Annotated in this window: 92 protein-coding genes and 3 pseudogenes (1 of these 95 only partly in view); 52 read left to right on the top strand and 43 right to left on the bottom strand. The window is 70.2% G+C overall.

Features of this window, described 5'->3' with window-relative positions; genetic code table 11:
• Positions 1-656 carry the 3' portion of an alpha/beta fold hydrolase gene (locus ACF088_RS14975; protein WP_392376193.1) on the top strand. The gene continues 100 nt to the left of window position 1, outside the view, so 656 of the gene's 756 nt are visible here — the last part of the coding sequence; its start codon lies beyond the left edge, outside the window; its stop codon occupies positions 654-656.
• Complete coding sequence (locus ACF088_RS14970; protein WP_392376192.1) at positions 653-1,123, top strand: SRPBCC family protein; 471 nt, start codon at positions 653-655, stop codon at positions 1,121-1,123. The genes ACF088_RS14975 and ACF088_RS14970 overlap by 4 nt, the downstream gene beginning before the upstream one ends.
• A gap of 206 nt (positions 1,124-1,329) precedes the next feature.
• On the opposite strand, the gene ACF088_RS14965 is transcribed toward ACF088_RS14970, so the two are convergent.
• Positions 1,330-2,061, bottom strand: a complete 732-nt coding sequence (locus ACF088_RS14965) for a class I SAM-dependent methyltransferase (RefSeq protein WP_392376191.1) — start codon at positions 2,059-2,061, stop codon at positions 1,330-1,332.
• Positions 2,062-2,536: 475 nt separating this feature from the next.
• On the opposite strand from ACF088_RS14965, the gene rho reads away from it, so the two are divergent.
• Complete coding sequence (rho, locus tag ACF088_RS14960) at positions 2,537-3,658, top strand: transcription termination factor Rho (RefSeq protein WP_392376190.1); 1,122 nt, start codon at positions 2,537-2,539, stop codon at positions 3,656-3,658.
• A gap of 93 nt (positions 3,659-3,751) precedes the next feature.
• Here the strand turns inward: rho and ACF088_RS14955 are convergent, their stop codons facing one another.
• Positions 3,752-5,422, bottom strand: coding sequence for a purine-cytosine permease family protein (locus ACF088_RS14955; protein WP_392376189.1), 1,671 nt, complete (start codon positions 5,420-5,422; stop codon positions 3,752-3,754).
• Between the two features lie 482 nt (positions 5,423-5,904).
• Here ACF088_RS14955 and ACF088_RS14950 point away from each other — a divergent pair, with 482 nt between their 5' ends.
• Complete coding sequence (locus ACF088_RS14950; protein ID WP_392376188.1) at positions 5,905-7,299, top strand: tetratricopeptide repeat protein; 1,395 nt, start codon at positions 5,905-5,907, stop codon at positions 7,297-7,299.
• Between the two features lie 19 nt (positions 7,300-7,318).
• Here the strand turns inward: ACF088_RS14950 and ACF088_RS14945 are convergent, their stop codons facing one another.
• Positions 7,319-8,668 carry an MFS transporter gene (locus tag ACF088_RS14945; RefSeq protein WP_392376187.1) on the bottom strand — a complete coding sequence of 450 codons (1,350 nt, stop codon included), beginning with the start codon at positions 8,666-8,668 and terminating at the stop codon, positions 7,319-7,321.
• A 232-nt stretch (positions 8,669-8,900) separates the two neighbouring features.
• On the opposite strand from ACF088_RS14945, the gene ACF088_RS14940 reads away from it, so the two are divergent.
• From ACF088_RS14940 to ACF088_RS14925, 4 genes are all read left to right on the top strand, one after another.
• Entirely contained in the window at positions 8,901-9,941 is a 1,041-nt protein-coding gene (locus ACF088_RS14940; RefSeq protein ID WP_392376186.1) for an NAD(P)-dependent alcohol dehydrogenase, read from the top strand.
• Between the two features lie 38 nt (positions 9,942-9,979).
• Positions 9,980-10,768: a DeoR/GlpR family DNA-binding transcription regulator gene (locus ACF088_RS14935; RefSeq protein WP_392376185.1), complete on the top strand. Its 789-nt coding sequence runs from the start codon at positions 9,980-9,982 to the stop codon at positions 10,766-10,768.
• A 203-nt stretch (positions 10,769-10,971) separates the two neighbouring features.
• The gene (locus tag ACF088_RS14930) at positions 10,972-11,541 is read left to right on the top strand and encodes a hypothetical protein (protein WP_392376184.1); all 570 of its coding nucleotides are present in this window, start codon (positions 10,972-10,974) and stop codon (positions 11,539-11,541) included.
• 216 nt (positions 11,542-11,757) lie between these two features.
• Complete coding sequence (locus ACF088_RS14925) at positions 11,758-14,076, top strand: HelD family protein (protein WP_392376183.1); 2,319 nt, start codon at positions 11,758-11,760, stop codon at positions 14,074-14,076.
• Positions 14,077-14,126: 50 nt separating this feature from the next.
• On the opposite strand, the gene ACF088_RS14920 is transcribed toward ACF088_RS14925, so the two are convergent.
• The 6 genes from ACF088_RS14920 to ACF088_RS14895 all read right to left on the bottom strand — a co-directional run bounded on the left by ACF088_RS14920 (position 14,127) and on the right by ACF088_RS14895 (position 21,874).
• Positions 14,127-14,684, bottom strand: a complete 558-nt coding sequence (locus ACF088_RS14920; protein ID WP_392376182.1) for a GNAT family N-acetyltransferase — start codon at positions 14,682-14,684, stop codon at positions 14,127-14,129.
• A gap of 160 nt (positions 14,685-14,844) precedes the next feature.
• Positions 14,845-15,726, bottom strand: coding sequence for a carbohydrate ABC transporter permease (locus tag ACF088_RS14915; RefSeq protein WP_350248898.1), 882 nt, complete (start codon positions 15,724-15,726; stop codon positions 14,845-14,847).
• On the bottom strand, positions 15,723-17,126 hold the full coding sequence (locus ACF088_RS14910; protein ID WP_392376181.1) for an ABC transporter permease subunit: 1,404 nt from the start codon (positions 17,124-17,126) through the stop codon (positions 15,723-15,725). Before ACF088_RS14910 ends, ACF088_RS14915 begins: the two co-directional genes overlap by 4 nt.
• A 17-nt stretch (positions 17,127-17,143) precedes the next feature.
• Positions 17,144-18,478 carry an ABC transporter substrate-binding protein gene (locus ACF088_RS14905; protein ID WP_392376180.1) on the bottom strand — a complete coding sequence of 445 codons (1,335 nt, stop codon included), beginning with the start codon at positions 18,476-18,478 and terminating at the stop codon, positions 17,144-17,146.
• A 72-nt stretch (positions 18,479-18,550) separates the two neighbouring features.
• The gene (locus ACF088_RS14900; protein WP_392376179.1) at positions 18,551-20,374 is read right to left on the bottom strand and encodes a glycoside hydrolase family 13 protein; all 1,824 of its coding nucleotides are present in this window, start codon (positions 20,372-20,374) and stop codon (positions 18,551-18,553) included.
• Positions 20,375-20,602: 228 nt separating this feature from the next.
• Positions 20,603-21,874: an ABC transporter substrate-binding protein gene (locus ACF088_RS14895; protein ID WP_392376351.1), complete on the bottom strand. Its 1,272-nt coding sequence runs from the start codon at positions 21,872-21,874 to the stop codon at positions 20,603-20,605.
• A gap of 172 nt (positions 21,875-22,046) precedes the next feature.
• Between ACF088_RS14895 and ACF088_RS14890 the strand changes: the two genes are divergently transcribed.
• The 5 genes from ACF088_RS14890 to ACF088_RS14870 all read left to right on the top strand — a co-directional run bounded on the left by ACF088_RS14890 (position 22,047) and on the right by ACF088_RS14870 (position 27,295).
• Complete coding sequence (locus tag ACF088_RS14890; protein ID WP_392376178.1) at positions 22,047-22,553, top strand: PadR family transcriptional regulator; 507 nt, start codon at positions 22,047-22,049, stop codon at positions 22,551-22,553.
• Positions 22,550-23,311 (top strand): ABC transporter ATP-binding protein, encoded by a 762-nt coding sequence (locus ACF088_RS14885; protein WP_392376177.1) that lies wholly within the window; start codon positions 22,550-22,552, stop codon positions 23,309-23,311. The genes ACF088_RS14890 and ACF088_RS14885 overlap by 4 nt, the downstream gene beginning before the upstream one ends.
• A gap of 3 nt (positions 23,312-23,314) precedes the next feature.
• Positions 23,315-25,654, top strand: coding sequence for an FtsX-like permease family protein (locus ACF088_RS14880; RefSeq protein WP_392376176.1), 2,340 nt, complete (start codon positions 23,315-23,317; stop codon positions 25,652-25,654).
• 178 nt (positions 25,655-25,832) lie between these two features.
• Complete coding sequence (locus ACF088_RS14875) at positions 25,833-26,681, top strand: hypothetical protein (protein WP_392376175.1); 849 nt, start codon at positions 25,833-25,835, stop codon at positions 26,679-26,681.
• Positions 26,678-27,295 carry a hypothetical protein gene (locus tag ACF088_RS14870; protein WP_392376173.1) on the top strand — a complete coding sequence of 206 codons (618 nt, stop codon included), beginning with the start codon at positions 26,678-26,680 and terminating at the stop codon, positions 27,293-27,295. The genes ACF088_RS14875 and ACF088_RS14870 overlap by 4 nt, the downstream gene beginning before the upstream one ends.
• 23 nt (positions 27,296-27,318) lie before the next feature.
• Here the strand turns inward: ACF088_RS14870 and ACF088_RS14865 are convergent, their stop codons facing one another.
• Positions 27,319-27,987 carry a CAP domain-containing protein gene (locus ACF088_RS14865; RefSeq protein WP_392376172.1) on the bottom strand — a complete coding sequence of 223 codons (669 nt, stop codon included), beginning with the start codon at positions 27,985-27,987 and terminating at the stop codon, positions 27,319-27,321.
• Between the two features lie 716 nt (positions 27,988-28,703).
• Between ACF088_RS14865 and ACF088_RS14860 the strand changes: the two genes are divergently transcribed.
• Both ACF088_RS14860 and ACF088_RS14855 read left to right on the top strand, forming a co-directional pair.
• On the top strand, positions 28,704-28,910 hold the full coding sequence (locus ACF088_RS14860; RefSeq protein WP_392376171.1) for a DUF2180 family protein: 207 nt from the start codon (positions 28,704-28,706) through the stop codon (positions 28,908-28,910).
• 82 nt (positions 28,911-28,992) lie between these two features.
• The gene (locus tag ACF088_RS14855; protein ID WP_392376170.1) at positions 28,993-29,721 is read left to right on the top strand and encodes an alpha/beta fold hydrolase; all 729 of its coding nucleotides are present in this window, start codon (positions 28,993-28,995) and stop codon (positions 29,719-29,721) included.
• Positions 29,722-29,752: 31 nt separating this feature from the next.
• Here ACF088_RS14855 and ACF088_RS14850 read toward each other — a convergent pair whose 3' ends face one another.
• Entirely contained in the window at positions 29,753-30,364 is a 612-nt protein-coding gene (locus tag ACF088_RS14850; RefSeq protein WP_392376168.1) for a hypothetical protein, read from the bottom strand.
• A gap of 264 nt (positions 30,365-30,628) precedes the next feature.
• Here ACF088_RS14850 and ACF088_RS14845 point away from each other — a divergent pair, with 264 nt between their 5' ends.
• Entirely contained in the window at positions 30,629-31,291 is a 663-nt protein-coding gene (locus tag ACF088_RS14845) for a DUF2238 domain-containing protein (protein WP_392376166.1), read from the top strand.
• A gap of 151 nt (positions 31,292-31,442) precedes the next feature.
• Here ACF088_RS14845 and gntA read toward each other — a convergent pair whose 3' ends face one another.
• Positions 31,443-32,120: a guanitoxin biosynthesis heme-dependent pre-guanitoxin N-hydroxylase GntA gene (gntA, locus tag ACF088_RS14840; protein WP_392376164.1), complete on the bottom strand. Its 678-nt coding sequence runs from the start codon at positions 32,118-32,120 to the stop codon at positions 31,443-31,445.
• 410 nt (positions 32,121-32,530) lie between these two features.
• Positions 32,531-33,112: a hypothetical protein gene (locus ACF088_RS14835; protein WP_392376163.1), complete on the bottom strand. Its 582-nt coding sequence runs from the start codon at positions 33,110-33,112 to the stop codon at positions 32,531-32,533.
• An 830-nt stretch (positions 33,113-33,942) separates the two neighbouring features.
• On the opposite strand from ACF088_RS14835, the gene ACF088_RS14830 reads away from it, so the two are divergent.
• The 8 genes from ACF088_RS14830 (at position 33,943) to ACF088_RS14795 (ending at position 42,455) form a co-directional block, all read left to right on the top strand.
• Positions 33,943-34,152: a ferredoxin gene (locus tag ACF088_RS14830; protein ID WP_392376162.1), complete on the top strand. Its 210-nt coding sequence runs from the start codon at positions 33,943-33,945 to the stop codon at positions 34,150-34,152.
• Positions 34,142-35,506: an NAD(P)/FAD-dependent oxidoreductase gene (locus tag ACF088_RS14825; RefSeq protein ID WP_392376160.1), complete on the top strand. Its 1,365-nt coding sequence runs from the start codon at positions 34,142-34,144 to the stop codon at positions 35,504-35,506. The genes ACF088_RS14830 and ACF088_RS14825 overlap by 11 nt, the downstream gene beginning before the upstream one ends.
• 34 nt (positions 35,507-35,540) lie before the next feature.
• A complete protein-coding gene (locus tag ACF088_RS14820; protein WP_392376158.1) occupies positions 35,541-36,773 on the top strand; it encodes a cytochrome P450 in 1,233 nt (410 codons plus the stop codon).
• 185 nt (positions 36,774-36,958) lie between these two features.
• Complete coding sequence (locus tag ACF088_RS14815; protein WP_392376156.1) at positions 36,959-37,522, top strand: hypothetical protein; 564 nt, start codon at positions 36,959-36,961, stop codon at positions 37,520-37,522.
• A gap of 784 nt (positions 37,523-38,306) precedes the next feature.
• A complete protein-coding gene (locus ACF088_RS14810; RefSeq protein WP_392376155.1) occupies positions 38,307-39,488 on the top strand; it encodes a cytochrome P450 in 1,182 nt (393 codons plus the stop codon).
• 43 nt (positions 39,489-39,531) lie between these two features.
• On the top strand, positions 39,532-40,782 hold the full coding sequence (locus ACF088_RS14805; RefSeq protein WP_392376153.1) for an MFS transporter: 1,251 nt from the start codon (positions 39,532-39,534) through the stop codon (positions 40,780-40,782).
• Between the two features lie 54 nt (positions 40,783-40,836).
• Positions 40,837-41,595, top strand: a complete 759-nt coding sequence (locus ACF088_RS14800) for an HAD-IIB family hydrolase (RefSeq protein WP_392376350.1) — start codon at positions 40,837-40,839, stop codon at positions 41,593-41,595.
• A gap of 251 nt (positions 41,596-41,846) precedes the next feature.
• Positions 41,847-42,455 carry a CatB-related O-acetyltransferase gene (locus ACF088_RS14795; protein WP_392376349.1) on the top strand — a complete coding sequence of 203 codons (609 nt, stop codon included), beginning with the start codon at positions 41,847-41,849 and terminating at the stop codon, positions 42,453-42,455.
• Positions 42,456-42,595: 140 nt separating this feature from the next.
• On the opposite strand, the gene ACF088_RS14790 is transcribed toward ACF088_RS14795, so the two are convergent.
• Positions 42,596-44,083 (bottom strand): alpha/beta hydrolase, encoded by a 1,488-nt coding sequence (locus ACF088_RS14790; RefSeq protein ID WP_392376152.1) that lies wholly within the window; start codon positions 44,081-44,083, stop codon positions 42,596-42,598.
• Between the two features lie 173 nt (positions 44,084-44,256).
• Here ACF088_RS14790 and ACF088_RS14785 point away from each other — a divergent pair, with 173 nt between their 5' ends.
• From ACF088_RS14785 to ACF088_RS14740, 10 genes are all read left to right on the top strand, one after another.
• Entirely contained in the window at positions 44,257-45,513 is a 1,257-nt protein-coding gene (locus ACF088_RS14785) for an ATP-grasp domain-containing protein (protein WP_392376150.1), read from the top strand.
• Positions 45,510-46,406: a Rossmann-like domain-containing protein gene (locus ACF088_RS14780; protein ID WP_392376148.1), complete on the top strand. Its 897-nt coding sequence runs from the start codon at positions 45,510-45,512 to the stop codon at positions 46,404-46,406. Before ACF088_RS14785 ends, ACF088_RS14780 begins: the two co-directional genes overlap by 4 nt.
• On the top strand, positions 46,403-47,644 hold the full coding sequence (locus ACF088_RS14775) for a PLP-dependent cysteine synthase family protein (protein WP_392376147.1): 1,242 nt from the start codon (positions 46,403-46,405) through the stop codon (positions 47,642-47,644). The genes ACF088_RS14780 and ACF088_RS14775 overlap by 4 nt, the downstream gene beginning before the upstream one ends.
• A complete protein-coding gene (locus ACF088_RS14770) occupies positions 47,641-48,771 on the top strand; it encodes a mandelate racemase/muconate lactonizing enzyme family protein (RefSeq protein WP_392376146.1) in 1,131 nt (376 codons plus the stop codon). Before ACF088_RS14775 ends, ACF088_RS14770 begins: the two co-directional genes overlap by 4 nt.
• Before the next feature lie 14 nt (positions 48,772-48,785).
• On the top strand, positions 48,786-50,099 hold the full coding sequence (locus ACF088_RS14765) for an MFS transporter (RefSeq protein WP_392376348.1): 1,314 nt from the start codon (positions 48,786-48,788) through the stop codon (positions 50,097-50,099).
• A 140-nt stretch (positions 50,100-50,239) separates the two neighbouring features.
• Complete coding sequence (locus ACF088_RS14760) at positions 50,240-51,061, top strand: class I SAM-dependent DNA methyltransferase (protein ID WP_392376145.1); 822 nt, start codon at positions 50,240-50,242, stop codon at positions 51,059-51,061.
• Between the two features lie 52 nt (positions 51,062-51,113).
• Entirely contained in the window at positions 51,114-52,712 is a 1,599-nt protein-coding gene (locus ACF088_RS14755; protein WP_392376144.1) for an ABC transporter substrate-binding protein, read from the top strand.
• The gene (locus ACF088_RS14750) at positions 52,709-53,662 is read left to right on the top strand and encodes an ABC transporter permease (RefSeq protein WP_392376143.1); all 954 of its coding nucleotides are present in this window, start codon (positions 52,709-52,711) and stop codon (positions 53,660-53,662) included. Before ACF088_RS14755 ends, ACF088_RS14750 begins: the two co-directional genes overlap by 4 nt.
• Positions 53,659-54,636, top strand: a complete 978-nt coding sequence (locus ACF088_RS14745; RefSeq protein WP_392376142.1) for an ABC transporter permease subunit — start codon at positions 53,659-53,661, stop codon at positions 54,634-54,636. Before ACF088_RS14750 ends, ACF088_RS14745 begins: the two co-directional genes overlap by 4 nt.
• Positions 54,633-56,264, top strand: coding sequence for an ABC transporter ATP-binding protein (locus ACF088_RS14740; protein WP_392376141.1), 1,632 nt, complete (start codon positions 54,633-54,635; stop codon positions 56,262-56,264). Before ACF088_RS14745 ends, ACF088_RS14740 begins: the two co-directional genes overlap by 4 nt.
• 32 nt (positions 56,265-56,296) lie before the next feature.
• Here the strand turns inward: ACF088_RS14740 and ACF088_RS14735 are convergent, their stop codons facing one another.
• The 4 genes from ACF088_RS14735 to ACF088_RS14720 all read right to left on the bottom strand — a co-directional run bounded on the left by ACF088_RS14735 (position 56,297) and on the right by ACF088_RS14720 (position 60,464).
• A complete protein-coding gene (locus tag ACF088_RS14735; protein WP_392376140.1) occupies positions 56,297-57,586 on the bottom strand; it encodes a cytochrome P450 in 1,290 nt (429 codons plus the stop codon).
• Positions 57,583-58,395 (bottom strand): alpha/beta fold hydrolase, encoded by an 813-nt coding sequence (locus tag ACF088_RS14730; RefSeq protein ID WP_392376138.1) that lies wholly within the window; start codon positions 58,393-58,395, stop codon positions 57,583-57,585. The genes ACF088_RS14735 and ACF088_RS14730 overlap by 4 nt, the downstream gene beginning before the upstream one ends.
• A 199-nt stretch (positions 58,396-58,594) precedes the next feature.
• Complete coding sequence (locus tag ACF088_RS14725; RefSeq protein WP_392376136.1) at positions 58,595-60,007, bottom strand: alpha/beta hydrolase family protein; 1,413 nt, start codon at positions 60,005-60,007, stop codon at positions 58,595-58,597.
• A 199-nt stretch (positions 60,008-60,206) separates the two neighbouring features.
• Positions 60,207-60,464: a hypothetical protein gene (locus tag ACF088_RS14720; protein WP_392376135.1), complete on the bottom strand. Its 258-nt coding sequence runs from the start codon at positions 60,462-60,464 to the stop codon at positions 60,207-60,209.
• Positions 60,465-60,950: 486 nt separating this feature from the next.
• Here ACF088_RS14720 and ACF088_RS14715 point away from each other — a divergent pair, with 486 nt between their 5' ends.
• The 4 genes from ACF088_RS14715 to ACF088_RS14700 all read left to right on the top strand — a co-directional run bounded on the left by ACF088_RS14715 (position 60,951) and on the right by ACF088_RS14700 (position 67,091).
• On the top strand, positions 60,951-61,931 hold the full coding sequence (locus tag ACF088_RS14715) for an ABC transporter permease (protein ID WP_392376134.1): 981 nt from the start codon (positions 60,951-60,953) through the stop codon (positions 61,929-61,931).
• Positions 61,932-62,034: 103 nt separating this feature from the next.
• Entirely contained in the window at positions 62,035-63,099 is a 1,065-nt protein-coding gene (locus ACF088_RS14710; protein WP_392376133.1) for an ABC transporter permease, read from the top strand.
• 70 nt (positions 63,100-63,169) lie between these two features.
• Positions 63,170-65,305 carry a dipeptide ABC transporter ATP-binding protein gene (locus tag ACF088_RS14705; protein ID WP_392376132.1) on the top strand — a complete coding sequence of 712 codons (2,136 nt, stop codon included), beginning with the start codon at positions 63,170-63,172 and terminating at the stop codon, positions 65,303-65,305.
• Between the two features lie 94 nt (positions 65,306-65,399).
• Positions 65,400-67,091: an ABC transporter family substrate-binding protein gene (locus tag ACF088_RS14700; RefSeq protein WP_392376130.1), complete on the top strand. Its 1,692-nt coding sequence runs from the start codon at positions 65,400-65,402 to the stop codon at positions 67,089-67,091.
• A 134-nt stretch (positions 67,092-67,225) separates the two neighbouring features.
• Here the strand turns inward: ACF088_RS14700 and ACF088_RS14695 are convergent, their stop codons facing one another.
• Positions 67,226-68,431, bottom strand: coding sequence for a cytochrome P450 (locus tag ACF088_RS14695; RefSeq protein ID WP_392376128.1), 1,206 nt, complete (start codon positions 68,429-68,431; stop codon positions 67,226-67,228).
• Positions 68,432-68,823: 392 nt separating this feature from the next.
• Between ACF088_RS14695 and ACF088_RS14690 the strand changes: the two genes are divergently transcribed.
• From ACF088_RS14690 to ACF088_RS14680, 3 genes are all read left to right on the top strand, one after another.
• Positions 68,824-69,525: a class I SAM-dependent DNA methyltransferase gene (locus tag ACF088_RS14690; RefSeq protein ID WP_392376127.1), complete on the top strand. Its 702-nt coding sequence runs from the start codon at positions 68,824-68,826 to the stop codon at positions 69,523-69,525.
• A 208-nt stretch (positions 69,526-69,733) separates the two neighbouring features.
• Entirely contained in the window at positions 69,734-71,539 is a 1,806-nt protein-coding gene (locus ACF088_RS14685) for a SpoIIE family protein phosphatase (RefSeq protein WP_392376125.1), read from the top strand.
• Positions 71,540-72,147: 608 nt separating this feature from the next.
• Positions 72,148-72,846: a hypothetical protein gene (locus ACF088_RS14680; protein WP_392376124.1), complete on the top strand. Its 699-nt coding sequence runs from the start codon at positions 72,148-72,150 to the stop codon at positions 72,844-72,846.
• A gap of 218 nt (positions 72,847-73,064) precedes the next feature.
• Here ACF088_RS14680 and ACF088_RS14675 read toward each other — a convergent pair.
• Positions 73,065-74,360: pseudogene (locus ACF088_RS14675) on the bottom strand (RNA polymerase sigma factor); the annotation flags it as partial.
• Positions 74,285-74,644, bottom strand: coding sequence for a YciI family protein (locus ACF088_RS14670; RefSeq protein WP_392376123.1), 360 nt, complete (start codon positions 74,642-74,644; stop codon positions 74,285-74,287). The pseudogene ACF088_RS14675 and the gene ACF088_RS14670, both read right to left, overlap by 76 nt.
• A 370-nt stretch (positions 74,645-75,014) precedes the next feature.
• Between ACF088_RS14670 and ACF088_RS14665 the strand changes: the two genes are divergently transcribed.
• The 4 genes from ACF088_RS14665 to ACF088_RS14650 all read left to right on the top strand — a co-directional run bounded on the left by ACF088_RS14665 (position 75,015) and on the right by ACF088_RS14650 (position 78,393).
• Entirely contained in the window at positions 75,015-76,235 is a 1,221-nt protein-coding gene (locus tag ACF088_RS14665; protein WP_392376122.1) for an AI-2E family transporter, read from the top strand.
• A gap of 269 nt (positions 76,236-76,504) precedes the next feature.
• Positions 76,505-77,245: an AAA family ATPase gene (locus tag ACF088_RS14660; RefSeq protein ID WP_392376121.1), complete on the top strand. Its 741-nt coding sequence runs from the start codon at positions 76,505-76,507 to the stop codon at positions 77,243-77,245.
• Positions 77,246-77,464: 219 nt separating this feature from the next.
• On the top strand, positions 77,465-77,740 hold the full coding sequence (locus ACF088_RS14655) for a hypothetical protein (RefSeq protein ID WP_392376120.1): 276 nt from the start codon (positions 77,465-77,467) through the stop codon (positions 77,738-77,740).
• A 179-nt stretch (positions 77,741-77,919) separates the two neighbouring features.
• Positions 77,920-78,393, top strand: coding sequence for an OsmC family protein (locus ACF088_RS14650; RefSeq protein ID WP_392376118.1), 474 nt, complete (start codon positions 77,920-77,922; stop codon positions 78,391-78,393).
• A gap of 375 nt (positions 78,394-78,768) precedes the next feature.
• Here the strand turns inward: ACF088_RS14650 and ACF088_RS14645 are convergent, their stop codons facing one another.
• The 6 genes and pseudogenes from ACF088_RS14645 to ACF088_RS14620 all read right to left on the bottom strand — a co-directional run.
• Entirely contained in the window at positions 78,769-79,068 is a 300-nt protein-coding gene (locus ACF088_RS14645) for a hypothetical protein (RefSeq protein WP_392376116.1), read from the bottom strand.
• A gap of 475 nt (positions 79,069-79,543) precedes the next feature.
• On the bottom strand, positions 79,544-80,032 hold the full coding sequence (locus tag ACF088_RS14640; RefSeq protein WP_392376115.1) for an NUDIX hydrolase: 489 nt from the start codon (positions 80,030-80,032) through the stop codon (positions 79,544-79,546).
• Between the two features lie 396 nt (positions 80,033-80,428).
• The gene (locus ACF088_RS14635) at positions 80,429-81,376 is read right to left on the bottom strand and encodes an NAD(P)-dependent oxidoreductase (protein ID WP_392376114.1); all 948 of its coding nucleotides are present in this window, start codon (positions 81,374-81,376) and stop codon (positions 80,429-80,431) included.
• 109 nt (positions 81,377-81,485) lie between these two features.
• On the bottom strand, positions 81,486-81,677 hold the full coding sequence (locus tag ACF088_RS14630) for a hypothetical protein (protein WP_392376361.1): 192 nt from the start codon (positions 81,675-81,677) through the stop codon (positions 81,486-81,488).
• A gap of 187 nt (positions 81,678-81,864) precedes the next feature.
• Positions 81,865-82,053: pseudogene (locus ACF088_RS14625) on the bottom strand (NAD(P)-binding domain-containing protein); the annotation flags it as partial.
• Positions 82,016-82,360, bottom strand: a pseudogene (locus ACF088_RS14620) (NAD(P)-binding domain-containing protein); the annotation flags it as partial. The pseudogenes ACF088_RS14620 and ACF088_RS14625, both read right to left, overlap by 38 nt.
• Before the next feature lie 465 nt (positions 82,361-82,825).
• On the opposite strand from ACF088_RS14620, the gene ACF088_RS14615 reads away from it, so the two are divergent.
• The 3 genes from ACF088_RS14615 to ACF088_RS14605 all read left to right on the top strand — a co-directional run bounded on the left by ACF088_RS14615 (position 82,826) and on the right by ACF088_RS14605 (position 85,946).
• On the top strand, positions 82,826-83,593 hold the full coding sequence (locus ACF088_RS14615; protein WP_392376113.1) for an SDR family NAD(P)-dependent oxidoreductase: 768 nt from the start codon (positions 82,826-82,828) through the stop codon (positions 83,591-83,593).
• 137 nt (positions 83,594-83,730) lie between these two features.
• A complete protein-coding gene (locus tag ACF088_RS14610; RefSeq protein ID WP_392376112.1) occupies positions 83,731-84,378 on the top strand; it encodes an HD domain-containing protein in 648 nt (215 codons plus the stop codon).
• Positions 84,379-84,446: 68 nt separating this feature from the next.
• Positions 84,447-85,946 carry an MFS transporter gene (locus tag ACF088_RS14605; protein WP_392376111.1) on the top strand — a complete coding sequence of 500 codons (1,500 nt, stop codon included), beginning with the start codon at positions 84,447-84,449 and terminating at the stop codon, positions 85,944-85,946.
• Positions 85,947-86,226: 280 nt separating this feature from the next.
• Here ACF088_RS14605 and ACF088_RS14600 read toward each other — a convergent pair whose 3' ends face one another.
• The 4 genes from ACF088_RS14600 to ACF088_RS14585 are packed head-to-tail and all read right to left on the bottom strand — an operon-like array spanning position 86,227 to position 90,045.
• Complete coding sequence (locus ACF088_RS14600; RefSeq protein WP_392376110.1) at positions 86,227-86,370, bottom strand: XdhC family protein; 144 nt, start codon at positions 86,368-86,370, stop codon at positions 86,227-86,229.
• Positions 86,371-86,412: 42 nt separating this feature from the next.
• Positions 86,413-88,611 (bottom strand): xanthine dehydrogenase family protein molybdopterin-binding subunit, encoded by a 2,199-nt coding sequence (locus ACF088_RS14595; protein WP_392376109.1) that lies wholly within the window; start codon positions 88,609-88,611, stop codon positions 86,413-86,415.
• A complete protein-coding gene (locus ACF088_RS14590; protein WP_392376108.1) occupies positions 88,611-89,588 on the bottom strand; it encodes an FAD binding domain-containing protein in 978 nt (325 codons plus the stop codon). Before ACF088_RS14590 ends, ACF088_RS14595 begins: the two co-directional genes overlap by 1 nt.
• Position 89,589: 1 nt before the next feature.
• A complete protein-coding gene (locus tag ACF088_RS14585; RefSeq protein WP_392376347.1) occupies positions 89,590-90,045 on the bottom strand; it encodes a (2Fe-2S)-binding protein in 456 nt (151 codons plus the stop codon).
• A gap of 411 nt (positions 90,046-90,456) precedes the next feature.
• Between ACF088_RS14585 and ACF088_RS14580 the strand changes: the two genes are divergently transcribed.
• Entirely contained in the window at positions 90,457-90,876 is a 420-nt protein-coding gene (locus ACF088_RS14580; RefSeq protein WP_392376107.1) for a nuclear transport factor 2 family protein, read from the top strand.
• A 551-nt stretch (positions 90,877-91,427) separates the two neighbouring features.
• Here ACF088_RS14580 and ACF088_RS14575 read toward each other — a convergent pair.
• Positions 91,428-92,927 carry a long-chain fatty acid--CoA ligase gene (locus ACF088_RS14575; protein ID WP_392376106.1) on the bottom strand — a complete coding sequence of 500 codons (1,500 nt, stop codon included), beginning with the start codon at positions 92,925-92,927 and terminating at the stop codon, positions 91,428-91,430.
• A gap of 566 nt (positions 92,928-93,493) precedes the next feature.
• Between ACF088_RS14575 and ACF088_RS14570 the strand changes: the two genes are divergently transcribed.
• On the top strand, positions 93,494-94,768 hold the full coding sequence (locus tag ACF088_RS14570) for a PucR family transcriptional regulator (RefSeq protein WP_392376105.1): 1,275 nt from the start codon (positions 93,494-93,496) through the stop codon (positions 94,766-94,768).
• A 156-nt stretch (positions 94,769-94,924) separates the two neighbouring features.
• Here ACF088_RS14570 and mdlC read toward each other — a convergent pair whose 3' ends face one another.
• The 4 genes from mdlC to ACF088_RS14550 form a co-directional block, all read right to left on the bottom strand.
• Entirely contained in the window at positions 94,925-96,508 is a 1,584-nt protein-coding gene (mdlC, locus tag ACF088_RS14565; protein ID WP_392376104.1) for a benzoylformate decarboxylase, read from the bottom strand.
• A 120-nt stretch (positions 96,509-96,628) separates the two neighbouring features.
• Entirely contained in the window at positions 96,629-97,408 is a 780-nt protein-coding gene (locus tag ACF088_RS14560; protein ID WP_392376103.1) for a crotonase/enoyl-CoA hydratase family protein, read from the bottom strand.
• Between the two features lie 74 nt (positions 97,409-97,482).
• A complete protein-coding gene (locus tag ACF088_RS14555; protein ID WP_392376102.1) occupies positions 97,483-98,700 on the bottom strand; it encodes a CaiB/BaiF CoA transferase family protein in 1,218 nt (405 codons plus the stop codon).
• An 82-nt stretch (positions 98,701-98,782) separates the two neighbouring features.
• On the bottom strand, positions 98,783-100,066 hold the full coding sequence (locus ACF088_RS14550) for an acyl-CoA dehydrogenase family protein (protein WP_392376101.1): 1,284 nt from the start codon (positions 100,064-100,066) through the stop codon (positions 98,783-98,785).
• Between the two features lie 677 nt (positions 100,067-100,743).
• Here ACF088_RS14550 and ACF088_RS14545 point away from each other — a divergent pair.
• Entirely contained in the window at positions 100,744-100,881 is a 138-nt protein-coding gene (locus tag ACF088_RS14545) for a hypothetical protein (RefSeq protein WP_392376100.1), read from the top strand.
• A gap of 517 nt (positions 100,882-101,398) precedes the next feature.
• A complete protein-coding gene (locus tag ACF088_RS14540) occupies positions 101,399-104,308 on the top strand; it encodes a LuxR C-terminal-related transcriptional regulator (RefSeq protein WP_392376099.1) in 2,910 nt (969 codons plus the stop codon).
• A 22-nt stretch (positions 104,309-104,330) separates the two neighbouring features.
• Here ACF088_RS14540 and ACF088_RS14535 read toward each other — a convergent pair whose 3' ends face one another.
• The 7 genes from ACF088_RS14535 to ACF088_RS14505 form a co-directional block, all read right to left on the bottom strand.
• Positions 104,331-105,518, bottom strand: coding sequence for a thiopeptide maturation pyridine synthase (locus tag ACF088_RS14535; RefSeq protein ID WP_392376097.1), 1,188 nt, complete (start codon positions 105,516-105,518; stop codon positions 104,331-104,333).
• The gene (locus ACF088_RS14530; protein ID WP_392376096.1) at positions 105,515-106,546 is read right to left on the bottom strand and encodes a thiopeptide-type bacteriocin biosynthesis protein; all 1,032 of its coding nucleotides are present in this window, start codon (positions 106,544-106,546) and stop codon (positions 105,515-105,517) included. The genes ACF088_RS14535 and ACF088_RS14530 overlap by 4 nt, the downstream gene beginning before the upstream one ends.
• Positions 106,543-109,161, bottom strand: a complete 2,619-nt coding sequence (locus ACF088_RS14525; RefSeq protein WP_392376095.1) for a lantibiotic dehydratase — start codon at positions 109,159-109,161, stop codon at positions 106,543-106,545. Before ACF088_RS14525 ends, ACF088_RS14530 begins: the two co-directional genes overlap by 4 nt.
• A gap of 56 nt (positions 109,162-109,217) precedes the next feature.
• A complete protein-coding gene (locus tag ACF088_RS14520) occupies positions 109,218-111,242 on the bottom strand; it encodes a TOMM precursor leader peptide-binding protein (RefSeq protein ID WP_392376093.1) in 2,025 nt (674 codons plus the stop codon).
• A gap of 79 nt (positions 111,243-111,321) precedes the next feature.
• The gene (locus ACF088_RS14515; RefSeq protein WP_392376092.1) at positions 111,322-111,504 is read right to left on the bottom strand and encodes a hypothetical protein; all 183 of its coding nucleotides are present in this window, start codon (positions 111,502-111,504) and stop codon (positions 111,322-111,324) included.
• 192 nt (positions 111,505-111,696) lie between these two features.
• Positions 111,697-113,319: a SagB family peptide dehydrogenase gene (locus tag ACF088_RS14510; RefSeq protein WP_392376090.1), complete on the bottom strand. Its 1,623-nt coding sequence runs from the start codon at positions 113,317-113,319 to the stop codon at positions 111,697-111,699.
• A complete protein-coding gene (locus ACF088_RS14505; RefSeq protein WP_392376089.1) occupies positions 113,312-115,279 on the bottom strand; it encodes a hypothetical protein in 1,968 nt (655 codons plus the stop codon). Before ACF088_RS14505 ends, ACF088_RS14510 begins: the two co-directional genes overlap by 8 nt.
• Between the last annotated feature and the right edge of the window lie 64 nt (positions 115,280-115,343).

The raw sequence follows: 115,343 nt of genomic DNA, 5'->3' as shown, positions 1-115,343 counted from the left end.
ATCCCACAGCTGCGCCCGACCTGCCCGGTCATGGGGACCGGCGAGGTGAGCCGTTCAGCATCCCCGGCGCCGTGGCGGCGGTGAACCAAGCCGTGGACGCACTCGGCGGCCGGGCCATGCTCGTCGGGCTGTCGCTGGGCGGCTATGTCGCGATCGCCACCGCCGCCGCCCACCCGGACCGGGTCCTCGGCACGGTCGCGATGGGCTGCACGGCGCTCCCGCGGGGCTTGTTCGGCGCCGTCTACCGGGGAGCGGCGCGGCTCGCGGCCCGGCACCCCCAACAGGCCGACCGGCTCAGCGCGTTCGCGTTCCGCCGCGCCCTGCCCCCTCCTCAAGCGCAGGCCATGGTCTCCGGCGGCCTGAGCTGCGGGATCACTCCGAGCATCATCAAGGCCGTGGGCGAGATGGACCCGATGGCGTCGCTCTCCGCGTATCCGGGCCCGGTCTGGCTGGTGAACGGCGAGCGCGACCACTTCCGTCGCCATGAACGCCTCTTCCTCCGCGCCTGCCGCGACGGTCGCCTCATCATCCGGCCGGGGTGCGGACACCTCACCAGCCTCACCGACACGGCAGACCTCATCCGCCATGTCCGCGATGCCGCCGCGGTCGTCACGGCCCGGATCCACGGCTCGTCGATACCGGAGGGCGTGCAGTGACCGCCCGCGTGTGGAGCCTGGAGGAATCCCTGGAAATCCCCCTCCCGCCGCACGCCGTCTATGCGGCCCTGGCGGACATCCGGCGAATGAAGGAGTGGAGTCCCGAGGTCATCTGGGTGTGGCCCCGCGGGGAACGCTTCGTGGGGGTCAACCGGAAGGCCTGCTGGATCTGGTTCGCCACCTGCCGGATCGTCATCGCCGACCCCGGCCGGGAGTTCGCCTTCGACAACACCACGTTCGGCCTGCCGGTGGCGCGTTGGGGCTACCGCCTGACCCCGACGGAGCGCGGCACGCTGGTCACCGAATACTGGATCGACCGCCGCCGCCACGGGTGGCGCCGTGGGGCCGCCGAGATGCTGGGCCTGGTCTTCACCGGCACTCCGGCAGCCCGGCGCGCCGCACACAACCGCGCCGGCATGCGGGTAACCCTCCGCCGGCTGTCCGCCGCGTGCCGGACGGCCCCTTGAACCGCGCAGGGACGGCGGCCGCCGGCACGTCGACGCGCGCTGCGCCAACGGTGAGGTGGCCGGGCAGCTCGCCCCCGCGCGCTGCATCAACCGTGAGGTGGCCGGGCAGCTCGCCCCCGCGCGCTGGTCCGTGAGCCCGCACTCATGAACTCCCGCCGCAGCTTGCCGACGTCACGGCTCTTCGCGGGTGACGGCGCATCCGTCCCTCAGGCGGTCCGGGTGGCCACCACCAGCCGGCACCGTGGGCTGCCGTCGGGGCGTCGGCCGAGCTCCGGCAGGGCGTGCAGTTGCACATCGAATCCGGTCCGCGTCAGCTCCGTTCGCACGTCGGCGAGCCGGAAGGTCCGGTAGTACATGACGAACCGCGGCCGCCACAGCGCGTTGCGGACCCGCATCACCGTGTCGAAAGCCAGCAATGCCCAGTAGCCGGGCGATCCCGGGCGTGCCGGAGCCCCGATCGGGAAGACGAACCGGCCGCCGGGGCGCAGCACGGAGTGCACCTGGGAGAACAGCCCCGGCCGTTCCCGGGGCAGAAAATGCCCGAACGCACCGAAGCTCACCACGAGGTCGAAGACCGGTCCGAAGGGGAGTGCCCGTGCGTCCGCGCGCACCCATGCGGTGCGTGGTGCGCCCGCGGCCGGGAGCTCACGGGTGCGCCCCTGGGCGAGCATCCCCGCGCTGAGGTCGACTCCGGTGACCTGTTCCCGGCAGGTCTGCCGCAGTACGTCCATGCCCGCGCCGGTGCCGCAGCACAGGTCGAGGCCGCTGTCGAACGGCCCCAGTCTCTGCAGCGCCCGCGACACGGGCGTCAGGATCGCGTCCGGGGTCCGGAACGGCGTGTGGTCGAATGCCGGTGAGAGCAGGTCATAGCCGCGCTCGACGGAGGACAGCGCCTGCACGGCGAGTTCACGGAGAGTGGGACCCTGAGGTGCGAACATTGCCCTCAGCATAGAACTCGTCTGCACCCAGCCGCATCGGCCGGGCCGTGTGGTACCGTGCGAACAGAACGTATGTGTGCTTGCCGCCCTTCCGGCGCCCGTACGTCACTTCTTTTCCTTCGCTTGCGCATCGCTGTTGCGTCCGTCCTTCTCGACCGGCGATCCAGCAGGCACCGGCTGCTCCATAGACACAGTCCGGCGATGCGGCATCACCTTTCTTTCCGGTCGCGGGGCTTTTCCGACCGCCGGCAGGGCGTGAACTCACCGCCCTTTCCTGCCGGATTCCCCTCCCTGCCGACCCGCAGACGAACCTCCCGAGAGGACTCTCATGACCACTGGTACCCATCTCAGCAGGCGGCCCGCCACGGCCACTCTCCCTGCCTCCCAGTCCCCGTCCCCTTCTGCTTCCCCTTCCCCTTCCCCTTCCCCTTCGCCTTCCGCTTCCCGCGCCGTTGAACCGCCCGCGTCCGCGACCGTGGCCTCCGGGAACCCCGAGGTGTCGGCAGCCGGGGTCCTGGATTTCCCGAACGACCGGCAAGAAGCCGGTTTCCTCCGCGCGGCAGGCTGCCTCGCCTCGTCCGGCGATGTCCGGGTGCCCGCATCGCTGATCCGTGAAGCGGGACTGCGCAAAGGGGATTTCGTCGTAGGGACGTGCACGCGGCCTCGGTTGCTCTCCCGGGCCGAGTCGGTCAATGGACGAAGGCCGGAGGCCGTCCGCGGGCGGCCGCACTTCCGTGACCTCACACCACTGCACCCACGCCATCGCATGCGCCTGGAAAGTGTGACCGGCGCACTCGCGCCGCGCATCGTCGATCTGATCGCACCGGTCGGCAAGGGCCAACGGGGCCTGATCGTGGCACCCCCGAAGACGGGGAAGACGGTGCTGCTGCAACAACTCGCCGCCGCCGTCGCCGAGAACTACCCCGCCTCGCGGCTGATGGTCGTGCTGATCGATGAACGACCCGAGGAAGTTACCGATATGCGCCGTTCGGTACGAGGAGAGGTGCTCGCCTCGACCTTCGACCGGCCGGCGAAGGAGCACATCGCCCTCGCCGAACTGGCCGTGGAACGCGCCAAGCGACTCGTTGAGCACGGACAGGACGTCGTCATCCTCTTCGACTCCCTCACCCGCCTGTGCCGGGCACACAACAACGCCGCCGCTTCGGGTGGCCGCACCCTGAGCGGTGGCGTCGACGCCGCCGCGCTGCACGGTCCCAAGAGGCTCTTCGGCGCGGCACGGCTCGCAGAGGAAGGCGGCTCCCTGACCATCCTCGCCACGGCCCTGGTGGAGACCGGTTCCCGGGCCGACGACTACTTCTTCGAGGAATTGAAGAGCACCGGGAACATGGAACTCCGTCTGGACCGTACGCTCGCGGGCAAGCGGCTCTATCCCGCGGTCAATGTCACCGCCTCCGGCACCCGGCGCGAGGAACTGCTCCTCCCGGAAGCCGAGTTGACGGCCATCCGCCGACTCCGCCGCGCCCTACGGGCCGGGGACGGTCAGGCGAACACGGAGTCCCTGCTCGAAAAGGTCCGGCGTACGCCCGACAACGCGACCTTTCTGCAACAGGTACGGCACACCGCTCCGGGCGGATGACCGGATGACCGGGTGGCGGCGCCGGGAATTGGCCCGGCCGACGATGCCGCGCACGGCCATTTCCGGGGTGAAGTGGCCTGGCATGCCGCCGCCTCAGGAAGCGGGCGCCGCCGGCAGGACATGAGCGCCCGTCCGGTCGGTGCTCAGGCAGAGTGAGCAGATCACCGCGGCGTGCTGGTGGCAGGCGGCGAGGTCCGGACGCTCGAACTCCTGCCGGCAGACATGGCACTCGTACCGGGCCGGACTGGGGTTGCCGTCCGGGTCCAGCAGCGGAGCGTCGATTCCGTCGGTGGTGCGCCGCAGGTAGAACCGGCCCTTGGTCAGGACAGCCGTCAGGGGGGTGAGGACAAAGGCGATCACTGCGGCCGCGACAGGTGAGTACGGCTGGAGAGTGTCACCCAGAGCGTGGAAGTACAGGGCGATCGACAGGCCGGATGCGGCGGTGAAAGCCACCACTCCGACCGGGTTGACCGCATAGAGCATGCCGCGGCGGAACTCGGGGGCCTGCGGGGAGAGTTTCAGCAGGTACTTGTTGACGATGATGTCGGTGGCGACGGTGACGATCCAGGCGATGGCGCAGTTCGAATAGAACCCCAGGATGGTGTTGAGGAAGCTGAACATGTCCGCTTCCATCAGGATCAGCGCGAAGGCCAGATTGGCGAGTACGAACACCATCCGGCCCGGATAGCGCTTGGTGACCCGGGTGAACGAGTTCGTCCATGCCAGCGAACCGGAGTAGGCATTGGTCACGTTGATCTTGATCTGACTGATCACGACCAGGATCACGGCCAGCGGGATGACCAGCCACGACGGCATCATGGCCGCAAAGGCGCCGGTGAACTGCTGGATCGGCTCGGTGGCCGAGGCCGCGCCCACCTCGGAGAGGATGTAGACGGCCAGGAAGACACCGATGGCCTGCTTGAGCGCGCCGAGCACGACCCACCCGGGGCCGGCCATCACCACGGCCGTCCACCAACTGCGCCGGTTCCGCTCGGTCTTGGGCGGCATGAAGCGGAGGTAGTCGACCTGTTCGCCGATCTGCGCGATCAGCGACAGACAGACGCCCGCGCCCAGCAGCACCGACGCGGCGTTGATCCCGCCGTCGCCGTGGGCGCCCCGGTACGAGAGGAAGGTGTGCACCGTGCCGGGGTCCGTGGCGACCAGGTAGAGCAGCGGCCCCACCATCAGCAGCAGCCAGATCGGGGTGGTCCAGACCTGGAGCTTGCTGAGCGCCTTCATCCCGTAGATGACCAGCGGGATGACCATGCAGGTCGAGATCACATAACCCAGCCACAGGGGCAGCCCGAAGCCCAGTTTCAGGCCCTGCGCCATGATCGAGCCTTCGAGGGCGAAGAAGATGAAGGTGAAGCTGGCGAAGATGACGCTGGTCAGGACCGACCCGTAATAGCCGAAGCCCGAGCCCCGGGTGATCAGGTCCAGGTCGATGTTGTAGCGCGCCGCGTAGTAGGCCAGGGGGAAGCCGGTGATGAAGATGACCACCGCGGCGACCAGGATGGCGGCCAGGGCGTTCCCCGTGCCATGGGCGAGTCCGATGCCCGCGCCGATCGAGAAGTCGGCCATGTAGGCGATGCCGCCCAGCGCCGTGGTCGCCACGACCATCGGCGTCCAACGGCGGTAGCTGCGCGGGGCGAACCGGAGGGTGTAGTCCTCCAGGGTCTCGTCGGCTGCTCTGCCGGCCGGCGCGTCGGTGGGGGCGGGCCGGGGGCTGTCGTCGGGGACGGTCAGTTGTGGCTCGACGCTCATGCCGGACCTCCTGAGGGGCAGTGGGAAGGCGAGGTGATGTGACGTGATGCGGGGTGATGTGACGTGATGCGACGTGATGTCACGCTCACGGCCGGGGAGACCGTGTGGTGTGCGGGGACATCGGCGAAGCGGGAGTGCGGTGGTGGGGAGATTAGGGAGCGCGTGTTTCCCGCAACGTCTTCCCAGATGAAGCGGATGTTTCCGGGCGGCGCAGAGACCGGCGACGCAGAGACCGGCGGCGCAGAGACCCGCAGCGCGAGACCGGCAGCGCGAAGGCCGGCGGCGCGGAGACCGGCGACGCCATGAGCGAGATGTCCTCGCGGCTCGGGCGGCGGAGCGGGTAGACATGAGGACGGCGACGGCGGAGCGGGCCGGGAAGGGCAACCGGGTGTTCCTGCCGCCGCCCGACGAGCCCCCTCCGCCCCCTCCTCCCGTCCCTCTCCCTCCGTCCCTCCCCTCCCGACTCACCCGCAGGAGCCACCATGACAGCGGACCGACAAGGGCATCTGATGAGCGATACCGGCGCCGAGGCCGCTGACCGGTACGAACAGGCGCTGGACGACCTGCTGTTCTTCCGGCCCCGGGTCGTGGAGTCGTCGAAGGCGGTACTGGCCGCCTCGCCGCGGTCGGTGATGGGGCGGACGCTGGCCGCCTATCTGGGGGTGCTGGGCACCGAGGAGAGGGACGCAGCCGCGGCACGCGACCGCTTCGTCCAGTTCCGCTGCGGCCTGGACTCCGAGCGCCTGACGCCCCGGGAACGTATGCATATCGCCGCCGCAACGGCATGGCTGGACGGCGACCTGCACGGCGCCGGCCGCCTCCTGGGTGACCTCTCCGTCGCCTTCCCGCGCGATGCGCTGGCACTGTTCGCGGGCCACCAGCACGACTTCCTCACGGGGGACGCCCAGAGCCTCCGGGACCGTGTCGGCGGAGCACTGGACGCCTGGGACGAGGACGACCCCCATCACGGTCCGTTGCTCGGCATGTATGCGTTCGGCCTGGAGGAGTCGGGCCATTACGAACGGGCGGAGGAGGTCGGTCTGGCGGCCCTTGCGCGGCATCCGGGCGATGTGTGGGGCATCCACAGCGTGGTGCACACCTACGAGATGCGGGGACGCTTCGCGGACGGGATCCGCTTTCTCGACGCCCGTAAGGACGACTGGGCCCGGGGCAGCCTGCTCACCGTCCACAACTGGTGGCACTACGCCCTCTACACACTGGAGACCGGCGCCACCGACCGGGTCCTGGAGATCTACGACTCCGCGCTCCACCACGACGCCTCGGCCGGTGTGGCGATGGAACTGCTGGACGCCGCGGCGCTGTTGTGGCGGCTGTACCTGGCGCAGGACGAACAGAGTGCGCGGTGGGCCCGGCTCGCCGACGCCTGGGAGAGTCGCCAGGACGGCCCGCACTATGCCTTCAACGACGCACACGCGGTCATGGCCTATGTGGGGGCAGGCCGCTTCACCCAGGCACAGCGCCTCGTCCAGGACCGGGAAAAGTGGGTGGCGGCGGAGCGGGGGGTCACCAACCGTGCGATGACGGCCGATGTCGGACTGCCCGTCTGCCGCGCACTGATCGCCTACGGCCGGCAGGACTACGGCCGGGCCGTCGATCTGCTGCTGCCCGTCCGCCACCGCCTGAACACCTTCGGCGGCAGCCACGCCCAGCGGGACGCGATCCAGCGCACCCTCGTCGAGGCAGCCCTGCGCGCACGCCGGGCCGACCTGGCGCGGACCCTGCTCAGCGAACGGATCCACCTGCGCCCGGTCTGCCCGTACAACTGGTCGGCCAAGGCCCGGCTGGAGGAACAGCTCGGCGACCCCGCACGGGCCGCGGCCGCCCGCGAACGGGCCGCCGCGCAGGCGTCCGCGTAACGGGTATCGGGTTCGGCCGTCAGTGATGTCCCGCGGGCAGGCTGGTGTCCTCGACGGCCGGTGGGGCGTCGGGCGTCAGGAACTCCGGGTCGGGTTCGAGGAACCGGATGGCGACGGCGGTGGCGAGGTGCAGGGCGGCGAAGATCCAGACGATGCCCTCCACCCCGACCGGGCCCAGGGCGAGGGCGACGATGGCGGGGCCGGCGAAGGTGCTCGCTCCGGCGCCCAGGTTGAGCGCGGACATGGCCTGTCCCTTGTGGCGTGGCGCCAGTGCGGGAACCAGGGCCGAGATCGGTACGTAGCCGGCCAGGGCGATGCCGTAGAGGGCGGCGGCCACCGCGGCGGCGGCGAAGTGCGGGCCGGCCACGACCGGTACGTAATACAGCGCCAGGCAGGTGATCGCGCAGGCCACGGCGCCGAACCAGGTCATGGTGCGCTGCCAGCCGAGGCGGTCGCCGACGGCCCCGAAGAACAGGTTGGCGAAGATGTTCGCGGCGAACATCACGCTGAGCAGGCGCAGCCAGGCCGAGGTGCTGAAGCCGACCGTCTCGGTGAAGAAGAACGGCAGGCAGACCAGGAAACCGAATTGGGAACCGGTGCTGAAGACGCGGACCGCGGCGCCGATGGCCACCCGGGGACGGCGCCGCATGATCGAGACGCTGCCCGCCAGGGTCGCGAGCGGATGCCCGCGGCCGGGAGCGAGTCCGCTGCGGCCGGTGGGCTCGCGCACCAGCAGCAGGGCGAGCAGGCCGCCGAGCAGCACCAGGCCGAGCGCGAACCACAGGGTGTGGTACGAGCCGACGATCGGGATCGTGGCGCTGGCGACGAGTGAGCCGAGGGTCGGCAGGCCGCCGGTGAAGGCGAACCAGTACCAGCCGACCGCCGTTCCCAGCCGCTGCGGCGGGGTCGCCGCGGTGACCCACACCAGGAATCCGTAGGCGAACAACGGATATCCGAACCCGCGCAGCCCGTAGACGAGCAGCAGCAGCGGATAGTTCATGGACGGCAGCGCCACCGTCAGCATGAGCAGTTGGAAGACGAGCCAGATGACGAAGCCGGCGGCCATCACCCGCCGCGGCCCCCACAGGTCCGAGAGGGCTCCCGAGAGCCAGGCGCCGAGGGCGACGGTGATGCCGTAGACGGCGATGACCGCCGCCGCATCGGCCTTGGCCAGGCCCTGATCGGCCAGGTACTTCGAGAAGAAGCCGGTCTCCACGCCGTCGCCGGTCATGAACAGCAGCACTCCCAGGAATCCCCAGGCCAGAGCCGGGGGTATGCCCAGGCGGGCACATCGGGAGTGGCTGCGAACGGCCGACGGGGGGCCGGCGGCCGGTGTCCGCGCCGTCCGGGGGCGAGCGGGGCTGCTCATGGGCTCTCCAGGGGCTGGGCGTGATCGGGTGAGCAAGGGGGAGGGCACACCGCCGGCTGCGTCGGCAGACGGTGAGCCGGGGCAAGTCTTCTCGCATTTTGTGCGAAGTCAAGACTCCTCTGATAAAAGAAGAAGCGGTACCGTGCTGACATCCAGGGGCGCGCCGGTCCGGAGCCGGATTGTGCACGGCCCCGCCCCACCCCCGCACCCCCGAGGGAGCCGTGACCCCGCCATGACCACCACATCCGGGATTCCCGCCACCATGCGTGCCGCCGTACTGCACGGACCCGGGCAGCTGAGCATCGAGAAACGTCCCGTTCCCGCCCCCGGCCCGGGAGAGATCCTGGTCCGCATCGAGGCGGTCGGGACCTGCGGCTCGGACGTGCACTACTACCGGCACGGGCGGATCGGCGACTTCGTCGTACGCGAACCACTCGTGCTCGGGCACGAGGCGGCCGGCACGGTGGTCGCCTGCGGTCCGGGCACCGACGAACGCCGGGTGGGGCGGCGGGTGTCCATCGAGCCCGGCACGCCCTGCGGCAGCTGCGGTGAATGCCGTCCGGGCCGTTACAACCTGTGCCCGGACATGCGCTTCCTCGCCACGCCGCCCGTGGACGGCGCCTTCTGCGAATACCTCGCCGTACGCGAGGACTTCGCCCACGAGGTCCCCGATGCCCTCACCATCGAGGAGGCCGCCCTGCTGGAACCGCTGTCCGTGGCGGTCTGGGCCTGCCGGAAGGCCCGCGTCGCCCCCGGCGACCGGGTGCTGATCACCGGCGCCGGGCCCATCGGCCTGGTCGCCGCCCAGACGGCACGGGCCTTCGGCGCACGGGAGGTACTGGTCACCGATGTCCTCCCGCACCGCCTCGAACTCGCCCGGGCCACCGGCGCCACGGCCCTCGATGTCTCCCGCACACCGCTGCCCGAGGCGGAGTACACCCCCACCGTCCTCCTGGAGTGCTCCGGCGTGCCCGCCGTGAGCGGCGAGGCGATCCGTACCGTGGGCCGGGCCGGACGGGTGGTGCTCATCGGGATGGGCGGTTCCGAGGCACCGCTGCCCGTGAGCCGGGTGCAGAACTACGAACTGGAACTGACCGGTACCTTCCGCTACGCCCACACCTGGCCCACCGCGATGTCCCTGGTGGAGTCGGGAAGGGTCCGGCTCGACTCCCTGGTCTCGCACGGTTACGGTCTTGCCGAGGCCGAGAGCGCACTGACCGTCGCCACCCACGACGCGACTGCCGTCAAAGCCGTCATCTACCCGCAGCGGTAGCCGCGCTGTCGCTGTCCGACCGGAAAGGGGCGGCCCCGATGGCTTCCACACGGTCGTCGCTGGCCGAGGTCGACCGGCGACGGCAGGACGTACTGGCCCATGTCGTCGAGCACGGAGACGTGCGCATCGACGAACTGGCCAGACACTTCGGGGTCAGCCTCGCGACCATGCACCGCGATCTGGACCAGCTCGCCGAACGCCGGCTGCTGCGCAAGGAACGCGGCCGGGCCGCGCCCTTCCCGACCCTCACCATGGAGACCGCCACCCGCTTCCGCATCGGCGTGAACCGCCCGGTGAAGGAGGCGCTGTGTGCCGCAGTCGCCGACGAGATCCGGCCCGGCAGCACCCTCGTGCTGGACGACTCGACCACGGTCTTCCCGCTCGCGGCCCGGATCGCGCGGACCGAAGGGGTCACCGTGGTCACCAACTCCCTCGGTGTGGCCCGGCTGTTCGACGAGACCCCGGGCGCCGATGTGACCCTCCTCGGCGGCCGCTACCGCGGCGAGTTCGGCTCCTGCGTCGGCCCCGAGGTACTCCGCGCCCTCGGCCGTCTCCACGCCGACCTCGCGGTGATGTCCGCGGTGTCCGTGCTCGGCGGCCGGCTCTTCCACCCGATCCGCGACTACGCCGAGATCAAGGAAGCCATGCTGGACTGCGCACAGCGGTCGCTGCTGCTGGTGGACCACACCAAGTTCGGCAAGACCGCCACGCATGCCTACAGCGACATCGCCCGCTACGACCGGATCGTCACCGACCCCGGCGCGCCCGCCGGGGAACTCGCCGAACTGCGCCGCAGGGGAGTGACCGTCGACGTGGTCGACGCCTGACGGTACGCCGCAGCGCGGTACCGGCCCCGGCAAAGGAACCGGGGGCGGCGGCGCCCGGGCCGGAAGGCCCGGCTGATCAACCACCCCGATTTTGCGACAGCGTGGCCCTTTCGTCGGCCACATGCCGGCCGGCGGACAACTCCCCCGCACCCCCGCCCGTCCTACCGCACGCATCTGTATGCACTCTTCTTCGGAGGTCAATTATGCGACGGTTGGGGACAGCGGCCGCGGCGCTCGTGCTGGCGGGCGCAGGGGTGGCGGGCACGGCCACAGTGGCCAGTGCTGCGACCGGCCCGGCGGGCAAGGCTCCGGTGGCCTGCTCGACCACCTGGGGCAGCGGCGACAAGTCGGCGACGACCGCGAATACCAAGCCCTTGACGGACATCAAGACCAGCCACACCGCGTGCTACGACCGGATGGTCTTCGATATCAGCGGCGCAAACGGCAAGCTCGGCTACCACGTCGGTTACGTCGATGCGTTCCATCAGGACGGTTCGGGCGAGCGGATACCCGTCAAGGGCGGAGCCATCCTGCAGATTTTCGTGTCCGCGTCCAGCTACGACCCGGTGACCGGTAAGCAGACCTATGCGGGGACGGCCGGCAAGTCGCTCCCGGGGGTGAACATCACCGGATACAAAACGTTCACGGACACCAAGTTCGGGGCGAGCTTCGAAGGCCAGACCCAGGTCGGCCTGGGGCTGCGTGCCAAGCTGCCGTTCCGGGTGGTCCAGTCCGGTCACCAGCTGATCGTGGACGTCGCCCACAAGCGGTGAACGGCCTCGCCGCGCGCGCCCGGCCCCGCTCCGCCGGAAGGGGTGCGGCGGCCCGCCTGACGCCCGGGTAAAAGCTCCGGCGGCACACAGAGAAATACCCCGGTCCGAATTGACGGCCGGGGTATTTCTCTGTGTATATTGAGGGCTTCTGTGTCTTCCTCAAGCTAATGAAGTAAGCCCAACTTCATTAACGAACTTTACCCGAGCGGAGTTGAATTGTCAAACGAGGAATTGCGGCAGGAGCAGGAATTCATTGATCTGCTCTATGAACGCCTCGCCGAACTGCGGGCCGGAGCCGAGACGGCGGTGAACGCAGCCCTGCCGCTGGACGGGAACCATGCCCAGGCACGGCTGGAGCGCGATGTGCTGGTGGCCGAGCACTCGGGCCTGCTGGCCGCCTTCGATGCCGGCGAGAACGGCCTGTGCTTCGGCCGGTTGGTATTCCGGAACGGCCGCGATCACCACATCGGCCGTATCGGCATCCGGCGCGACGACGCGGACCGGACCCCGCTGGTCCTCGACTGGCGGGCCGAGGCCGCCCGCCCGTTCTACCTCGCCACCGGGCACACCCCGATGGGGCTGCGCCGCAGGCGGCACCTTACGACCGAGAGGATCGGGGTGTCCCCTGCTCTAGCGGAGCCGAGAGTCTGGGGAAGGGTCATCGCCCTCCATGACGAGATCCTCGACCTGGACGACACCGAACGCACCGGGTACGAGAGCGCCGACGCGGACGCCGTCCTGCTGTCCGCGCTGGACGCGGCGCGCACCGGACGGATGCACGACATCGTGCAGACCATCCAGGCGGAGCAGGACGCGATCATCCGGGCCCCGCACCGCGGCGTCCTCGTCGTGGAGGGCGGGCCCGGCACCGGCAAGACCGTCGTCGCGCTGCACCGCGCCGCGTACCTGCTCTATGCGCACCGGGAGCTGCTGGCCCGCCGCGCCGTGCTGATCGTCGGGCCCAACCCCGCATTCCTCGGCTATATCGAGGAGGTGCTGCCCTCGCTCGGCGAGACGGGTGTGCTGCTCGCCACGCCCGGTGAGCTCTTCCCCGGCGTGACCGCGACCGGCACCGACACCGCCGAGGCCGCCGGGATCAAGGGCCGTGCGGAGATGGCGGACGCCCTGGCGGAGTGCGTACGGGACCGGCAGGCCCTGCCCGACCCCGAGATCGTGATCGACCACGAGGACGGCGAACTGCGGCTGGACACGGACATGGCGCATGAGGCACGTCGCCTCGCACGGGAGACCAAGCTGCCGCACAACCTCGCCCGTCCCCACTTCGCCTTCCGCATCATCGATGCGCTCACCGCACAACTGGCCGACCGGCTGGGCGCCGACCCCTTCGGTGGGCCGAACTTCCTCGGCCCCGACGACCTCGCCCAGCTCGGCAAGGCGATCGCCACCAGCCCCGAAGTGCACCGCGCCATCGAGGAGTTGTGGCCCGCCCTCACGCCGCAGGGGCTGGTGGGCGACTTCCTCGCCGACCCCGCCCATCTACCGGATGCCGACGCGGACCTGATCCGCCGCGCGGACGGCGACTGGACTCCCGCGGACATCCCCCTGCTGGACGAGGCGGCCGAACTCCTCGGCGAGGACGACTCGGCGGCCCGCGCCGCGGCCGAGGCGGAACGCCAGGAGCAGATCGAGTACGCCCAGGGTGTGCTCGCACTCTCCTACGGCTCCCGTACCCAGGAGTTCGAGGACCGCGAGGACGAGGATTCCGAGGTACTGGCCGCGCACGACCTGCTGGACGCGGAACGGCTCGCCGACCGGCACGAGGAGGCCGACCACCGCACCGCCGCCGAACGCGCGGCGGCCGACCGGACCTGGGCGTTCGGCCACATCATCGTGGACGAGGCACAAGAGCTGTCCGCGATGATGTGGCGGTTGCTGATGCGCCGCTGCCCCACCCGCTCGATGACCCTGGTCGGCGACCCGGCACAGACCGCCGAGCCGGGCGGCCTGGGCTCGTGGGAGAGCATCCTCGCGCCGTACACCGGCGGACGCTGGCACCATGTCAGACTCGGGGTCAACTACCGCACGCCGACCGAGATCATGGACATCGCGGCGCAGGTACCCCGGTCCACGGACCCCGCGTTCGAACCGCCGCGCTCGATCCGCTCCACCGGCGTTCCCCCATGGGCGCAGCGTACCGACGACTGTGCGCGCACCGTCGCCGAGGCCGTCGCCCGGGATGCCCATGAGGAAGGCCGCCTCGCCGTGATCGCCCCGCGATCCCGCCACGAGGCCCTGTCCGCCGCCCTCCCGGCCGCCTCCGCCGGTTCCTCCCCGGATCTGACCAGCCCGGTGGTCCTCATCGACCCACGGCAGGCCAAGGGCCTGGAATTCGACACGGTGATCGTGGTGGAACCGGCCGAACTCGGGGCCAGCGACCTCTATGTCGCTCTCACCCGGGCGACGCAACGGCTCGGCGTCGTGCACACGGAGCCCTTGCCCGCGGGACTGGAGACGCTGTCGCCGCCGGGAGGGAAGACGCTGTCGCCCCAGGCCGCCGCACCCTCCGGCCGGTGACGCAGGTCGCCGGGGCGCCGTACGGCCGCATCGCGGCGCCCCGGGCGGCACTACGTCCGCTGCTTCTTCGCCCGCTGCGCTTCACCGGAGATCCGGTACACCATGCACCGGCGCAGCGGCCCGTCCGGTACGCCGGGATCGTCGAAGTCGTCCGCGGGGTCGCGGGCCATACCGAGACGGCGCATCACGGCCTGGGACCGGAGGTTGGTGGCGGTCGTCACCGCAAGGATCTCCGGCAGGCCGAGGGTGGTGAAGCCGAAGGCCAGAGCGGCCTCGGCGGCCTCGGTGGCGTAACCGTGCCCCCAGGCCGCCCGGGTCAGCCGCCAGCCGGCCTCCACTCCGGTGAAGGGCATGTCCTCCTCCACCGGATCCAGTCCGGTGAGTCCGATGAACTCGCCGGTGGCGCGCACCTCGACCGCCCACCACCCCCAGCCGCGCTCATCGAGACCGGTCTGGAAACGAGCGACGGCCGCCTCGCTCTGCTCGCGTGTCAGTACCTCGGGGAAGTGCCGGCGGACCTCGGGATCGGCATTCATCGCCGCCCAGGGGGCAAGGTCAAAAGGCCGCCACGCACGCAGCAGCAGGCGCTCGGTTTGCAGTGCAGACATCGAGCCAACCTAACCTCGGCAGGCGGCGGAGACGAGCGATTAATGCAGCGCGGACGGGCCCCGACCGCCCGCGCTGCAACAGCCCCTCCGGCCGGCCGGCCCCGCCCGTGCTGCACGACCCCCTCCGGACGGCCCGGTCACCGCACCGCCAGTGGAGGGGCTACTTGACCGAACCCGCCATGATCCCCTGCACGAAGTGCCGTTGGAAGGCGAAGAACACGATCAGCGGCACGATCAGCGACAGGAAGGCGCCGGGTGCCAGTACCCCGATGTTGCTGCCGAACTGCCGCATCTGCGACTGGAGGGCCACCGTCAGCGGCTGTGACGCGTTGTCGGCGAAGAGCAGCGCGACCAGCATGTCGTTCCAGACCCACAGGAACTGGAAGATGGCCAGGCTGGCGATGGCCGGGCGGCCCAGCGGCAGGATCAGTTGGGAGAAGATGCGCCACTCCCCGCCGCCGTCCATGCGGGCGGCCTCCAGCATCTCCTTGGGGATCTCCGCGAAGTAGTTCCGCAGCAGGAAGATGGCGAACGGCAGGCCGTAGGCGGTGTGGAAGAGGACCACACCCGGGATGGAGCCGAACAGACCGAGCGCGCCGAACAGTTTGGCCACCGGCAGCAGTCCGATCTGGACCGGCACCACCAGCATGGCGACCACCACCAGGAAGATCCAGTCCCGGCCCGGGAACTCCAGCCAGGCGAAGGCGTAGCCGGCCAGCGCGGCGATCACGACCACGGCGAGGGTGGTGGGCACCGAGATCAGCACGGTGTTCCAGAACGCCTGGACGATGCCCGAGTCCTTCAGCAGCGCCGTGTAGTTGTCCAGCGACAGCTGACCGGGCGCGGTGAGCGCCGTCCACCAGCCGCTGCTCGCGTTCTTCTCCTCCGTACGCAGGGAGGAGAGGAAGAGTCCCGCGGCAGGGGTGAGCCAGACCAGGCCGATGAGGAGCAGGAACAGCTGGATCGCGCCGCGGCTGAGACGCTTCACCGGCCGTGCCGTCGCCCGCCTGCGGGACGCTGCGGTTCCGGGGACGGTGGTCATGACTGGCTCCTGCGGAAACGTCGGATGTTGAGGAACATGGCCGGGACCACCAGGAGCAGCAACAGGACACCGAGGGCGCTGCCGAGGCCCTGGTTGTTGCCGCCGCCGAAGGAGACCAGCCACATCTGCAGGGCCAGGACATTGGCGTCCTGCTGTACGGGACCGGGAGCGATGATGTAGACGAGGTCGAAGACCTTCATCACATTGATCACCATCGTCACGAACACCACGCCCAGGACGGGGCCGAGCAGCGGCACGGTGATCCTGCGGAAGACCTGCCACTCGTTCGCGCCGTCCATCCGGGCCGCCTCCAGGACGTCACGCGGCATCGAGGAGAGTCCGGCGCCGATGAGGACGAGCGCGAAGCCGGTCCAGATCCACATATAGGCGCCGATGATGGCGGGGGTGATGAGGGCCGGGCCGAGCCAGGAGATGCCCTCGTAGGGGGCGGCGAAGTCCCGGGCGGGGAGCTGGACGGCGTACGACCCCGGAGCCAGACGGGGCAGGCGGTAGGAGCCGTCCGCCGCGGTGGTGGTCGTCGCCACGACCTTGCCGTGGGAGTCGACGGCCTCGACGGCGAGCTTCGGCAGACCGCGTTCGCGGGGGTCCACCGTGCCGGGTGTGCCGCCACCGCCGGAGGTGAAGTCGAGGTAGACCACGCCCCGCAGTTCACCGTGGCCGGCCGGGGACTTGGCGGCCCCGGCGGCCGGCCGTGCCTGCGCGGGCATGTCCTTGGGCGCGACGCCGACCAGACCGAGGTCGACGGTGTTCCCCGGGCCGGTGCGGTGCGCCGTGCGGTAGGAACCGTCGTGGCCCTTGGTCAGGCGCTTGTCGCCGAGGCGCGCCTTGGCGGTGGGGAACGAGACGGACTCCCCCTGGACCTTGTCGTGGATGCCGACCGTGATCGCGTTGAGCACACCGCGCTGCGGATCCTGCTCGTAGGCGAGGCGGAAGATGATGCCCGCGGCGAGGAAGGAGATCGCCATGGGCATGAACATCAGCAGTTTGAACGCCGTCTTCCACCGGATCTTCTCGGTCAGCACGGCGAGGACCAGACCGAGCCCGGTCAGCAGCGCGGGGGCGAAGACGACCCAGATCGCACTGTTGCGGATGGCTCGGAGCGTGGCGGGGTCCTGGAACATCGCGGTGTAGTTGCCGGCGCCGACGAAGGTGTTGCCGGAGGCGTCGTACAGGCTGCGGATGACCGAGAACACGATGGGGTACGCGACCAGTGCACCCAGCAGCAACAGCGCGGGAAGCAGGAACACGGCGGCGATCCGGCGGCGGCGCCGGACGGCGCGCCGCACGGGGTCGGTGGTGCCGCCGGTGGTGCCGCCCGGAGGGAGGGGCGCGGCGGCGCGCGAGGTGGCGGGCGCCGCCGCGGGAGTGGTGACAGGCATGGATCGGGCCCCGGTCCTTACTTTCCGTACGCCTTGGCCGCTGCGGCCTCGAGCTTGTGGGCCGTGCCTTCGGGGTCCGAGGGGTCGCGCAGGAAGTCCTGGAGCAGCTTCCATTCGCCGGCGCCCTGGGTGCCGCCGAACGCCGCGGGGGCCTGGTCGGACATGTCGAAGCGCACGGAGTTCCCGGCGTCGGTGAGCGAGGTGGCGGCCTTGCGGGCGACCTCGTCGTGGTAAGCGTCCGCGGGCACCTTCTTGTTGGGCGAAATGTAGCCGCCCGCCTTGGCCCAGACGCCGGACGCCTCGGGAGTGGCCAGGTACTTCACCAGCTCCATCGCGGCCTTCTTGTTCTTCCCTGCCTTGAGCACCACCGCGGCGTCGCCGCCACTGACCACCGGCGCCTTGCCGCCGTCGACCGCGGGGAAGGGGAAGAACTTGGCGTCCTTGCCGACCTCCTTGTGGAGCTCATCGGTGACCAGCGCGCTGACGAAGTCACCCTCGTAGACCATGGCCGCCTTCGGTTCCGGACCGAAGACCTGCTGGACGGACTCGGGGAAGTCGGTGCGCAGTGCGCCCGAACCGCCGCCCGCCACCAGGTTCTTGTCGCTGAACAGCTTGCCGAGCGCGGTGAGCGCCTTGACCACGCTGGGGTCCGTCCACGGGATCTGGTGGGCGGCGAGCTTGTCGTACTTCTCCTGGCCGGCCTGGGAGAGGTAGATGTTCTCGAACCAGTCGGTCAGCGGCCAGCCCGCCTCGCCCGCGACGGAGAAGGCCGGCACGCCCGAGTCGGAGAGCGTACGGCCCGACTTCAGCAGCTCCTGGTACGTCTTCGCGGGGGTGACCCCGGCCTGGTCGAACGCCTCCGGGCTGTACCAGACCGTCGACTTGTGCGAGGCCTTGAAGTACAGGCCGTAGTACTTCTTGTCGACCGTGCCGTAGTCCTTCCAGACCTTCGCGAAGTTCTTGTCGGCCTCCGCGCCGACCTCCGCCGACAGGGGAGCCAGCCAGCCCTTCTTGGCGAACTGCCGGAGCACGCCGACCTGGGGGACCATCACCACATCGGGGGCGTTGCCGCCTTCGACCTGGCTGCCGATGACCGTCGAGACGTTGTCGCCGGTGGACGCGAAGGTGACCTTTGCACCGGTCTTCTCGGAGAAGGCGTCCAGGACCTTCTTGAAGTTCTGCTGTTCCACGCCGGTCCAGACGCCTGCCACGGTCACGGTCTGGCCGGTGAGTTCCTGCTTCTTGCCCCCGGCGGACACATTGCCGCCGCATGCGGTGGCACCGAGCGCCAGACCGAGCACAGCGGCGCCGGACACGGCGGCTCGGGAGTGTCGTACTGCGGGTCGTCTCATTGTGGGTTCCCTTCGGAGGACTGACGGGGAGGGTGGGGGACTAGCGGGGAGGGGGCTGACGGGGAGCGGGCGCTAACGGTGAGCGGGCGCGTGCATCCACCAGGCGGCGGTGGAGCCCGGGAGCGTTCCCGCCGGGCAGTCACCGCTCGTCAGCAGCGGGACACCCGGTACGGGAGCCGGCACCGGCTCGGTGCCGAAGTTGACGGCGCAGACCAGACCGTCGCCACGGACGAACGCCAGCACCTGCGGCGGGGACTCCAGCCAGCGCAGGGTGCCTTCGCCGAGCTGCGGAAGACTGCGGCGCAGCTGCAGCCCCTCGCGGTACAGGTGCCAGAACGACCGGGTGTCGGCGAGCGCCCGGTCCGTGGCGTGGTCGGCGAACCACTCGGGCTGCGGCAGCCACGGCCGCGCCGCGTCGGTACCGGAGGTGAAGCCGAACGGGGAGGCGTGTCCGGACCAGGGCAGCGGCACCCGGCAGCCGTCGCGGATGTGCTCCCGGCTGCCCGTACGGTGGAAGATCGGGTCGGTGAGGACCTCGTCGGGCAGGTCGACGACCTCCGGCAGGCCCAGTTCCTCGCCCTGGTAGAGGTACGCGGCGCCGGGCAGGGCCAGCATCAGCAGGGCGCCGGCGCGGGCGCGCGCGGGGCCCAGCCCTTCCCCGGATTCTCCCCCGGCTGCCGCTGGGGACGCCGCCGCCACCTCGGGGCTTTCTCCGGAAGGTCCCCCCGGGGCGGCCTCCTCGGCCCGGCCGCCCGGTTCGGCCGCGTACCGGGTGACGGTCCGGACCTGGTCGTGGTTGTTGAGCACCCAGGTGACGGTGGATCCGGTGTCCGCGATATCGGTCAGCGCCTCGGAGATGACCCGGCGGAAGGTGTCGATGTCCCAGCGCGCGGTCAGCAGGTGGAAGAAGAACGCCTGGTGCAGCTCGTCGGGCCGGACGTACGCGGCCTGCTCGCTCGGTGTCCGTACGGAGACCTCGCCGACCAACAGCCGGTCATGGCCGTCGCGGGCCGTGTACTCCTCGCACACCGCGCGCCAGTCGCGCCACACCTGGTGCACCTCGGGCTGGTTCCAGGCCAGGGGGTTGACCGAGTCGCGGGTCCGCTCGTCGGCCGAGGGGTCGGGGGAGTCGGGGAGCTCGGGGTGCTTGAACAGCCCGGCGGCCACGTCGATGCGGAAGCCGTCGACACCGCGGTCCAGCCAGAAGCGCAGCACCTGGTCGAAGTCGGCGGCCACGGCGGGGTTGCGCCAGTTCAGGTCGGGCTGCTCGGGCGTGAACATGTGGAGGTACCACTGGCCCTCGCGCCCGTCTGCACCCTTGACCCGGGACCAGGCGGGACCGCCGAACATGGCCCGCCAGTTGTTGGGTGGCAGCTCGCCGCTTTCCCCGCGCCCGTCGGCGAAGTGGAACAGCGACCGTGCCGGGCTGCCGGGGCCGTCCGCGAGGGCGGCCCGGAACCACGGGTGCTCGCTGGAGCAGTGGTTGGGGACGATGTCCAGGAGCACCTTCAGGCCCAGCCGGTGGGCGTCGGCCACCAGGCGGTCGAATTCGGCAAGGTCGCCGTATACGGGGTCCACCTCGCGGTAGTCCGCGACGTCATAGCCGTGGTCGTGCTGCGGGGAGGGGTAGAAGGGGCTGAGCCAGATGCCGTCCACCCCGAGCTTCTTGAGGTACGCCAACCCCGTGCGGACGCCGGCCAGGTCACCGATGCCGTCGCCGGTGCTGTCGAGGAAGCTGCGGACGTAGACCTGGTAGATCACCGCATCGCGCCACCAGCGCTGTGCCGGGTCCTGGGACGGGGCTCCGGTGGCGGCCGCGGGGGAGGCCGGACCGGGGAGGGAGGGAGAGGGCGCGGAGTCGGCCGAGGAGCCGTTCCCTGCCGTGGCTATGAGCATCTGCCGTGATCCCGTTCTTGCATGGGCATGCCGTGCGGCTGCGTGCGGGCGCTCCGTGCGGCTGCGATCGCTGTTATGCATGCATGTTAAGTAGGGATGTCTTTTGAGTGTCAACGAAAAGGTCGAAACCCGCTGTGAGATGCCCGGATTTACGGGAGATTGCGTAGCTCTCCTGTACTTAACATGTAAGTAGAAGAGAGGGGTGGGCCCGCGAGGAGCCTCGAAGGGTCAGCCGCGGCCGACGATGGCCCGCAGCTCCCGCGTCAGCCGCGCGACGGTGGCGTCCGTGCTCCGGCGATGGAGCAGTGCATCGTGCATGACCGCCTGTACCGCCAGGCTCACCTGGTCGTAGTGCGGGCTCTTGAGACGGGGCTTGGCCGCCAGGATGCCCCGCTTGAGCGTCGGAAGGTACGGGAAGCGACGCACCAGCTCCGGATCCGCGTACAGATCGGCCCACACCGGTGGCAGCGCGCCCTCGGTGAGCACCCGGCGCTGGACCGACTCGGTCGTCAGATAGGAGATCAGCTCGGTGGCCGTCTTCTGATGCCGCGACTGCGCATTGACCGCAAGATTGGAACCGCCCAGCGCGCTGGAGCCCGGCCCGTCGGGACCCGGAAGCGGCATCGCCCCGAACTTCCCCGCCACCTTCGACGACCGGGCGTTGGCCAGCGCGTACGCATACGGCCAGTTCCGCAGGAACAGCAGGCGGCCGTCCTGGAACGCCTTGCGGGACTCCTCTTCCTTGTACGTCAGCGCCCGCTGCGGGATCCAGCCCTCGCGCACCCCGTCGAGAAGGAAGGACAGGCCCCGGCGAGCCGCGGGGGAGTCCACCGTCACCCGCGAGCCCTCGCCCGCGAGCACCGCGCCGCCCGCCGACTGGACGGCCTCGCCGACATTGGCGGTCAGCCCCTCGTACGGCAGGAACTGGCCTGCGTAACCGTCCATCCCGTACTTGGGCGCGACCGTCTTCGCCAGCTGCTCCAACTCGGCCCAGGTGCGCGGCGGCCGCGCACCCTCTCGGGCGAGCACGTCCTTGCGGTAGTAGAGCAGGCCCGCGTTCGTCACATACGGGACCGCATAGAGCCGCCCCCGGAAGGTGGCGGTGTCCACCACGGGCGGAAGAAAGTGCTTCAGCGGAAACTGCTCGGCGTTCACGGGCTTGATCCAGCCCGCGGCCGCGAACTCCGACGTCCATGCCACGTCGATGTTCAGCACGTCGAAGCGGTCACTGCGCGAGCGCAGTTCGGTGACCAGCTGCGCCCGCACCTCGTCGGCCGCGTCCGGCAGCTCGACCAGGGTCACCTTCTCGCGCGGGTGGTGGTCGTTCCAGCCGTCGAGGACACCCCGCAAATAGCCCGTGAGGTCGCCGCCCGTCACCAGGGTGATCGGGCCCCGCCCGTCCGAGCCGCCGGCCGGCTCCCCGGCCTGCGCACCGGTATGGCCCGCGAACAGCAGCGAGCAGACCAGCAGAGCCCTTCCCGCGGCACGCTTCCACCGCATGGGCTCCTCCTCGTACCAGGCGTCGACGGGACGCGGGACCGACAGCCCGCCCCATGTATACCTGTTAGCCATGCGGGATACTAGATGGTGCAGGAAGATACGACGGCGACCCGGCGCACAGCCGGATGAGTGCAGATGACCGTCAACTAGGGCGGAGAGGGAGAGCGAGAGCGTGCGGCTGCCACTCCTGGCGCTGTTGGTCAGCGGCCCCGCACACGGCTACGAACTCAAACAGGCCCTTGAGAACCTTCTGGGCGCGGCATACCCTCAGCCGAATGTCGGCCAGATCTACGTCACCCTGGGCAGGCTGGAGAAGGCGGGCCTGATCGAAGGGGAGGACGTCGAGCAGTCGGACCGCCCGAACAAGCGCATCTACCGGATCACCGAAGCGGGACGCGAATCGGTGGACGCGTGGTTCGAGGAATCCACCGCCGAACCACGGGTACGGGACGAATTCTTCATGAAGCTCGCCCTGGCCCCCCACACCGGGACCACAGACCAGATCGCCCTGATCAACAAGCAGCGCCGCCACTACCTCAACACCATGCGCGACCTGTCGAAACTCGCGGCGGCCGAGGACCGGGACAACCGGGTCGGGCAGCTGCTGATCGAGGGCGCGATGCTGCATCTGCAGGCGGATCTCGACTGGCTGGAGCGCTGTCAAGAGGAGTTGGAATGAACCGGGACGAGCCGTCCGGCCCGATAGTCCGGGCAGCCGGCCTGGTCAAGACCCACCGGCCGGAAGGGGCCGCGCCCGTGCATGCGGTGCGGGGCGTCGATCTGAGCATCGAGCGCGGCGAGTTCGTCGCCGTCACCGGCCCCTCGGGAGCCGGAAAGTCCACCCTTCTGCATCTCCTCGGCGGCCTCGACCGGCCCGACAGCGGTGCACTCTGGCTCGACGGCCGCCAGGTCGACGCCTGCAGCGAGGCACGCTGGGCGGAGCTGCGCCGCCACCACATCGGCATCGTCTTCCAGTTCTTCAACCTGGTCTCGAACCTCAGCGTCGCCGACAATGTCGAACTCCCCGCACTGCTGGCCGGCAGATCCCCTCGGCAGGCCCGCACCGACCGGTGTGAGCTGCTCGACGAACTGGGCCTGACCGGCAAGGAGAACTGCACCCCCGGCGAGCTGTCCGGCGGCGAACAACAGCGCGTCGCGCTGGCCCGCGCCCTGGTCAACACCCCCAGCCTGCTGCTCGCCGACGAACCGGCCGGCAGCCTGGACAGCAAGGGCACCAGGGAAGTGCTGCGGCTGCTCGCCCGCTTCCACCGGCGCGGGCAGACGATCCTGCTGGTCACCCATGACGCCAGGATGGCCAGCGCGGCGGACCGGGTGATCAGCTTCTACGACGGCCAGGTGGCCGACGACGCGCACCTCGGCGGCAGCCGGAACCGTCCCGCGGCCGGTGTGGCCGACGTACTCAAGCTCAAGGGCTGACCCGTGCGAGCGGCGGCACGCTGGACACGGGCGCATCTGAGAGCACACCGGCCGGCCGCGGTGCTCATCGTGCTGGCCACCGCCGGGATCACCATCTCGCTGCTGCTGGCCACCGCACTGTTCGCCTACGCCACCGACCCCTGGCAACGGGCTTTCACCCAGTCCTCCGGCGCCCACGTATGGATCCACACCCGAGCCGGTACCGCCGCCGGATCGCTCGCCGGACTGGACGAGGTACGCGCCACCTCCGGCCCCTTCCCCACGGTCCGCACCACCGCGAGCCTCCAGCCCGGCGGAGCCAGGGCCACCCTGGAGCTGCGCGGCGTGGCGAAGCGCCCCGCCACCGCCGCGCCCCAGATCGTTGCGGGCCGCTGGCTCGACGCCGGTACCGATGCGGGCGCCACCAAGGGCATCGTGCTGGACAGCTCGGTGGCCCGTGCGATGTGGGCCAAGCCGGGTGACGCGCTGGTGCTGAGTGGGATCGCGGCCCGGCTGCGCGTCGTGGGCGTCGCGGACACCGCCGAGGTCGCCTTCCGCGCGGGTGAATCCCCAGGTGTGGCATGGGTGCTCCCCGGCACCCTCACCGCCTCGGATACGGGCCGCGACCATCGTGGCCGCACCATAGGCCTCCAGCTCACCGACCCCGCGGACACCGACTATGTCGTCCAGCGCGCGGTCACCCGGCTCGGCGCCGACCAGATCACCGATGTCTCCACCTGGCGGCAGGCCAAGGCCGAAGCCGAGGGGGACAACCAGCTTCTCGGACGGCTGCTGGGTCTCTTCGGGCTCGGCGCGCTGCTCGCCGCCGCCCTGGCGGTGGGCGGCGCCATCAGCACCCGGATCCGCGGACACCTGCGGGACATCTCGATCCTCAAGGCCATCGGGTTCACACCCGGCCAGGTGGTCCGGATGTTCCTCGCCCTGCACCTCGGCTTCGCGCTGCTGGGTGTCGCCCTCGGGGCACTGCTCACCCAGGCGCTGGGCGCTCTGGTCCCCGGCCGGATCGGCGAAGCGACGGCCCTGTGGCGGCAGCTCCCCGGGCACGCCTGGCTGACCCTGGTGATCTCCGGCGGTGTGGTGGTCTTCATCGGCTCGGCGACCTGTCTGGCCGCGTGGCGCGCGGGGCGGGTACCGCCGGTGCCCGTCGCCCGTGCCGCCACGTCCGGCGGCGGCCGCACCTCCGGCATCACCCGGCGGGCGCTCGGCCTCAGGATCCCCCCGGCCCTGGTCCTCGGCTGGCGGGGCGCCTTCCACCGTCCGCTGCGCTCCTCGGCGGCCGTGGCACGCCTCGCGGTCCCGCTGCTGCTCATCACCATCGCGCTGGGCGCCTGGACCACCCTGGACCGCTTCACCTCACACCCCGAGAACGTCGGCCTGCCCGCGGCGCTCACCGCGCGCTCCGACACCCTCGGCGCACGCGAACTGGGCCGACTCCTCACCTCCCAGCCCCGGATGACCGCCTACCCCGGAGCCGAGGTTCAGGCCCTCGTACCAGGACAAACCGGGACCATCACCCTGCGTGGGCTCGGCACGGACGCAAAGCCCTACCCCTTCGCCGTCGTGGAAGGCCGCGCCGCCCACGGCCCCGACGAAGCGATCGCCGGACAGGGCCTGCTGGACCTCCTGGACGCACACGTCGGCGACTGGGTCCGGATGACCGTCGCCGGCCGCCCGCACGTCCTCCACCTCGTCGGCCGCAACATCGAAACCGCCGACGGCGGCCGGGTCGTCTCCACCACCCTGGACACCCTGCGCGACGACGACACCGCAGGCGCAGCGCCCCCGGCAGCTCAGCCGCCCCACCCGGACTTCTACAACCTGGTCCTGCACCAGGGAGCCGACCCCGGCGTGGTGCGCGACGCCCTGACCAAGGCGTCGGCCGGCCGTCTCGAAGTGCGGGAAGTCCCCAACCCCGCCGACCAGCTGTCGGCGGTCCGTGCCGTCACCATCGGTCTGATCGCGGTGCTGATCCTGATCGGGCTGGCGGAGCTCGCGACCACGGTCGGGGCCGGCGTACGCGACCGCAGCCGCGATCTGCTCGCCCTCAAGGCCGTCGGCCTCACTCCCCGCCAGATCACCGCTGTCATCGTCTCGGGCACCGTCTTCGTCACGCTGGCCGCCGCGCTGGCCGGCACGGCAGCGGGCCTCCTCGCCGCCGAGTGGTTCATCGACCTCCAGGGCCGCACCAGCGGCTGGGGGGCCGGTATCGCCCGGCAACCCGGCCCGGTGACCCTGCTGCTGGTCATTGCCGTCGCGGTAACGATCGCCGCAACCGCCTCGGCCCTGCCTGCCGCGCGCGCGGCACGACGCCGGCTCGCGGACTCGGCAAGCGATCCGCTCTAGCCAAGGGCTGTCCCCTGCCTGATCCCGATGCGTCGCGGCGCGCAGGCGTAAGCGGAGGGCGGCCCGGCGCCGGCTGGAAGATCCTGCGTGACGGTCGCCTCAAGGCCGCGACGGCGTCCACCACCGTCCGTCAGGGCAACTGGTCGTCCGAGTCGCTCTCCGTCGCATAATCGACGCCATGCGAGACACCAGGCTGCCGGAGGCGCCGGAACCGCCGGAGCCGACCGAGCACTACATCTTCAACGACAGTCAGACGACTGTGTTGGAGCGCGGAGTCCAGGGGGATACCGCGCCCGACCGGAATCCGGTCGAGTGGGAGCGAATCACCGCCCATTGTGCTGTGCGAGCGTTGGCCGAGTTGTGCGAGGGACTCGTCAGGCCCATGACGTTCGGTATGACCAGAAACCGGGTGGACGAGTGCGGCTTGCCCGCCGAAGGCAATCCGCCACGGGGGAACTGGTTTCTGACGACCCCGCAGTCGCCGCCTGACGCCCGCTCAACTTATGCGGACCCCCAGGTCGTGGAGACAGCAACACTCGACGAGCAGTCGATGCTCACCATGGTCGACCGGGTACTTGACGACCCGGGTGAGGCCCCCGAAGGCAAGCGCCTGGCCTGGGAGGAAATGCGTGTGGACCACACCTGGGCCCGGCTGCCCGAACCCGGCCGGCACATCGTGAACAATGAACTGCGCATCGATGACCACGACAACAAGCTGCGTCGCGTTCTGGTCCCCCGGGCACATGCGCACGGCCGCACCTGGGTGACCGTGCCCCGACCCAGCGTGTGGTACCCGTTCCTGCTGAGGGTGAACAAGTCCTGCGGCACGGTCTACCCCGACGGGTTCGAGTACGACGAGTTCATCGAGATGACGATTGACGTCAACTGGTCATTTTGGTGGCATCCCGGGGAGGGCCGAGCCATGCTCGATCAAGCAGTGGACCGCCTTCTTCGGCAAGGGTGGCGCCACGCACACCCGCAATCCGCACTTACCTGGGACCACACCGCATCGAGGATCAGCCTTTGACTCCGTACTCCCTGGCGTTCTACCTGGACGTGGTCACCACCGGCACCGTGCTCGGGGTGGGCCCCGCGGACCCTCCCGACCGCGTCACCAAGGCCCTTGGGCCGGGCTTCGCCGAGAATGGCTTCGGCGACCACAGCATGTTCCGTGACTACGGCCTCGCCGAGTTCTTCTGGGACCGCGTATCCGCCGGCCACCCGTGGTCGGGTCACCACTTCACCCTGCAGGTGCACCGGCTGGCGTGCCGGGACCGCGCCCTCGTCAACGACGCGCTTCGTGCCCGGTACGGGCGGTTCACTCCCAGGCTTCGCTTCGAAAAGCTGCGACGCCTGCTGGAGCGGCGCGGTGTCTCCCTGGTGGAGATCCCGGAGATCCCGGTGAACGCCCCGTATTTCCGTACGTTCTGGCAGCCCGATTCCCATGTGGCCGTCTCCGTCATGGCCACCTATGGCGAGTACAGCACGCCGGACCACATGCGGGTGGGCGACGTATACAGCATCCACGCCCCGATGACTGCCGAGGAAGTGGAGCGGCGGAGGGAGCGAGTCGGGGAGCGACCCACACCACCTCCGTCCCCCACAGCGGGACCGGCGAGCGATGCTCAGCCGGTTCGCTGATGGCTGGGGTTTTCCGGTGGCGGTCAGCCGGCTGTGCCGAAGTCCTGCGTCCAGTAATCGCCGGGCTGAGCGAGGCCGACGCCGATCTCCTTGAAGGAGCAGTCGAGGATGTTCCGCTTGTGGCCGGGGCTGGACATCCAGCCCGCCATGACCTTCTCGGGCGTGGAGTACCCGTAGGCCACGTTCTCGCCGTAGGAGTTCCAGTGGTAACCGGCATGTGTGATCCGGTCATCCGGGGAAGAGCCATCGGAGCCGGTGTGCGACATATTCCGATGGTCCGCCATGTCCTTGCTGTGGCCTTGGGCGGCCTTTGTCAGTTTCGCATTCACGGTCAGCGGGGAGCACCCCGCCTTGCTGCGCTCCTTGTTGACGAGTTCCACCACGCGGGCCGAGTCGCCGGACGCCGGTGCGGCGGTTTTCGAAGCACTGGTGGTCTTCGACGCGCCGGTGGTTTGGGAAGCACCGGAAGGAGCGGCGGGCTTCTGCGATGCGCCAGCGGTCGGCTCGGAGTGCCATTTCGCTTTCGCCGGCCGATGATCGTAGGACGCATTCTGCCAATGGCTGTGGTGCCGGCCGGCCTCTTTCCCCTGCCCCAGGCAAGCCATTGCCGCGGAGGGCACGCCCACGGCGCCTATGGCCAAGGCGGCGACGGTTATCTGCCGGTAGCGCCGCGTCCTGCGATGTTTCGTCATGCGTGACCTCAATCGGTAATTGCGGAGCGTCCCTGGCGCGGCTGGCTCGATGCAATTCCCGCGCCTGAGCTGCGGAGACGCCTTGCGGCTCGTCATTCTTGGCGCCGCTGCGCAGGCAAGGCAACAAACGCCGAGTACTACTTCGCTTCGTAGTAATGCGTGGCTCTTGCCATGGGTGCGGGAGCATGCTGGTCCGGCTCCTGGATCTTCGGGAATTCCTGTCGACCCGTCAGAACCCCTTATGCACTCGCCGTGCGGGTAAAAGCACGGGGTGGACCGAATGTCACTTATCCCTGTGCGGGGCATTCATCGGCCAAGACGGACAAATCTCTTATGTCTCCGAGGTGTCGACTACTATCCAGCTTAGTTAGTGCCGGAAATCGGTATGACGCATGTCACGAGGCCGTGGAATCCGTGGTGGGAACCATGCCGGGCGCGTCCGCGTCCGCGTCCGCCTCCACGTCCGCCAGGGCAATCCGAAGATCGTGAATGTTGACGGGGGATCCGTGCATGTTCACGACGGGAACGGCTCCCCGCTTCCTCTGCCTCGCGCGGCTCGGCGAGAGGCGGTGAGGAGAGGAGGAGGCCCCGTCTTCCTTGGGGCGGCCAGGTGAGCCGCCCCGACCCGGCACGGTGCTTCCCGCGTCCGTCCTGCCTCGCGACGTACATTGCCGTTGGGTCTGCGTCGGCGTACCTCACGAGATCGGACATGTGCCATGAACTGCTATGACTGCGCGAGGGGCAACGGAAACGCCGCCGCGGTGGCGATCTGCCGGAACTGCGGCGCCGCGCTGTGCGACCAGCACGCCTGGTCCGCCCCACAGACCGTGGTCCGGGTGCAGGGCGTAGGCCAGAGCACCCTGCCGGAGCCGGCGCGCCGCATTGTGTGCACGGTCTGCCGAGGGGCGACCCAGCCGGCCTGAGCCCTGAGCCCTGAGCGCTGACTCCTGAGCGGCTGGCCGAGACCAGGGTGCCGGGACGGGCGACGGTGGCATGATGCGGTCGATGACGACCTTTGTGTTGATTCCCGGTGCGGCATGCGACGCGTGGCACTGGCATCTGCTGGAGGAGGAGCTGCGCGCCCGGGGCCGTGATGTGGTGAGCGTGGATCTGCCGTGCGAGGACGATGCGGCAGGCCTGGACGAGTATGCGGATGCTGTCGTCCACGCGGTTGCGGGCCGTGGGCGGCTCATGCTTGTGGCGCACTCGTTCGCCGGCTTCACCGCGCCCCTGGTCTGTGCGCGGGTGCCGGTGGATCTGCTGGTTTTGCTGGCCGCGATGGTGCCGTTGCCGGGCGAGGCGCCGGCGGAGTGGTGGAGGGCCACGCGTCACCCGGACTCTCGGGTCAGACGGGCCGGGCGGGCGGCGCAGAGGGCGGGCGCAGACCCGGCGGCGGAGGGCACACCGGAATCCGCCGTGCCGGGTTCTGCCGCGGATCCGTTCTTCCAGGATCTGCCGCCGCGGCTGGCGGCCGAGGCGGCGGTCCGCTGGCGGCGGCAGTCCGAGACCCCTGCCTCGCGGCCCTGGCCGATGGAAGCCTGGCCCGCCGTGGCGACCCGGTTCCTGCTGTGCCGTCAGGACCGCCTCTTCCCGGCACCGTTCCTCCGTGAAGTGGTGGCCGAGCGCTTGGGAGTGGCACCCGACGAAATGGCGGGCGGGCACTTCCCGATGCTGTCCCGTCCGGCCGAGCTGGCTGACCGACTGGAGTGCTACAGCCGGTCAGCAGCGAAGTGACGACCTCACGGACTTTCGACTGCGGCGTCCGTCAGGGAAGTTGCGCGAGCGCGGCGATCACCGGTACCGGCAGGTACGCGGGCCACTTGGGGCGGGTCGCCTGATAGGCGATGTACCCGAGAGAGCCGCTGACTCGTACCTCCTCCGCCGTCTCTGCCTGGTACACCACCCGGCAGTGGCCCGATGCGTTCTTGGCGCGCTTCCACAGCGCCGACGCGGGTTTTCTCTCCGCCTCGGTCCGTGGGGTGAAGATCCGGTCGCCGAAGTCCGACCAGGCGAACGGGCTGGTGCCCGCCCAGTCCTTGTCGATCACCTTCTTCAACTCCGCTGCCCGCTCCGCGTCGGTGGCGCCCCATGAGGACGGAACGTTGGTGATCAGCCCTACCGGAATATGGCGGGCGCGCAGCGCGCGCAGATACCGGGCGGCTCCCGGCATGTACCGCACGCTCTTGTCCTCGGCCGTGTGCACCAGCGTCTCACCGAGGTCGAAATACACCACGGCACAACCGCCGATCCGGCCTCCTTGCCCGGCGGTTCGCGGTACGCCCTCGGCGGCGCCCGCGGCCGGCACGCTTAACGCTGCCACGCCGCCCAGGGCGAGCAGCGCGCGCCAGGTGGCTCTACGAGCTGATGTCTTCTTCATGGGGATGCCTTCCCGTAGGGGGGATATCCGATCGTACGCGCCATGTGCACGTCAGCGAGGGGATCGGGCGCAGTCGGACCATGTGGATCCCGGCCTCGTGGAGTGGTGACGGCTTCGGTGTGCACCTGCGTCATGACGGTTTGGGTGCGCACCTGCGTCATGAAGGGTTCGGTGGGCACATGTGTGATGCGGCCGGGACCGCTCCCTCCGCCCCGCGGCGGCGGCGCCGCGCCGACCTGTACCCGATGTCTTCGAGGCTGATACATGAAGGCCACCCCGACCACTTCCCGCACGCTTCCCCCGGCGCTGGCCGTAGCGGTCCTTTTCGCTCTGGCCCTGTCGGGCCTGCAGCCGCACGACCGGATCACATGGGTCATGGAGACCTGCTGGGTGATGGCCGGTCTGCCGCTGCTGGTCGCGGTGTGGCGGCGCTTTCCGCTCAGCCCGCTCCTGTGCTGCCTGCTCGCCGCGCATGCACTGATCCTGATCGTCGGCGGTCACTACACCTACGCCGAGGTCCCCCTGGGCCACTGGCTCCAGGACGTGCTGGAGCTGTCCCGCAATCCTTACGACCGGATCGGACACCTGGTGCAGGGCTTTGTGCCCGCCATCCTGGTGCGCGAGCTTCTGGTCCGCACCTCTCCGCTGCGCGGGAGCGCCTGGCTGGCCCCACTGACGGTGTGCGCATGCCTGGCCTTCAGCGCGTTCTTCGAGCTGATCGAGTGGTGGAGCGCGCTGGTCGGTGGCGCCGGGGCCAATGCGTTCCTCGCCACCCAGGGGGACCAGTGGGACACCCAGTGGGACATGGCCTGCGCCCTCCTCGGGGCGATCGTCTCGCTGCTGCTCCTCAGCCGCGTCCACGACCGCCAGCTCGCCCGCTACGGCACCGAGGAGCAGGACCGGACCACGCGCCGGCAGGCCACCTGATCGCATTCCGGTCGTCCGCCGTCATACCGGGGGCGCGGATACGCCCCGCCCCCGCAATCGTGCCCCCGGATTCCGTGCCCCTGCATCCCGTGCCCCCGCGTTCCGTCGGGAGTTCTTGATGTGAACTGCCCCTGGAAACGCCGGCGTTGCCTCACGCCCGGGCGGAGAAGGGGCAGGCCCAGTCCGCCGGCTTGCGTCGGCCCGAGTAGCGCCGGGCCTCGGAGAGCTGCTCGTACTCCACGAGGTTGGGGTTGATATTGCCCTGCAGCTCGATGTCCTGCTTGCGGATCTTCTCCTGCAGCCGGTCCCACAGGCCCGCGGCCTTTATTCGGTCGAACTGGGCGTGAGAGTTGAAGGCGAGCATGGGGAAGGGCGGGCGGCGGCCGATGCGGCTGTGCGTTTCGTGCAGTCCGATCACGAAGAAGGGGTGCCCGGCGACGCTGTAGGCGAAGGCCCCGGACGACGGATCGGGGTCGTAGCCTTCGGCCCAGGGGTACGTGAGGCTGTCATAGTCGTGAACCGCCTGCAGCTGCTGCCACAGCAGCGTCTCGAACTCGACTTCCGCCACGTTCAGAGGCCCCGAGAAGGTGGCCACGAAGCTGGTGAAGGGCTTGGCGGCCCAGTCCACCGCCTCCACATACGCCTGGAGATCAGCAGCCATCTGCCGAGCCGTCTCGTCATCCCCGAACCACGTGTAGTGGCGATGGACGATGCCGCCCTGTCGCCATGCCGAGCGACCGGCCAGGCAGGGGAAGGCGTCGCCGAGAAGGAACCGTCCGACGTCGGCGGCGGCGTCGACTTCGGTGGCGGCGGTGGCGTCAACCGTCATGTTCGTGACCTTCGGTGAGGGGGGCAACACCCCTGGTGGGGGCCCTGCGGTGGTGGGACCCTGGCAGTCAAGATCGGGCAGGGCCAGTTCGTCAAGACTCGGCCGTGTCGCCCCCCTGCGACTGCCTTCACCGACGGCGTCAGCACCGTGTTTGCGGTGGTATGACCCGTATCGGGCCGCGACGATGTCTCCGCCGCCGGGCAGTTCGCTCTCACTGCAAGGCTTCTTGTCGATCTTCATCGTCTCAGAAACTCGGGCACCTGATCGCCAGGGTGGGCCATGGCGGCGCCGCGCCCTGCGCCGCCGGGCCCCTCGCCGGGCCCCTCGCCGGGCCCCTCGCCGGGCTCCCCGCCGCCAGGCCGCCCCTCGGCGCCCGGTCTCTCGGCGGGCGCCCGGGAGCGGGATCCCGGTCAGGCCCGGGCGGGAGCGGCCTCCTCAGCGGCCTCGGCGGCGTGGGCTGCGCGGTCCTCGGCGCCGGCCTCGGCAGCGGCTCCGGGGAGGGAGTAGAAGACGCTCCTTCCCTGCTTGCTGCGGTGTGCCAGCCCCTTGGCGACGAGTGAGGTCTCCAAGGTGTTGCGCACGGCGGTCTCCGGTGCCGTGTGGTCCGGATGCTCCTGCGCCAGCAGCTTGGTCAGCTCCGTCACCGTGCGCGGCTGCCCGTCGAGCAGACCGAGAACGCGGTCGGCGCGGGTGGAATTGCGCTGCCGGGCCTTGCCTCGGGCCGGCGCGGCCTTCCGTGCCTTCTTTGTGCTCCCCGCCGCCTTGGCCGGGGCCTTCTTCGCCGGCTTGGCCTTCGGCGCGGCAGGCTTCGCGCGTCGCGCCGCGGGCACGGTCACCGGTTTGGTCACCGCGGTGTCGGCCTCCGAGGGCTGAGGGGCGACGGCTTCCTCCCGGGGCTCCGTGCCGAGGTGCTGCTGGAGGTCCTCCAGCTTCGCGCGGAGCTTCTGCAGTTCGTCGATCTCCTTCGCGATGCTCTTCAGCTTGGCAGCCACCTGCACAGCGAAATCCGACTCTGACATGAAACAGCCTGCTCTCTCTTGCCTGATCGATCTACGGTTGGCTGGATGTTACTCATCTCGCTCCGCAATTAACCCGGTACCGTTCCGTTTTATCGCCACACACAAAGCATCGGTGGTCGGCTCCGCGGCCGAACAAGCTCACCATCACGGGGTGTTCGGATGCTGCCCAACCCTTCTCCACCAGTCAAGAAAAGGGACTTGAATGAGCCATACGGGCCTTGAACGCGGTCTCACGCGCTGCCGACGGAGGGCGTGAACTCCGTCCGGTTGTCACTCCTTTGAGTCTTTCCTCCGGTGGACCGGCCATGGTTTTCCTCATCCGCCGGTCGCGGAGAGACCACCGCGACCTCGGCGTGCGTCACGTGATCTGCCGGAGTCGGGCGGCAGGCGAGTGCCGGAGTCGGGTGGGCACGCGAGGTGCCGGTGCCGGGTGGCACGCGAGGTGCCGGTGCCGTGGTGCCGAGCGGTGGTGGGTGGCCCGGGCAGTGGGCCGCCGGACGGCTTCCGCCGGATCGGCGCCAGGTGACCGCCGACGGTGACCTGAGCCGCGGACGCCGTGGGAGCGGGTGCTGCCCGGTCGGGTGCGCGGCGACGGCCGGCCGCCGCCGCGGGCGGGCCCGGCTCGGCTCGGCTCGGCAAGTGAAATGGCGGGCCACGGAACGAGCCACAAAGGTGAGCCACTGTTTCTGCTCACCCCGCACACCCCACGTAGCCCCTCGGATGGCCCGGCACCACGTGCGCCGCACCGGGACCGGTTGTAGGACGGAGTCGACGGGTGTGGGCGGCGGGAGGAGTGGCACGGGATGAACATCGTCGTTGATCTCAACCGATGCCAGGGCTATGCGCAGTGCGCCTTCCTCGCTCCCCGCATGTTCACCATGCATGGCGAGGAGGCCCTGTTGTACACCCCGGCCGTCCCGGACGACCAGCAGGAACGTGTTCTCCGGGCCGCGGCGGCGTGTCCGGTGCAGGCGATCGTCGTGGGCGAGGAGGCGGGCCCCGGTGCAGGGTGAACCACGCGACGGCCGGATCGTTGTCGTCGGTGCCTCGCTCGCGGGTCTGCGGGCCGCCGAGACACTGCGTGACGAGGGGTTCGCCGGCTCGCTGACGCTGATCGGGGACGAACCGCATCCCCCCTACGACAGGCCGCCGTTGTCCAAGCAAGTGCTGCTCGGGAGGGTGCCGGCCGACAAGACCGGGCTACCCCGGCGCCGTGACGTGGACGCGCACTGGAAACTCGGCGTGCGCGCCACCGGGCTCGATCCGGTGGGGAAACAGGTACTCCTCGCCGACGGCGGGGAAGTGCCCTTCGACCGGCTGCTGATCGCCACCGGAACCCGGGCCCGCCCCTGGCCGCACCCGGCCGAGGCCGCTTTGGAAGGGGTGTTCACCCTGCGCACCGGTGAAGACGCGGGCCGTCTTGTGGAGCGTCTCGACGCCGGGCCGGAACGCGTCCTGGTCATCGGCGCCGGGTTCACCGGTTCGGAGATCGCCTCCGCCTGTCGGGAGCGCGGTCTCGCCGTGACGGTCGCGGAGCGGGGCCCGGCGCCTCTGGTCGGTGCGCTCGGCGGAACGCTGGGAGCCCTTGCCGCGAAGCTGCAGCGCGCCCACGGAGTCGATCTGCGCTGCGGGGTGACGGTCACCGCGCTGGAGGGCAACGACCGGCTCACCGGCGCACAGTTCTCCGACGGCACGAGGATCGACGCCGATGTCGCCGTGGTGGCCCTCGGCGCGGTCCGCAACACCGAGTGGCTGGCCGAGACGGGACTCGCCGCGGGCCCACGGGGTGTGACCTGCGACGCGGGGTGCCGCGCCTTCGACATGTACGGGATCGTCACCGACGACGTCTTCGCCGCCGGCGACGTGGCCCGGTTCCCGCATCCGCTCTTCGAGTATCAACTGCTCTCGCTGGAGCACTGGGGCAACGCGGTCGCCCAGGCGGAGGTCGCGGCCCACAACATGGTCAACCCCGGGCCGCGCAGACGCCCTCATCTGACGGTGCCGGCGTTCTGGTCCAGCCAGTTCGGACTCAACATCAAGTCGGTCGGCGTACCCACCTTCTCCGACCAGGTGGTCATCGCCCAGGGGTCGCTCAAGGACGCCCGGCTGGTTGCCGTCTACGGCTACCGAGGACGCGTTACCGCGGCGGTGAGCGTGAACCAGGCCAAGTCGCTGGAGTACTACCAGCGGCTGATCGAGACGGCAGCGCCGTTTCCGCCCGCACCGGGAGCCGCCGACCAGATCGAGTCCCGGGCGCCGGTCCCCTCGGACGTGCCGGACCCGAAGATGCTCTCGCACGGTCCGACCGTCGCCCTCACCGGCCATCTGCCGGACCGACGCCTGACCCTGGTGCAACCGGCCCGCTGAGACCGCCACTCCCTAGCGATGAGGAGCGCCGCGCATGGCTGCGGACACCCTGTTCCACCGGATCACCGACTATGCCCACCGCGCCGACCCCTACCCGCTGTACGCCGAGCTCCGCGAGGAGGGGGTCGTACGGCAGGAGGACGGCAGCTACCTGGTCGGGACCTACCACGAGATCGAAGCCCTGCTCCATGACCCGCGGATCAGTTCGGACCGTCGCAAGCGCACCGTCCCGGACGAGGCCACCATCGGCGAAGAAGGGCTCTCACCGGCCTTCATCGGACTCGACGACCCCGAACACCACCGGCTGCGAAGCCTGGCGATGCGCTCATTCGGCCCGCCGCACACGCCGGACCGGATCGCCGGCATGCACGACGACATCACCCGGATCGTCAAGGACCTCATCGGCGACTTCGCGGGCAAGGAGCGGATCGACGTCGTCGACGACTACGCGTACCCGCTCCCCGTCACCGTGATCTGCCGTCTCCTGGGTGTGCCCCTCGAGGACGAGCCACGGTTCCGTGGGTGGTCGGACGCCGTCGTCGCCGGACTCGATCCCAGCCCGGGGGAGGACCCCACGGAGCGGTCGCGGGCCGCCGCCGAGGCCCGCAAGACGATGGGCCTGTACCTCGGTGAGCTCGCCGACAAGCGCCGTTCCCATCCGTCCGACGACATGCTCTCCGCATTCGCCGACGACAGCTCCGACGGCCGGCTGACGCAGCTCGAAATCATGACCACTTCCGTGCTGCTGCTGATCGCCGGACACGAGACAACCGTCAACCTGATCACCAACGGGATGCTGACCCTGCTGCGCCACCCCGACCAGCTGGCACGCCTCCGCAGCGAACCCGCCCTGATGCCCAGAGCGGTGGAGGAACTGCTGCGGTACGAGCCACCCGTCCAGATGCTCCCGCAGCGCACACCGTTGGCCGATATCGAGGTCGCGGGCGTCACCATCCCCAAGGGCGCGCCCCTCATCCTGATGCTGGCGTCCGGCAACCGCGACCCCCGGCGGTTCCATGACCCCGACCGCTTCGACCCGACCCGCGACGACAACCAGCACCTCGGCTTCGGCAGCGGCATCCACAGCTGCTTCGGCGCGCCGCTCGCCCGTCTGGAGGCGCAGATCGCCCTGAACGAGCTGATCCAGCACCTCGACGCCCCCCGTCTGGTCGAGGATCCGCCTCCCTACCGCCGCAGTCCCGTACTGCGCGGCCCCCGGCACCTGCTCGTCGAGCAAGGCCGGGCCGATGCCCGAGGGGGCCGGTAGCGCGGGTTGTCACGAGGCGATGCCCGGCCCTTCGGTACGGCCACGGGCTCCGCACGAGGAAAGGGAGGTGACGTGCCCCGTCACCCCGTCGCCGCGCCCCACCGGTCACTTGCGGGGGCGTCCAGGGTGCGATCAGGCCCCGGGCGGCAGCAGGACCGCCTGGCCCGCCCGGAATGGAGCGCAACGTGACATTCTCGTCCTTGGTCCGGAACGGGATCCGGATCGCACCCCTGCTGCTGGCGACGCTGGGTATCGGTATCGGTATCGGTATCGGTATCGGTGTCGCCGTCGTCGTAGGCAGTGCGGATGCCGGGACCACGGCACCGGCCGGACCGGCCGCCCCGCGCAACCCCTTCCTTGCCGAAGTTGCCGAGCAGATCGCCCTGCCGGCGCGGACCTGGACGGCGTCGGGTACCCACACGGCCAAGGGATATACGACGGAGGCAGCCGAGACCCTCAGTGTCGAGGGCATGAAGGCCGACTGCGACAACATCAACCTGAACAAGAAGCTGGCCGCCGACTTCCGCAGCGACGTGTTCGGCCCCGGCATGAAGGGGTTCTTCTACAAGTGCCGAAGGACCGGCCCGGACACCAACACGTACTGGTTCACCATCAGTTCCGCGGACCATGCCCAGATCGACAAGCTCTGCGATCCGGACACCAGGTACCCGGTCGTCCACGACGAGCAGCACGACACCTACTGGATCGACGAGCCGTTCATGTGCACCCGCCGGGCCGACCCTTCGTAGCACGGCCCGACTGCCGGTTGCGAGGGACGCGGGCAGGTGGAGAACGCCGGTCTTGGAGAGAATGCTGGTCTTGTAGGTGGGTGGCCGCTGCCCGCGCCGGCCGGGTGATCTGCGTTGCCGGCTTCTCCGGCAGCGAGCACCTTATCCGCAGGATGATCTTTCTCTCCGGGGCATCATCTTCACCGACTCCGGACGGGCGTCGCCCCCACCGCGATCTTATTCATCACGGATCTTTCCCTTGATCACCGGATTCGACGTTCATGAGAAACCCTCTAATAGTTCATTGCCGCACGCAAAATCGAGTGATAGCATCCCGAAGATTCCGCGTTCCTGACTAGTCCGCGGAGTCGCAGGGGGCGAGGGGGAAAGCATAGGTCAATGTGGCCAATGTGGCTGATGTGACGAGCGGACACTGACGGTTGAGGCTGCCTCGGTGACGCGCGCCGCCATATCGATGCGCAAATACGCGAGTGCAGATTCTTCGAGACTTCGAAGGGGTCAGGGGAACCACTTTTTGATTCGGTAGGTGCGACCTGTGTGCGCATCGGGGGTAACGCGAGCATGCCTGGCATGCCTTCGATTGCGCGTCAATTTGCGATGCAATAAAGCTTCGGCCCGTCTGCGCACTCCAAGGGTAATAGCCATCCGGCATACGTGAATTCTGAAATGGATCATGGTGAGTCGACCCGGCAGTGGGGAGCGGTTGCGCACTGGAGTGTCGAAATGCTCGGTTTTCGGGAATTGGTCACGGGTGAGAATGGGTCACGGGGGAGGACAGAAAGGCGTGCATTCCGACGAAGGCGTGGCCGGTCACGGCCGGCACCGCTCACCGAAATGTCCGATCAGTTTTCATGAACATGTGCTGGCTGCGCCACGCGAAGCGTACGAACTACTCCGAGAAGATCAGGGAGAGGTCGCATACGACTCGACCACGCAGTCCTGGCACATCATGTCGCCGCTTCTCGCACGCAAGGTGTTAACGGATAAGAGATTCCGTGCCAGGGGAATGAAACACAAGACCCACCTGGTTCCCGAGGCCAGGCGTGCCGACGTTCACTATGTCGAGAGTTTTCTTTCGCAATGGCTGGTTTTCTCGGATCCGCCGGTCCAGCAACACGTCCGGACAGCTTTAGCGGCGGCTATGAACGGCTTGTTCATGGCTGAGATAACTCGCAAAGCTCTGAAGCAGGCGGACGCGCCCATCAGGTCCGCAGGGGTAGATCTCATCACCGATATGGCGCTGCCCGTTGCTCGTGCGGCAACACGAACGTTGCTCAGTGCCACGATCTCCCAGTTGGAGATCATTGAAGGTGTCTCGGACGCAGTGATGGCCTATCTCGCGGTGCCTGGCGCAGATGCAGACAAAGCTCAATGCGCGGCGGACCACATTCGACTGCTCGAAGCTCTCGTCGGCGATCAGCTTCTGCACGGGGACGATCGGATCGCCGCTGCCCTGCGCGCGCTGCATCAGCAGAACGTACTGGATCTGACAGGGGTGTCCGCGACGTACACCCAGCTTTTCACCGGTGCACTCGAGCCACTGAAGACAGCTCTTGTATCCTGCCTCGCCCACATCAGCGACCAGGGCTGGTCGCCGGCGGATGTCGAAAAGCTTGAACCGGCGGATTGGGCGCAACTCATCGAGACCCAGATACGCGACGACCCACCTTTTCATTTCGCGCCGAGGCGTACCACCACGACCGTCGAGTTAGGGGGCCGCACCATATCGGAGGGCGCCAGGGTCGTGGTGAATCTACTCAAGGCGAACGAAGACTGCCGGCCGAATCGACACCTTTCTTTCGGGCACGGCCGACATTACTGTCTCGGCGCTCGACTGGCGCGGGCGGTACTGCAATCTTGCCTTCCCGTTCTGGCAAGAAAGATCGTATCGAACAGCTTCGACGTATTGGGGGTAAGCAAGGCAAAAGCCGTAGGCATGACAGTTTACAAGGTAAACGAAATCTGACGTTTGCCTGTGCGTCGTGAGGCCAGTCATACGGAGCCTGGCCATGATGGGAGAGTTGATGATCAACCTGGGCTTTGTGGACGTTCTGCGCAGCCACCGCGTTCCACGGCTCGCCGGCGGCACCCTCGTCGGACGGATCCCGAACGCACTGGCACTCGCGGCAATTCCCATGCAGCTGCGCTATGTGGACCAAAGCTGGCTCACGGTCGGTGCGGCTGCGGCCGTATATTCACTCCTGTCCGCTGCCGGGTCACCCATCTGGGGACGTATGGTCGACCGCGGTCGCGCACGCTTCACCATCTGGTTGACGTCGATTATCAGCGGATTCGGATTTCTGGGATTTGCCGCCTCGGGCCGCTCGATGATTATGGCCTTCGCCGCACTTGGCATCGCCGGCGTCTTCAATCCCCCGTTCGAACCGTATCTCAGGTCTGCATGGCCTCGAATAGTCCGAGGCCCCCTGCTGATGAAGGCGTACGCTTTCGACTCCGCGTCACAGGAACTTCTCTTTATTGTGGCGCCGCTCGTAGCCACTGCGGGTGCGATCGTCCTGAACCCTACTCTCGCGTCCTACCTGTGTATAGCTTTCCTGTTGCTAGGTGCCTGGATGATAGAGGTGATGCCGACAGCCGATGCCGAAGACCGAGTCGAGCATATGGGGCTCAGAAGAATCATCGGGCCGCTGTCCTTCGGTGGTTTCCGGCTTCTGATGTGCTGTGCCGCGATGATCGGGGTCACGATCGGCGCCATGGCGATCCTGGGTGGTCGACTGACCGAGTCGAACACGTCCGTGGGGGGCGTGGGGATCCTGTTGTCCTTACACGGTTGCGGCGCATTCATCGGCGCCCTGACCTTGAGTGGCGGCGACACCGAGAAGATCGGGAATCTCACCAAGAGGCTGATCGTCGTCCTCGCCGCGTTCTCGGCGTCCTGGGCGCTGGCCGTGCCGTTCTTTCCGGTGTTGGTACAGGAATCCTCCTTCTTCTTCGCCGGCTTTTTTATGGGCCCGGCACTGACCTGGACGTTCGCTTTGGTGAATGCCTCAATTCCCAAGGGCGAGATCTCTGAGGCATTTTCCTGGCTTGGTGGCATCATCGTCGTGGGCTCGTCGGCCGGTTCTTTTTTGGCGGGCACCCTGGGCTCGTGGTCAGGACAGTCGGCCGTGGTGGCGATGATGGTCGCTGCGTCGATACTGGCGGTGGGCTCCGCAGCCACCCTCAATCTGCGCTCGGTACGTGCGTCTGCCGGACCGGAAGCGAGTCCGTCGGATAGCGTTACCTTTTCATCAGGTTGATCCGGAAGGGAATCCATGCACGCACGGAAAGGTGGTGCCGATCAGGTGCCGCAGATGGACCAGGGGGTGCCGTTTGTCTTCGACGTCGACGGCACCACCTGTTTCGATGGGAAGCAGCTGCCGTCCGAGATTGTTGAGGCGATCACACGGTGCCGAACCGGGCACCCCATCCTGTTCGCCTCTGCCCGCCCGATTCGCGACCTCATACCGGTGCTTCCCACCGAGCTGGCCGATGTCCCACTGATCGGCGGCAACGGCGCGTTTACGCGGTCCGACGGGCACATCGAGGTGACAAAGTTCAGCGACAGCGTCCGGCGCTCGATCAATGAAATCATCGATCGGTACGAGCTGGAGTACCTCATCGACAGTTCCTGGGACTACAGTTTCCACGTAACCCAGGAACGAGAGATCCTCCATCGTGTCGATCAGGCCGGCCTGGCGCATCGTGTGGCTCGGGAAGAATTGTCCGAATACGCCAAGGTCGTTCTGTTCGACGCCGGAGATGTCGCGCTGACGGAACTGGCCAAGCTCGGTGTAACGATCAATATCCATCAGTCCGAGGATTTGGAGGACCTGTCTCCCACGGCAGTCGACAAGGCGACGGCTCTCCTCGCACTGAATATTCCGGCCAGGGAATATGTCGCCTTCGGTAATGACCAGAACGATCTTCGCATGTTTGAGAGTGCCGCATATTCGGTATGCGTCGGCAGCTCGGAGGCCGGAAAGCTCGCAGACTGGGTGATCACGCGAGCCGATGTCGGCGCAGCCATCGATGCGCTGTCGAGCAACGTCGACGCAAACGTCGTCAGTTGAAGGCTCTGTAGCCGCGTGCCCGACACGCGGCTACAGAGCGGGCGAACCGAGTGCCGTCGCGTGCTGGTCCCCGGGGGCCCGCCGAGCGCGGTGGTCTCCGTCTGATCCGTGCGCAGGCCGGCGGCCCACCGGTGCGAAAGGGAGTGGACCGCCCTCGATGACGGCTGTGATCATGGGGCCCGTTTGCTGCAGTGTGTGGAGGAAGCGCCGTGGGCCCTGCCGTTCCCGTTGATCCGACCGTGCTGCACCCGATGCCCGGGCAGCCGCGTGTGGTGCTGTTGAAGCCGCTGGTGACCTCGCCGTTGATCGAGGTGGGGGAGTTCTCCTACTACGACGATCCGGATGACCCGACGGCCTTCGAGACCCGCAATGTGCTGTACCACTACGGGCCGGAGAGGCTGGTCATCGGGAAGTTCTGTGCGCTGGGGGAGGGGGTGCGGTTCCTCATGAACGGCGCCAACCACCGGATGGACGGCCCCTCGACGTTCCCCTTCCCGATCATGGGCGGTTCCTGGGCCGCGCACTTCGATCTGATCACCGGTCTGCCCGGCCGGGGTGACACCGTGGTCGGTAACGACGTCTGGTTGGGATACCGGGCCACGGTGATGTCCGGCGTCCGCATCGGCCACGGAGCGGTCGTCGCGTCCGGTTCCGTTGTCGTCGATGATGTCCCGGACTACGGGATCGTCGGCGGCAACCCGGCCCGCCTCATCCGTCGTCGCTTCGCCGATGCGGACATTGCCCGGCTGCTGGCAGTGGCCTGGTGGGACTGGCCGGTGGAGCACCTCACCGAGCACCTCCCGGCGATCATGTCCGGCAGCATCGACGAGCTGGAGGCGGCGCGCCCCGGGGAGCGGTAAGTGCGCTTCGGTGCCCCGTCGCCCGTCGCCCGTCGCCCGTCGCCCGTCGCCCGTCGCCCGTCGCCGCGGCCGGTCTCCGAGGGGCAGGCGGGGAGGCGTCCGGCCGGGGACGGTGCATGTGCACGATGCATGTGCACGGTTCATGGCGTGGGCAGTCCGGGGCCCCAGCAGTGCACATCGGCAGGCGGCACGGTCCCGTCGACCAGATAGGCCGCGGCGGTGCCGTCCACACAGCGGTTGCCCCGGCTGGCGAACACCCCGTGGGAGTAGTCGTTGTGCAGGGAGACCAGGCGTGAGCCGGGCAGGCGCCGCTGCATCTCCCGGGCGCCTCGGACGGGGGTGACGGGGTCGTGGGTGGAGGCGATCAGCAGGACCGGCGGGGCATCGGGGCTGCCGAGCTGGGTACGGTGCGCGGGCCGGTGGTGCCAGTACGCGCACACCGAGGCCTCCATCCCGGTGAGTACCGGCTGCGGGTCGAGCCGGCGCAGCTGCCGGATGCCGGCCGTGACACGGGCCGGCGTGGGAGCCGGCCCGTCCGCGCACTTGACCGTGCGGTTGGCGGCTTCGTACGTACGTGAGGCGGCGCCGTCGAAGGGCTCCGCCGGGCGCAGCGGCCCGGTGTTCCCGTCGCGCAGAGAGGTCCGCAGCCCGTCGGCGAGGCCGGGCCAGCGCTCGGTACGGCCCAGCGCCCGGTACACGGTGCGGTCGAACTCCGCCGCCCCGAAGCCGTTCACGGGGCGCTTCGAGAGCCCGTCACGCACCCGCCGGTACGCGGCGCGTACCGCCGCACCTTCGGTACCGAGCCCGAAGCGCTTGTCGTGCCGGGCGGTCCAGGCGAAGAACACCGCCCGCTGGCGCACCAGGGCGCGGCTCTGCAGCAGATCGAAGTCGTACCAGTCCCGTGGCCCGACGACGCTGTCCAGCACCATCCGGCCGACCCGCTGCGGGAACCGGGCGGCGTAGGCGGCCCCCAGGTAGCTGCCGTACGAGACGCCGAGGAAGCCGATCCGCGGTTCGCCGAGCGCTGCCCGTATGGCGTCCATGTCCCGGGCGGTCTCGGTGGTCGACAGGTATGGCAGGGCGTCTTTGACGCCGTGGGCGCAGTCGTCCGCGGTCCGCCGGAGGGTGTCGAGGTAGGCCTTCTCGGCCGTCCGGCTCTCCGGGACGGGCTCCGGTCCGGGGCTGTCGAAGAGGCCGCCCATCGGCCCGCAGTCCGCGGGCGCGCTCGCGCCGGTGCCGCGCGGATCAAAGCCGATCACGTCGTACGCACGCCGCACCCGCTCCGGCAGTTTGGCGCGCTTGGTGACGGCGTAGGACAGGCCCGGGCCGCCCGGCCCACCCGGGTTGACCAGCAGCACGCCGCGCCGCTCGGACGCAGGTCCCGAGGCACGGACACGGGAGACCGCGAGGGGGAGCTGCTTGCCGTTTGGGTGGCTCCGGTCCAGCGGCACGCTCAGACGGCCGCATTCGACGTGCGCGGGCGCGGGCGGAGCCGGCACGGAGTCCGGGCAGGCACCAAAGTGGAGTGCGGGTGCCGGGGGAGTGGCGTGCACGGGGGCCGCGGGGAGCAGGGCGGCGGTGGCCGTCAGGGCACAGAGCAGGCCGGTGCGGCGTACGGCAGGAATCACGGATCTCGCCTTCGGGGAGCGCGGCGGAGGGCGCCGCTGAACGTGGTGGCAATGAAAATGATTATCGTTTACAGTATGAGCCGGTCAAGCCCGGCGGCCGGCGTCACGGCGCCGACGCCCCGTCAAAAACCGCCGCCACCATGCGCGGACACCGCCTGCGAAGAAGGGAAACCGTGGCTCATCTGCTGATGGTCGAGAGTTGGGTCGGAGCGATGAGCAGGCTGCTGCCACGCGCGATCCGCGAGGGCGGGCACGAGTTCACCTTCCTCACCCGCGATCTGCACCACTACCTGCGCACCGCGCCCGAGGGGACCGCCCACCCGCTGCTCGGCGCCCGCCATGTGCTGACCGCCGACACCAATGACCTCGAAACGCTGCTGCCGTACGTGGAGCGGCTGCACCCCGCGCTCGGCTTCGACGGGGTGCTCACCTCCTGCGACTACTACCTCCCGACGGTCGCGCGGATCGCCGCCCGCCTCCACCTGCCCGGTCCGGCGCCCGAGGCGGTCGACAGCGCCTGCCGCAAGGACGTCACCCGGCAGCTGCTCGCCGCCGCAGGGGTGCCCGGACCGCGCTTCGCGGTCTGTGCGGACCGCTCCGAAGCCGCCGCCGCGGCCGCGGAGATCGGGTATCCGCTGGTGCTGAAGCCGGTGGACCTGTGCGCGGGGATGTTCGTACGACGCGTCGACGACGAAGCGGAGCTGACCCGCGCCTACCGTGCGCTCGACGGCTTTCCCATCAACGCCCGCGGTCAGCGCCGGGCGCCCCTGGTCCTCCTCGAAGAGCTGCTCCACGGCCCCGAAGTGAGCGTCGAGACCGTGACGTTCGACGGCAGCACCGAGGTGATCGGGGTGACCGACAAGAGCATCGGCGGGGCACCGGCCTTCGTCGAGACCGGCCATATGTTCCCCGCGGAGCTGCCGGCGGGCGATGCGGCGGCCGCGCAGAAGACGGCCGTCCGGGCGATCGAGGCACTCGGACTCGACGGCGTCGTGGCGCACACCGAGATCAAGCTGACGCCGGACGGACCGCGCCTGGTCGAGGTCAACCCCCGGCCGGCGGGTAACCGCATCACCGAACTCATCCGCCACGTCACCGGCATCGACGCCGCCGCGGCCTGTGTGGACGTGGCCCGAGGACAGCGGCCCGATCTGCGCCCAAGGGAGACCGGACTGCGCAGCGCCGCCATCGGCTTCCTGGTGCCGCAGACCGCAGGCGTACTGGAGGGGGTCGACGGCGGTGACCGTGTGGGAGCGGCGCCGGGAGTGCTCGAAATCCAGCTCGCCGAGCCCGGAACGGCGGTCAAGGCGGCCGGCAGCAACAACGCCTACCTGGGACATGTCATGGCCGGCGACGCCGACGGCCCGGACGCGCGCCGGCGCGTCGAAGCGTTGCTGGCAGAGCTGCGGGTGCGGGTGGTGAACCGATGAACCAGGCCGATACCCGCACCCTGGCCCCCCACGCACCGGCCGCCTCGTACGACGAGCTCGTCCCCGACGCCCCGGCCGCTTCGTACGACGACCTCGTGGCCCGTGTCCTCGGCGGCGAATTCGGACCGGACCCGGGTACCCAGCGGATCGCCGTCGCCTTCAGCACCCGCCAGGCCGTACGCCACGAGGGCCGCGGCGGTGGTTACCGCAACGAAGTGCTGAGCCTGCGGCTCGCGGCGGCGGTCGGCTCGTGCGCGGTGGAGCCCGGCGAGATGCCGGACGCCGCCATCGAGGACTGCGTCGGCGCGGACCTCGCCCGCCTCCTGGAGCACGAGCTGCGCCCGGTGCGGGTGGCTGCCCTCGACGCGTATCTGATGCAGGTGCGCCCGCACACGCCCGCGAACGGCGCCCGGCCGTGGTCACTGCCGGCCGGATCGTCGCTGCGGAAATCGCGGGCCAGGGCGCGGGCCGTCACCGGACTGGTCGACGCCGCGCCCGGCGCCCGGGTGCTCGTCGTCGGAGTGGTCAACTCGCTGCTGGAAGCGCTGCGGGAGCGAGAGCTGGCCTATGTGCCGTGCGACCTCAAGGGCGGTACGACGGAGTGGGGCGAGCCCGTACGCACCGATGCGCTCGCCGAGTTGGCGGGCTGCGACGCGGTCCTCGCCTCCGGGATGACACTCGGCAACGGCAGCTTCGAGCCGCTGCGGGAACATGCCCTGCACCACGGCAAGCCCCTGGTGATGTTCGCCCAGACCGGTAGTGCGGTGCTGCCGCGGTTCCTCGGCTCAGGGGTGAGCGCGGTGTGCGCGGAGCCCTACCCCTTCTTCTGGCTCGACGGCGGACCGGGAACCGTCCACCGCTACCGCACCGCGGCCCCCGGAGCCGCCCGGTGACCACCGCCCTCGTACACCCCACCGGAAACCGGGAGCTCCTCGGTCTGCTCGGCCGTACCCCGCTCGCGCGGGTCACCACCGATCTGCCCTGCCCGCACCCCGGCTTCTGGGCCAAGCTCGAAGGGCTCGGCGCGGGCGGCATGAAGGCGCGAGCCGCCGTCTCCATGCTGCTCGGCGCCAAGGAGCGCGGCGAACTCCGCCCCGGCGCCCCGGTTGTCGAGTCGACCTCCGGCACCCTCGGCATCGGCCTGGCCTTCGCGGGACAGGCGCTCGGCCACCCGGTCGTGCTGGTCGGCGACACCGAACTGGAACCCTCGATGCGCCGCCTGCTGCGGACCTACGGCGTCCGGCTCGAACTGGCCGACCGGCCCGCGGCCGAGGGCGGCTGGCAGGCGGCCCGGCTCGCCCGGCTGCGGCAACTGCTCGCCGAACTGCCCGGCGCGTACTGGCCCGACCAGTACAACAACCCCGACAACGTGGCCGGTTACGGCTCCCTCGCCGCCGAGATGGCAGCACAGCTCGACCACCTCGACGTCCTGGTGTGCAGCGTCGGCACCGGAGGCCACAGCGCCGGAGTCGTCGCTCCCCTGCGTCGGCACTGGCCGCAGTTGCGGCTGATCGGCGTGGACGCCACCGGATCGACGATCTTCGGTCAGCCCGCCAGGGCCCGGCTGATGCGGGGACTGGGCAGCAGCATCCATCCGCGCAATGTCGCCTATGACGCGTTCGACGAGGTGCACTGGGTCGGCCCGGCCGAGTCCGCCGACGCCTGCCGCAGGCTCGCCGCCGGCAATTTCGTCAGCGGCGGCTGGAGCACCGGCGCGGTCGCACTCGTCGCCGCGTGGGCCGCCCGCGTCCATCCCGGGGCCGTGGTCGCCACGGTCTTCCCCGACGGGCCGCAGCGTTACCTGGGCAGCGTCTACGACGACGACTTCGCCACCGCCCACGGCCTGGACCTGACCCGTGCCGCCACCCGGCCGGTCGAGATCCCGCATCCGCAGGCGGCGGAGGCGACCGGATGGACCCGCTGCCGGACGGTCGCCGACCCGCTCGCGGCCCCCGCCGCGGACGGCGACCGCCCTGCCCCTCCGGCCGTCCCGCTCCCCGCGGCGCCCGGTCCGCTCCCTGCCCCTCCGGCCGTCCCGCTCCCCGCGGCGCTCGACCCGCACCCCGTCCGTGCGCCCGCCGCCGGATCGTCCCGCCCCGCCCGCCGCACCACCCGGAAAGAAGCCCCGTGAAGGTCAGTCAGCGCACCGTACGACTCGAACTCACCGAGCCGCTGCGGATATCCCGCTCCACGATGGCGGCCCGCGACGCCGTATGGCTCGCCATCGAACACCACGGCCGCCACGGCTACGGAGAAGCCGTCACCAGCACCTACTACGGCCTGGACGCCGCCACCCTCGCCCGGCTGCTGAGCGGGACCGCTCGGGAACTCGCTTGCTGGCCCGACCCCGAGAGCGCACTCGCCGCCCTGCGCGCGGGCGAACTGCCCGCACCCGGCACGCCCGCGGCGGTGACGGCGGCCGTGGAGTCCGCGCTGCTCGACCTCGTCGGCAAGCGCGCCGGCGTCCCCGTGCACCGGCTGCTCGGGAGCACCGAGGCGCCGCGCGCCGCCACCGCCCGCACGATCGGCATCACCTCGCCGGGGGCGGCGGCGGAGCAGGCGGGCCGGCTGGCCCGGCAGGGCTTCTCCGTCCTCAAGATCAAGGCCGGTGTCCCGGACCCCGAGGACGACCTCGACCGGGTGCGGGCCGTACGCCGTGCGGCGCCGCACGCGCGGCTGTTGCTCGACCCCAACGGGGCCTGGAGCCCGGCCCTGGCAAAGGCTCTGCTGCCCCGCTATGCGGACCTCGGGGTCGAAGCGGTGGAGCAGCCGCTGGCCCCCGGCGAACCCGAGACGCTGGCCCGGCTCGCCGAACGCTCGCCGCTGCCGGTCATCGCCGACGAGGACGCGGTCGGCGTCGAGGACGCCCGGCGGCTGGCCGGGCGGGTGCACGGCGTCAACGTCAAGCTCGCCAAGTGCGGCGGTGTCACCGCGGCGCTGCGCATCGCCGACCTGCTCGCCGGCAGCGGCACCGCGCTGATGCTCGGCTGTCTCACCGCCAGCACCCTCGGCCTCGCCCCCGCCGTCCACCTCGCCGACCGCGCCCGCTGGACCGACCTCGACGGCCACTTGCTGCTCGCCCACGACCCCTGGACCGGCATCGGCGGCACCGACGGCACGGTAGGAGCCGGCGGGCAGCCGGGCCTCGGCATACGGCCGGCACGCGGCGGGGTACCGCAGGCCGAGGCGGAGCCGGAGCCGGAGTTGGAGCCGGAGCCGGAGCCGGAGCCGTTCCGCGGTACGGGGGCACGGCAGTGAAGATCTGGCACGAGATGCGCCGCTTTCCGTTCGCGATCCGTCTGCTGCTGATCAACCAGCTCGGCGTGAACACCGGCTTCTACCTGCTCATCCCGTACCTCGCCGTGCATTTGGGGGAGGACCTGGGGATGTCCGCCGCGGTCGTCGGCATCGTGCTCGGCGTCCGCAATCTGAGCCAGCAGGGACTGTTCCTCATCGGCGGCTCGGCCTCCGACCGGCTGGGGGCGCGGGGGGTCATCATCGCCGGCTGCGCGCTGCGGACCGTCGGCTTCGGGCTCTTCGCGCTCGGCGACGGCCTGGCCGTACTCATCGCCGCTTCCGTCCTCAGCGGACTCGCCGGGGCACTGTTCAACCCCGCGGTCCGCGCCTACCTTGCACAGGAGGCGGGCGACCGCAAGGCCGAGGCCTTCGCCCTCTTCAACGTCTTCGCGACCACCGGTGCGCTGGTGGGGCCGCTGCTCGGCAGCGCTCTGCTGCTCGTCGACTTCCGGGCCTCCGCGCTCACCGCCGCCGCCCTCTTCGCGCTGCTCACCGTTGCCCAGGCCGTGGTGCTGCCCGCATGCACGGTCGCCCCGGCCGCGAACAGCGTCCTCGGGGACTGGCGCGAAGTGCTCGGCAACCGCGTCTTCGTGGCCTTCGCCCTGGCCATGGTAGGCATGTTCACCCTGCAGAACCAGCTCTACCTGCTGCTGCCGGACGGTGCGCGGCGGGCCACCGGCTGGGATGGTGCGGCCGGGCTCGTCTTCCTCGTCGGCACCGTCGCCAATCTCTCGCTGCAGATGCGGATCACCCGCGCCCTCAAGGGCCGCGGTGACCGGGCACGGTGGATCTGCGCGGGGCTCGCATTGATGGGACTCGCCTTCGTACCGCCCATGGTCGTTGCCGGTCCGGCACCGCCGCCCGGCGGACCCGGCGCCGCAGCCCTGCACGCACTGCCCGTACTGGCCGGGGCGCTGCTGCTCTACCTGGGCGTCATGATCGCCCAGCCGTTCGTGATGGAGCTGATCCCGGCCTTCGGCCGCGCCGAGCTCACCGGCACGTACTTCGGGCTGTTCTACGTGGTCTCCGGCATTGCCGCTGCGGTGGGCAACACCGTCGTGGGCTGGGCCATGGACACCGGTGAGCACACCCGTACGCCGTGGCTGCCCTGGGCGTGCGCTCTGGCCTTCGGCCTCGTCTCCGCCGCCGGTGTCGCCTGGCTGCACCGGATGCGGTGCCTGCCGGGACGCACCACCGAGGAGCCGGCGACGGACACGACGGACACGACGGCCACGACGGCCACGGGGACTCCGAGGACTACGGGGACTACGACGGTGGGAAAGGCGTGAGACCACATATGGGCACCCCGGATGTGCGACCACCCATGAAAACCCCGGACGTGACACCACCCATGGAATCCCCGGACGCGACACCCCCCTCGGAAACCCCGGACGTAGCAGCACCTGTGCCATCCCGGACGGGCCACGAAGTGAGCCACGAAAACCTGCTGACCGACAATCCGGAACTCTACGAGGCACGCTTCCCCGACGCCGAGCGCCTGGCCGGCCGCTGGGCCGAGGACTGCCTGCGACGGCACGGCGCGGGAAACCGCGTCCTGGACATCGGCTGCGGCACCGGACGCGACGCCGCACATCTGCACGCCGTGGGGCGCACGGTCGTCGCGGCCGACCTCTCCGACGCGATGCTCGCGCACGCCCGTACCCACCACCCCGGACCGGACTACCGCCGCGCCGACCTGCGCGACTTCGACCTGCGCGACGTCGGCCTGCGCGACGTCGGCCTAAACGAGGAGCCCTTCGACGCCGTCGTCTGCCTGGACAGCGCCCTGCTCTACTGCCACACCAACGCCGAACTCGACGGCTTCCTCGCCTCCTGCCGGCGCAGCCTTGCCCCCGGCGGGCTGCTGGTGGCCGAGATGCGCAACGGCGCCTACTTCCTCGGCCGCACCGACCTGCTCGACGCCCCGGCCGTCAACGGCTTCAGCTGGCACGGCACCGCCTACACCTCCACCACCACACTGTCCGTCGACCGCACCGCCCAACTCCTGCGCCGCACCCGTATCTGGACCGCCGACGACGGCTCCCCGCCGTACGAGCAGCGCTCCGCATGGCGGCTGCTCTTCCCCCAGGAACTGCGCCATCTCCTCGCCGCCCACGGCCTTGAAGTCCTCGACCTGTACGACGGGCCGGGGCCGCGGACACAACCCGCCTGGCAGGAGGGTGACGCTCCGGGCGGATCCGCCGACCGGGACCGGCTCCACCTCGTCGCCCGGCTGACCCGGCACGTCTGACGCCCGCTGTCCTCTCCCACGCCTCCGCCCCGCACACAGCAAGGAAACCGCCATGGACGACGGTCCCCTCAACGACCCCCGCTTTCCCGGCCTGCGCCGCCGCGGCTTCCTCGCCGCCGGCAGCGCGGCCGGACTCGCCGCGGCCGGACTCGCTGCGCCGGCGCTCGCCGGATGCGCCGGCCCCTCCGGTGACCGCGCCGACGGCGGCGGCCCGCCCCGGCGGGGCGGCAAGCTGCGCGCCGCGTTCGCCGGCGGCGGCGCGAGCGAGACCCTGGACCCGCACCTGGCCAACCTCTTCGCCGACGTCGCCCGCGCCAAGGCCCTCTTCGACAAGCTCGCCGACTTCGGAGCCGACCTCTCCGCCGAGCCGCGGCTCGCCGCGTCCTGGGAAGCGAACGCCCAACTGGACCGCTGGACGGTGAAGTTGCGCACGGCGTCCTTCCACAACGGCAAGCCGGTCACCGCCCGGGACGTCCTCTACAGCTACCGCCGCATCACCGACCCCCGAAGGGCGTTCCGTGCCAAGGCCTCGCTCGAACCCCTCGACCTCACCGCCAGCCGGGCCATCGGCGAGCGGACCGTCGAGTTCGCGCTGAAGCGGCCGACCGCCGAATTCCCCAACCTCCTGGCCGCGTTCGGCGCCTATATCGTCCCCGACGGCGCCCAGGACTTCGACCGCGAACCGGTCGGCAGCGGCCCCTTCCGCTTCGTCTCCTTCACGCCCGGACGCTCCGCCCTCTTCCGGCGCAACGACGCCTACTGGGAGGGCGCGCCCCACCTGGACCAGCTGGAGTTCCTGGTCGCCAACGAGGAGTCCGCGCGCCTCAACTCCCTGCTGGGCGGCCAGGTCGAGTACGCCCACGAGCTGACGCCGACGACGGCCCGCGCACACGAGGGCAAGGGCCAGATCGAGATCGTACGGCTGCGCAACAGCGCAATGCAGTCCTTCGCGATGAAGACCGACCGGGCACCGTTCGACGACAAGCGGGTGCGCGAGGCGTTCTTCCTCCTCGCCGACCGCAGGGAACTCGTCGACGGTGCGCTCTCCGGCGCCGGGGAGATCGGCAACGACCTGTTCGGCAAGGGATACGAGTACTACGCGGACGGCCTGCCGCAGCGCGCACCGGACCTGGACCGGGCCCGCCATCTGCTGAAGCGGGCGGGCGCCGACAAGCTGCGGGTCACCCTGGACACCTCCGCCGTCGCGGCCGGCTTCACCGAGGCCGCCGCCATCTTCCGCGACCAGGCCGCCAAGGCCGGGGTACAGGTGAAGGTGGCGATGGGCAGCAAGGACAGCTACTGGCAGGACACCCTCGACTCCGGAACCCTGTGCTGCTACCGCTCCGGTGCGATGCCCATCGAGTCGCACGTGTCCCAGCGGCTGCTGTCCGGTTCCACCACCAATGCCACCCAGTGGCGGCACAAGGACTTCGACGCGCTCTACCAGCAGGCACAGTCCACCAAGAACCCGCAGGACCGGGCCGCCGTGTACGCCCGCATGCAGCGCCGGCTCCACGCCGAGGGCGGCTTCCTGGTCTGGGGCTTCGCCGACTGGATCCTGGGCACCGCCCGTACGGTCCGCGGAGTGGCGCACACGTCCCCCGCCAACACGCTCGACTGGGCCCGCTTCGACAAGGTGTGGCTCGCATGACCGGCCTGCGGTCATGGCTGGTACGCCGGCTGCTGCTCGGCGCCGGGCAGACCGTCGCGGTCGTCCTGCTCGTCTTCGCCCTCACCGAGGCGCTGCCCGGCGATGCCGCGGTGGCGCTCGCCGGTGACCAGCCCGACCCCGGGCGGATCGCCGCCATCCGGGAGACCATGCACCTGGACCGGCCCGCCGCCGCACGCCTTGGGGAGTGGGCGGCCGGGCTGCTGCACGCGGACCTCGGCAGCTCGCTGACCTCCGGCCGGCCGGTCAGCTCCGCCATCGGCGACGGCTTCGGACCGACCCTCCTGCTCGCCGCGCTCACCCTGCTCCTGCTGGTTCCGGCCGCCGGCGGCCTCGGTGTGCTGGCCGCCCGCTACGAGGGACGGCTCGCGGACCGGCTCATCAGCTCGGTGACCCTGGCCGTGTACGCCGTACCGGAGTTCGCCCTCGGGGTGCTGCTGGTCGCGGTCTTCGCGCTGCACCTGGGCCTGCTGCCACCGACCGCCGTGGGCTACGGCGGCGATCTGCTCACCCATCCCGCGGCGCTGGTACTGCCGGTACTGGTCCTGCTGGCCCGCCCGGTGTGCTCGCTGACGCGCCTGGTCCGGGCCGGCATGATCGACGCGCTGGCCTCGCCGTACGTCGCCCATGCCCGCCGCTACGGCATCCCCGGCGCGCGCATCCGCTATGCGCACGCCCTGCCCCACGCCCTGGGGCCCGCCGCCCAGCAGCTTGCCCGCACGGTCGACTGGCTGCTGTGCGGGGTCATCGTCGTGGAGGCCCTCTTTGTGATTCCCGGGCTCGGAACCGTCCTGATGAACGCCGTGGCGGAACGCGATGTCCCCGTCCTCCAGGGCCTGGCGGTCGTCTTCGGATGTACCGCCGTCGTCCTCAACCTGGGCGCCGACCTGGTCACTCACCGCTTTGTGCCCCGCACCGGGGAGGCCGCATGAGGCTACGAACGACCGGCGGCCCGGGACGCTTCACCTTCGCCCTGCTGATCGTCGCCGTACCGCTGCTGCTCGCCCTGCTCGGCCCGCTGTTCGCAGGGGAGCCCGGACCACGGGCCGCGTCCTTCACCACGGGAGGCGGCCACTTTGCCGGCACCGACTTCGTCGGACGGGACGTCTGGCGGCAGGTGCTGCTCGGCGGCCGCCCCGTGGTCCTGGCCGCGCTCGCGGCGACGGCGCTGGCCTACGCAGTGGCGCTGCCCCTGGGCCTCCTCGGCGCGCTGACCCACCGCCGCTGGCTGGAAGAGCTCGTGATGCGCCCCCTGGACATCCTGCTCGCCGTGCCGTCGCTCCTGGTCATCTTGCTGGTGGCGGCGGTCCTGACGCCCGGCCCCGGCGGGCTCGCCCTCCTGGTGGCGCTGGTCAACATCCCGGACGCCGCCCGGACCGTCCGGGCAGCCGCCGCCGAGGCGGCCGCTTCGCCCGCGGTCGAGGCGCTGCGCATGCAGGGCGAGACCTGGTGGCGGACCGCCGTGGGCTACGCCGGCCGCTCGGCCCTGCGCACCCTTGCCGCCGACGCCGGGGTACGCCTGACCGGTGTGCTCTACCTGGTGGCCACGGCCGCCTTCCTCGGCGTCGGCGCCGAACCGGACGCCGCCGACTGGGCGGTCATGGTCGACCGCAACCGGACGGGCATGTTCGTCCAGCCCTGGGCCGTCGCGCTGCCCGCTGTGCTGATCATGGCGCTGACCATGGGCACCAACCTGCTCTGCGACGCCGCCCTCGGCCGACGCGGCCCACGAGCGCGGGCGGGCCGGGCACCGCGGGCGGGCCGGGCACCGCGGCCGGGCCTTCCACCGCGGCCCGAACGGGGCTCCCGGCGACACCGAGCACCGCGGCCCGGCCCGAGCCCCGATCCCCTGCCCACCGATGCCACGGCCCCCGGGCCGGGGCGCAGCGAGAAGAGCCGCCCATGAACGCAACCGACATCGCTCAGGTCCAGGACCTCCGTGTCGAGACCGGCGGCCGGGCCCTTGTCGACGGGGTGAGCCTCCGGGTGCTCCCCGGCAAGGTCACCGCGCTGATCGGTGCCTCCGGCAGCGGCAAGACCACCACCGGGCTCGCCCTGCTCCACGAGTATCCGCCCGGTGCCACGGTGACCGGTGAGGTGCGCGTCCCCGACGGCCTCATCGGCTACGTACCGCAGCACCCCGCCACCGTCCTCAACCCCGCCCGGCCGGTGGCCGCCCTGCTCCGGGACATCGCCCGCAACCGGGTACGCCACCTGCCCCGCCGCGCCCGCCGCCCCGCCGTCCGGCAACACCTGCTGCGCGCCCTCGACCAGGCCCGGATCCCCGACGGCGAAGCCCTGCTGCACCGCTACCCCCACCAGCTCTCCGGCGGCCAACAGCAACGTATCGTCCTCGCCCAGGCCCTCCTGACCGGTGCCACCACGCTCGTCGCGGACGAACCGACCACCGGCCAGGACGCCCTGACGAAGCAGCAGATCGCCGGCCACCTGGCCACCCTGGCCCGGCAGGGCCTCGCGATCCTGCTCCTGAGCCACGATCTGGAGGTCGTCCGGGCCCTGGCCGATGAGATCCACGTCATGCGCGCCGGCCGCATCGTGGAGTCCGGCCCGCCGGAAGAACTCTGGCGCTCCCCACAGCACCCCTGGACCCGCGCACTCCTCGCCGAAGCCGGTTCCGCCGAGCCGTCGGACGACGCGCTCGCCCACCGCAGCGCCACCCCCACAGGCGCCGGTACGCGCCACGGCGACTCCCGGACCTCCTCCGCCGCCCCGGAACCCGTGCTCCAGGTGCGGGCCCTCACCGCCCGCCACGGCAGGTCCCCCGTCCTGCACACCGTCGATCTCCGCCTCCCGCCGGGCTGCTCGGCCTTGGTGGGCCGCTCGGGCAGCGGCAAGACCACGCTCGCCCGATGTCTGGCCGGTCTCCACCGGACCTACGACGGAGAGGTGCTGCTCGACGGGGCCGCACTGCCCCGCAGCCTCCGCGACCGTACCCGCGAGCAACTGGCGGCGGTGCAGTACGTCTTCCAGGACGCCCGGGCCGCTTTCGACGCACACCGCCCGGTCCTCGACCAGGTGAGCCGCAGCGCCGTACGTCTGCGCCGGGTCCCCGCCCCCGAGGCCCTGGCCGACGCCGAGCGCACCATGAGCACCCTGGGACTGGCCGGCGACCTGGTACGCCGCAAGCCGGCGGAGCTGTCCGGCGGCGAACTCCAGCGCGCCGCCCTGGCCCGCGCTCTGCTGGCCCGCCCCAGGGTCCTGATCTGCGACGAAATCACCTCCGGCCTGGACACCGTCGCGCGCCGCAAGCTTCGCGCCCTCCTCGTCCGGCTCCTGCGGGCCCACCCGGACCTGTCCCTGCTCCTGATCACCCATGACCGCGACACCGCGGCCCTGGCCACCCGAACCGCCGTGTTCGACCAGGGCCGCCTCGTCGAACAGGGTCCGACCGGACAACTCCGTGCGCACCCTCAACACCCCCTCACCGCCGGGCTGTTGCAGGCACCGCCGGACCGCGGTGCCGCGCCGCGCTGCGCGCCGCCCGGCGCCAATGCGACGGCACGCGGAATCTGAACAGCGGACACCGCTTGCCGTAGCGGCCGCCGCTACCGGAGCGGGCCGTCCACCAGCCGCAGCGGCAGCGACTTCAGCCCGTTGATGAAGTTCGACACCAGCCGCCGGGGCGGCTCGGCGACCGCCAAGGAGGGCACCAGCCGGCCCGTCTCCTCGTACAGCACCCGCAACTGCAAACGGGCGAGATGTGCGCCCAGGCAGATGTGCGGGCCGTCACCGAACGAGACATGGGGGTTGGGGGAGCGGGTCAGGTCCAAGCGGTGCGGGGTGGCGAAGGCCCGCTCGTCGTAGTTCGCCGAGCCGTGGAAGACGACCACCTTGTCGCCGGCGCGTATCCGCTGCCCGGCCACCTCGGTGTCGCACACGGCGGTCCGGCGGAAGCTGAGCACCGGCGGATGCCAGCGCAGCAGCTCCTCCACGGCCGTCGCCGTCCCCACCACACCGGTGCGCAGACGGCGGTACGCGTCCGGGTGCCGGGCCAGCGCCAGCAGGCCGCCGGGGGCCGCGCTGCGTACGGTGTCATTGCCCGCGATGGTCAGCAGGAAGAAGAACATCTCCAGCTCGGGCGTGGCCAGTTCGCCGTCCGACGCCAGGACGGTCAGCACGTCGTCGCCCGGATGCCGTCGTTTGTGGGCGGCCAGCTCGCGCGCGAAGCCGAACATGTCCTGCAGCATCGCCGGGGATCGCGGGTCGGCGGGGCGGCCGTCCGGTCCCGAGGCGGCCGGGCCCGACTCGTCCGGGTCCTGGTAGCCGATGACGCGCCGGGTCCAGGCCAGGAGCAGTCCGCGTTCAGCGGGCGGCACTCCGAGCAGATCGGCGAGGTTGAGCAGCGCGAAGTCGTCCGTGACGTCCGCAACGAGGTCGCGCACCCCGTTCCCCGCACGTGCGGCATCGACCGCCGAGGCCAGCAGGTCACGGGCCCGCTCCCGTACGGCCGAGCCGAACCGCTCGATGCGACGAGGGGTGAAGGCACGGCTGACCAGGCGCCGCAGCCGCCCGTGGCCGGGGGGATCCTGGTTGAGCATCATGCGGCGGATGAACGGCAGATCGGCGGGGTCCGGATCGCGGATCTGGGTGGCCCCCAGATGGGAGGAGAACCTGCCCGCGTCCTTCAGCACCCGTACGACGTCCTCATGGCGTGTGACCGCCCAGAAGCCGGGGCCGGCCGGCCAGCCGAGCACCTCGTGCTCCTCCTGCCAGGCCACCGGTTGCCGGTCGCGCAACAGCCGGTACGCCGCGTGTGGCAGACCGTCCGCATAGCCGCGCGGGTCGAAGACGTCCGGGACGTCCGGCCGGGCTGCGCCACCGGCGGGCACGGTCATCCGGCTTCGGGCCCGTCGCCGTCGCCGTCGCCGTCTCCGTTGCCGTCGGCGCGCAGGAAGTCCTCCACGGCCCGGATGAGCTCCAACGGGGTTTCGTCCATGGCGTAGTGCCCTGCCGAGCGCAGTTCGACCAGCTGGCTGTTGACGTACCAGCGCATCCAGGTCGCACGCGTCAGTTCGGCGGTCAGCGCGGGATCCAGTGCCCCGGTCACCGCGAGCGCCGGCACCGCCGAGCCCTCGACCTCGGCACGGAACGTTTCCCCGGACCAGGAATCCAGCCAGGACCGGAACGCCTTCGGATCGCTGCACTCCAGTGACCGCCGCACCATCCGATCCAGCCAAGCGGCCGGGCGCCGCCCGCCGGTGGTGAGATCGATGATGGCCCGCCGGTTCTCCGGCGTGTGCGCCGCCGAGGAGAACAGCTCCCACTGCTGCGGTGCCAGCGGCAGCCCGGAGGCGGGGACCGGCGAGATCCCCACCAGCCTGCGCACACGGTGCCCAGCCGCGGCCAGTACCCGTTGGACCACACTGGCGCCCATCGAATGCCCGACCACCGAGAACCGGTCCCAGCCCAGCCGGTCGGCGAGCGCCAGCACATCGGCCGCGCCCTCGCCCGAGGTGTATGCGCCGGCCGCGCCCCTCGCCTCGCCATAGCCACGGAGATCGACCAGCGCGAACTGGAAGGCGCCCTGATCGAGATCCGGCAGGACCGGGTCGAAGGCGGACCTGTCGGCGAACCAGCCGTGCACGGCGATGACCTTGTGGGCTCCCCGTCCGTGCAGGGCATGAGGCAGTACGAAGGAAGCCACGCGCACTCCAGAGGTGTGACGAACCCGCAGGCCGCCAAGGGCCACGTCCGACCACACTGGCCGTACTCCCCCCGGCCGTGCAAGACCGCCACGGACCCCGTACGGCAGGTCAAAGGGCGGGTACCGGGCGCAGGCGGAGTGCGCCGCGGCAGGTGGGAGCCGTTCCGGCCGGCCCGTTCCGGGGAGGCCGCCGCGCACGTCAGCTGCCCGACAGTTTCTCCTGCAGCCAGTCGAAGACGACCTCGCAGTGCTGCTGCGGGGCCATCGGGGAGCAGTGCAACTGCGCGCCGGTGGCCGCGGTGAGCTTCACGTAGTCCTTGGGAGCCGTCAGTTGGTCGAACATCTGGCGTGGCTGCCCCGGGTAGAACTGCTCGAAGTCGTAGTCGAGCACCAGTGTGGGCATCTTGATGCGGCCCACGACGTCCGTGATGTCCAGCGACTTGACGAGGGTGGCGGGGGTGTAGAAGTCGGTGAACATCTTGCCCTTGCGGGCCGCGAGCATCGCCGGCACGGAGAAGGGCTCGAAGCGCTTCTTCATCGTCGCGGCCGCGGACGGCGGCAGCTCGGGGACGACCTCCTTGTTCCAGATGTTGTTGGTCTTCTCCTTGTCGGGGGTGAGGATCTCCCGGATCTCCGGAGGAAAGCCCAGCCAGGGCGTGAGCACACCGGGCATCGCCACCAGAGCGGCGATCCGGTGTTCGAAGGCCGCGGCCCGGGGGGCCAGATTGCCGGCCATGCTCAGCCCGGTCAGGGCGATCTTGCCGCTGTCCACGTCCGAGCGGGCGGACAGCCAGTCGACGAGCGGCGTGACGACCGTCTCCCAGCGTGGCGTGAAGACCACCTGGTCGACGAAGAGCAACTGGCCCTGTCCGGGCCCGTCGTACACCAGGGCGTTCCAGCCGCGCTGCAGTGCCGCGGGGACGCCATAGGTCCACATGTCGACGTTCTGCCCGTCGCTGCCGTTCGTGAGGATCACGGTGGGGCGCCGCTCGCCGGAGCCGTCCGGCCGGAAGAACCACACGGGCAGCGGGGTCTTCCCGTACGGGATGCGGGCCGTCACCGGTGCCGGGTCGCCCCGCTCGCAGAACGCGTCCCAGGCGCCACGCCCCGCCTTGTACAGCTGCTCCTCGCTGCCGGGGGTGCGGGAGCCGAGGACGAAGAAGAGCCCCTGGCCGTAGTACTGCGCGGCCCGCAGGGCACGGAACCGTGTGGTCTGCGTCCCGGGCTCGGTGCCCTGCGGCGGTTCCCTCAGCTGATCGCCGAGCTTCCTGAAGGTCTCGGTGTACGTCTGCGCGGAGAGGCCGTCCTTGTTGATGGTGTTCACGGCGGTGAGCACCTCGCCCACCTCACCGGCGCCGTAGCCGGACGCGCCGAGCGCAAGGAGCCCGTTGAAGTTGAAGCCGGGGTCCTTGAAGAGCGTCATCACGCCGGGCGTGGGATCGCTCGCCGAGGCGTAGGCCCACGCCGTGCGACGGGCCGTGGGCGCCGTCGCGGGCGAGGCGCCCCATGTACTGCACCCAGAGGCCAGTACGGCCCCGGCCCCACCGGCGAACCCGGCCAGCGCGGTGCGGCGGGTGGGGCCGGAGGTGTGATCAGCCGATACGTACGTCATGCCGACCGAACGTACGAGCCGCGCGCACCGGTCCCCCTCTGCGACACCCGCCCTTCCCCCGAACGGCACTTCACACCGGCCCTCTCTCCACCGCGGAGGCAGGTGTGTGCCGGGCCGATTCCGACCTGCTGGGCACACAACCGCTGCGCGGCCGCACGCAGACGTCTGCCCTGCCTGCCCGTCACCGTTCTGACCGGGATCAGCGCCGCCCACACGGCTTCGCACCCGTCGGGGAGACAAAGTCGGGAGACGAAGGCGGGAGACAAAGGCCGGAGAAAAAGGCGAGTGGTACGACCGTCAGCGCGAGCTGCGTGGCCCCCATGGCCGCGACGGCGCCGGAGTGGATGACCACCGACTGCGGCAGTTCCCCGTACTCGGTGAGCAGGGTGGTGGGGAACGGCATCTGGGCGATCGGCCCAAGGCCCAGCAGCCCGAGTCTGATGACCGTCCGGTCCACGTCCCGCACGGGATCACAGGCACGGGAATATTCCGATTGATCCCTCTGGCCCCTCTGATCCCTCTGATCCCTTGCCCGTGTTGAGTCGTCCCCCGGGCGTGCATCCATCCCCCTGCGACGGCAGCAGCTGCGATGTCTCTTCGGACGCCCCGTCAGTCCGCGGCAGTCCCCGCTACCCTCTCTGTCGTAAAGTCTTCGTCAACTACCCCTGTTCCACATCACGTTCGCACGGTGTCCGACTATCGGGTTTCGCTACGCGGGGGAGCGGTACAAGCCTGGGATTCGAAAGCTTTGCTGCGCCCTGGCCATCGATTGCGCTGGTGGCGGTAGCAATACCCTTTGCTGGCGAGGGAGTTGGCGTTACCGCTCCGTAAACAACTTGTGATCGACAAACGTATCGATTACGAGAAGGATGTGCTTGATCCGTACCGACCCCCACTTCAGCTGCACATGGCTGATTCGGTGCGCATGAGGAGAGACATCACCATGGGCCGATATCTGCTGCGCCGATTGGCGAACTACCTGGTCCTGGTCATCGTCGCCGCGTCCCTGACGTACTTTCTGGCCGGGCTCAGCCTCAACCCCCGCGCCAAGTTCGAGGGCCGCAACCCGCCGCTGCCCGCGTCGTCCATCACCAAGACGCTCGACGACTACAACATGAACCCGGACACCCCGATCCTGTCCCGGTTCGGACACTGGGCGGAGGGCGTCGTCCACGGTGACCTCGGCAAAACCATCGAAGGCGACGACGTCAACGACGACTTCGGCCGCCGGGTAGGTGTCTCCACCCGGCTCCTGCTGATCGCCACTCTCATCGGCTCCCTCGGCGGTGTCGCGCTCGGCGCATTCGGTGCCATTCGCCAGTACCGCCTCTTCGACCGGTTCACCACCCTCGCCTCGTTCTTCGTGCTGGCCATGCCGGTGTTCGTGATCGGTGTGGCGCTCAAGATCGGTGCCACCGCGCTGAACGACGGCACGCAGACCATCAAGGTGCTCGGCGAGTACGACCCGCAGTACGCGGGGCAGTGGAACCTCGACGCCCTCGTCAACCGCGCCCAGCACATGCTGCTTCCGGCACTGACCCTGATCATCCTTCAGGTGGCGCTCTACAGCCGCTACCAGCGCTCCACCATGCTCGACGTCCTCGGCAGCGACTTCCTGCGCACCGCCAGGGCCAAGGGACTGCGCCGGCGAAAGGCGCTGGTCAAGCACGGGCTGCGGACCGCGATCCTGCCCGTCGTGCCGTTGCTGGTCTACAACATCGTGCTGCTCTTCACCGGAGCGACCTTCACCGAGAAGACCTTCGGCTGGCACGGCATGGGCGAACTCCTCGTCGACTCGATCAACAAACAGGACGTCAACTCCGTTGCCACCGTCGGGCTGTTCACGGCCGTACTGGTGCTGATCGCCGGCGTGCTGTCCGACCTGCTGTACGCGGCGCTCGATCCGCGCGTACGGGTCCGTTGACCTCCCGGCTACCGCTGGGAGGTACCCCCACCCCCAGCTACCGCCGGGTGGTACCCCCGTCGCCGACCGGCCCCGCCCCCACCGCCCCTCAGGAGAGCGCGCGATGAGCGTCCAGCTGCCCCCCGCCACCGAACCGGCCCCCGGCCCCGTCCCAGCCGGTGAAACCGAAGGCCGTTCCACCAAGGCCCGTACCTCACGACTGCGGCTGACGGTCCGCCGTTTCGCCCGGAACCGACTGGCACTGTTCGGCCTGGTGCTGCTGGTGCTGCTGTTCGCCGGCGCCTACGGCGGCCCGTTCCTCACCAAGTGGGACTACCAGCAGCACGACTTCATGAACTTCCTCTCCAGCCCCTCCGGGGACCACTGGTGGGGCACCACCCAAGGCGGCGTCGACCTCTTCTCGCTCACCATGCGCGGTCTGCAGAAGTCGCTGATCATCGGCCTCCTGGTCGGTCTCATCTCCACCTTCCTCTCCGCCACCGTCGGCGCCTTCGCCGCGTACTTCGGAGGCTGGACCGACCGGGTGCTGATGTGGATCGTCGACCTGCTGCTGGTGATGCCCTCGTTCCTGATCATCGCCGTGCTGTCGCCCGCGTTCCGCGGCGCCACCTGGCTGATCTTCGTGTTCCTGCTCGGCGCCTTCAGCTGGATGGTCACCGGTCGCGTCGTACGCTCCATGACCTTCACGCTCAAGGACCGCGAATTCGTCAAGGCCGCCAAGTACATGGGCGTCCCCGCGCCCGTCATCATCTTCCGGCACATCCTGCCCAGCATGGCCTCGATGCTGATCATCGACGTCGTCATCCAGGTCGGTGCGGCGGTCATCGGCGAGAGCAGCCTGTCGTACTTCGGGTTCGGCGTGCAGGCGCCCGACGTCTCCCTCGGCACGGTCATCGCCGACAACACCACCAATGCCTCCACCTACCCGTGGCTGTTCTTCTTCCCGGCCGGCTGCCTGGTGCTGATCGGCGTCTCCATCTCCTTCATCGGCGACGGGCTGCGTGACGCTCTCGACCCCAACGCGTCCGGCGCAAAGGCGCGTTCGCCCCGCAAGAAGAAGCAGCCGCGACCGTCCGTGGCCGCGGTGGTCCCGGCGCAGGCGACGGCTGCCGGCACCCGGGACGACGAGCCCGAGACGTCCGCCGGCAGCCAGGGCGCCGCCTCGTGAAGCACGCCGCCCACCCCCAGCATCAGCACCAGCACCCCGCGCACCGCGCGCCCCAGGAAGGACCCCGACGGTGACCGAGACCAGGCCGTCCCAGCCCACCGAGGCCCTCGACGCGGCGCAGCCCGTCCTCGCCGTCAGCGACCTGACGGTCTCCTTCCCGAGCGAAGCGGGCGAGGTGCAGGCCGTACGCGGCGTCTCCTACGCGGTGCGCCCCGGCGAAGTGCTCGGCATCGTCGGCGAGTCCGGCTCCGGCAAGTCCGTCTCCTCCATGGCCGTCCTCGGACTGCTCCCCGAGAGCGCCGAGGTCGCCGGGTCCGTGCAGCTCGCCGGCCGGGAACTGCTCGGCCTCGGCGACGCCGCCCTGTCGAAGATCCGCGGCAAGGACATCGGGATGGTCTTCCAGGACCCGCTGTCCGCGCTGACCCCCGTCTACTCCGTCGGCGACCAGATCATCGAGGCTCTCCAGGTCCACCAGTCCCTGGACAAGAAGGTCGCCCGCAAACGGGCGATCGACCTCCTCGATGTGGTCGGCATCCCCGACTCCAAGCGCCGGGTGGACGCCTTCCCCCACGAGTTCTCCGGCGGGATGCGCCAGCGCGCGATGATCGCCATGGCCATCGCCAACGACCCCAAGGTCATCATTGCCGACGAGCCCACCACCGCTCTCGATGTGACCATCCAGGCCCAGGTCCTGGAGGTGCTCAAGACCGCCCAGGAGGTCACCGGCGCCGCCATCGTCATGATCACCCATGACCTCGGTGTCATCGCCGGCTTCGCCGACCGGGTGCAGGTCATGTACGCGGGCAAGCCGGTCGAGGCGGGTCCGGTGGACGAGGTCTACTACAGGCCGCGGATGCCGTACACCATCGGTCTGCTCGGCTCGATCCCGCGGCTGGACGAGGCCCGCGCGGAGGGCACCGCACGCCGCGCGCTCACCCCCGTCGACGGCAACCCGCCCAAGATGGTCGACCTGGCGCCCGGCTGCCCCTTCGCCCCCCGCTGCCCCATCGCGATCGACCGGTGCCACACGGTGGAACCGGAGCTGACCCTCGCCGAGGGCTCCGACCACCCCACCGCCTGCCACCGCGCCCACGAGATCGGCGCGGGTCTCGACCGCGACGCCGTCTACCCGGTGCCGGTCCTCCCGGAAGCCGGCGTGATCGAGCGGCTGCCGCGCGAGGAGCGCCCCAGCGTTCTCGCCCTCGACGGACTCGTCAAACACTTCCCGCTCACCAAGGGCGCGATCGTCAAGCGCACGGTCGGCACCGTACGGGCCGTCGACGGCATCAGCCTGGACATCCGCGAGGGCGAAACGCTGGGCCTGGTCGGCGAGTCCGGCTGCGGCAAGACCACCACCCTGCTGGAGATCCTCGACCTGCCCAGCGGCCAGGCCGGCACCGTCACCGTCTTCGGCAAGGACATCCGCGGCCTCAGCCGGGCGGACCGCAAGGGACTGCGCCGTGACATGCAGATCGTCTTCCAGGACCCGATGGCGGCCCTCGACGCCCGGATGCCGGTCGGCGACATCCTCGCCGAGCCGCTGAAGACACACGGCTGGGACAAGGAACGCATCGCCGCCCGTATCCCCGAACTCCTCGACATGGTCGGCCTGGAGGCCGAGCACGCCGACCGCTACCCGCAGGAGTTCTCCGGCGGTCAGCGCCAGCGCATCTCCATCGCCCGCGCGCTGGCGCTGGAACCCAAGCTGGTCATTCTCGACGAGCCGGTCTCCGCCCTCGATGTGTCCATCCAGGCGGGCGTCCTCAACCTCCTCGACGAGCTGAAGACCCGCCTCGGGCTCAGCTACCTCTTCGTCGCCCACGACCTGTCCGTCGTCCGGCATATCGCCGACCGCATCGCGGTGATGTACCTCGGCCGGATCGTGGAACTCGGCGCGGCCGACGACGTCTTCGCCGCGCCCTCCCATCCGTACACCCAGGCACTGCTGTCCGCGGTCCCGCTGCCCGACCCGCGCAAGGAGCGGGAACGCAGCCGGATCCTGCTCAAAGGCGATCTGCCCAGTCCCGCGGACGTGCCGGCCGGCTGCCGTTTCGCGGGCCGCTGCCCGAAGTACGCCGGGCTCGGCGACAGCGAGCAGGCGCGCTGCCGGGACGAGGACCCCGCCACGGCCGTCCTCGGCACGGACCACACGGCGGCCTGCCATTACGCGGCGCCGCTCGATGTGGTCGAGCCCGCAGCGCAGTGATAGGCCCACCCGACCGCTCCGCAGTGCACCGCACTGTTCGGCACCCGCACATCCGTAGCCGGCACCGTTTTCGACAGCTCAGGAAGAGGCATCCGTGAAGGTCTCCCGATATCCCCTCGCGCTCGTCGCGACCCTCGCCGTGTCGTCGCTGGCACTGACCGCCTGCGGTGGCTCGGACGACGACGCGGCGCAGAAGGCCCCGGAGAAGTCGACCGCCCTCAACATCAAGGCGACCGACCCCGCGAAGCTCAAGCAGGGCGGGACGATGAACTGGGCCGTGCAGACGTTCGCCACCCAGTGGAACATCGTCGAGATCGATGGACTGCAGGGCGGCCCCACCGAGGTGATGAAGTCCCTCATGCCGAGCCTGTGGCACTCGGACGCGCACGCCCAGCAGGCGCCGAACAAGGCGTTCCTGCTGGACGCGAACTCCCGGACCGTCAAGGGCAAGCAGGTGGTCACCTGGCATCTGAACCCCAAGGCCAAGTGGTCCGACGGCACGCCGATCACCTGGAAGGACATCGCCGCCAACACCCGTGCTCTGGACGGCCACGACAAGGCGTTCAAGGTGACCTCCACTGTCGGCTTCGACCAGGTGGCGGACGTCAAGAAGGGCAAGGACGACTATGAGGCCGTCATGACCTTCGCCAAGCCGTTCGCGGACTGGAAGGGCATGTTCAACGCGGCGGCCAACCAGCCGCTGTATCCGGCGAAGTACGTCTCCGACCCGGAGACCTTCAACACCGCCTACGTCAACAAGATCCCGGTTACCGGCAACGCCTTCAAACTGGGCAGCATCGACAAGTCGGCCAAGACGGTCACGGTGGTGGCCGATCCGAAGTGGTGGGGCGACAAGCCCAAGCTGGACAAGATCGTCTTCCACGCGATGGACCAGGGGTCGATGCCCGGCGCCTTCGCCAACGGTGAGATCGACTACTTCGACGTCGGCGGCGACGCCTCCGCCTACAAGCAGGTGTCCAAGGTGTCGGCCGGTGAAATCCGTGAAGCGGGCGGCCCCAACTACCGCCAGCTGACCTTCAACGGCAAGAGCGCCAAGCTGAAGGACCCGAAGGTCCGCCAGGCCCTCTTCATGGCCACCGACCGCGAGACGATCGCCAAGTCGGACCTCAAGGGCCTGGGATGGAAGCCCTCCACCATGGACAACCACCTCTTCGTCGACAACCAGAAGGGGTATCAGGACAACGCGGGCAAGCTCGGTAAGTACGACCCGAAGGCGGCCGGAAAGCTGCTCGACGAGTCCGGCTGGAAGCTCAGCGGCAAGGTGCGCAAGAAGGGCGGGCAGGAGCTTTCCCTGCGGTTCGTCATCCCGTCCGGCACCCCCGCAGCCACCAACGAGGGGTCGATGCTGACCCAGATGTACCGGCAGGTCGGCGTGAAGCTGCAGGTCCAGACAGTGCCGAACAACGACTTCTTCGACAAGTACATCACCCCGGGCGACTTCGACGTCACGCCCTACACCCTGCTCGGCACACCGTTCGCCGCGAGTGGTTCCACCAACGTCTACACCGCCAACGGCGGCACCAACTACTCCAAGGTCGGCAGCAAGAAGCTGGACGACCTCCTCAACTCCGCCAGCACCAACGCCGCCGACCCGGCCGGCGCGCTCAAGGTGACCAACCAGGCCGACGCCGAGGCCTGGCAGATCGCCGGAGTCCTGCCGCTCTACCAGCGCCCCGACATCGCGGCGATCAACAAGAAGCTCGCCAACATGGGCGCCCTCGGTATGACGGACCCGGTCTACGAGCACATCGGCTTCACCAAGTAGTCCGCCGAGCAGCAGGCACCCACACGCCGGTGGCCGTACCCGATCCGTTCGGGTACGGCCACCGGCGTTCGTGTGTCACGGAGTTGACCGAAGCCCCCGTGATTACCGGCAGGAGTGCCTGCCGCGAAGGCCGTTCACGACCAGCGGACGGGAAGACTCCGCGGACCGCGGAGCAACGCGCCCAACCGCCAGGAGAGGTCGGCCGGGTGGGCGTCCAACTGCAGTTCCGGGCAGCGCTCCAGGAGCGTGCGCACCGCGATCCGTGCCTCCAGCCGGGCGAGCGGGGCGCCGAGACAGAAGTGGATGCCATGGCCGAAGGCCACATGGCCCCTGGCGTCACGGGTGATGTCGAAGCGGCCGGGATCGTCGAATCGCAGCGGGTCGCGTCCCGAGTCGGAGATCACGGGGAGCACCACCTCGCCGCCGCCGGGGATCACCGTGCCCGCGATCTCGGCCGGCTCGACGGTGAAACGGAACGTGGAGGTCTCCAGGGGACCGTCATAGCGCAGCATTTCCTCGACCGCACCGTCGACGAGGGACGGATCGGCGCGCAGCAAGGCGAGCTGATCCGGGTGGGTGAGCAGGGCCAGAACCCCGTTGGAGATCAGATTGGCGGTGGTCTCGTAGCCGGCGATCAGCAACAGCTGGGCCATTCCGAGGAGTTCTTCCCGGCTGAGCCGGTCGCCGTCCTCGTCGCTCACCGCAATCAGATCGGTCAGCAGATCGTCGCCGGGCCGGGCGCGCTTCGCCTCCACCAGGTCGTCGAGGTAGCCGGCCATGGCCGTCAGGGCTTCCCTGGTTCGCGGCCCCGCGGCACCGACCATCAGGGTGTCGGTCCAGGCCCGGAAGGCCTCCCGCTCCAGGAAGGGCACTCCCAGGAGCTCACAGATGACGGTGACCGGGAGCGGGAAGGACAGCGCCTCGACGAGGTCGCCGCGGCCTTCGGGCCGGGCGAGCATCGCCCCCAGGAGGTCGTCGGTCATCTCCTGGACCCGTGGTGCGAGGGACGCCACCCGACGCGCGGTGAAGGCACGGGCGACCAGTCCGCGGATACGGGTGTGCTGCGGCGCATTGGAGCGGAGCATCGACACGCCGATGGACACCGGCTGCAGGGACTGCGCGGACGAGGCGTGCCGCCACTCCTTCGACAGACGGGGGTCGCTGAGGGCCGCGCGCACCTCTTCGTAGCCGACGACCAGCCAGACGACCGTGCCCTCCGGGAGCCGTACGCGATGCACGGGCCCCCGCTCGCGCAGCCGCGCGTACACCTCGTACGGATTGCGGACGAAGTCCTCCCCTAACGCCGCCAGATCAAGGGCCTCCACCGGTTCCGTTGCCATCTGGTCTCCCGTCCCTGTCCCCGTGTTGCTGTACCGCGGTACGTGCGAGTACGGGGGGACTATCCGTGACGGCAGCACCGCAAACCGTCGGCCGTCTCCGGTGAGGCCGTCACGGCCGGCAGCGTCACGCCCGGCAGCGACGCGGCCAGGCGGCGACGCGGCCGGCAGCCGGGTGCCCCGCGACGGTCGGGCTGCCGGACGAGCGGCCGGTCCTGGCCACGATCCGTGCTCTGTCCGCGCTCTGTGCACTGCCCGCTCTCTGCCCGCTCTCTGTGCGCTCTCTGTGCGCGCTCTGTACGTGGTCCCGCGGCCCGCTGCGTAGCGGGCGGTGGCGGACGGGAGGGGTGCATGATGGAGGTAATCGAATAAACGCACGTGAAGAGGCGTCATTCGTGAGCGAAGGATTTCTGGAGACCGATTACGAGAGCGATGAGGCCGCCCCCGAGGGCATACGGCCCGACCGTGAGGGGCAGGCCGAGGCGTTCGACGCGATCGGCGACCGCTATGACGAGGCGTTCCCGTACAAGAAGGGGCAGCTCGCCGCCGCCGAGTGGCTGATCAGGACGCTGCCCGTCGGGTCCCGCGTGCTGGATCTGGGCTGTGGAACCGGCCTCCCGACCGCCCGGCAGCTGGTGGAGGCGGGCTTCGAGGTGGTCGGCGTCGACCTGTCCCGCGGGATGGTGGATCTCGCCCAGGAGTATGTGCCCCGTGCAACGTTCCACCGTCTGGACATCGCCGACCTGGAGCCCGGCGGCCCCCACGACCTGGGGCGTTTCGAGGCGGTCGCGGCCTTCTTCTCCCTGCTGATGCTGCCGCGCGCCGAGATCCCCCGTGCGCTGCGCACGATCCACGACCTGCTGGTTCCCACCGGCCTGTTCACCCTCTCGATGGTGGAGGCCGACGTGGACTACTTCACGATCCCGTTCCTCGGCAACACCATCCGGGTGTCCGGCTACCTGCGGGACGACCTGCGCGCGGTCATCGAGGAGGCGGACTTCGAGATCGTCGACGAGTCCTCGTACACCTACGCCCCCGCGATCTCGGACGTGCCGCCCGAGGAGCAGCTGTTCCTCAACTGCTCGCGACGCGGCTGAGGCCACCGCCCCGCGGTCCCTGGCACCCACCGGATGGACGAGACGAGTCATGGAGCCCCGCACCCCCGACCAAGGCCCCAGGCGGCTCCCCGCCGGGACCGAGGGCCGTGGCGCGCCCCAGGACCTGGCAGTGAACGCCACGCCCGTGGACGCGGGCGCCGCTCCACCGCCCCGGCCGGCGTCTCCCACAAGAGGCCGTTCCGGAAGCGTGCCCCCAACGGGCCCGGCCCCGTCCGGCCGCGGCACCACCCGTCCGGATCCGGCCGCCGCCGAGCGCCCCGCGGAGGGCGGCGGCCGGCACGAGACGGAGCGTGCGCCCGGGACGCCGACCGACCGGCTTCGATACCTCGAAGCCGCCACGCGGCGGATCGCCCGGGGAATCGACCAGGACGAAACCCTCCGGGAACTGTGCCGGGCAGCGATCCCCACCTTCGCCGACGCGATCCTCGTCCACCTGCGTGATCCACTTCCGACGGGGGAGCGGCAGCCGGCCGACCCGCTCGTCCTGCGGCTGCACAGCATCGCTCAGGGGCCGGAGGCCTCGGTCACCGCCGCCCCTCCGGGCTCCGGTGACTTCGTGCAACTGACGGTCACCGGCCGGTTCGCCGAGCTCCTGCAGGCCGGGCGTCCCGTGTTCGGCGACGCCCCGGAGATCGCCCCCGCGGTGACCGAGCTGCTGGAGCCGGTGGCGAGCATGCCGGCGACACCGCCACCGGGCCGACGGCTGATCATCGCCCCGCTGTACGGCCGCCGGCACCTCATGGGAACCGTCGCCCTGCTGCGCGGCGCCGAGCGGCTCGCCTTCACGGGGGACGACCTCCTCGTCGCCTCCCAGCTCGCCACCCACACCGCCTTCGGCGTCGACAAAGCGATGCTCCACGGGCACGAGGCCTCGCTCGCCGACGCGCTCCAGCTCACGATGCTGCCCTCGTCGCTCCCCGAGACCACGGGTGTCCGGCTGGCGAGCCGGTACCTGCCGGCCGCCGAGACCTCCCAGGTGGGCGGCGACTGGTACGACGCGATCCCGCTGCCCGGCAATCGCGTCGCGCTGGTCGTCGGCGATGTCATGGGCCACTCCATGACCTCCGCCGCGATCATGGGACAGCTGCGCACCACCGTGCAGACCCTCGCCGGGCTCGACCTGCCGCCGGAAGAGGTCCTGCACCACCTCGACGAGCAGGCCCAGCGCCTCGGCAGCGAGCACATGGCGACCTGCCTCTACGCCATCTACGACCCCATATCGCAGCGGCTGCTGGTGGCCGACGCCGGCCATCTGCCCCCGGTACTGCTGCACCCGGACGGGTCGGGCGAAGTACTGCGGATCCCGCCCGGCGCGCCGATCGGTGTGGGCGGGGTCCCCTTCGAATCCGTGGAGATGCCCGCGCCCACGGGAGCGACGCTGCTCCTGTACACCGACGGCCTCGTCGAGTCCCGGGGCAGGGACGTCTGGACGGGAGTGGAGTTGCTCTGCGCCCGCCTGCAAGCCGCTGCCGCCGTGGTCGCCTCCCCGCCGCTGGAAATGCTCTGCGACGCGGTGCTGACCATCCTGGACCACGGCGTCCGGGACGACGATGTCGCGCTGCTCGCCGCCCGGTTCGACGGTTTTCCGCCGCGCAATGTCGCGTACTGGTTCCTCAACCCCGAGCCGCAAACGGCCGGCCGGGCGCGGCAGCTGACTCGCAGGGCGCTGCACCGCTGGGGCCTGGACCCGCTGCTCGATACGACCGAACTCCTGGTCAGCGAGGTGGTGACGAACGCGGTGCGCTACGCCTCCCGGCCGATCGCCCTGCGGCTGCTGCGCACCGATGTGCTCCGCTGCGAGGTGGGCGACGATTCACCGCAGGTGCCCCGGATGCGGCGTGCCCAGGCGGGCGACGAGGGTGGCCGCGGCCTGTACCTGGTCGACCGGCTCGCGCAGCGCTGGGGAGCGACCCGGCTGAGCACGGGCAAGGTCGTCTGGTTCGAGCAGCCGATCCCCGAGGAACACCGTCCAATGGAACGGGACACGCCGTAATTCCCGATTCCCGTCCGCGAGCCCGCACGCGGGATGTCGGTGGCCCCCCCACGGGATTCCGGTGGCCTCCACACGGGATTCCGGTGGGTCCCTCTGCGCCCACCCGGCTGTGCGGGTGGGTACGGGGACGAGCAGGGACTCCGGCCGGACCGACCGGGGACGAGCAGGGACTCCGGCCGGACCGACGTCCGTGTTTCGGCGGTGCCGCGCAGGGCACAAGCGCGGTCGTTCCCGGCCGGCCCCCCGTCCGGCCGGGGACTCCCCCCCCGCTGGGGACTCCCTCGCCGTACGCAGCGCGCTATCGACCACACCCCCGCCGACACCGCACGGCGTGCGGACCAGTGCCCCGGGCGAAGCGGAACGCACGAGGTGGCGGCGACGGCCACCCGGACCGCCCGTGAGCGCGGTTCACGCCGGCGCTTCGCGGTGACGATGTGTCGGATGATCGGCCAGGTGTTCCACCGGCGCACTCCGGCCGCTGCGCCGCGCGCCCGGCCGGTGGGAGGAATCTGCGGCCTAAACCTCCGCCCCGCCTGTCGCGTTTTCCCTCATGGCTCGTTGTCGCTCACATGATTCCCTGTAACAGCCCCCTCTCGGGTACCCAAACGATGAACAGACCGAAGAGCGTCAGTTGGGCCGGCCGCATCGCCCTGATCGAGCCCGCCCCCAAGCCGGCCCGTTATGCCCGCTATCTGGCGCCCCATTGGAAGGGCATGGCGCGCCTTGACAGTGACAACGGGATCGGTGCCCTGCCGGCCGGCCTCCTCCTTCTGCTCGCCGGGGTGCTGCTGTTCGGAGCCGGCGGGGCCGGTGCAGCCCTGGTCGTACAAGCGGCCTGCGGCCGGCCCCCTCTGCTGCAGCTCTGGCTGACCTTCGACACCGCCACTGCTCTCCTCCTGGCCGCCTCCTACTGGCTGGTGAGCCGCTACGGCCTGCGGTTCTACGACACCGAACCCGCCGACAACGAGATCTGGCGCCTGGTGACCGTGGCCAACACCGCCTGGCGCGCCCTTCCCCGCTCCCACCGCCGCATCCACCAGCCCCGGCTGCGCGCCGCCAACACCGCGGCCCGCCTGCTGCTCGCCGACCACACCGATACCCGCACCCGTCAGGTCCTGGCCGCCCATACCGAGCTCCTGCGCCATCTGTCGATTACCGTTCTGCCGGACACTCAGCCGCACGGCCAGGCGGACGAAGCCCTGAGCGCCGTTCTCGCCCACCACGATGCGGACACCTGCCAGATCCTGGACGCCGCCGCCCCGCCGCCGCCCACCTCGCTTCCGTCCCTGGCGGCCGCCTCGGCATAACGGGCCACGGCGCACCGTTCCGTCGCCACCTCGCCACCTCGCCACCTCGCCACTTCGCCGCTGTGCCTCCTGGCCTCCTCGGCCCCTCTGTCTGCGGAACTTCTGACACCCGCCGCCGCAGGTCCGTCACCGCACGACCGGTGCGCTGCCGGGGTGTCGCGGACTTGCCGTGGCAGCCGGGCTGCGTCCTTCACTGCCGGCCTGAAGCCCTCCCCGGGGAGGGCTTCACGACTGCGCCGCAGGAAGTCTCGCTCCGCCTCGTTCTCGGTGCGGGCGATCGCCCTCTCGTACTCCAGGGCCGCCTCGGCATTGCGGCCGAGGCGTCGGAGCAGGTTGGCACGGACGGCGTGGAACACGTGGTAACGGTCGAGCTTGAGGCTTCCGACGAGGGCGAGTGCCTGCTCGGGCCCCTCGACCTCGGCCACCGCCACCGCGCGGTTGAGGGCCACGACGGGGCTCGGGTCGAGGGAGAGCAACTGGTCGTACAGCTGGAGGATCTGCCGCCAGTCGGTGTCCGCCGCGGTCGGTGCGTCGCTGTGGACGGCCTGGATCGCCGCCTGGATCTGGTAGGGGCCCGGCTGATCGCGTCGCAGGCACCTCCGGACGAGGGCGTGGCCCTCGGCGATGAGACCGTGGTCCCAGCGACGGCGGTCCTGGTCGGCCAGCAGGACGAGGGTGCCGTCCGGGCCGGTGCGGGCCGCGCGGCGCGATGCCGTCAGCAGCATGAGGGCGAGCAGCCCCAAGGCCTCGGGCTCGTCGGGCATGAGCTCGGTGAGCAGCCGTCCGAGGCGGATCGCTTCCCCGCACAGGTCGTCGCGGACCAGTGCCTCACCCGAGCTGGCCGTGTAGCCCTCGTTGAAGATGAGGTAGACCACGGCGAGTACGGCCCGGAGGCGGTCGGGGAGGTCGGCGTCGGCAGGGACCCGGTAGGGGATCCGTGCGTCGCGGATCTTGCCTTTCGCCCGGACGATCCGCTGCGCCATGGTCGGCTCGGCGACCAGGAAGGCGCGGGCGATCTCGGCAGTGGTGAGCCCGCCGAGGAGCCGGAGGGTCAGGGCGACCCGGGCGGCGGGGGCGAGCGCGGGGTGGCAGCAGGTGAAGATCAGCCGTAGCCGGTCGTCGCGCACGGGTCCCTCCTCGGCCGGTGCGTCCCCGGCGTGCAGCAGAGCGGCTTGGGCCTGCCGGTCCGCGCGGGACGCTTCCCGGCGGAGGCGGTCGATGGCCCGGTTGCGGGCGGTGGTGATGAGCCATCCCGCCGGGCTCGGGGGCAGCCCGGCGGACGGCCAGCGCTCGGCCGCCGTGGTGAACGCCTCCTGGACCGCTTCCTCGGCAACGTCGATGTCACCGAAGACGCGGACCAGGACGGCGACCGCACGGCCGTACTCCTCGCGGAACACGCCGGAGATGTCCGCTGCGGTCGCCCTCGGCCTGCCGGATGTCACCCGCAGGACCCGTCCTGCAGCGGCCTGACCTCGATGGGGAGGGTGGTGGCGCGGGCGAGCTTGCGACCCCATTCGAGTGCGGCATCGAGATCGGGGGCCTGGATGACGGTAAAGCCACCGATGTGCTCCTTGCCCTCGATGTACGGCCCGTCGGTCGTGAGCATCTCGTTGTCCTTCTGCCGCACCACGGTGGCCGTGCTCGGCGCGTGCAGGCCCCCGGAGAACACCCAGGCGCCGGCCGCTCTGAGCTCGGCCTTCAGGGCCTCGACGTCGTGCATGATCGGCTCCAGGAACTCCGGCGGCGGCGGGGTCCCGTCCCCGTCGGGCTGGTAGATGCTGAGCAGGTAGTGCGTCATGGTGTGCCTCCTTGGGCGAGTGTTCCGGCGCTGCGCCGGCGTCTCACCCTCTATACGAACGGCCTCGCCGCGGATCGACACCGGGGCACGACCGGACGGCAGATTCTTGCGCCCGCTCCGGCAGCGGGGGAGCAAAGGCGCACTCTTCTCCCGGCGTGAGCCCTCGGCTTCTCCGGCGTGAGCCCTCGGCCCCGGAACCTCTCTCCCTGCCGCGTGCCTTTGGGGGAATGCGGCCCCGCTCACGTTCGAAGGTCCGCTCGCGGTGATACCACGTTGGGGTATGCGCGGAGGGCGGACGCCCGTCCCTCACGCGGCAGACGTCCCTCTTCCGGCCCTGGGCACGGGAGGGGAGGGAGGTGGTGGCGGCCAAGTGCGGAACCGATCCGGCAGGGATCGCGGGCGTTACCCCGCTGCCCACGGGGGCACGGCGCAGCGGCGCAGGAACAGCGCGCTGCGTCTGGCCCGCGGGGCGCGAGTCATAGGCATCCGCTGGTCGGTAGGGGGTACGCCGGACCGCGGTCCCGGCGCGGACGCCGAGGTCACACCGTCGCTGAGGGTGGCGGCGGCATACGGGTGGCGCTTGATCATCGTGGGCGCCGCCGTCTACGCCATCTTTGCGGCGCTGGGGCGGTTCCAGCTGGTGACGCTGGCAGTGTTCCTGGCCTTGGTGCTGACGGCGCTGCTCGAACCGTTGGTCAGTCTGCTGAACCGCTGGATGCCGCGGTCCGTGGCGGTCGCGGGCGGCCTGCTGCTCGGCATCGTGCTGGTCTTCGGCATCCTGAGCCTGATCGGGGCGAATGTCGCGGGTGAGTGGGAGGGACTGCGCCGGGAGTTCGTCGGCGGTGTGGCGAGGATCGAGCGGTGGCTCGAAGGCCCGCCGTTCCGCCTGCGTGCGGGGACGCTGTCGGATGTGCAGGCGCGGGTGTCACGGTTCGTGTCGAGCCATCGCGCAAGTCTGATCAGCACCGCGCTCAGCGGGGTGGGCCAGCTGGTGGAATTCGTGACGGTGGGGGTGCTGGCGCTCTTCTGTGCGGTGTTCTTTCTGCATTCGGGCGACCGGATGTGGGGGTGGTTCGGCGGTCAGCTGCCGGGGCGCGGGCGGCATCCCGTACGTCTGGCGGGGCGTGCCGCGTGGGTGACCTTCACCGGGTACACCCGCGGGATCGTGGTGGTGGCCGCGATCAATGCGGTGCTGGTGGGAGTGACGCTCTTCGTCCTCGGGGTCCCCCTCGCCGTTCCGCTGGCCGTGCTGGAGTTCTTCGCCGCCTTCATCCCGCTGGTGGGTTCGCCCATCGCACTGGCCGTGGCCGCCGTGGTGGCGCTGGCCGCGAAGGGGCCGCTGGTGGCCGCGGTCGTCGTGCTGCTGATCGTGGCCATCGGGCAGATCGAAGGCCATGTGCTGCACCCCCTCGTGATGAGCCGTGCCGTCCGTCTGCATCCGGTGGTGGTGGCGCTCTCGGTCATCTGCGGCAGCGTCACGGCGGGCGTGCCCGGAGCGGTCGTCGCCGTACCGCTGGTCTCCGTGGTCTGGTCCGTGTACGGCGTTCTGCGCGCACACCCGCGCCCGCCCGCAACCTCTCCGGGACGCTGAGCGGGCCCCACTCGACGAGGCCCACTCGACGAGGCCCACCCGACGAGGACAGACGAGGACCGACGAGCCGGCGGACTCGGCCGGCCGCGCCGCCACGGCGGTCGGCAGCAATGGGTAGGAACCGTCCCGGCTTTGCAGTCCTTGAGCCGTGTGTGAAGATCGCTCGTCGCGGAAGGTGGGGGGAAACCAGTGAGGTCAAAGGACACGTAGTGGGTGATTCGGTCTGGCCGGGTGCAACGGAGAAGTCCGTTGGACCGCACGGGGGGTTGATGCTGCGGCCACGCGGACTGGTGGATCTGCGGGGCCCGGGAGACACCCCGGCCCTGTTGTCGTATCCGCCGGGGGCGGTGGTGATGGTCTCCGGACTGCCGGGAAGCGGTAAGAGCACCTTGCTGCGGCGTTGGTCCGAGGCCGCGTCCGTTGTTGACCCGCGCACCGTGCACATCGCCTGTGAGGCGGTGATGCCGGCCCGGTTGCCGTACGCGGTGTACCGCCCTTGGGCGCGGTGGACGTATTTCCGGTGGTTGCGTACGGCGGTACGCGACGGCGAGGCGTTGCTCGTCCACGATTGCGGTGGCCGGCCGTGGATGCGCCGCTGGCTGGTCAGAAGCGCCGGACGGCAGGGACGCGAACTGCACCTGGTGCTGCTGGACGTAGGAGTGGCCGAGGCGTTGTCGGGTCAGGAGGCCCGGGGCCGGTGGGCCCCGCGCCGTGCCTTCGCCCGGCATCGCAGAGGCCTCGACCGGTTGCTCGGGGCGCTGTCCGGACCCGGCGCGGCAAAGCCGCCTGCCCCACGGGCTGCTGTCGATGAAGCTGATGACGCTTCATCCACACACCCCCTCAGGTTCCCGCAGCAGTCCGCACCGCCGGCGAACGCAGCCGCCGACCCGGTGCCGGAAGCGATATCGGTGGTCCTGCTGGACCGCGGTTCACGAGAGCAGGTGGCGGCCGTGGAGTTCGTCCCGGCACCGGCCCGGTCGCCCCTGACGGAGGACGGGGTACGGCCGTAGCACCCCTCTGCACTCCGGCCCGGCGAGTCCTGGGCGGCGAGTCCTGGGCGGGGAGTCCTGGGCGGGGAGTCCTGCTGACGAGCCCCGCCCGGCTCGCGCCGTCGGCTGCCGCAGCCAAGACCTCTGCCGGGCCTCGCGGCCGTCGTACGGACAGTCCCAGCGGAGGCCTACCGCCGCGCTGGTTTGCGGGTGGCACGAGGTGCAAGGCACTCTTGCGTCATGTCATACGTGAGGCTCGAAGCCTGGATCGGTGGAGAGTGGCTGGAAGTGGACGCCGTGAGCGTCACCGTAATGGACTCTGCGCTGACCCTTTCCTTCGAACCCCAACGAAGCGAGACGGCGTACCGGAGTCTCATCTGGGAGCCCCTGGAGAACTTTCTCCGGGAGTACCGCGACGAGCCGGTCGTGGTGGTGCCGCTGGGGCGCAACCTGCCGGTGATGTTCGGCCCCGGCGCCGCGGGGCCCTTCCGCTTGGCGGAGACGCCGGGCAAGTGACCCCCGATCGCTCCTCCCGGCTTCGCTGAAGACCAGGGCACTGCGGCCCCCGCCGAGCGGGGGCCGCAGCGCGTCAGCCGGTCGACCGATGCCGGGGGGCCGGAGCGGTTTCCGGCTGCTGGGCTTGTGGGCACGATGCCGTCAGTCAAGCGGGGCCGGACTCTCCTTATCCTGGCAGCATGACTGAGACGCACACCTACGACGTAGCGATCGAATGGACCGGCAACCTCGGCTCGGGCACGGATACTTACCGTTCCTTCAGTCGTGCCCATGAAGTCTTGGCGACGGGGAAGGCGCCTATCGCTGCCTCCTCCGATCCGGCCTTTCGCGGCGACCCGTCCCGCTGGAATCCAGAGGAACTGCTGGTGGCCTCCGTTGCTCAGTGCCACATGCTCTGGTATCTCCACCTTTGCGCTGTGGGCGGAGTGACCGTTGTCGACTACGAAGACCGCGCTCACGGCGTCATGACCATGGACGCGAGCGGCGGGGGAGGCCAGCTCACCGAAATCGTGCTTCGCCCAGAGGTGACCGTTGCCGAGGCGTCCATGGTGGACAAGGCTCGCGCGCTGCACGGCGAAGTGCAATCGGTGTGCTTCATCGCTCGCTCGGTGAACTTTCCCATCCGACATGAGCCGCTCACCCGCGTCCAATAAGACGCTGTTGCCGTGCTCATGGGCGATCGAGACGAGATGGCTGTCCAACACGCCCGTCACCTCGCAGTGACCGCGCCATCGGCCATCTCGTCCGGGCGCCCGGTCCAAAAGCAACGGCTCGATCCGGGCCCGCTGCGCCTCAGTTGGCGGCGCACCTGGGCCAACGGTCGGATGATCCAAACGAAGCTGCCCAGGCTCAGATCTCCGGACGACGAGGCAGAAGGTGGCCGGTTCCTCGACCACGCTGCACCCGGAAGGTGCATCCGCCGACCGGTGAGATCCGCTAAAGCAGGCCCCATCACCAAAGCTCGCGGGGCATCGCCCCCTTGGGCCCGCCCCAGCGCTCACCGCATCACACGCAAGGCACAGACCGGGTTAAGTGAGCCCGGTCTGTGCCTTGCTGAACAGCACACCCTTGGAATAGAAGAACACCGCGCTGCTGCTTCCGTCGGCGCCGTAGCACGTCCAGGTGAGGGGATAGTCGGCGGCGACCTTTTCGCTGTCCTGCTGGCAGGTACTGGCGTAGCTGAACAAGGTTTTCTCGCTGCTGCCGGCCTTGAGCTTCTCGTATTCGGCGAGGGTCAGCGGGTCGGTGGTGACGGTGCTGCCCTGGTAGGCGCCGACGATCACGAGAAGGCCGAGGATGCAGCCGCCGGCTATCGCGCTTTTCTTCACGGGTGGGGTTGTCCTTTTGCGGGTGGGTCGGGAAACCGGCGGGCCTGGGCTAGAGGTGAGTGGCGGCGCGTACGACGTCGTCGGTGAAGACGAGGGAGTGAGCGCCGCCGTGGGCGGGGGCGGACACGGACTGCTCGGGCACGGCGGCACCTTTCTGCGGGCGGGGGCGGCGGACGAGCCGGCAGGGGGAGTCTATGCGGCGCGTTCTCGCAGCTGCGTGGGGACGCTTGCACAGGAGTGCTCCCCGAAGCGGAGCCCAGAACTCGGTCGAGGGGGGCGGTGCCGCCCGTCAACGCGTGGGATGGTCCGGCTGCCGATATGCGGACATATCTCGCGCGAGACGATGAGTCGGGAGCCGGGAGCCGGCGCATGTGATCCGGGTAGCGCGGAGGTGGGACCGGTCACCAGGACGTGTCCGGCCGGTCACGTAAGCCAGGTGACGGTCCGGCAGGCCGGGTAGACGTTGGTGGTTGCCTCAGTGCTGGATCAGGCCGCCGACCGTGACGGGAGCGACGTGGCCGGTTGCCGGAAGGGTCTGCGCAAGGGCGAGGCCGATGTCGACCAGTGACGACCGGCGCAGGCCGGCGACATCGGGTATCGGAGTCCAGACGCACTCGGCGATTTCACCGTTCGGCTCGGGCCGGAGTTGGCCGCCGGTGATGCGGACCTGGTAGAAGATGCCGACATTCTGGTGTTCTGGTCCGCCGGGGATGGCGCGCTCGGCTGCGGGGATGACCCTGGAGTCCACGCCCAGCAGGCGTTCGACCACCGCATCGCAGCCGGTCTCCTCAGCGACCTCTCGGATCACTGCATCGAACGGATCCTCCGCTTGCTCGACCCTGCCGCCCGGAAGGGTCCAGTTGGTCGCGCCCTTCGGTGGGACGTGACAGGCGAGCAGCACCCGCCCGTCCTCGATGCACACGGCGTACGCGTGACCGGCGACCGCCCGGTGCTGCTGCTTCAAGCGGCTGACCGCCCGTTCGACGGTGTTGCGTTTCTTGTATCGCTCTTCATCAAAGCCCGATCGGCTCCTCAAGGTGTTCCGCCGGACCTCGCTGCGCCAACCGGCCCTGGTGGAGTCGGCAATGGGGCGCCAGACATTCGTCCTGCTCGCCCAGCCTTGCCGCCGAGCCCGGGCGATCCGGTCGACTGGTTTTTCCGGGGCGCCGAGGGGGGCTTTGGCGAATCGAATCCGAGCGGCCGAGGAGAGCCGGGATCGAAGATCCGCCTTGTCACCGACCGGAACGGACCACCGTCAGGAGCCCCTGACCCGTGTCCACCTCGATGATTGTCGGAGCAAGCGGCTCCCCGGGAGGCGTTCTGGCGCAGCGACTCGCCGACCGCGGCGACACCGTCCTCATCAGGCCTGCGGTGGCAGACCGTCGTCCACCGGCACGTTCTCGGCTTCCAATGTGATGCCGGAGTTCCTGGCCTGCTCGAGGATCAGGGAGGCGAAGTCCTCTTCGAGATGCCCCGCGCCGATGGCAGCCGCGACGAGCTGGGCGGTGGCGGCGGCGAGCGGCATCGGGGTCTCCAGCTCGCGGGCCGCGGAGAGCCCCAGGTCGAAGTCCTTGCGTAGCAGCGGCATGGTGAACGTCGGCGTAAAGTCCAGGTTGACCAGGGCGGGCGACTTGTAACGGGTGAAGACCGAGCCCATCACGGAGTCGTTGAGGAATTGCAGGAAGGCGGCACGGCTGACACCGCCCTTCTCCGCGAGGATGGTGATCTCGGCGAGCGACTGGGTGACGACGCCGAGGAAGACGTTGTGCGCGATCTTGACGAGACGGGCGACTTCACCCTCGCCGACATAGTTCACCCCACGCCCCAGCAGAGCCAGCAACGGCTCCACCTGACCGAACACCTCGGGCGAACCAGAGACCGCGACCGTCAGCTTGCCTGCGGTGATCACCTTCGGGTTCCCGCTGACCGTGGCGGCCAGGAAGTCGGTCCCACGCTCGGCGGCTGCATTCCGGATCAGCGCGGACACCCGGGTGGACACCGTGGAGCAGTCGATCAGCACCCCCGGCGCGGCATCCGACGAGGTCAGCACGCCGCCGGGGCCCGTGGTGACCGCCTCCAGGGCAGCCGAGGCGGTCACCATGGTGAAGGCGACGTCCCGGTCTGCCAGATCAACCGGCCGGTCGACGATCGTCGCTCCCCGTTCGGCCAGCGGTTCGGCCTTGGCGCGGCTCCTGTTGTAGACGGCCACATCGTGCCCCGCATCCAGCAGCCGGGTAGCCAGTGGGAAGCCCATGCGGCCGAGGCCGATCCAGCCGATACGCGGGCGGTTCTGGGCGGCAATCGTCATTTCTGTACCTCACTTCTGGAAGACGGCTCGAACGATGCGGCCCGCAACTGACCGAACGAAGGCGGTATGCGGCCGGCAAGGGGCCGGTGAACAAGGAACCGCAGGCGGACTACGACGGCGGCTTCCTGAGGTGGTCGACGGCGGCGAGGTCGTCGGTGTCGTGGCCGGCTGCGATGGTTGCTTCCAGGCGGTCTCGGACGGCCTGGAGCAGAGGGCTGGGAGCGGCGGCTGCCGCGGCCGGTTCGATGTCCTTCGGGGCGAGTTGCACCGCGAATCCGGGGGCGTATGAGACGTCGTCCATGACGCGCCTGCAGCTCGTACGGCATGGCGAGCGGGCCCGCCTCAAGCACCCGGACGAACGTCGCGTGGTCGACACCGAGGGTGTCGCACAGCGCGAGGACATCGCTCATGGCGACCGCCGAGGCAGCCATCCAGGCGTTGACCGCAAGCTTGCCGGCGTTTCCCTCGACCCCCGTCCCGACGTGGAGCACGGACGAGCCGAGATCGTCGAGCAGGGGACGCGGCCGTGCAAGGACGCCCTCGGGGCCGGCAACCAGCCAGACAAGCTTGCCCTGCCGAGCGGGAGCGGTGCTCCCCGAGACCGGTGCTCCCCGAGACCGGTGCGTCGAGGTACGCCACACCGTGATCACGAGCCAGACCGGCCAGCGCGTCGGCATTCCGCGGCCCTACCGTGCTCGCCTGCACCCAGACGGCGTCGTTGTCGAGCCGGCCGATGGCATCCGACATGACCTCCGCGACCGCATCGCCGTCACGGAGCACCGTGAGGACGACGGACGCGCCGGCGACCGCATCGCCCACCGCGCCCACTGCCGTGACCCCGGTAGCGTGCTCCGCCACCGCACGGGCCCGCTCCTCCGTACGATTCCACAGCCGAACCTCGTGGCCCCTCTCTCCGAGCCGTATCGCCATCGCGGCACCGAGTGCACCTGCTCCGAGAACAGCGACGGTGGCAGCATGAGCCATGGAAGATCCCTTTCCGCTACCCCTAGCCATCTTCCGCTGGCACCCGGGTCTTCCCTGGCAAGGAAACGCAGCGCCCTTCACGAGCGGTAAGCCGAACACCGGCGAGTCGGGCAGGACGGCGGCGTCTCCCGCCGGCCCGGCCCCCCAGCCCGCTCGCGTTCCTCTTTCCTGCGCAATGCGGCGGGCGTGCTGCGGGGCTGGGGCGTGTTCCGAGTGGCGGCCTGGCCAGGGCCGGGCGATTCTGGTGCGGGTGGCCGGGTGGCCGGGTGGCCGGGTGGCCGGGTGGCCGGGTGGTGACCATGGACGCGCCCACGTGACGAGAACGACCACGGCAGACTTCCCCTGTTCCTCCGTGTGCGAGGTGGAAAAAGTGGAAAAGCCACCTGCTGCCGTGAGTTTTGGGACCCGTACACCGCGCTACCTGCATTCGGCACGATCGCCGGATCGCCGTAACGGGAGAAGCCGATGAGCGGAAGGCTGACAGGCCGGAAGGCCCTGGTCACCGGTGGCGCACGAGGGATCGGCGCGGCAGTGGCCCGCAGGCTCGCCGCTGACGGGGCCGACGTGGCGATCAACTACCGGAGCAGCAGCGACGCGGCCCGAGCACTCGCCGCCGAGCTCACCGCCGACGGCCGCCGCGCGGTTGCGATCAAGGCGGACGTCAGCGATCCGGACCAGATTCAGCGGCTGACCGATCAGGCCGCCGACGCTCTTGGCGGACTCGACATCCTGGCCGGCAACGCCGGAATCGAGCACTTCGGCAAGCTGGAAGCCGTCACCCCCGCCGACTTCGACCGTGTCTTCGCCGTCAACGCACGGGGCCAGTTCTTCGCCGTACAGAACGCGGTACGGCATATGGGCGAAGGCGGGAGGATCGTACTGACGTCATCGGGGAGTGCCCACAAGGCGGTCTTTCACCACGCCCTCTATGCGTCGAGTAAGGCCGCCGTCGAATGCATCGCGCTCAGCCTCAGCCCCGAACTCGGCCGGCGCGGCATCAACATCAATGCCATTGCACCGGGGGGAACTGTCACCGACATGTCCGACCACGCGGCTTCCCGGTACGTCCACCCCGACATCGACGCTGACTTTCACACCGTCATCCGCACTGCCAGCTCGCTCGGGAGGATGGCCCAGCCCGCTGAAATCGCCGCAGTCGTCTCGTTCCTGGTGTCAGACGATGCCTCGTTCATCACCGGCCGGACCGTCCAGGCCGATGGCGGCTGGTTCTGACGAGGAATGACACCGTGGGTTACCCGGTCGCACAGGGTGGGTTATACCGAAGTACAGGCATGGTGCGCCCCTCTGGTGATTCGGGGACGGGAAGTATCGCCGAAAGGACCGACAGACCGAAGGAGAAGGTAGTTGCGATGACGGATGACTCCTCCACACCGGCCGGGGTCCGTGTCCCGGACACGAAGCTCGCGCGGGAGGCGACCGAGGTCGTACGGGACAGCACCAGTGAATTGATCTACGACCACTCGCGCCGTGTGTACTTCTTCGGCAGCCTCCAAGGGCGCAACCGGGACCTCAGCTTCGACCCCGAGCTGCTCTACATCGCGGCCATGTTCCACGACCTGGGCCTGAACGAACCCTTCCACGGAAGCGGGCGGCGCTTCGAGGTGGACAGCGCCGATGAGGCCCGCCGGTTCCTGCAGGCCTATCAGGTACCGGAGGACAGCATCCGACGGGTGTGGACCGCCATCGCCCTGCACACCACTCCGGGCATCCCCGAGTTCATGGAACCGGAGGTGGCGCTGGTGACCGCAGGTGTGGAGTACGACGTCCTCGGCATCGGCTACCACGACATCGACGAGGCGGACCGTGCCGCGGTGGTCGCGCTGCACCCGCGCCCCGGCTTCAAGCCGCGCATCCTGGAGGCTTTCACCGAAGGGATTCGGCCCAAGCCGCAGACCACGTTCGGCAACGTCAAAGCCGACGTGCTCGCACACTACGTGCCCGGCTTCGAGCGCGGGGACTTCGTACGCACCATCCTGGACTCCCCGTGGGCCGAATAGCCCACCAGCGAACCACAACGACCGCAAGATAGCGCCACCACGCCCCTCTTCACTCCAAAAGGAGCCCCGTGGGACCGAGTAGGCGGCCACCAGGCACGGCGACGCCGGCAGGCAGGCCAGATCCGAGCCGGTGGCGTGCCTTGTGGGTCACGCTGGTGGCGGGCTTCATGATCCTGCTCGATGTGACGATCGTCGCGGTCGCGCTGCCCTCGATGCAAAAGGACCTGGGTGCCTCCCCGGCCGCAGTGCAATGGGTGGTGTCCGGGTATGCGCTGACGTTCGCACTTGCGCTGGTGCCGGCCGGACGTCTCGGCGATGCGATCGGCCGACGCCGGATCTTCCTCGGAGCGCTCGCCGCCTTTGTCCTGTGCAGCATCGCGGCGGGGGCGGCCCCGACGATCACCCTGCTCGTCATCGCCCGTATGGCGCAAGGAATCGCCGCCGGCTGCCTTGCTCCGCAGAATTCCGCACTGATCCAGCAGATGTTCACCGGAGCCGAGCGCGCTCGTGCCTTCGGCTTGTTCGGTGCCACCGTCGGCATCTCCAGTGCGGTCGGTCCGATCACCGGAGGCCTCATCCTCGCCCTGGCCACCGGACCCCAGGGCTGGCGCTGGATCTTCTTCGTCAACATTCCCGTCGGTGCCGTGGCACTCGTACTCGGCTACCGGCTGCTGCCCCGCGTCGCCCCGGGCAAGAGGGGACACCTCGATCTGTCGGGCGTTGCCCTGATCGGTTGCGGTGTCCTGGCGGTCCTGCTGCCGTTGGTCCAGGCCGACTCCGGCGGCGTGCGCCGTCTGTGGTGGCTCTTCCCGGTAGGGGCACTGCTGCTGGTCGGCTTCGGGCGGTGGGAGCGCCGAGCCGCAGCCCAAGGCGGCGAACCGCTGCTGCATCCACGGTTGATTGCCGAGACCCGCGGCTATGCGACCGGTGCCGGCCTGGCGACGCTCTACTTCATGGGATTCAGCGGTGTGTGGATCGTGTTCGCACTGTTCTTCCAAAACGGCCTGGGCTATTCGCCGCTGCAGTCCGGCCTGGCCGTGACACCGTTCGCGGTGGGCTCCGCGGGAGCGGCCGTCGTAGCCGGACGGCTTGTGGAGCGGATGGGCAGGCTGCTGACCGTGCTCGGCCTGATCGGCGTCGCTGTCGGGCTCGCCGCAGCGGCGCTGCTGCTCAGGTTTGCCCCGTCATCGGTCGCCGTCTGGGCCGCTGTCCCCGCCCTCCTCGTGGGCGGTATCGGCAGTGGCTTCGTCATTTCCCCGAATGTGACGATGACGCTGCGGGACGTTCCGGTGCGGATGGCGGGCGCCGCCGGCGGTGCGCTGCAGACCGGACAGCGGCTTGGCGGGGCAGTGGGGACGGCCGCACTGCCCGGCACGTACTACCTGGTACTGACCTCGAGCGGGGACGACTACCGGCTGGCCGTGGCAGCCTCCATCGGCGTCGGCATCGCCGCCATCTTGGCGGCGTTGGGCATCGCGCTCATCGAGTGGCGCAACGACCGTGGCGCAACAGTGGCCCCCTGCCCGCCCGAAGTCGCCCATGGGCACTGTCATGCCGCCCAAAGCTGAGACTCGTCGCGCTCCGTCCCGAAGGCCGACCTGCCCAAGTGCACGGACGACACCTGGTTCTACGCCAAGCACGTCTCCGGCAGCTGCTCCCGCCACCGCGGCGCGGGGTACCGGTTCACGTAGCAGGTCCCGGGCCCTTCCCCTTCGGCATGTTGACGCCGCCACCTTTCGGTGATGACCGCACCGCCGCAGGAGTGACCGAGCGGCACGACCGGGCCGTCCTGCGCGTCGGTGCGTGAGCCGATCGGCGCCATCAGCGCGCCATCGCCCGCCATACCGCTCAGGCCGAGGACGTTGTACCGACGGGCAGGGCAGCGCCCGGCCGCCGCGGGGCGCTGCCGCTTGTCGAGACCCTCGTGGCGACGGCGGCAGGCTCGGCCTTCGCGCTCCATGCGTGCAGGGCTTCGGCCGCGAGGTCCAGCACTGTTCCTCCCCGGGGTTCCTGTCCCGTTGGTGACGGTGCTGCTCAGAGCAGGGGGTCCAGAAGCTTGTCGGGGGTGATCGGCAGGTCGCGGACCCGCCGCCCGGTGGCGTTGAAGACTGCGTTGGCGACCGCGGCCGCGACTCCGGTGGCGGAGAGCTCGCCGACGCCCTTTGCGCCGAGTGGGCCGGCGTGTGGGTCGAACTCATCGACGAAGGAGATGTCGATGTGCGGGGGGATGTCGGCGTTGACCGGCAGCGGGACCCCGGCCAGGTCCTGGGAGAGCCATCGGCCGAGGCGGGGTTCGAAGTGGCTTGCCTCCATGGCGGCCATGCCCCATCCCCACACGACTCCGCCGATCATCTGGGATCGGGCCGTCCGCTCGTTGACGACGGCGCCGACGCTGTAGACACCCGTCGCGCGGCGCAGCCGCAGTAGCCCCAGTTCCGGGTCCACTCCCACTTCGACGAACATGGCGCCGAAGGTGCGTGAGGAGAATCCCGGTGCTCCCGCGTCGGCGGATGCGTCGCCCGGCAGCTGGAGTGCTCCCGTCCCGACGATCTCTTCCAGGCCGGCGGAGCGCATGATGTCCTGGAAAGGCCTGCTCTCACCCTGCCACGCGAGCTGCCCGCCCGCGGCCTGGACCTCGTCCGCCGGCCAGGACAGCGCTTCGGCGAGCTGCCGCAGCACGTCCCGGGAAGCGTTGTGCACAGCCGTTCCCATGGACAGCGTCGTGCCCGATCCGTAAGTGGGGCAGGAGTAGGGAAGCTTGGTGTCGCCTGAGATCCCGGTGACGGCACTGATGTCCAGGCCGAGCGTCTCCGCAGTGATCTGCGGGAAGATGGTGGTCGAGCCGGCTCCGATGTCGGTGAAGCCGGCTTCGATACGCGCAGTGGCGTCTGCTTGCAGCCTGACCCTGGCCTGCGAGGAGAACCGGAACTGGCCCTGGGTGCAGTCCGCCATGCCGCAGCCGATCAGCCAATGCCCATCACGGGTACCGCCCTTCGGCCTGTTCCACCAGCCGAATCGCCGAGCTCCCTGGTCGTATGCCTCTTTCAGTTTCTTGGAGGACCAAGGCGATCCGTCCGCGGGGTCGTGGTCCGCGTAGTTGACGGTCCGCAGGGTGAGCGGATCCATACGCAGCGCGTGCGCCAGCTCGTCGATAGCCGACCCCAGGGCCCAGCTACCGGGGCCGTCGATGGGTGAGCGCATGAACGAAGAGAGGTTGACGTTTCCACGGCGCACCCGCTGGCTGGTGGAGATGTTCGCTGCCGCGTAGAGGGACTTGGCGGGAACGCTGCCGAACTCCACATAGTCGTCGGTGACGGAGGTGACGTTGTCGACCTCGTGGGCGATGGCTTGGAGCTGCCCGTTCTTGCCGGCTCCCAGGGACAGACGGTGCTCCATCAGCGGCTGGTAGCCGACGACGGCGTACATGTCGGCCCGGCTGAGGACCAGCTTTACCGGTCGCCCCGCGGCCTTCGCCGCCATGGGGCCGAGGATCTCGTGCGGCCAGACGAACGCCTTGGTGCCGAATCCGCCGCCCGTGTGGGTGGCGATGACCCGGACCTTTTCCGAGGGCAGCCCGAACGCGCCGGCCAGCGTGTCTTGTACGGCGTACACGTGCTGGGCCGAGTCGTGGACGGTCAGCACGCCATCGTCCCACTCGGCGACGATGGCGCTGGGCTCCATGGGATTGCCGTGCCGCGACGGCTGGGTGTAGGTGCGTTCGACCCGCACGGGGGCGCCGGACAGGGCCTCGGGTACGTTTCCCTTGCGGAATTCCAGTGCGGCGAGCATGCCATAGCCACTGTCCGGCGACGGGGGAACCGATACGGCGGTGTCCGGGTTCACGAACGGCTCTCGCTCATAGGAAACACCGACGTTGGCGGCGGCCCCCTCTGCCGCTTCGAGTGTCTCGGCCAGGACCATGGCCACAGGCTGTCCGGCGTAGTGAACGATGTCCGACTGCATGGGCAGGAAGCGAGTCGCCAGGGGCGGACTGGGCAGGGCTGCGAAGTCGTCGTGCACCGCAGGCAGGTCACCGGCCGTCAAGACACCGACCACGCCAGGTGCTGCCAGGGCGTCAACGAGGTCGAATCCAGTGACACGACCGGCGGGGACAGCGGCCCCCACCAGGACGGCGTAGAGCTGCCGGGGCGCGCTGTAGTCGGCCGTGTAGGAGGCAGCTCCGGTCACCTTCTCGGGGCCGTCCTGCCTGGTGACGGCTCGGGTGGTGGTCATCACGCCTCCAGGGCCAATTCGAGGGCGCGCATGGCCGTGTTGCGCGCAAGTGGGATCTTGAACGCGTTCGACGAGAGCGGGCGGCTGTCGCGAAACCCCGCAGTGACGGCGGCCAGCACTTCCGGGCTTCCGGGGCGCAGGCCGACCAGGGCACGTTCGCTGTCGTACAGCCGCCACGGGCGCATGGCGACCGCTCCCAGGGCCAGACGCGCGCGGGAGATCACACCTTCTTCGACCTCGACCGCCGCGGCGGCCGAGACGAGAGCGAACTCGTAGCTCTGGCGTTCACGTACCTTGACGTACGCGGACCTGGGGGCCGGCGCTCCGAGATCGACCGCGGTGATCAACTCGCCGGAACGCAGTACGTTGTGTGCGGAGGGGTCTTCGGCGGGCAACGTGTGGAACTGCGTGGCGGGGATCGTTCGTCCCCCGTCGGGGTGCTCGGTGACGATCTGGGCATCCAGGCACGCCAGGGCGACGACGGGATCGGAGGGCTGCGTCGCCACGCACTCCTCGGTCCATCCGAAGATCGCCAGTCGTTCGTTGGCACCGTGCAGAGCAGCGCACCCCGACCCGGGAACGCGCTTGTTGCAGGGCACGGGCTCCGCGGACCGGAAGTAAGGACAGCGGGTGCGCTGCACGGGGTTCCCGCCGATCGTCGCCACGTTTCGGATCTGTGCCGAAGCGGCATTGAGGATGGCCTGGGAGAGGACCGGATAGGAGGAAACGACACGAGGGTCCTGCGCCACGTCGTTCAAACGGCCCAGTGCACCGATGCGCACGCCGTTGTCGCCGGCCTCGATGCCGTCCAGGCTCGCCAGGCGGCCGATGTCGACCAGGTGCGCCGGGGACTCGATGCCGATCCTGGCCCAGTTGAGCAGTTCTGTGCCGCCGGCGAGAAACATGGTGCCTCGTGCCTGCGCCTTCTCCAGCGCTCCTGCGATCGTCTCCGCCTTGATGTAGGTGAACGGCCGCATGTCACACGTCGTCTCGGGCCGCCGCCGAGGCAACCGCCGCCGCGATCTGGGGGTACGCCGAGCAGCGGCAGATGTTCCCGCTCATCCACTCGCGGATCTCCTCGTTCGATCCGGTGTGCCCTTCCCGGATGCAGGCGACGGCCGACATGATCTGTCCGGGAGTGCAGAACCCGCACTGGAACGCGTCCGACTCGATGAACGCCTCCTGCACCGGGTGCAGTTGTTCACCGCGGGCCAACCCTTCCACCGTGGTCACCTCGCCTCCGTCCGCGCCGGCCGCCAGGACCAGACAGGCATTGACTCTGCGGCCGTCGAGGTGCACGGTGCAGGCGCCACACTCGCCGCGGTTGCACCCCTTCTTCGTGCCGGTCAGACGGAGCCGCTCGCGCAGCAGATCGAGGAGTGTCGCGCGCACATCACACCTCACCTCGACCTCCTTGCCGTTGACCTGCAGCATCACGGCCGTCTCAGGGTCCGGATTCTTTTGAGGCGTCACATCGCTCCTGGAGAGAGTTTCCCCTTGCTTATGCAAGTGTCTGAAGCAGCATTTTGCTCTCCTCTCCGGTTAATGCGGGTTAATGGCCTCATATTGCTCGGCGTGGGACGTGGGGCGTGGGGGCGATGCGCCCGTCACCCCGGAGGCCGTAGGGGCCCATGCGGCAGCGATCGGCACCTTCCTCTGACCCGGTTTCCACCACGGCGCTCATCACCAGTAGCCCGAGCTGTTCGTCAAGCACGCCAAACTCTTCCTCGACTCCGAGTAGGAGTCGGCGAGGCGTGGATCGGCCGCGTGCGCTTTGCGGCATGGTGGGTGCCAGTCAATCGACATGGTCCGGGGGGATGCAGCGGCTACCTCGTGGAGAACCACATGACTACTCCCGAACAGAACAAGGCACTGGTGCTGGAAGCGTTCGACACGCTGTTCAACAAGCGTGACTACGTCGCTGCCGAAGATTTCTGGTCCGATCGCTACATCCAGCACAGCGCGCACATCGCACCAGGACGCGCGGGTCTGTTCGACCTGATCCGCTCGCTGCCGGACACCCTGCGCTACGAGCACCAGCTCGTCCTCGCCGAAGGCGATCACGTCATGCTCTACGGCCGTTTCAGCGGCAATGGCAGCCCCGCCGCCTCGGTGGCGGCCGACGTGGTGCGCATCGAAAACGGCAAGCTCGCCGAACACTGGGACGTACTACAGGATGAGGCGACCCGCGCGGAGTCCGCCAGCGGCCTGCCGATGTTCGGTGACCAGTTCCCGTCCGACCCGCTGACCGGCTCCGCCACATGAGCTTTCCGCTCACGACCGCGACCGCCCGCGGGTCGTCGCGAGCCGCCCCCGTCGTACGCCGAAGTGGGTGTAGCCCGCAGCCGTCGCCAACCTGATCAAGCAGGCCGCCGCCGGCTGACCCGCCCGAAGCCCGCACCCGGCAGCGCCCGCTGCCCCGCCCGCCCAAGCCCACTCATCGTCCGGTCCACAGTGGCTTCGAGGTGCTGACCCGGAGGAGCCCAAGCCGAGGCGGCCGGGCGCACGGTACAAGGACGGGCAGCCAGGTACCGGGCTCGGGTACCAGGTACCGGGCCTCGGCGCCCCGTCGCCGGGGTCCGGGACCGGACGGCCCAGGTCGGCTCAGTCCGTTTCACGGCGAGCAGTGAGGTGGTGAAGAGGGCGTCGAATCCGGGATGTCAGCCCGTGGGCCGGCGCTGCCGGTCGGCGGGGTGCCACGGCGCATCGGGCCGGGTGGCAAGGGCCGCGGCGGCCTCCGTTCCAGTGGTCGAGGCCGCGGCCCGGCACGTCCACTGAGCGTCGGACGGCTTGCAGACCGGTCCCGGGCAGGCGCCTCATCGCCTGCCCGGCTCGGGCGGCGGGACGATGTCCCGCTTGAGGACCTTGCCGGTGGGCCCCTTCGGCAGCGCGTCCACGATCCATACCTTCCGCGGATACTTGTAGGCGGCGACCTGACGCTTGACGTACCCGCGCAGTTCCTCGGCTGTCGTGCGGGCGCCCGGCTTGAGAACGACCGCCGCCCCCACTTCCTCACCGAGATCGGTGCTGGGGAGACCGATGACCGCGGCGTCGGCGACCGCCGGATGCTCGTACAGCACATCTTCGACTTCGCGGGGGTACACGTTGTACCCGCCCCGGATGATCACGTCCTTCTTCCGTCCGACGATCCAGAAGTATCCGTCCTGGTCGACCCGGCCGATGTCGCCCGTGTAGAACCAACCGTCCCGGATCGCGACGGCGGTCTCCTCGGGGCGTTGCCAATAACGCTTCATCACGTTGTGCCCGCGGATGGCGATCTCGCCGGATTCCCCGTGCGGTACCTCCGAACCGTCGTCGACCACCCGCATCTCGACACCCCGGATCGGGGTGCCGACCGAACCGGGCTTGGGGCCGGACTGCAGGGTGTTGAACGAGGCGACGGGCGAGGTCTCCGACAGCCCGTACCCTTCGAGCACGACACAGTCGAACGAGGCCTGGAAGTCGTGCAGCACCTGGACCGGCATCGCCGCGCCGCCGGAGAGGGACACGCGCAGCCGGGAGCCGGGACGGGCGTTCCGGCCGGGCTGGCGTACCAGCCTGCTGAACACCGTCGGCACCCCGGCGAAGACGGTCACCCCGTGCTTGCCGAGGATTCCCAGTGCCTTCCCGGCATCGAAGCGGGGCAGCAGCGTGAGGCACGCCCCGGAGGCGACGGCGGCGTTGAGGGTGCAGGTCTGTCCGAACGCGTGGAACAGCGGCAGCCCACCGAAGATCACGTCGTCGGGGGTGAGCTGGAGCAGCTCGGTGGCCACGATGTCGCAGTTACGGGTGAGGTTGGCGTGGGTCAGTTCGGCGCCCTTCGGCTGACCGGTCGTCCCCGAGGTGTAGAGGATCACCGCGGTGTCGTCCCCGTGCCGGTCGGGCAGGTCCTCCACGGGTGGCGCGGGCGCCGGCAGCTCGTGGAATGCCCCGGGGCCGACGACGACCGCTTCGGCCTCGGCCTGCTGCGCACCGGTCCGCGCCTCGTCGGCGAAGGCGTCCCAGGCGAACAGGAGCCGGGCACCTGAGTTGCCGAGATAGTAGGCGACCTCGCGGGACTTGAGCAGGGGGTTCATCGGGACGACGATGCCGCCGGCCCGCAGTGCGCCGAAGTAGGCGAGGGCGAACTCGGGCACATTGGGCAGCATGATCGCGACTCGGTCGCCGGGCTTTACGCCACGGTCGTGGAGCAGTCCGGCCAAGCGGGCACTGCTCTGGTCGAGCGTGCGATAGGACACGGCGGCGTCCCCCAGCCGGAGTACGGCGCGATCCGGATCAGTCCGAGCACTGCTCACCAAGTGGGATGCGAGGTTCATGTCAGCTCCTTTCCGTCGTGCCCGGGCAGTTCTGGTTTCGTCCGGACGACCGTGCCGTCGGTTGTCCCGCGCCCGCCCCACCTGCGTGAAGGCTGCAGGACGAGCAGGGTGCCGCGGTCGTTCTCGCCGGTGGTGCGGGTGTGGCAAAGGCGTGGGAAGAACCCGCCGGCGTCGGAGACTTCTCAGTTCAGCAGCCGGTGTGTGATCAGGCACCGGGCCAGGGCCCGGCGCGCGGAGGGTTCCCGTGGGCGACCGACTCGCCGGCGATCAGCGCCGTACCGGTGACCGGACTCGTCAGTGACCATCGACTCCGTTGCCGGGCCACCAAGCTGCGGGCACTCGGCCGGACGGCGGTTCGATCCCTCCGGATCGCGCGCCGGAGGGCCTCTCAGTAATCAGAGGATAGGCGCGGACTCCACGACAACCACTGGGCGCCGAGTACGACCTTCGGGTGGGAATTGGTGCCGATGAACCAACCCTTCGGTGGTATTCGCGCAGGTCGCCGGTGCGGCCGGTCGCGTCCCGAAGAAGCAGAGGGGCAACGGGCCAACCTGTAGCATCGAGGTATGGCTGCGGAGCATCCAGAGGCCGCAAAACAACTGTCCGTGGTCGCGGAGAACGTAGGGTCACACCTCCCGGAGGTCAGCCGCGACATAGGCGAGTATGTTATTGCCGAGATCCCGGAGCTCAGGGGCGATGCAACCGTCATCAGAATCCTGCAGGCGAGCATCGCGGAAAATGTCGCCACGTTGCTGCATATTTTCGAGAACGGCATATCTCTGGACAAGATCGAGGCGCCTTCAGCTGCTCTTGAGTACGCCAGGAGGCTGGCTCAGCGGGGTATTCCCCTCAGCGCGATGATCAGGGCCTACAGGATCGGCCACTGGCGTTTTCTCCAGTGGTGTTTGGACGAACTCAACCGACAGGTCGCCGACGAGGATCTCGCCACCGCGACCAACCGGCGCATGCTCCAGGTGAGCTTCGGTTACATCGATCGCGTCACCGAGCAGGTCATCGTGGTCTACCAGCAGGAGCGCGATCACTGGCTGCTCAGCCAGACCGCCGCGCGTGCTGCCCGCGTGCGAGACATCCTCACCGAGAAGAACGTCGACCTCAACTGGGCTGAACCAGCACTTGGTTACCGGCTCCGGCAGCATCACCTCGGGTTGGTGGCCTGGCTTCCCACACTGACGGGTGAGGGTGAGGGGCTTGCGCGACTCCACCGCATCACCAACGAGATCGCCCAGAAGCTGGGCTGCCCTGCCAGGGCGCTCTTCGTCCCCCGGGATGCCATTGCGTCCTGGGCGTGGCTGCCGCTCGGCTCGCATGGCGACGTCTCCTGGGAACAGGTGTCGAATGTCGTCGAGCACAGCGATTCTTCCGTGCGTATGTGCGCTGGATGCGTGGGCTACGGTATCGAGGGATTCCGCTCCACGCACCGACAGGCATTGCGTACGCAGGAACTTGCTGCAGTGGCCAATCCGGCCCCCCGGTTCACGGACTTCTCGACTGTTGCTCCCATCGCCTTGATGGCTACGAACGTCGGCGACATGCGCGCGTGGGTGTGGGGAGTCCTGGGGCCGTTGGCCGTCGATGACGAGAACGCCGCACGGCTTCGGGAGACTGTGCGGATATTCCTGGATACCGGCTGCAGTTACACCGCCACCGCCGGCGCTCAAATTCTCCACAAGAACACCGTGCAGTACCGCATTCGCAAAGCCGAGGAAATCATGGGGCACCCGGTCCAGAAAGGGCGCACCGATCTGGAAGTCGCGCTGCTCGCCGTTCAGTACCTCGGCTCGACGCTGCTTCGGGGCAGCCCGCATGAAATGCATCGGTGATGCCGTCACCGGCGAGGTGGGCTGCAGCGGGCCGGCCACGCGAGTGGACGGGGCTCAACTCGTTGGCGGGCAGCGGCGTTGGCGTAGCCGACCGTGCTCGCCGGAAGGGCCGGAAGGGCCGGAAGGGCCGGAAGGCAGGGGAGACGTGCCCGTGCCCTACAGCATGGCTTTCTGGGGTTGTGTGGGGACCACGATGACCGTGGTGGTGTCGGCGGCCAGGGCCGCCTTGAACTCCCGCTCCAGGTCTTCGGTGGTCTCCACGTCGACCGCACGGCATCCGAAGCCGCGGGCAACGGAGGCGATGTCGAGCCCCGGCAGGTCGAGTCCCGGAACGCCCGGCGTCTCCTCCAGTACCGCGAACGACTTGAGGATGGAGTACTCCTGGTTGCGCATGACCACATACACGACCGGGAGGTGGTGCTGGGCCGCCGTCCAGATGGCCTGCACGGAGTACTGGAAGGAACCGTCGCCGATCAGGCCGACCACCGGCCGTTCGACGCCCCTGTCCCGGTCGCCCAGGGCGACCCCCACCGCGGCAGGGGTGCTCCATCCGATGCCCCCGCTCGCCGTGGCGAAGAAGGATCCGGACCTGACCGTGGGAAGCCACTCGACCTGCTGCGCCATGGTGGAGGTCGATTCGTTGACGATGGCCGCGTCGGGCGGACGGACCCTGCTGAGGGCGGCGTACACCTCCGGTGGGGTGAGCGGGCTGTTGGGCACCTGCGGCAGCTCACGGGGCCGTGCCATCGGCTCGGGCAGGGCCCGTGCGGATCCCTCCGTGACCATGTCCACAAGCAGCTCGATCGCCGTCTTGGGATCGCCGATGAGGCTGTCGCCCACGCGTGCCGCCGCGGCGACATCGGGGTCCGCGGTGATCTGCAGCAGCTCGGTGCCCGCGGGCAGGTAGTCGCCGGGAACGTAGGGGTAGTAGCGGAACACCTCCGCGCCGATCACGACCACCAGGTCGTGCCCGGTCAGCCGGTCGCCGACGGTCTTCACGGACATCCCTAGCGGGCCGCGGAAGAGAGGGTGGTCCTCCGGGAAGGAGGCGCGGTCCAGGAGTGGGGCGCCGTAGACGGAAGCGCGCAGCTTCTCCGCCAGGGCCACGGCCCCGTCCCATCCGCCGGCGCGATCCACCTCCGGCCCGAAGACCAGTGCGGGACGCCGGCTTGCGGAGATGCGGCCGGCGAAGCTGCGCAGCCGCTCCGCGTCGGGAGCGACCCGGTCGCTCACCGTCCGCACACGTGCGAAGGCGGACAGCGGCTGCTTCCAGTCGTCCATGGGGAGGGAGAGGTGGACCGGTCCTGCCGGTGGCTGCAGCGCGATCGCGTAGGCCCGCATGAACGCTTCCGGTGCGTCCTGGGCGCGGGCCGGCTCGTAGGACCACTTCACCCACGGCTTCAGCAGTGTGGTGGGCTCCCGGTTGCCCAGGTATGGCTCTCCGATCACCAGTTCACGGTGCTGCTGTCCCGAGGTGACGATCAAGGGGGTGTTGCCGCGGTGGGCCGCAATCAGGTTTCCCATTCCGTTGCCCGGACCGGCCGCGGAGTGCAGGTTGACCAGTGCCGGGCGCTGCGTGACCTGCGCGAAGGCGTCGGCCATCGCCATGACGGAGGCCTCTTGCAGCGCCAGTACGTACGTGAAGTCCGCCGGGAAATCCTGCAGAAACGTCTGCTCGGTGGAGCCGGGATTGCCGAAGACCGTGGTGAGGCGGAGCGTCCGCAAGAGATCGTAGGTCACGGTACGGACGGTGGGTTGCTCGGTCATCGTTGGTCGCCCTTTCTGACGGTGAGGAGGCGGCGGTGCCCGTGCGGCAGCCCTGGGCGGGGGCGCGCAAGGACTTGCCGGGCGGGGCGGGTGTCAGCGGCCCTGCCAGTGGGGTGAGCGCCGTTCCGCGAAGGCGTGGGCGCCCTCCTGCGCGTCGTGGGACGCCAGAACCGGTGCGGCGATCCGGTCCTGCTCGACGAAGGCGTCCTGGTCGCTGAACGCCTGCCGCTCGTTGACGACGCGTTTGACGGCTGCCACGGCCAGGGGCGCGTTGAGTGCGATGCCGGTGGCCAGTTCCCGGGCCCGCTGCAGGGCCTGGCCCGGTTCTGTGAGGTAGTTGACCAGGCCGAATCGTTCCGCGCGCTCGGCGGTCAGGTGGTCGCCGGTGAGCAGGAGCTCCAGGGCGATGTTGCGCGGGATGCGCTCGGGCAGGCGCACCATGCCTCCTTCGGGCGGCACGATGCCGTAGTGGACCTCGGTCTGGCCGAAGGTGGCGTTCCGCGCAGCCACGATCATGTCGCAGGCGAGCGCCATCTCGGTTCCGCCGCCCAGGGCATAGCCCTCGACGGCGGCGATGAGCGGGGTCGTGATCCGGGTGCGGGTGATACCGGCGAATCCCCGTCCTTCGATGATGGGTGTGTCTCCGGCGGCGAAGGCCTTGAGGTCCATGCCGGCGCTGAAGACGCCGCCGGCCCCGGTGAGGATGCCGACCCTGAGGTCGTCGCGGGACTCCAGGCGGTCGATGGCAGCCGCCAGGGCTCGGGCGGTGGCCCCGTCGATGGCGTTGCGGGCCTTCGGCCGGTCGATCGTGATCACGAAGATGCCGTCGTGCTCCTCGGTCCGTACGGCGGGGGTGTTCGTGGCCGTGGTCATGATGGTGGCTCCCTTCTTCCGTTCTCCCGTTCTTCTGTTCTCCCGTTCTTCCGTGGTGCTGCTGAGCTGTGGCTTCAGCCGACGGCTTCGGCCTTGCGCAGCTCCTCGATTCCGGCGGCGTCGAAGCCGAGGTCGCGGAGCACGGACTCGGTGTGTTCGCCGAGATCGGGGGCGGGGCCCGGATGGACCTTCTGTTCCTGGTCCAGCCGGACGGGGCTGTCGATGGTCAGGTGCGGTTCGTCGCTGCCGTCGTCGATCGGTACGAACACCCGGTTGGCGAGGAGCTGAGGGTCGTGGGCGCACTCTTCGAGCGTCTGGACGACTCCGTAGGTGAGGCCCGCGGCGTCGAGTACCTCACGCCACTCGGCCAGGGTGCGCGTCGCGAAGGTCTTGTCCAGCAGGGCAACGATCTCGGCGGCGTGGGCACGGCGGCTGGGGGCGTCGGCGAAGTGCGGGTTCTCCGCCGCCTCGGGATGACCGATGGCCCCGAGGAAGGGCGGGACCTGCTTGTCCTCGTTGACGAAGACGAGGACGATCCAGCGGTCGTCCGCCGTGCGGTACATATTCCCGAGCGCATTGGGCGGGTCGGACCGGTCGATGGGTCGGGGCGGCTTCGCCCCGACCAGTACGGCCTGCAGCCACATGCTCGCCGCCCAGGCGCCTTCGGCGAGCAACGAGGTCGTGACCCGTGCGCCCTGACCGGTCTTCTCCCGCCGGTACAGCGCGGTCATGATCCCGGCGAACAGGGTGATCGCCGTGGAGTGATCGCCCGATCCGAACGCGTTCATGGCCGGCGGCACGTCTCGTTGGCGGGTGAGGTCCATCAGGCCGCTGCGCGCCCAGTACGCCGTCACGTCGAAGCCGGGCAGATGTGCATCCGGACCTTCCTCGCCGAAGCCGGTGACATCGGCGTAGATCAGCCGGGGATTGACGGAGGCCAGAGCGTCGTATCCCAGGCCCAGCTTCTCGCGCGTGAGCGGCGGGAAGTTGGTCACCAGCACATCGGCCCACCGCACCAGACTCTCCAGCACGGGCCGGGCGCCGGGCGACTTGAGGTTGAGCGCAATGCTGCGCTTGTTGCGGTTGTCCAGCTGCCAGGGGTAGTTGACCCCCTCGACATGGGGGTTGGGAGGGATGCGACTGAGCGAACGGTATCCGTCGCCCACGTGCGGGGGCTCCACCTTGACGACGTCGGCGCCGAAGTCACCGAGGACGGCGGCCGCGGCGGGCCCGGCGATGAAGCTCGCGAGATCGACGACGTGCAGTCCCTCCAGGAGGGGCGTGGTGCTCATGACTACTCCTTGTCCTCAGTGGGGTCGCACGCGGCGCCCGGGAGGTGACCCGCTGTCACGGGCGACGCGATACGCGCCGGGATCAGTGGCTCGGCGCCACCGGTACGAAGGCGTTGTAGCCGGTGATGTCGCGGCCGACGATCAGCGCCTGCACGGTGTCGGTGCCCTCGTACGTGTCGATCGCCTCGATGTCGCAGAGATGCCGGGCGACGTGGTAATCGAGCAGGATCCCGTTGCCTCCGAGCATGTCGCGAGAGTCGGCGAGGATGGCCCGGGCCCGTTCGGTGTAGTGCATCTTGGCCAGCGCGACCCGGGGCATCGAGTACTCGCCCTCGTCCAGGAGCTGGCTGAGCCGGTACTGCATGCACAGCATGTCGGTGATGTCCGCCAGCATCCGCGAGAGCCGGTACTGGATGAGCTGGAAGGCGGCCAGCGGCATCCCGAACTGCTTGCGCTGCTTGGCGTAGGCCAGAGCCGTCTCGTAGCCCGCGATGGCGGCGCCGATCGACTCCCAGGCGACGCAGAAGCGCGAGGCCAGCAGGACTTTCTCGGTGTCGCGGAAGGTGTTCACGTTCGCCAGCCGGTTCCCGGCGGGCACCCGGACGTCGGTGAGGGAGATCTGCGCGTTCTGCACACAGCGCAGTGCCGTCTTGCCCTTGATGACCTGGGCGTCGAACCCGGGTGTGCCCTTTTCGATCACGTAGCCGCCCACATGCCCGTCCTCGCCGCGGGCCCAGACGATCACGTAGTCGGCGAAGGTCGCGTTGCCGATCCACCTCTTGTAGCCGTTGAGGACGTAGGAATCACCGTCCCGGCGCGCGGTCGTCTCCAGCTTGACCACGTCCGTGCCGTGCGCGGGCTCGGTCAGGCCGAAGGCGCCGATCTTCTCCAGGCGTGCCATCGGCGGCAGGAAGCGCTGCTTCTGCTCCTCGGAGCCGAGCAGCGCGATCGACATCATGGCCAGGGCCGAGTGGACCCCCATGAACGTCGAGATGCTCAGATCGCCGCGGGCCAGTTCGAGAATCACCAGGCCGGCCGTCACATTGCTCATCCCCGGGCAGCCGTAACCGGAAATCTGAAAGCCCGCGATGTCCAGCTGCGCCAGCTTGGGCTGCAGCTCGAAGGGGAATTCCGCCCGCTCCCAATACGGGTTGATGACCGGGCTGACCTCCCGGTCCATGAACTCGCGGACCTTCGTCCGAAGGGCCCGCTGCTCGTCGGTGAGCAGGTTGTCCAGCAGGTAGTAGTCGGAGTGCTCCGGTCCGCCCAGGACCGGCGGCTCCACCCCGGACTTTCCGTTGCCGCTCGGGAAAGCGCCGTGGATGGTCTGGCCCGGGCCGACTGTTGTGCCGTGTGTCGCTTTCATGTTCCGCTCCTTGCCGATCCAGCCGATCGAGCTGATTGCGTCGGTGAGAACGACGCTAGGAGCGAGCAGCGGCACGGTCATTGGGCGCGGAACACCACATGTGGTCTCACCTTGGTGCCCCTGGTCCAATTCGCCCGGTAGTGCTTACGCGTCAGGCTTGCACCACGGCTCGGGGAGAACGGCGCTGCCGCCCCGGCTGCCCGTACGCCCCCACGGTCCACGGCTTCCTCGCCCGGTCCTTCGCGCCGCGACCAACGCCGGCAAGCCGCGGCTGCACGAGTACTCCGGAGCTGCTCCGACCTCTACCGGGACCTTCGCCTCGGCGCCACCGGCGAGACCACCCCGCCCGAGGTGCGGACGATCGGCGCCGGCTTCACACGGCTGGCCAGGGGCGCGGGCGACCCTGGCCAGGGCGTTGATTGCGCCACGGGCAGGCGTCACCGGGTGACCGCCACGCGACAGGACAGGGGGTAGTCGACCCCGAACTGGCTGTGCGCGGCAGTGATCTGGCCCTGCATCCTCCGCCCCGCACGACCGCCCCACACGATCACGACTGGAGACGGACTCCAGGCCCACCAGAGCACCTGTCGCCCTCGACGACCTCCTCCAGAGGAGCCTCACCCGTACTTGCGGAAGAAGGCCACGCCCGCCATGTGTGCCCGCGTCCCCCCCCCGGCGTGCTGCGCGACACGATCCAGCCGTTCCCTGGTTCCTCGGAGATCTTCTCCGACGCGCTGAAGGCCCTCGGCTGCGAGGCGAAGCAGGAGGGGCGTGAGGAGCGTGAGGAGCGGGAGGGGAAGCCGCTCAAGGCGTGAGCCCCATGAACAAGGCGATGAGGCGACAAGCGCCACCGCCGGGACGAGGGGTGTCGCGCGGAGCGTGCCGGTCGGTCGTCCGGTGTCCGGTCGGTCGTCCGGTGTCTCCTGGGGCACCGGAGATGTGCCGTTTTCTCTCAAGTGCCGCTGGCAACGGCCGGAATGGCACCATCGGTCCGTGGGGTGGCTTGTCGGTCTGAACGCGTGCCGCGCATGCTCAAGCCGTAAGAGAGCGCTCCCGAGGGGCAGTTCGCGCCACGGGGACAGGGGCGAGTGGTACGGCTCATGCGGTGAGGCGCGCCTTGGCCGCCGCGGTGGCCGGTGTCGCGTTCGGCGCTGGACGGTACGCCCCGGGCTGCCCGTCAGGCGCTTGACCATATCGAGGCATCCTGCCATAAAGGGTCTTTTTCAAGACGAATGCCTGAATGCGCACGTCCTGCGTATCTCATGCCCTGTGAACTGATCGTCGGCGTTGTATGCAGAGTGGTGCACGACGGTCGGCGATCGGGAGGGGCTCATGGCGCTCGGAGAGATCGGCCGCAGGAGCGAGACGATGCGGCTCCGAGCCGTGCTCGAACAGTCCCGCAGAGACCGCGGCCCCGTCGTAGCGGTCATCCGTGGCGAGCCGGGAGCGGGGAAGTCGTCGCTGCTCGACGCTTTCGGAGTGGAAGCGTCCGCGGCTGGTTTCCGCGTCGCCGTGGTGCGCGGGACGGGGGCGGAGGGCCGTCCGTACGCGGCAGCCCACCGGCTCATCGCCCAACTGCGAGCCGACGACGGGAACCTCGTGGAGGTCCAGCACCCTACGCCGCCCGGCGATGGCCCAGGGGGGCTGGTTGCCGCGGTCGCGACGGAACGGGACACCCCGGTCGCCCTGTGCGTGGACGACATGGCCCAGGTCGACAGCTGGTCCCTGCGGTGGTTGCTGGACCTGTCCCGGACGTTGCCGCCCGCACCGCTGGCGATCGTGCTCACGGTCAGGATCTGCGGCGCCGGGGCCGAGGCGGTCTCCGGCCCCGCGAACGGGACCTCGGACGAGCCCGGCACCGCACTCCTCGCCGCTGCCGAGCCCATCGACCTGCCGGGGCTGCGTACGAATGACCTGCCCGAAGCCGCCGCCGCACGATGCCGCGTCCGCCTCGACACGCGAACCGCCGCGGTGTGCGGCGAGCTCACCGGCGGCAATCCCGCCCTCCTGCACGCCCTGCTGACGCCGCATACCGGCAGCGCTCCCACGGCCGACGCACTGCGCACCACCGCCGCAGCGGGCGCCCTGGCAGGAGCCGACCGGTGGCTGGCGCCGCTGAGCACATCAGCCCTGGCCCTCGCGCGGGCGGTCGCTGTGCTCGGCGGCGGCGCCGAGGTCGTGGACAGCGCCGAGCTGGCCCGCCTGACGGTGGAGGAGGCGCTCGGTGCCGTTGACCAGCTCGTCGACGCCTGCCTCCTCGCCAATCGCACCCCGCTGGCCTTCCGTCACCCACTCCTCGAAGCCATGGTTCTCGGCCGTATCGCCGCCGGCACCCGAACCGCCCTGCACCTGCGGGCAGCGGCCCTGCTACGCGACCGGCAGGCCGCCACGACGACCATCGCGCACCACCTGGCCGCCGCCGGTCTCGTGGGACAGGAGTGGGCGATGCGCTGTCTGTGGCTGGCCGCACGCCAGCTGGAGCAGGAGGGCAGGCCCCAGGACGCGGCCCGCTACCTGCGGGCAGCGCTCCGCGAACCCCTGCGTCCCCACGAGAAGTCGGCCGTGCGCCGGGAACTCGCCGAGCTGGACGCCTTCGTCGACCCGGAGCGCGCCGTACGCCTCCTGGATGCCGCCCGATGCGAGTCCCACGACCCCGGTGTCGTGCTCGAATACGCGCTGGCGCTGGCCGCCGTACTGGCCGAGTGCGGCCGGGCCGAGGACGCCGTCACCGTGCTCGACGACGCCGCGGCCCGCCTCGGGCGGACTCCGGGGGACGGCTCCTGGCAGCTGCGGTTGCGTCTGCACAAGGCGTTCACCTGCAGGCGTGGCCCCCTGTGGCTGGCGCAGGCGGCGGACCCGCCGGGGAACCTGACCTGCCAGACCCCGCACCGGGGGAACGTGGGCCGGGAGCTCGCGGCGCTGCGCGCGGTACAAGCAGTCGACGCCGGGGCCGACCGGGGGGCGGCCGTCCGGCACGCCCGGCACAGCTTGCCCCGGGGCGAGGGGTGCGGATCGGCCGGCTCCGCCACCCTGCTGTGGCACACCTGCGGCGTACTGGTGGCAGCCGGTGAAGTGGCCGAGGCATGGATGCACTGTGGGCGCGGGCGCCAGGTTGCCGGCGCCCGCCCTGGCCGCTGGGACCACATCAAGGTCGAGCTGCTGCGTGCGACGGTCCTGCGGGCCCGAGGTGATCTCTCCGCCGCCGACGCCACCTTGACCCCCCTGGCCGACCGTCTGCTCGACTTCGCGGCCACCGGTCACCCCTCGGCCGTGACCGGCGTGGCCGCCCTCGCCGAGGTGCAGGTCCTCAAGGGCGCGGCCGACTCGGCTCGCTCCCTGCTCACCGAGAGCGGCCTGGACCGGGACCCGCTGCCATGGCGGCGGGACTCGGCGCACGCCCTGGCCGCGCGAGCGGCGGTCCACGAGAGCGACGACCCCGCCCGTGCCCTGGAGGACCTGCTCGCGGCAGGCGGCCTCCTGGAGGAGGCGGGGGTGCGGAACCCGGCGGTGCTGCCCTGGCGCTCCCGAGCTGCTCGCCTCCTTGCTGCACGGGGTGAACGCAAGGAGGCCGCCGAACTCGCAGGCGCCGAGGTGGCGGACGCCCGTCGCTGGGGCACACCGGAGTCCATCGGCACCGCATTGCACGCACTGGCCCTCACCGAGACCGGGGAGCGGCGCATTGACCTGCTCACGGATGCGGCCGGGATGCTCGCCCGGTCCCCGGGCCGCCTCCAACATGCCTTCGTGCAAACAGACTTGGGAGCTGCGCTGGCCGAGCTCGGGCACCGGGAGGCGGCCCGTGCCGAGTTGCTCTCGGCCCTCAGGCTCGCCCGCGCATGTGGTGCGGAGCCGCTGGCGCGGCGCGTCCAGGGTGCCTGGAGGTCGCTCCGGGGCACCGGCCGGGGAACTCCGGAACTCGCCGGGCCCCCCACTGCCGCGCCCGGTCCGGCGACTTCGGTGGAGCCGCCCGTTCACCCGGTGTCCGCCGTTCACCCGGTGTCCGCCGTTCACCCGGCGTCTGCCGTTCACTCCGCCCCGCACTCCGCCTCTCCGCTCCTGGATTGCCTGACGCCTCAGGAACGGAAGATCCTCCACCTCGCCAAGGACGGACACTCCAACCGCGACATCGCGGGCCGGCTCTTCGTCGCGGTACGCACCGTCGAGTTCCATCTCTCCGGTGCGTACCGCAAACTGGGCATCACGGGCCGCCGACAACTCGCCCAGGTGTTCAGCGGCGGCTGACGCCGAGGCGGTCAGCGCGGGCTCAGCGCGTTCCCTCCGCCCACTCGGTGCCGATCCGCCGCCACGCGGGCTCCTCGCGCCCGTCGGGTTCGGCGACGTACCGTTCGAAGCTGGTAACGGCCGACGTGTCGTGCACCGACTCCACGGTCCGCGACGCCAGGTGGCACAGCAGCCCGCGGTCCACGGGCCCCAGCCCCAATCGATTGAGGTGGAGGTACAGGTAGTTCATCACCAGGCGGAACGACGCGAACCAGGCGTCATCGACAAGGAAGTCCCGGTGCCCGTGGTCGGACAGCAGGAGCCGGTGGAACTCGCTGAGCCGGCGCGTCGGCATGCGCGGAGCCAGCGCCGCCCCGCCCATCGACACCTCGCCCGATGCGAGCAGCGGCTGCGCGATCCGCTGGTGCCGGCGCACGGCCCGCGCCCACTCCCGTACGAATGCCACCTCGGAGCCCGGGGGAGCGGCGCCCTCCGGCTCCGCGAGTGCCGCTTCCACGGCCCGCAACCGGGCGCCCAGAGCGGCTTCCTGCCGCCGGAACCGCTCGTCGAAGCGGGTGCGGTAGGCCACCGGGTCGTTCGTGCGGGACAGGAAGGCATCCGCGTGCGAGCGCAGGGACAGTACGCCCCGCTCGATCGGGTCCCTGCCGTCCTCGAACGGGATCGCCGCCGCCGTCGCCGTGGTCCACATCAGGTCCAGGGCCACTACCGACAGCGGGGTGGTGCGCAGCTGCTCGTACATCCGGAACGCCAGGTCGGTGGTGTCGGAGAGGAACCCGGCCAGCAGTTCGCTCGCCCGGAGCGAGCCGAGTACCTGCAGCCGGTGGTCGTACGGGCGCTCCACGACCGTGTTGTCCGCCACCCACGGACGGCGCGGCCCGGTCTCCATCTCCAGCTCCGCGAGCCGCTCGTGCACGGGCGCGAGCGCGGCGGAGTCCAAGCGGACGGTGGAAGGGCGGGCCCGCAGGTAGTCCGTGACGATACCCACCACCATGGGGCGCACTTGCTCACACCATGTCGCCTCCGGCGTACGGAAGTTGAGGCGGAGGTGTGGTCCACGCAGCCAGTGCCGGCCGAACCAGGCGCCGTGCACCCGGGCCCCGACCGAGGCAAACGCCGGCCGGACGGCCCCGAGGACCAGCTCCGGCTCCGCTGCCTCGTCATGGTGGTGGACGTGCAGGCTGTACCAGCACGCCTCAGCGGATCCGGTCATGCGACGCCCTGCGCCTCGGGCAGCTCGGACAGCACCCGCCCCACGAGGAACCGCAGCTGGTTCTCCTGCCACAGCGTCAGCCCGAGGCGGTTGTTCACCAGGTGGGCGCAGCGCAACAACACCAGGCTGGTGGCCGGGTGGGCGGTGGCCGCCAGGTCCAGCGGTTCCGCCAGTGGGGAGGCCGCCCAGTCGGCCACGAAACGGCCGGTCTCCTCCATGCGATGCAGCTCGTCGCGCAGCCGCCGCACCGAAGCCAGCCAGTATCCGCGCTGATCGTCTCCGGGCGGGCGGGCCGCCAGCTCCCAGGTGCGCCGGGCCCGCGCGTGCAACTGCTCCCGCTGGGCGCGGTAGCGCGGTTCGACGTCGGCCGCCTCGGGGCCGCTGCCGAACGGCAGCGGCGGCCCACCGTGGCGCGCCCACCGGTCGCGGATCTCGTCGCACAGGGCGAACACGCCCACCACCAGGTCGAACGCGAGCAGCGCCCGCTGCTCCACCGTGGTGCCTGCCGACACCACCGACAGTGCCAGCCGGCTCGACTCGCAGAAGTGCCGCTCCACAGCCGCGATGGCGGCGCCGTGGCCGTAGTCGGCGTGCTCACGCTCGTACGACAGGAACTCCGCGGTGTTGTTGGCCCGCACGACGTCGTCGTGGCCCGCGCGGCCCTCCAGCCCGGCCAGCCCCTGCGCGACCTGCGCGAAGCGGGAGCGGTCCACGACGTCCGGGGCGGGCGACCGTGCGAGGAACGCGCCGAGGTGACGCTCCACCACCGCTGCCACCTCGGCGTGGTCACGGGCACGGGACGGGAGCAGACGCAGGCGCACGTGCGGGCCGCCCTCCCAGTAACGCAGGAAGAAGTACCGCTGGGTCAGACCGCGTTGCTCCAGTTCCTTCACCACCGGCTCGACGCAGTGCGTCAGGAGCGCGTCCTGGTCGGTGTCGTAGAAGACGTGTGCGCACACCCAGTCCGCCGCCCGTGCGGTCGCCGGGTCCAGACGGGTGCCGTCGCCGTGTCCGTTCGTCATGGTCATCGTGTCCGTCCTTCGTTGATCTCGACGAGGAATTCGGTCACCCGGGGCCCGCTGCCGTCGTGGTCCGGCATGTCGGAGGGGCCGGGCAGGGCCTCCTGGAGGAACACCACCTGTCCCGCACCGGCGGCGAGCAGCCGCTCGAAGACCCCGATGAGCAGCAGGTTGGCGAAGTCCACGTAGAGCGGCTTGCGCGACTTGACCCGCCACACCTCCCCGCTGACCACCGACTGCGGGTCCAGGGCGCGCACGAAGCACCGCTGCGGCATCCGGTGCTCCGCCAGCCACCCGGCGAGCCGCAGCAGGAGAGAACGGTCGCTCTCGCCCTTCCCCCGCTTCGGTACGGCGCCCGGCGGGAGCACCCACTGCCGGCGGCTGACCGTCGTACGGCCCACGACCACCCGCGGCTCGGCCAGGACCGTGCCCACCTCGGTGAGGGACGGGTCGCCGAACATCCGCCGCCCGGGGATCAACAGGTTGGATGTGGCGCCGAAGGTCTGCATGAGCAGCCGCAGCGCGGGCGGCAGCCACAGCTCCGCGATCAGGTTGGGGTGGACGGGGCGTACCTCACCGGCGCGCCCTCGCGCGTGCAGGGTGAGCAGGCCGAGGCGGGAGTCGTGTCGAACGAGCAGGTCGCCCAGGCGGATACGGTGCTCGGGGGGCCGGTGGCTCAGCCCTCCGGGGTACTCGATCTCTTCGGCAATGGCCGACGCCCGCAGCCCCACGTTGCTGCCGAAGTGGCGGCAGGTGTCGGCATGGATGACACCCGGGGGCGGGGGAGCGGTGTCCACGGCCGTGTCCCGCACCGCGTCCGGGCCCGCCTGGGTGAGGAGCCGCCGGATGCGGTCACGTCCCCTGCCGTGCCCGGAGTTGACGGCGTTGACCACGAACTCGGGCGCCGAGCCGGCGCCGAGTGGCTGGCCGTAGTAGGCCACGGAGTCCGGCGCCCGCATCCATGCGGGCCGGCGCTCCACCACCGAGAGCAGCCGCTCGGGGCCGATCCGGACGACGCCCTGCGCATCGGCCGGAACGGTGCGCACCACCTCGCACAATTCGTGCCGCAGTGCAGCCAGTTCACCCAGCCGGGGAAGCCGGTGCTGGTGCATCGTCCGGTAACCGTGCACGGCGACCGAGAGCAGGGCGGGCAGCGCAGGGTCCTCGCGCAGCCATGTCTGGACCAGCCGGTGGAAGGTCAGGAACGGCACCGCTTTGCCGGGGCCGACGCGCTCGGCGAACAGATCGGCGAGCGCGACCCGTCCGGGAAGGCCGGGGTCGAGCACGGCGTAACACTGGCGCAAGGCATCCAGGTCCCGCAGAACCGGTGCCCAGGCGCGGCGGTCCGGTCCGGGGAAGGGCGCCGCCACCAGGGCGTTCTCGATGACGCTGTTCTTGGCGGGCAGACTGATCCGGTCCGGACCGATCAGGTCCCTGATCCGCCGGAGGGCTTCCTCGACGGCGTCGGTGGCGCGCACCCGCTGCGACGGATCGGTCAGGTGCGGGTAGCCCGCCAGGGTTTCGGCAATGACGGCGAGTTCCCGCTCGGCCCCGACGAGCTCCGGACTCGTCGCCCCGGCCAGCCAGGAGCGCACCTCGGCGACATGGTCGAGGGTCTGGTCGGCGAAGGGCCGCTCGGCCTCCAGCAGGCCCAGATCCTCCAGGCGCGCCAGGTACGCCGTGGCCGTGGCCGGGTCGCTCCCGGTGCGGCCCGCGATGATCCGGGCAGCTTCCTCGCGCGTGGGGCGGCCCTCGCGCACCACCTCCACGCACTCCCGCACCGCAGCCGCCCCGGGCAGGGTGCGCAGGGGCTCCTCGGCGCCCGTTCCCAGGAACTCCCAGCGTCCGTCGGTGAGCACGGCACTGGGGTTGAGGCGCAGCCGCCCGCGCCCGGCGAGTTCGGGGTGTGTGCCGAGTTCGCGTACGACCTGTTGGACGACCCATACGTTCAGCTCGGCGACCGTTCGCACCCCGGGACCGGCGGTCACCCGGTCCCCCTCACCGCCGCTCCACGTCCCCAGGCCGCTGGCGGTGAACGTGCTGAACGGGCTGGTCTTCATGCTCACCCGCGCCAGGTACTTGGCGAGCCGCAGCGCCAACGAGCGCTCCGGTGCGCGCTCGTCGGAGCGCGCGAGCCACTTGCGCACCTCGGCAAGGAGCACCGGACTGCTCAGGACGAGTCCCTGCTGGAAACCGGGATCGGACGCCGCCTTGCGCAGCAGTACCTGCTGGGTGCACAGATGGTGACCGATCAGGTCGTCCAGCCGGATCACCGCCTCCTGGTGGCCGGCCCGCAGCCGCGCCCAGGCTTCCACCTCGTCGACGACGGCCCGGGGGAGCACCGCCCGAACGCCGTCGTTCCAGTGGCGCTCGGCGAGGGGACGGCGATTGTGAATGGCCCTCCGCACGGCCACCAACAGCGGCTTGGCGGAACCACCCCGCCCGATCTGCGCGTAGAGGCTGTCCGACAACACGGATGCCCGGACGTCGAGATGGCGTTCCAGGTCGCGCACGGCCTCGGCCTGGCGCCACAAATCCGGCGAGCGCAGGTCGTCCAGCGTGGGTGCGGGCAGCCCGCCGATCCGTACGCCGAAGGTGTCCGGTGTGGTGAAGTCCTCGGTCATGGCGGCTCCAGTCACGGGAGAGCGGAAACGCGGGGGGCGTGGGGGGCGCGGGGACGTCACGGGAACGGGTGCGGGTGCGGGTTGATCTCCTCCTCGGTCAACGGCTCGCCACGACGGCCGAGTTCGGAGGGGAGCCGCAGCAGCCGGGGAAGCCCGTGGGTGCGGCGCATCCGGTGCCCGAATGTCATCGGCAGCAGCCCCGGCACGATCACCTTTGCGCAGGCCAGTCCGCCCGCCCGGTGCTCGTCCGTGGTCTGGTCGACCACGACGACGTCCATGCCCCGGTCGGTGAATCGGGCCACCGCCTCGGCCAGGTCGTCGCGGATGTCCCCGCCGCGCGGCCGACAGGTGGCGTGCGCGAACGCCTCCTCGACCGGCAGGCCGCCCCTCTCGGAGTCACCGTCGTCGCCGAGCAGGAAGGCGAACCGGCCGAACGCGGCCGGATGGCAGTACAGCAGCGCGTGGTCACGCATCTCGCGCACCAGCTCCGGCTCGTCGACCATCGCCGCGATGCGGTCCCGCTCCTCGCGGAAGGCGGCCCGGTTCCACCCCAGGTTCGCCGCCAGTTCCAACAGGCCGTTCCTCAGGGCGCATTCGGGATCGAAGTGCGCCCCTGCGGCGCAGACCGCGGCAGGCTCGTCGGGCCGGCCCGGTCCGCCCGGACGTATGGCCATCACCCATGCCGTGGGGATGCCGTGCTCCGGGGTGGTGGCGAAGGCCAGCACCCGGTGGCCGCTGTCCTGCCGGATGCGCTCGGTGAGCGCACCGACGCGGGGGTCGGACACCGTCCGCAGGTCGACCCGCGGCACGGGGAGGCGGGCGTACCAGGTCAGCAGGAACGCGTCCCGCTCGGCGAGTTCGACCAGCCCGTGCAGCGCCGCCTCCTCCAGGCAGCCGCCCAGCGCGCACCCGTTGGACACCTCGTACGCCAGGGGCCGGGCCGCCGGGTTGCCGTGCCGGGTGCGGTAGTACGCGTAGTCCTCCGGTACCAGGACGGGGGCGTCACGGGCGAAGGAGTGCCCCCACACCCAATTGAGCTCCAGGCCCGGATCGTAGGGCCGATAGGGGAAGTCCGGCTCGGCGTACCGCTCGGCCGGATACAGGCCGAGGTCGACCGGGCACAGCGCCCGGTCCGAGACCTCCGCGTAGCCGGACCGCACTGTCGTCCGGCGCCCGCCGGGCCGGGCCCCGCCCAGCCGCTCCAGGGCCTCGGCGAGCGCGGTGCGGGCGCAGGCCGCGTAGTCCAGGTCGCGCCCGAAACCGGCCTCCTGCTCCCCGCCCGGCAGGTGCAACGGGGCGGAGACCATGGGATACGGGTAGTCGGTCCGCACGTCGAGCTGCCGGACCAGTCCCGTGCGCCCGTCGACATACCGGGCGACCAGCTCCTCCCAGCCGGCTCTCAGGTCGCGCACGCGAGGGACGGCCGGGTCGGGCTTGGGCCGGGGCCGCTCCATGAGGACGGGCGGCCGGTCCTCCGGGAGCCCGCCGCACCAGGGGCACGCCGGGTCGGGCAGGAAGGGGTGCACGTCGATGGCCATGGTCGTCAACGACAGGAAGGCGAGGGCGTTGTCGGTCAACCGCCCGGTGGTGGCTCTCAGATCGCTCTCGACGAGCGTGGCGGCCGTTTCGCACGCCCAGGTGGTGAGGACCGGTGACGCACGGTCGGCGAGCCGGTCGCCGTGCCGCTCCAGGAGAGCCGCGCGGGGGCTGTCCTTGCCGAGAGCCCGTTGCCGGCGGGTCCGGGCGCACCGGGCGCAGCCGGCCCGGCCCGGGACGGTCGTCGGGCCGACCACCAGCAGGCCGAGCTCGACCCGTACCGGTAGCCAGGGGACGTCGGAACGCGGTGGCTCGGTGGCGGTCACCCAGCGGTCCTCGGCCGTGACGACCGCCTCACATGCGAGGTCCTTCTTCGGCACCAGCCGGTTCGTACGTGCCAAGGCGGCGCGGATCGTCGAGGCCAGGAGGCCCGTGCCGACGACGGCGAGCTGGGCCGCGCGGGCCGTCGCGGGTCCGGCGGTGCGAGCCGGGCGGAGGGTTTCGGCGGCCCGTCCGGTGCGGGCAGCTGCCGCTGCGTCGGTCAACGTCACTTCCTCGTCGTCGGGGGGACGCCGCGTTCGGCGGGCGCGACGCCCGCCGAACGCGACAGTGCTGCCGCTCGGTTCAGCAGCAGCAGCAGGAACAGCAGCTCGCCGGGGTACCGGTGGACGTGCAGTTGGACGCGCCGATCTCGACCATGGCGTGGCCCACGTTCACGGCTTCCAGGCTCGCGCCCGGCGAGGTCGGAAGGATGTCCAGCTCGTCCGCACTGAGGTCGGCGAGGTCGAGGACGAGTTCGTTCTGCATCGCGATCCCCTTTCTCCTTGGATGGATGAGAAGTTGGCCAGTCACTGGTTGTTCTGCATCCTGCGGTCCACGAGTGTGCGGTGTCTTCACGGTCCGACCGCAGGACCGGCCGTAGCCCGGACTACGGGCGCGCGGCCGTGGACCAGCCGTAGGCCGGCTGCGGCCCGTCCCGCGAGGCACCGCAGGTGCGGTTCACCAGGTGAGCTGTGGCTCGTACTGGGCGGTGGGCCGACGGCGTCCCACGATGAGGGTGAAGACCGGTACCTGGGCGGCGTCCAGGCCGATCAGGTCCCTGACCATCCCGTCGTGGTACCCGTTGGTGATCCGTGCGGACAGCCCGGCCGCGGCGGCGAGCACGCTGACCCGCTGGGCGACGATCCCGGCCTCCTGGTGCAGCACGCGGTACCCCCGGGCCCCGAACCACCGTTCCCCGGCCATCCGGTCGGCGGTGAGGAACACGAGGGCGTCGGCCTTCGCCGCGTTCACCGCCGGAGTCCGCTCGCACAGCATGCCGACCACGGCGCGCCAGTCCCGCGCCGGCAGCCGCAGCAGCGCGGGCGGCGTCGTGGTGGCGTCCAGACGGTACAGCCCGGGGGAGACCCGCTCCGTGCCGAGCACGAGGACATAGGCGTCCAGGAGGGGGCGGCACGATACCGCCGTATGGTCGGACGGGACGGGCTCCAGCGCGTACCGCAGGGCCGACGCCAGCCGTTCGAAGGCCACGGGCCGGGCGTCCGGGAGAAACATCCGCCCGCCCGAGTCCCGGGCACGCAGCGCGGCGGCCAGGTCCACACCACCGGCTCCGGGCTCCGGCCCCACCAGTCCGAGGACGCCGTCCGGGGCCGACGCCTCGACGGGCAGGTGAAAGTCGTCGGGGGCGACGGGAGTGCCGGGGCCCGCGAGCCGGGCGGCGAGGTCGAGCGCGGTCAGACCGGACCACGCGCCGTCGGGTGTGCGGCCGCTCTGTACGTGAACAGGGTGAATCTCCGGCAAATCGCAAGGCGAGCACGGCTGTTGAGGAGAGCTGACCGGCGCCGGCCCCGCCTCCCCGGCCGGGGCCAGGTCGAGCACGGCGAACGCCGTCTCCTCCACCCCGTCGAGCCCCAGCGCACGGTTGACCACCGCGTCGTCGAAGCGATAGTGGACCCTCCCGCGGAGCCCGAGCGCCGCACCGGTCAGCAGCGCGTTCCCGACCGTCATCCCCGCTTCCTGCGCACACAGCCGGTACGCGTAGTCCCGGTAGCGGAACGCGGTCTTGCGGAACCAGACCGAGGCCACAAGGAGTCCGGTCCCTGCGCGTACTCCCGCGCCGATGCGCACCGCGTCCGGTACTCCGCCCCCGCGCAGCAGCGTCACGGAGTGGTGCGCCGGGTTGTAGTGGTAGCACCCGGCGGGCAGGTCGCCCGCCGGACGCGCCAGCCACAGGTACAGCTCCACGGGGTGGAAACACCGTGCGGAGGCGACCATCCGGTGGTAGGGCCACACGGCATGCGGACCGAGCTCGATCCGGCCGATCCCGTACGTCCAGTACAGCAGCGCGGAGAGCGTGCGCTGGTCCAGGACGCCGAGGGCGGGGGCGCCCTGCGGGTGGGCTTCGCCGAACGCGGCGAAGGACCAGCGCGCGTCCCCGATCCGCCGCGCCGGCTCGGGAAGTACCTGGCGGGGCAGCCCGCGATACGTCTTGACCGGCAGCGGGTCGTCCGGGCCGCCCTCTTCGCCGTGGCCCTCGGCGAAGAGGTCCTGGACACCCTCGAAGGTCCGCCACCAGAACCGTAGTCCGACGGAACTCTGCAGCCCGTCGGTGGCGCTACGCATGGCCCCGTGCCTCCGCCCGCAGCTCCGCTCCCGCCGTCTCCTCCCCGGTCTCGTCGGCGATGACGACGCGCACGAGGAAGGGCAGCAACTCGTGCACCGCCGGATCGTGGTCGAGCGGCACCACGAGCGGACGCGCCCCTCGCGACCGCAACGCCTCGACCATCCGCCCGGGCCCTGCCGGGACCGGCAGCTCGGCACTCTCGTCGGACGTGACAGGGGTCCCGAGCCGACCCAACCGGGCGGGTGCGTAGGCCGGTTCGTCCGTCATCGCCGACTGGCGGTCGAGCAGGACGGCGCGGAGCCCCTCGACGACCGCCTCGTCCCCGCAGGTCGCGGCGGCCGGGCGGCCGCCCTGCCACCAAGCGAGGACGGGTACGCCCAGGGCCTCGCCGATGTCGGCCGCCTCGACCGAGCCGCGCGAGGCATGCAACAGGTCGAGGAGCCGCCGTGCCCCGGGGGCCAGGGCGTCGGGCTCCAGCCGCACGGGCCGAGGCCGCGACCGCCCCTGCGCCACGTCGCGCAGGGCCAGGCGTACGCAGTGCTGGGCAAGGCCGTCCGCCACGGCATCGTGCCAGCTGAGCCGGGCGGCCACTCCGACCTCGTGGTCCGTGGCGAACACCCGGCTCGCCGCCACCGCCTCGGCGCGCCGCTCGTCCGGGGACCAACCCCACACGGTGCCCCCAGGCCCGTAGCGGCGGTCATCGGGGTGGTGCGCGGCGTACGAGGCGAGCCCGCGCAGCGCGGCGTCCCGGCGTGCCTCGGCGAACCCCGTCCCCGCCCCGTGGACGGGCGCGGCGCCCCCCGCGCGCGGCACCGCCTCGGTCACGTGGAGCGGCACCTGGGTGAACGCTCCCTCGTCGAGGGCGCGCAGGACACCGACGTACGGGTCGAAGCAACGGGCCGCGCGCCGGGAGAACGTGTGGTCGTCCAGCGGTGCCGTGGCGCAGAGCCGTTCGAGGCGCCGCGTGAACTCCTCCCGCGTCTCCGCCTGGGCGGGGGCTGCCGCCGGGTGGGGCAGGGGCGTATGCGTGGAGGTGCGCAGGGTCTCCAGATCGATCCGTGTCACCTTCCGTGCACCGTCCGCGGCACCCTTGCCGTCGGCGATCCCGGTGAGTGCCGTGAACGCCGCCAGACCCAGGTGCGAGGCGACCACCGCGGCGGCGGGTCCGGTGAGGAAGGCGTTCGGCCGGAACGGTCCGCGGGCGTCGAGCCGCAGCCATGCCGACCGCCAGGCGGCTCCGGCCGGCCCCAGCCACGCGACATCGTCCACCACCAGCCCCTGCACCAGCAGCGTGCCTGTCTCCCGGCACAGCTCGTCGAGCCGCATGGCCCGGTCGACGGCGGTACCGTCCGCGATGTGGAGCACCGCTTTCGCCTGACCGATGAGCCGGTCCAAATCCCCTTCGTCATAAAGGATGTGACGTAGGGTCTGCACCGGATCGCGTACGGCGGCTTCGGCCGTGAGCTCCGCCAGGCGCTCGGTGTGGGTGACGGGCTCCTCGGTACGAACGGCTCGCAGGTTCCGCACCCCGGAGCGCAGCGCCGAGCAGACCAGCGAGACGAACACGGGGCCCGCGCCCATCACCACCATCTCGCTGTCGCGGTAGGTCTCGAACCGCCGCGCCGCGGAGTCACCGTGGTACTCGATGAACGCGATCTCGGATGCGTATGTCTCCAGCTCCCGCCGTGTGAGCCGGTGCGGGAGATCCGCCCGCGCATCGATGAGGCAGCCGGCGGCGTGCAATTGACCCACGAGGGCGTGCACGACCTGCCGCTTGTCTTCGGGCAGCCGCCCGACCAGGTCGTCGAGTTCGACCGAACCGTCGAGGTAGGGCGCGAGCCGGTCCAGCCACTGGTAGGCGGACCTGCCGCGCAGGGCGAGGTCGGCACCGGCGCCGAAGACGTGGACGCCGTCGGGGGTCGGCACGTACAGCACATCGGACTTGAGTCGGGGGCGCATCATCCGCCTTCGGGGCCGGGCGTCCGCCACTCCGGGTCCGATGTGTCATCGGACCCGGAGCCGG

Origin of the sequence: Streptomyces sp. NPDC015125 (genome assembly GCF_043080045.1) — a bacterium.
In the GTDB taxonomy this organism is placed as follows: Bacteria; Actinomycetota; Actinomycetes; order Streptomycetales; family Streptomycetaceae; genus Streptomyces.
Note: the sequence above shows the minus strand (reverse complement) of the source record. Positions and strands in the feature narration are given on the sequence as shown.

Bases quoted from the DNA above. Each gene is read 5' to 3' on its own strand.
- ACF088_RS14965 (WP_392376191.1), bottom strand. From the start codon at position 2,061: ATGTTCGCACCTCAGGGTCCCACTCTCCGTGAACTCGCCGTGCAGGCG.
- ACF088_RS14955 (WP_392376189.1), bottom strand. From the start codon at position 5,422: ATGAGCGTCGAGCCACAACTGACCGTCCCCGACGACAGCCCCCGGCCC.
- ACF088_RS14950 (WP_392376188.1), top strand. From the start codon at position 5,905: ATGACAGCGGACCGACAAGGGCATCTGATGAGCGATACCGGCGCCGAG.
- ACF088_RS14945 (WP_392376187.1), bottom strand. From the start codon at position 8,668: ATGAGCAGCCCCGCTCGCCCCCGGACGGCGCGGACACCGGCCGCCGGC.
- ACF088_RS14940 (WP_392376186.1), top strand. From the start codon at position 8,901: ATGACCACCACATCCGGGATTCCCGCCACCATGCGTGCCGCCGTACTG.
- ACF088_RS14935 (WP_392376185.1), top strand. From the start codon at position 9,980: ATGGCTTCCACACGGTCGTCGCTGGCCGAGGTCGACCGGCGACGGCAG.
- ACF088_RS14930 (WP_392376184.1), top strand. From the start codon at position 10,972: ATGCGACGGTTGGGGACAGCGGCCGCGGCGCTCGTGCTGGCGGGCGCA.
- ACF088_RS14920 (WP_392376182.1), bottom strand. From the start codon at position 14,684: ATGTCTGCACTGCAAACCGAGCGCCTGCTGCTGCGTGCGTGGCGGCCT.
- ACF088_RS14915 (WP_350248898.1), bottom strand. From the start codon at position 15,726: ATGACCACCGTCCCCGGAACCGCAGCGTCCCGCAGGCGGGCGACGGCA.
- ACF088_RS14910 (WP_392376181.1), bottom strand. From the start codon at position 17,126: ATGCCTGTCACCACTCCCGCGGCGGCGCCCGCCACCTCGCGCGCCGCC.
- ACF088_RS14905 (WP_392376180.1), bottom strand. From the start codon at position 18,478: ATGAGACGACCCGCAGTACGACACTCCCGAGCCGCCGTGTCCGGCGCC.
- ACF088_RS14900 (WP_392376179.1), bottom strand. From the start codon at position 20,374: ATGCTCATAGCCACGGCAGGGAACGGCTCCTCGGCCGACTCCGCGCCC.
- ACF088_RS14895 (WP_392376351.1), bottom strand. From the start codon at position 21,874: ATGCGGTGGAAGCGTGCCGCGGGAAGGGCTCTGCTGGTCTGCTCGCTG.
- ACF088_RS14885 (WP_392376177.1), top strand. From the start codon at position 22,550: ATGAACCGGGACGAGCCGTCCGGCCCGATAGTCCGGGCAGCCGGCCTG.
- ACF088_RS14875 (WP_392376175.1), top strand. From the start codon at position 25,833: ATGCGAGACACCAGGCTGCCGGAGGCGCCGGAACCGCCGGAGCCGACC.
- ACF088_RS14865 (WP_392376172.1), bottom strand. From the start codon at position 27,987: ATGACGAAACATCGCAGGACGCGGCGCTACCGGCAGATAACCGTCGCC.
- ACF088_RS14860 (WP_392376171.1), top strand. From the start codon at position 28,704: ATGAACTGCTATGACTGCGCGAGGGGCAACGGAAACGCCGCCGCGGTG.
- ACF088_RS14855 (WP_392376170.1), top strand. From the start codon at position 28,993: ATGACGACCTTTGTGTTGATTCCCGGTGCGGCATGCGACGCGTGGCAC.
- ACF088_RS14850 (WP_392376168.1), bottom strand. From the start codon at position 30,364: ATGAAGAAGACATCAGCTCGTAGAGCCACCTGGCGCGCGCTGCTCGCC.
- ACF088_RS14845 (WP_392376166.1), top strand. From the start codon at position 30,629: ATGAAGGCCACCCCGACCACTTCCCGCACGCTTCCCCCGGCGCTGGCC.
- gntA (WP_392376164.1), bottom strand. From the start codon at position 32,120: ATGACGGTTGACGCCACCGCCGCCACCGAAGTCGACGCCGCCGCCGAC.
- ACF088_RS14830 (WP_392376162.1), top strand. From the start codon at position 33,943: ATGAACATCGTCGTTGATCTCAACCGATGCCAGGGCTATGCGCAGTGC.
- ACF088_RS14820 (WP_392376158.1), top strand. From the start codon at position 35,541: ATGGCTGCGGACACCCTGTTCCACCGGATCACCGACTATGCCCACCGC.
- ACF088_RS14805 (WP_392376153.1), top strand. From the start codon at position 39,532: ATGATGGGAGAGTTGATGATCAACCTGGGCTTTGTGGACGTTCTGCGC.
- ACF088_RS14800 (WP_392376350.1), top strand. From the start codon at position 40,837: ATGGACCAGGGGGTGCCGTTTGTCTTCGACGTCGACGGCACCACCTGT.
- ACF088_RS14795 (WP_392376349.1), top strand. From the start codon at position 41,847: ATGCCCGGGCAGCCGCGTGTGGTGCTGTTGAAGCCGCTGGTGACCTCG.
- ACF088_RS14780 (WP_392376148.1), top strand. From the start codon at position 45,510: ATGAACCAGGCCGATACCCGCACCCTGGCCCCCCACGCACCGGCCGCC.
- ACF088_RS14765 (WP_392376348.1), top strand. From the start codon at position 48,786: ATGCGCCGCTTTCCGTTCGCGATCCGTCTGCTGCTGATCAACCAGCTC.
- ACF088_RS14755 (WP_392376144.1), top strand. From the start codon at position 51,114: ATGGACGACGGTCCCCTCAACGACCCCCGCTTTCCCGGCCTGCGCCGC.
- ACF088_RS14750 (WP_392376143.1), top strand. From the start codon at position 52,709: ATGACCGGCCTGCGGTCATGGCTGGTACGCCGGCTGCTGCTCGGCGCC.
- ACF088_RS14745 (WP_392376142.1), top strand. From the start codon at position 53,659: ATGAGGCTACGAACGACCGGCGGCCCGGGACGCTTCACCTTCGCCCTG.
- ACF088_RS14740 (WP_392376141.1), top strand. From the start codon at position 54,633: ATGAACGCAACCGACATCGCTCAGGTCCAGGACCTCCGTGTCGAGACC.
- ACF088_RS14735 (WP_392376140.1), bottom strand. From the start codon at position 57,586: ATGACCGTGCCCGCCGGTGGCGCAGCCCGGCCGGACGTCCCGGACGTC.
- ACF088_RS14725 (WP_392376136.1), bottom strand. From the start codon at position 60,007: ATGACGTACGTATCGGCTGATCACACCTCCGGCCCCACCCGCCGCACC.
- ACF088_RS14715 (WP_392376134.1), top strand. From the start codon at position 60,951: ATGGGCCGATATCTGCTGCGCCGATTGGCGAACTACCTGGTCCTGGTC.
- ACF088_RS14710 (WP_392376133.1), top strand. From the start codon at position 62,035: ATGAGCGTCCAGCTGCCCCCCGCCACCGAACCGGCCCCCGGCCCCGTC.
- ACF088_RS14695 (WP_392376128.1), bottom strand. From the start codon at position 68,431: ATGGCAACGGAACCGGTGGAGGCCCTTGATCTGGCGGCGTTAGGGGAG.
- ACF088_RS14680 (WP_392376124.1), top strand. From the start codon at position 72,148: ATGAACAGACCGAAGAGCGTCAGTTGGGCCGGCCGCATCGCCCTGATC.
- ACF088_RS14670 (WP_392376123.1), bottom strand. From the start codon at position 74,644: ATGACGCACTACCTGCTCAGCATCTACCAGCCCGACGGGGACGGGACC.
- ACF088_RS14660 (WP_392376121.1), top strand. From the start codon at position 76,505: ATGCTGCGGCCACGCGGACTGGTGGATCTGCGGGGCCCGGGAGACACC.
- ACF088_RS14655 (WP_392376120.1), top strand. From the start codon at position 77,465: ATGTCATACGTGAGGCTCGAAGCCTGGATCGGTGGAGAGTGGCTGGAA.
- ACF088_RS14650 (WP_392376118.1), top strand. From the start codon at position 77,920: ATGACTGAGACGCACACCTACGACGTAGCGATCGAATGGACCGGCAAC.
- ACF088_RS14635 (WP_392376114.1), bottom strand. From the start codon at position 81,376: ATGACGATTGCCGCCCAGAACCGCCCGCGTATCGGCTGGATCGGCCTC.
- ACF088_RS14630 (WP_392376361.1), bottom strand. From the start codon at position 81,677: ATGGACGACGTCTCATACGCCCCCGGATTCGCGGTGCAACTCGCCCCG.
- ACF088_RS14615 (WP_392376113.1), top strand. From the start codon at position 82,826: ATGAGCGGAAGGCTGACAGGCCGGAAGGCCCTGGTCACCGGTGGCGCA.
- ACF088_RS14610 (WP_392376112.1), top strand. From the start codon at position 83,731: ATGACGGATGACTCCTCCACACCGGCCGGGGTCCGTGTCCCGGACACG.
- ACF088_RS14595 (WP_392376109.1), bottom strand. From the start codon at position 88,611: ATGACCACCACCCGAGCCGTCACCAGGCAGGACGGCCCCGAGAAGGTG.
- ACF088_RS14590 (WP_392376108.1), bottom strand. From the start codon at position 89,588: ATGCGGCCGTTCACCTACATCAAGGCGGAGACGATCGCAGGAGCGCTG.
- ACF088_RS14585 (WP_392376347.1), bottom strand. From the start codon at position 90,045: ATGCTGCAGGTCAACGGCAAGGAGGTCGAGGTGAGGTGTGATGTGCGC.
- ACF088_RS14580 (WP_392376107.1), top strand. From the start codon at position 90,457: ATGACTACTCCCGAACAGAACAAGGCACTGGTGCTGGAAGCGTTCGAC.
- ACF088_RS14575 (WP_392376106.1), bottom strand. From the start codon at position 92,927: ATGAACCTCGCATCCCACTTGGTGAGCAGTGCTCGGACTGATCCGGAT.
- ACF088_RS14570 (WP_392376105.1), top strand. From the start codon at position 93,494: ATGGCTGCGGAGCATCCAGAGGCCGCAAAACAACTGTCCGTGGTCGCG.
- ACF088_RS14560 (WP_392376103.1), bottom strand. From the start codon at position 97,408: ATGACCACGGCCACGAACACCCCCGCCGTACGGACCGAGGAGCACGAC.
- ACF088_RS14555 (WP_392376102.1), bottom strand. From the start codon at position 98,700: ATGAGCACCACGCCCCTCCTGGAGGGACTGCACGTCGTCGATCTCGCG.
- ACF088_RS14550 (WP_392376101.1), bottom strand. From the start codon at position 100,066: ATGAAAGCGACACACGGCACAACAGTCGGCCCGGGCCAGACCATCCAC.
- ACF088_RS14540 (WP_392376099.1), top strand. From the start codon at position 101,399: ATGGCGCTCGGAGAGATCGGCCGCAGGAGCGAGACGATGCGGCTCCGA.
- ACF088_RS14535 (WP_392376097.1), bottom strand. From the start codon at position 105,518: ATGACCGGATCCGCTGAGGCGTGCTGGTACAGCCTGCACGTCCACCAC.
- ACF088_RS14530 (WP_392376096.1), bottom strand. From the start codon at position 106,546: ATGACCATGACGAACGGACACGGCGACGGCACCCGTCTGGACCCGGCG.
- ACF088_RS14525 (WP_392376095.1), bottom strand. From the start codon at position 109,161: ATGACCGAGGACTTCACCACACCGGACACCTTCGGCGTACGGATCGGC.
- ACF088_RS14515 (WP_392376092.1), bottom strand. From the start codon at position 111,504: ATGCAGAACGAACTCGTCCTCGACCTCGCCGACCTCAGTGCGGACGAG.
- ACF088_RS14510 (WP_392376090.1), bottom strand. From the start codon at position 113,319: ATGCGTAGCGCCACCGACGGGCTGCAGAGTTCCGTCGGACTACGGTTC.
- ACF088_RS14505 (WP_392376089.1), bottom strand. From the start codon at position 115,279: ATGCGCCCCCGACTCAAGTCCGATGTGCTGTACGTGCCGACCCCCGAC.